This window comes from Bacillus sp. AFS073361 (genome assembly GCF_002567005.1).
GTDB lineage: Bacteria > Bacillota > Bacilli > Bacillales > Cytobacillaceae > Neobacillus.
On sequence record NZ_NUZU01000002.1, the window covers coordinates 1 to 103,427 of the forward strand.

The following is a 103,427-nucleotide window of genomic DNA, read 5'->3' on the forward strand; positions in this document are numbered from 1 at the left end:
CCGCAGACGCTGAAAGCGGCGAGGAGGCTCCCCGGCACGCCCGCGGAAAGCGAAGCCGCCTGGAACGGAAATCAACAGACTAGTTTAATGAAGCCAAACAAAAAAGACTGTCGATTTAAAACCCGAAATCCTTCGGATTTAATGACAGTCTGAAAAGCCACCTAGGTGGCTTTTTTTCTATTAATTCAATCCACAAATTTCAAAGGAGCAGTTTTGGCAGTCGACTTCTTCTTTTAAGAAGTTTAGTTTTTTTACGGTAAACTTCTGATTATCATAGGAGATAATCTTCTTTTCGCGCAGATCTTTTAATGAGCGTTGAATTACTTCACGTGTTCCAAATGTTAAATTAGCCAGTTCCTGATGTGTTAATGGAAGGTCAATTAGAATACCTTCTTCTGTTTTTATCCCATATGAATTGCATAAGCGAATAAGGATCGAATATAAACCGCCTTTTTTTCCATTCATAATGAGGTCCTGACATTTCATCTGTGCTTTTAAATAACCTGTACTTAACCATGTAACAAAAGAATTCATTGCCTCAGGGTCTGTTAAAATGAAATCTTCAAATTGCTCTTTTCTTATTAGTATCATTTCACAATCAGTTAGTGTTTTTGCGTAAAATTGATAATGAGGATTTTCCTTGAAAAGTTGGTATTCTACTATTAATTCTTGATCGTTTAAGATTTTTAAGATAAAATCTTTGCCGCGTAAATGAACTCTTCCAAGTGAGATGCTCCCTTTAAGTAATAAATAAACATACTGAGCAGCATCTTTTTCTTGAAAAAGGATTGAACCGGCTTTTATTTTTTGAATAGGTTCTTTTTTTTGAAAAAAAGCAACTAATAAATTATATATAGATGAACAGTTTAATTGCATAGAAAATCACTCCTTATGTACCACTTCCCTTTGATTTAAATAGATAATTTATTAAGTGTCAATATGGCTATTACAGGATTTGGAAGTGACAAAAGTTGGATATGACAAAAATCGTTGACAAATTGCCCTTTAGGTAAAAGGTGACAATTTTTCGAAAAATTACGAATGGATGGCTTCAATACATATTTTTGAATAATATCCTACTGAACGGGAATGGTAAATATGTTAAGAACCTAAGCATTTTATTTGATACAAATAACCAACTTTGGTATCTTAAGGAGGAAAGCTTTAGAAATATTCGAAATTCTAAAGCCGATAAAATCACTTATACATAGGAGGAATTAAAATGGCATTTGAATTACCACAATTACCTTATGCAGAAAACGCACTTGAACCACATATTGACAAAGAAACTATGAATATTCACCACACAAGACACCATAACACATATGTAACAAATTTAAATAACGCTTTAGCTGGTAATGAAGAATTACTTTCTAAATCAGTTGAAGAAGTTATTGCTAATTTGGATGCGGTTCCAGAGGCTGCTCGTACAGCAGTTCGTAACAATGGCGGCGGACACGCTAACCATTCTTTATTCTGGCAAATCCTTTCTCCAAATGGCGGCGGTGCACCAACAGGTGAATTAGCTGACGCAATCAGCAGTAAATTTGGCAGCTTCGAAAACTTTAAAGAAGAATTTGCTAAAGCAGCAACTACTCGTTTCGGATCTGGTTGGGCATGGTTATCTGTAAACAATGGTGAGTTAGAAGTTTCTAGTACACCAAACCAAGATTCTCCATTAATGGAAGGCAAAACTCCAATTCTTGGTCTTGATGTTTGGGAGCATGCTTACTACTTAAACTATCAAAACAAACGCCCAGACTATATTTCCGCTTTCTGGAATGTAGTAAATTGGGATGAAGTTTCAAACCGCTACAGCCAAGCTAAATAATAATGATAATGAAAAAAGGCAGCCCAAGGGTTGTCTTTTTTTTTGTGAATAAGAAAAACTAGCTTGTTAAAGACTACCCATAAGATAAAAGGGGAGTTTTTGATGGCAAAAAAATTTAAGATTCTGGGTGATGTTACACTTACAAAAGATTTATTACTATTGCTGGTTATTGGAGGGCTATACTCATTAAGTATTGCTTTGTCTAACACGTTTGTTAATATTTATCTTTGGAAACAGACGGGGAAATACTCGGATATCGCCTTCTTTAACCTTTCGACCGTGATTCTACAATTGCTGACATTTATCTTAGCGGGACGATGGGCGAAAAAAATTGACAGGGTAATTGTGCTTAGGATTGGGGTTATTTTTTTAGCTTTATTTTATGTATTGGTTTTAGTGTTTGGTACAAATGCTTCAACCTATTTACTTCTTTTAGGAAGTTTTTTAGGAGTAGGGTATGGTTTTTATTGGCTTGCCTACAATGTATTAACATTTGAAATAACTGAACCAGATACCCGAGATTTTTTTAATGGTTTTTTAGGGATATTATCATCTGCAGGGGGGATGATTGGCCCCATCGCTGCAGGTATCATTATTACAAAATTTGAAAAATATACTGGCTACACGATTGTTTTTGGACTATCACTTGCTTTATTTGCACTGGCGGTTTTTATGAGTTTTTCATTGAAACCACGACCATCATCAGGCAGTTATTGCTTCATGAAAATTGTAAATGAAAGAAAACAAAATGAAAATTGGCGTTTAATTACAAATGCTAACTTCTTTCAGGGCTTGAGGGAAGGTACCTTTGCCTTTGTTATCTCTGTTTTTGTTTACCTTTCAACGGGAAGTGAAATGTCTCTTGGGACATTCGGTCTTCTTAATTCAGGAGTATCATTCGTAGCGTATTATTTTGCTTCACGTTTAATAAAACAAAAAAATCGAAAAAAAGCCATTCTTATTGGAGGGATTATTTTATATGCATCTGTTCTGTTAATTGTTTGGGACGTTAGTTTTGTCAAATTGCTTATCTATGGCGGGATGATTGCAATCGCTTATCCGCTTTTACTCGTGCCATATATGTCAACTACATACGATGTTATTGGAACCGGATGGAAGGCTGCGGAAATGAGAATTGAATATATTGTTGTTCGTGAAATATACTTGAATCTGGGCAGGATCATTTCTATCGTATCTTTTTTAGTTGGTATCACTTGGTTCAAAGCTGAGAACAGTATTCCCATTCTCCTTCTCATTTTAGGTGCGGGGCACTCATGCATCTATTTTTTTCTTAAAAGGGTACACTTACCAGCCCCGGAATGCGTTGAGTAAATTATTTACTCAACGCCATTTTTTTCATTGGCATTATTACCTTATAAATTGGTAAGGGTTTTTCATAGAAAAAAGCAGACTTATCCTATAAAATAGAGAAAGTTAAGCTTAAGCCGTGAAAAAGGAAGTGTTTTTACCCCTTGAATAATAAAAAGAAAAAAAAGAAGGAACATGTGCCGTTTCGTTTAAACATGTTATTCTTTGTGGTATTCATACTATTTTCTGTCCTCATTCTTAGACTTGGAGAATTACAAATCGTTTTTGGGGATGATTTTAAACGTGAAATTGAACGGACAGAAGATGTAACAGTCAATAACCCTGTCCCAAGAGGGAAAATGTTTGACCGGAATGGGAAAATTATTGTTGATAATACACCATTGAACGCGATTACTTATACGAAATATCAACAAACAACCCAAGAGGAAATGTTGGAAAGTGCAGCGAAATTGGCAAAAATTATTGACAAAACTGATGATGCAAAAAAAGTCCCTATTCGGGAAAGAAAAGATTATTGGATTACAAAACATCCCGAAGAAGCAAAAGCAAAAATTACTGATAAAGAATGGGCTCTCTATAAACAAAAGAAGTTAGATGATAAGCAAATTTATCAACTTCAGGTGGATCGAGTAACTGATGAAGAAGTGAAAAGTATTGTCGGTGAAGAGCTTGAAACTCTTGCGATCTATAGAGTCTTTAACAGTGGTTATGCCTTAACACCACAAATTGTTAAAAACAAAGACGTTACACCTGAAGAATTTGCGGTGGTCAGTGAAAACCTAGAAAATTTACCTGGTGTTGATACAACAACGGATTGGACGCGAAAGTATGTTTTCGGGAAGACACTAAAGTCAATATTAGGAGATGTTACTACCTCTGAGGCAGGAATTCCCAAAGAGCAATTAGAAAAATATATGGCCCGTGACTATAGCCGTAATGATCGAGTTGGAAAAAGTTATCTTGAATTAAAATACGAAGATGTCCTACATGGTCAAAAGGCAAAAGTGAAAAATGTAACAGATAAAACGGGAAAAATCCTTTCAACAGAAGTTGTTTCAGAAGGTAAAAGAGGTAAAGATCTTGTTTTAACGATTGATATGGATCTTCAGAAGAAGGTAGAAAATATCATCGAAGAAGAAATGTGGAGTGCAAAGCAAAAACCAAATACAGCCCTTCTCGACCGTGCATTTGTCGTTTTAATGGATCCTCATACCGGTGAAGTCTTATCACTGGCTGGAAAACAAATTAGTAAAGATAAAAAAGGTAAAACAGTCATGAATGACTTTGCCGGAGGAAATATTACGACTTCTTACAATGTGGGGTCAGCAGTAAAAGGAGCTACGATTTTAACTGGTTATAAAACAGGGGCCATACAACCAGGCACCACACTACTTGATGAGCCTTTGAGAATTGCTAGTTCTCCTGTAATGTCTTCATGGAGAACATTTGGCCGGATCAATGATTTAAGGGCACTGCAGGTTTCATCCAACGTGTATATGTGGAAAACAGTTATTGCAATGGCGGGTGGACAGTATCGAGCAAATCAACCATTACCACTCGATTATTCAGCCTTTGATACGATGCGGCAGTCATTTAGTCAGTTTGGATTAGGAACGCGAACAGGAATTGACTTGCCTAATGAAATGAGCGGCTTTCCAGGTCCGGAAAGAACGCCTGGTTTACTCCTTTTCCTATCAATTGGTCAGTATGATACGTATACCCCAATCCAACTCGCGCAGTATGTCTCCACGATAGCGAATGGTGGTAATCGTATTCAGCCCCATTTAGTGAAGGAAATTCGAGAGCCAGTAATGGAAAATAACGAGTTGGGCCCGATTGTCGAGGAAATCCAACCTAAAGTATTAAATCGATTGGATATGAAGGAATCATGGATTAATCGAGTGCAAGAAGGTTTTCGAATGGTCATGCAAGTCGGTGATGGGACGGCAGTCAGCTACTTTAAGAGTGCAAAATATAGCCCTGCAGGAAAAACCGGAACAGCACAGGCGTTTTATGATGGTTCTGATAAATCAAAGCGTGGGACGCCAGTAATGAATCTAAGTCTCGTCAGCTTTGCACCTGCAAATGATCCAGAGGTAGCCATGGCAGTGGTCGTACCATGGGCATATCAAGGAAACAGCGGTCCAAGTATTAATAACCTAATAGGGCGAAGAGTCTTGGATGCTTATTTTGATTTAAAAAAAGAGCGTCAAGAAAAGGATAAAAAATCAACATCTGAACAAAAGGAAGAAACCACAAGTAATAACGAGTAAACTCAACATCCCTAACACCTGTCTCTCAAGTCGGAGACGGGTGTTATTTTTTTATTCATGATTTACAAAAACTCAATATTCATTTACATAACCTTTACACAAGATTAAAACTCAGTTAACATTTTAGCTTTATTCTTATACATGTAAGGCAGAACAAATCAAAAACAAACTTAAATTCACAGGGGGAATTAAACCAATGAAAAGTTATAAAAAAATTGGTCTAGCACTTACTCTAGCAGCATTAATGGTACTTGTTGCTGCATGTGGTGGAGGAGCTTCTACTGATAAAAATGAAGGAACTTCTAATAAAGATAGTAAAAATGCTGAACTTTCGGGCTCGTTAACTGTTTCAGGTTCCTCTGCGATGCAGCCATTAGTTGCAGCTGCTGCTGAAGAGTTTATGGCTGAAAATCCAAATGTCGATGTTCAGGTAAATGCGGGTGGATCTGGTACAGGCTTATCGCAAGTTGCTGAAGGGTCTGTTCAAATTGGTAACTCTGATGTATTTGCTGAAGAAAAAGAAGGAATCCCTGCTGACCAGCTTGTTGACCATAAAGTAGCTGTTGTGGGCATGACTGCTGCTGTTAACCCTAAAGTTGGTATTAAAGAAATTAAAAAGGCGGATTTAATTAAAGTTTTCACTGGTAAAATTACAAACTGGAAAGAACTTGGCGGTGCTGATCAAAAGATCGTTCTAGTAAACCGTCCAGACTCTTCAGGTACACGTGCAGTATTCAATAAATTCGCCCTTGATGGAGCAACACCTGCGGAAGGTATTACGGAAGATTCATCAAACACAGTTAAAAAGATTATTAATGAAACTGATGGTGCAGTTGGTTACCTTGCATTCTCATACTTCACTGACGATTCTGTCACACCACTTGCTATTGATGGAGTAGAACCAACAGAAGAAAATGTACAATCTGGACATTTCCCGATTTGGGCTTATCAACACTCTTATACAAAGGGCGAGGCAACAGATCTTGCTAAAGCGTTCCTTGACTATTTAATGTCTGATGATATCCAAAACACTTTATTAAAAGAACAAGGATATCTTCCTGTCACAAAAATGAAAGTAGAACGCGATGCTGAAGGGAATCAAAAAGACCTATAGCAACAGGTTGAAAATAAAAGGGTAAATGCAAGTAGGCGTTTACCCTATTATGACGTATTTTAGGGGTGTTTGGTGCATTATGGAAAAATTAGAACCTGCAAAAGATAGATTATTAAAGTCTAGGAAAAATTGGCTGGATGGGGAAATACGCGGGAGAATTCTCGTTATCCTATGTGCTGTCATAATGATATCTGCAACCATCTCAATCACCATTTTCCTAGGATCAAAAGGGTTACAATCCTTTATAAAAAATGGTGTAAGTCTTATTGAGTTCATAACCAGTACACACTGGAATCCTACAAATCTAGCAAAACCGGAATATGGGGCATTACCGTTTATTTTTGGATCCTTTGCGGTAACCCTTTTATCAGCTTTGGTTGCAGCACCATTAGGGATTGGCGGAGCGATTTTTATGACGGAAATTGCACCCTCATGGGGGAGGAAAATTTTACAGCCTGTCATCGAGCTTTTGGTTGGAATTCCATCGGTTGTTTATGGTTTCATCGGGCTTACAGTATTAGTTCCTTTTATTCGGGAGCATGTGGGCGGACTGGGTTTTAGCTTGCTGTCCGGAACGATTGTTTTATCTATCATGATTTTGCCAACAGTAACAACAATTGCAACAGATGCGATGAGTTCACTGCCTAAAAATCTTCGTGAAGGTTCGTATGCTCTTGGCGCTACTCGCTGGCAGACGATTCGAAAAGTATTAATACCTGCCGCATTACCTACCCTTTTAACTGCTATTGTTCTTGGTATGGCAAGAGCATTTGGAGAGGCTCTTGCGGTACAAATGGTTATTGGTAACGTAAGAGACCTGCCAACAAGTTTATTAGATGCTTCAGCAACTTTAACAACCATTATTACTCTAAACATGGGTCATACAACCTATGGCAGTGTAGAAAATAATACGCTTTGGTCAATGGGCTTAATATTATTAATCATGTCGTTTGCGTTTATTCTCCTCATTCGCTACCTATCATCAAGGAGGAAAATGTAATGAACAGTAAAACTGCAGATCGAATTGCTACAGGCGTATTTATTACCATTGCAATCATAATCATTTCTATTTTAGTTGGCTTATTTTATTATATTTTGGTTAATGGACTTAAACATATTTCTCTTGAATTTTTAACCACTCCATCAAGCAATGTACGTGCTGGTGGGGGCATTCGCGACCAATTATTCAATTCGTTTTATATATTATTTATTACGATGTTAATCGCCCTTCCGTTAGGTATAGGCGGGGGGATCTATATGGCGGAATACGCTAAGCCAGGAAAAATTACTGATATGGTTCGTTCCTGTATAGAAGTTTTAGCTTCGCTGCCATCAATTGTTATTGGGATGTTTGGTTTATTAATGTTCGTTAATTTAACAGGCTGGGGCTACACCATTTTAGGAGGAGCTTTAGCATTAACTGTTTTCAACTTACCGGTAATTGTTCGTGTAAGTGAGGATGCTATTCGTGCAGTCCCGAGAGAGTTGAAAGAAGGAAGTCTAGCATTAGGGATTACTAAGTGGCATACGATAAAAACTGTTTTATTACCAAGTGCATTTCCGTCTATTTTAACAGGAGCGATTCTTGCTGCAGGGCGTGTATTTGGGGAAGCTGCTGCGCTATTATTTACTGCTGGTCTTTCAACACCAAGACTTGATTACGCAAACTGGAATCCATTTTCCCCTCAATCACCATTAAATATCTTTCGTCCGGCTGAAACGCTTGCTGTTCATATTTGGTCCGTAAACACACAAGGGTTAATACCTGATGTTGAAGAAGTTTCCAATGGGTCAGCTGCTGTTTTAGTTTTATCGGTATTAGTATTTAACTTACTTGCTAGGTGGATTGGAAGTATGATTCATAAGAAAGCTACTGCATCTAAATAAAAGGCGGGGAGATAGAATGGTTACAACTTTTGAGGAAAAGGAAAGGGTAAACCAAGCTGTTCGGTCAAACAGTCAATTACAAAATGACTTAATCCTAGAGGTAAATAATTTAGAAATATTCTATGGAGAAAAACGAGCAGTAAATGGAATTTCAATCGATATAGAAAAAAATTCAGTTACTGCTCTAATCGGTCCGTCAGGTTGTGGTAAGTCGACTTTTTTAAGAAGTATTAATCGAATGAATGATCTCATTCCCGGTGCAAGGGCAGAGGGAGAAATCATTTATGAAAATCTTAATATCTTGTCGGAGCAAATAGATGTTGTTGCTCTCCGTAAGGAAATTGGGATGGTTTTTCAAAAACCCAACCCGTTTCCAAAATCAATTTATGAAAATATTACGCATGCCCTTAAGTTTGCTGGAATCAAGAAGAAAAGCGAACTGGATGAAATGGTAGAAGAGAGTTTGAAAAAGGCGGCATTATGGGAAGAGGTAAAGGACAGGCTTCATAAATCTGCACTATCCCTTTCAGGCGGGCAGCAGCAGCGTCTTTGCATTGCTAGGACGATTGCTATGAAACCTACAGTCATGCTTCTTGATGAGCCATCATCGGCGCTAGATCCGATATCCAATGCAAAAGTGGAGGATTTAATCGTTGATTTAAAAAAGGAATATTCAATAATCATCGTTACCCATAATATGCAGCAGGCATCTCGTATTTCCGATAAAACTGCCTTCTTTTTGAGTGGTGATATCATTGAATATGATTATACTGAAAAGATTTTTACCAATCCATCTGTAAAAAAGACAGAGGAATATATCTCTGGAAGGTTTGGATAAGGAGGAAAAGTTGTGGAAACTTCAACATTAACCAGACAGGTTTTTGATATAAAAGATCTGAATTTATGGTATGGTGAGCATCACGCATTAAAAAACATCAATTTTCCGATAAACAAGAAAGAGGTTACTGCAATCATCGGACCTTCGGGATGTGGTAAATCTACATTTATTAAAACACTAAATTTGATGATTCATATGGTCCCAAATGTAAAAATGACAGGCGAAATTAACATTAATGGCCAAAATATATTAGATAAGAAAGTGGATCTCGTCGATCTACGCAAACACGTAGGAATGGTTTTTCAGAAGGGAAATCCGTTTCCGCAATCTATTTATGATAATGTTGCTTATGGACCAAGAATACATGGGATCACAAAAAAGAAGCATCTAGATGAAATTGTCATTAAATCACTAATGGATGTGGCGTTATGGGAGGAAGTAAAGGATCGTTTACATGCTCCTGCATTAGGACTATCAGGGGGACAACAGCAAAGGTTATGTATTGCTAGAGCACTGGCAACCAAACCAGAAGTGATATTAATGGATGAGCCAACATCTGCTTTAGATCCAATTTCGACGCTAAAGATCGAAGAGATGATATTAGAATTAAAAGAAAAATACACGATTGTAATTGTAACCCACAACATGCAGCAGGCATCGAGGGTTTCAGATAAGACTGCATTCTTTTTAATGGGTGAATTAATCGAATTAGATTCAACATCGACAATTTTTTCAAATCCAAGAGACGAACGGACTGAAGGATACATTACAGGAAGATTCGGATGATGAGGTGTCTACTATGAGTACAAGGGCAATTTTTGATAACAATTTAAAAGAGTTGAAAGATTTGCTTTTAACAATGGCTGAAAAATCGGAGCATGCAATCAAGGAAGCGATGATTGCTCTTATTAATCAGGATATGGAAAAGGCTAAGCAAGTTATCGATGGTGATAATGAAATCGATGATTTAGAATACGAAATAAATGATAAGGCATTATTATTAATTGCAAGACAATCACCCGTTGCGACGGATCTAAGGAAAATAAATGTAGCTTTAAAAGTATCATCTGAGGTTGAGCGATTTGCAGATATTGCAGTAAATATTGCTAAATCAGCATTGCATATTGGTAATGAAAAACACTTTAAAGAAATCATTGATATCCCAAAAATGATGGAAATGGCCTTGGAGATGGTTTCGGATTCGATTAAGGCTTATTATTCAGAGGATATTACGGTTGCAAAAAAATGTGCAGAAAAAGATGATGAAGTAGATAAAATGTTTGGAAGTTTAATACAAGAATTGTTGAGTCATATTCCACAAAATCCACATGCAACAAACCAAATTATTCAATTGGCATTTGTTTGCAGATATATCGAAAGAATCGCAGACCATTCAACGAATATCGCAGAACATGTCATTTACCTCGTGACAGGAACCCGAGTTAATTTAAATGCCTAAAGGATCATAGAGTTGTAAAAGATAAGGAGTTTTTTGCCTTATCTTTTTTTAATAATAGGAAAAAGTTATGGGCCTCAAAGTTTCCAAAAAACGACAATTTGTGTTTATTGTGCGCGGTAGCAACTGGTGGTACGATTAAATTATCATTTATTATGAATAATTTGAAAATTACTTCATATGCAAATGAACCACTATAATGAATAAAAAGGTGTAATTAGATGAATATAATTGAACGGCAACAAAAAAAAATTAGCCCCCTTTTTCCACAGGAAACACTTCAGTTTATTCCTGGTTTATGGGTAAACGGAAAGTACGTTTGGCTCCAAGATTGTAAAGAAAAGGTTTTACATAACGAAGAAATAATAATCAAAGTGAAAGAAGAGCAGCTTCACTCCAAAATTCGATATTCAAGCGTTTATATTAGTAATCACAGCAAGGAAATGAAAGAGATTCATGTTTTGGCCATGCACTACTATCCAATTGTTATTCAAGACAATCTTGCCTTTGTATCACCGGTAGATAAAAGAATCTTCCATCATGCCAATAATAATATTTATCTGGTAAATGGAGAACATAATGGAGTTGGAATGAAGGAATACACAGCCATGCCACAATGGAAGGTTTTTACTGATCAAATATGGAATTCGCTTCATAAAGGGAGCCTAAATTACCTGCCAATGGCAAAAACTCCCGCTTCTAGTATTTTTTCAATAAAAATGTCGTTAGATCCGCAGGAGAATGGAAAAATGAACACGTGGACGATTACCGGGTCTAATAAAAATGAATTACTCTCTTTGGAGCAAGCACTTTTAAAGCAAGCGGAATGAAAGCAATAATTATCTAAAAAAAACATACTAGCATTTCCTTTTAAAAAATGATATTATGGATAAGTCGTATGAATGAAATGCTTAATTGTTTGGAGGGAAATAAACATGCGCGTGAATATTACATTAGCTTGCACTGAGTGTGGAGATCGTAACTATATTTCAACAAAAAATAAACGTAATAATCCAGATCGTCTTGAGCTTAAGAAATATTGCCCAAGAGAAAAACGTACAACAGCACACCGTGAAACAAAATAAGCAGTAGGGCTTCCTGCTGCTTTTTTTGTTGTCTAAAAATGGATGTGTTAAGCTTTTATTTATTTGGAACTCTGATGATTGCAGTGGAAGGCACGAAGACTCCCGCGGAAAGCGAAGTGCCTGGAGCGGAAATCCTCAGGCTACTTTAGCAGAGCCTAAAAATTAGGGGTGATACCTGTGATGAATAATAAAGTGTCTATTCGTAAGGATATGAAAGAGAAACTTTCCAGTCTTACAAAACCTTTATATGAACATTATTCAAATAATATAGCTTCCAGGCTTTATGAAGATCAAGATTGGAAACAAGCACAAGTGATAGGTCTAACCATATCAAAAAAGCCAGAAGTTGATACCTATCAAATTATTGAGAGAGCATGGGAATTAGGGAAACAAGTGGTTGTCCCAAAATGTGACCCCAAAGAAAAGAAAATGACTTTTAGAGCAATTACTGATTTTTCTCAACTTGAAACAGTATTTTATGGATTACTAGAGCCAATTGAGGCATTAACCAATCAAATGAACGCTGATAGGATTGACTTAATCATAGTCCCCGGTTTGGCCTACACACGAGAAGGCTACCGTTTGGGTTTTGGCGGAGGGTATTATGATCGTTATTTACAAAATTACTCTGGTAAAACCCTATCACTTGCCTTTGCTGAGCAGTTGGTTCCACAATTACACGTAGAGGATCATGATATTCCTGTTTCAAAAATTATTACAAACGATGAGGTTATCAAAATAAGATGACTGTAACCATTATTATAGTGATTTTTATCCTATTAGGATCTGCTTCAGGGTATCACTCTAAATCCTTGACTCGATCGGGTGCTTTGGCAGCTAGTATTGTTGGACTAGCTGTTTATTTAGGATTCGGGATAAATGGTCTTTACCTGCTTGGTGCTTTTTTTGCTTCATCAACTTTTTGGTCAAAATATAAGAGTAGTTCAAAGTACATAATAGAAGAAAAGTTGGCAAAAGGTGCTACAAGAGATTGGCGTCAAGTTGCTGCGAATGGTGGTGCTGCGGGGCTTTTCAGTATCATTCATTATTTTAATCATGATATGATTTGGTTAATTGGCTTTTTAGTTTGTCTTGCAAGTGCTAATTCTGATACATGGGCTTCGGAAATTGGCAGTTTAAGTAAACAAGACCCCTTATACATACGCACCTTTAAGCGAGTTGAAAAGGGGACATCTGGAGCGATTAGTTTTTTAGGAAGTGCGGCTTCACTTGCAGGATCTTTTCTCATTTCAATTATAGGATTTTGGCTTTTTGATTTAGATCTTTTTTTAACTTGTCTGGTGTTTTTATTTGGATATCTCGGGAATGTCATTGATACGTTGATTGGGGCCTTTTATCAGCAGCTATATGTATGTGGGCAATGTGGTATTGAAACTGAGAAGAAGAGTCATTGTCAGATGCCAACCGCTAGAATAAAAGGAATGGTCTTTGTAGATAATGATATGGTGAATTTTCTTTCAGGCTTTCTTGCTTCGCTATTTGCAATCATAATCACGTTCTTAAATAAGTAGCTCAGCTTATCAATTGCACTTGAAATAGTATTATTATACTTTCAAATGGAGGAATGGTCATGGTAAATCGACGAGTAAATAGGGTTGCCCTCATCGGAACCGGATTTGTTGGCTCAAGCTATGCTTTTGCACTATTAAATCAAGGAATTACGGAAGAACTAGTCTTAATTGATTTAAATAAGGAAAAAGCAGAAGGAGACGCGATGGACCTAAATCATGGATTACCGTTCTCTCCATCACGAACAAAGATATGGTTTGGGAGTTACCAGGATTGTGGTCAGGCTGATCTTGTTGTAATCACAGCAGGTGCTAACCAAAAGCCAGGGGAGACACGGCTTGACTTGGTTGAAAAGAATACAAGGATCTTTAAAGGAATTGTGGATGAAATTATGGCAAGTGGTTTCGACGGTATTTTCCTTGTGGCCACAAATCCAGTAGATATTTTAACATATGCGGTGTGGAAATTTTCAGGGTTGCCAAAGGAACGGGTAATTGGTTCAGGGACGATTTTAGATACAGCGCGATTTCGGTTTTTGTTGGGAGATTACTTTGATGTGGACACCCGAAACGTGCATGCTTATATCATTGGAGAACACGGCGATACAGAATTGCCTGTGTGGAGCAATGCTGAGATTGCTGGAACTTCCATTAGTGATTGGTCAAAAAACAAAACTGGTTTTAAGAAAACAGATCTTGATCAAATTTTTCTAAATGTTCGGGATGCAGCCTACCATATCATTGAGCGAAAGGGTGCAACCTATTATGGAATTGCTATGGGTCTTGTCAGATTGACCAAAGCGATTCTCCGTGATGAAAATTCAGTCCTCACTGTTTCCTCGTATTTAGATGGAGAGTATGGACAAACCGATATTTTTATTGGCGTACCAGCCGTAGTTAATCGTGAGGGAGTTAGACAAGTGGTTGAACTGAATTTAAATCAAGAAGAGCAAACCAAATTCGAGAATTCTGTTAATGTATTAAAGAAAACAATGGAGCCGGTCTTTAAGAACTATTAATAAGAATTCAATCATTTTAATTGGATAATTTAATCGTCATGATCACAAAATAGAAAAAGGAGGGATGATGATGTCTCGAATACTAACATCCATATTAATGATTGGTTCGATAGGGTATTTGGTTTATAAGTATAAATTCCGACTGATTAATGTCCTGCTGGGATCTGGTTGGATGCGCAGAATTGCTGTAGGGTCAATCATGAGTTTCCCAGGAGTAAAGCAAAAAATGATGCAATCGATGTTTGGAAGACCGTCTGAATGGTGAAAACCACAGATGGTTTTTTGTTTTGATTTGGAGAGTTAACTGCAAAAAATAATCAACTTGTTTAATTATTGTAACGAGAGATTTCGTTTATAATGAAAGTTATAAGGGATAGACGAATAAAATGAAAGCAGATTTGCTTAAAGCTTATTCTTACATAGGAAGTTGGGGGGATATGAGTAATAAAGAAGGATTCATTTTTTGGAATTTGGCCTATTCATTGATATCTGATCATGGTTATCGTATTATTCAGTTATTTGAAAATCAAAAAGAATTATGGCTCGAAAAGCTTGAAAATAAAAGAGCACCTATCATTCGCATGCTGCATCATAATTTGGATTGGAGTAATGCCATGCAGCGGGATATTGAGTTTACTGCTGCCAATGGAGAAAAAGTTCGAAAACAAATTGGTCGTCATGAGTTGAAGGTTGTTAACATCTACGTCAGTCAATTTCCACCTGTTGATGAATACGAATTTCGACTTACAAAGCCTTTTGTCCATTCAGATGCAAATAAGACTATGGTGACCTCGGTCCTATTTGCACAGGGACAATACGAGGAAGGCTTCAGACAATTATCCGAGAGGCTATCGCTTGATATTTCTTTTGCAATAAATGAAAACTATTTAGAAGAAGATGTTGAGTTAATGAAGAAAGCAGCCTTAGATTATGCAATAAAAAAAGTAAAGTCGGAGCGAGCGATTTTATTAAGTGGTAAACCATTCTTCACTTATGTATTTATCGCAATCCAGCTTGCTGTTTTTTTCTGGCTTCAAGTACATGGTGGCAGCACCAATACATCCACTTTGATTAAATATGGAGCAAAAGTTAATCAATTGATTGTTGATGGGGAATGGTGGAGATTTATTACGCCAGTTTTTCTTCATATTGGTTTTGTCCATCTAGCGATGAATACACTAGCTTTATACTTTCTTGGTATAGAAGTAGAAAGAATTTATGGCAGTATTCGGTTTTTAGTGATTTACTTATTTTCTGGAGTTATAGGCTTTGTTGCTAGTTTTATCTTTAGTGCGAACTTATCAGCAGGGGCAAGTGGTGCAATTTTTGGCTGTTTTGGTGCTTTACTTTATTTTGGGGTTATTTACCCGAAATTATTTTTCCGAACAATGGGAGTAAATTTGCTTGTTGTGCTAGGAATTAATTTGATGATCGGGTTCTCTGCATCTGGAATAGATAATGCAGGACATCTAGGCGGATTGGTTGGGGGATTCCTTGCCGCTGGTGTTGTCCACTTGCCGAAGAAAAAAAAGTTACTGTTGCAAATGTTATTTTTAATTGCATCTGCAGCATTGTTGTGGGGTTCTTTATTGTATGGTTATAGTGCATCTGGAAAAGCTTATGATGAAAACTCCAGTTTGTTAATGGCACAGGAATATATAAAACAAAACAATTATGATAAGGCATATACCGTATTAAAGGAATCTGAAAAAAATGCAGTGAATGTATCGGAGAGAACTTATTTTCTCTTATCCTACGTAGAAATTAAGAAGGATATGCTCTCTGAAGCCAAGGTACATTTGGAAAAGGCAATAAAACTAGATCCAAGTTTTGATGAGGCGTTTTATAATTTAGCTCTTATTAACCTAGAACAAAAAGAGTTGGAAGAAGCTAAAGAAAATATACAGCAGGAATCCGAAACAACAGGATTATGCTGATTTACAACAAGAGATTAATCGTCAACTCCAATCTTCCAATAATGGGGAGTAGAATTGAAGTTTCTCTAAAACTAAGATTATATTTTCTTGAGGATAGATGCCGGGGTGGGTTATACTTTTTCTTGGATAATATTTTTTCTCCATTACATAACTAGGAGATATAGGATGAAAACAATTTATGATATTCAACAATTTTTAAAGAGATTTGGAACGATAATTTATATTGGTGATCGGGTTGCTGACCTTGAATTAATGGAAATGGAATTAAAGGAACTGTATCAGTCACAACTAATAGAACCAAGAGAATTCCAAACTGCATTATTAATTTTGAGGCATGAAATACAATTTCAAAAAGAAAAAAGTCAAAAATAAGATGGGTGATTTTATTGTCGAAACAATGGATTGTCGGTGTTGACCTTGGTGGTACAACGACTAAACTAGCTTTTATAACAATGGATGGAGAGATTGTTCGTAAATGGGAAATACCAACAGATAATACGAATGAAGGAAAAAACATAACCCATAATATTGCAAGAGCAATTGATGAAAAATTAACAGAACTTGGTCAAACAAAAGATTGTTTAATAGGAATTGGGATGGGGGCACCCGGTCCAGTTAACTATGAAAAGGGCATACTTTTAAATGTTGTAAACTTAGGCTGGCCTAATAACTATCCTTTAAAGAACAGTCTTGAGACCGCAACATCACTCCCAGCTGCAATTGAAAATGATGCAAATTGTGCAGCGTTGGGTGAAATGTGGATGGGAGCGGGCAATGGAGCAAAGGATCTTGTTTGCGTAACCCTTGGAACAGGTGTCGGCGGGGGTGTTATTGCTGGTGGAAAAGTTGTTCAAGGTATTAATGGTGCAGCTGGTGAAATCGGTCATATTACTGCCATTCCTTCTGATGGTGCACAGTGTAACTGCGGGAAATCGGGATGTCTAGAAACAGTTGCTTCTGCAACAGGAATAGTACGCCTTGCCCGATTGGAACTTGCTAAGGGGACACAAAGTGAATTAACTGCAATAATGGCTGAGAATCACACGATTACAGCTAAAGACGTCTTTGACGCAGCACGAAATAACGATCAGTTGGCTCAGACCGTTTTGAATGAGGTTTCCTTTCACTTAGGTTTTGCATTGGCTAGTATTGCTAATACACTAAATCCAGAGAAAATCGTTCTTGGCGGCGGTGTTTCTAAAGCAGGCGATATTTTATTAAATTCAGTCATAAGTAATTTTGAGAAGTTTGCTTTTTCGGCAGTTCGTGACTCAACAAAACTAGCATTGGCTACACTCGGAAATGATGCAGGTGTACTTGGTGCTGCTTGGCTTATTAAAAATCAATTGAATCAATAAACAGACTATAAAGGAAAATCCGCAGATATGTGGCTTTTCCTTTATTACTTTCTGTAATACTTGTAATAGATGATTATGGCTTTTTTCCTGTTTTGAAAAATTTGTTATAATATTGAAACAATATAGTTTAAAAAACGTACTTATTTATGAGAGAGAATAAGAGAGGAGGAAGTATTGAATACTTTGAAAAGGAATAATAGTAAATATCCAATGTTTCTGATCTTCTATTTATTTATACCCGTCCTCATCTTAGGTGCATGCGCTCAAAACGAGCAAGTAAAACAAAAAGTTCCTGCTAAACATGGAAAAACTAATTCTCTTGTTACCAATGCTTCAGAAGATAAGTGGAAATTACCAATTTCGATCCCTGAAGGTGAATTTTCCAAACTCGCCGGCTGGCTTTCTGAGAAACAAATCCTCTATATTACGAATCTAGAACAAACTTCAAGTATATACCGCTACGAACTCTTTACAGGTAAAAGTGAATTAATTTATAAAAGTGAATATCCCATTATCAATGTACAAATTAGTCCATCCCGAAAAAGTATTCTTATCCATGCTTCGAAAACAAATGCTGAAGGATTAGTTACAATAATTGATACGAAAGGAAACGTAATCTTTAAAAAGGATTTTCCATCCTATGAATTAGCATTTGAATGGAATCCATATAATGAATCTCGGGTCTTAGTAACAAAATTCGCTGAGGATTGGAGTTTTCAAGTGCTATTACTGGATTTGGAACAATCAACCACAACCGAACTTGATGTGCCTCAGCCTTTTATGAAGTGGATAGCTTCGAATCAGATAGCTTGGATTAGTTGGAATGTGGATCAGCCATCGTTATTTGCACCGCTTAATAGTAGAAATTTAGATACTGGAATGGAGAAGAAGTTGTTTTCTTCAGTTATTCATTTTTCTGCATTTCCTGACTTAACCATGACAGTCACCATAAATGAACAAGACCAATCCATGTCCAGTTATTCATTTTATGATAAAGACCTGCGTAAACTATCTACTTTTTCAATGCCGCAATTAACAAAGTATTCAGATTGGTTAGTTCCTTTTTATGACTATAATAAAGAAAAAGGACAATTTACAACCTTAAGACCCCTATCAAGCGGAGAATCGGATGCTTATTCAGAGGGTTTCCAGCTTCTAAATTATAATATTAAAAATGGCCGCAGCGAGCTAATAATGGAAGGATTAGAAAATGAGCCATTGATACTGTCACCTACAGGTGGGGCACTTTTGTATGGGAATCGGTTTGAAAAAATTATTGATCTTAATCATAAGAAAATATATGAATTGATAAAAGAATGACACCAGGATACACAGTGTCATTTTTTTATTTTATCTTCTGTTATGATAAAATCACGTTGAATCAAAAATTAAAAGAGGCAGGTATTCAGTCATGGCTATTGTAGATGTAACTGTTATTCCAATTGGAACAGAAACTCCTAGTGTAAGTAAATATGTAGCAAGTGTTCAAAAGGTTTTGAGAAAATATCAAGACGAAGGGAAAATACGTTTTCAATTAACACCAATGAATACCATTATCGAAGGTGAGCTTCCCATCCTATTTGAAGTTATCCAAGAAATGCACGAGGTACCCTTCTCTGAAGGAATCCATCGGGTCGCTACGACGATTCGTATTGATGACAGAAGAGATGTCAAGCGAAGCATGGAATATAAAGTAGACCGGGTTACTAGCCTTTTAAATGAGGACTAAATTCAAGGAGATTACAAAAAAGTAATATTGTGCGTCGAGGACAATTTCACTCCAGGTAAAATTAAAAGACTGCCGGTTGGCAGTCTTTTAAAATTCTTAGTGAGTTCCTGTTGGAAATCCAGAATTAATGATGGTCATTACTGTAAACCAGCCGAAAACCACAAATGAAGCTACACCCCAAAATGCAGCTAAGAAATTTTTTTTCTTAAGTGCTGAAAGTCCACCGAAAGCAGCAAGAATGGTTACAAGAGCAAAAATTATTACTAAACCCATGGAAAACCCCCCTTTTATTATGATAAGCAGGCATACATCAAACAAATTTAAGAAAATTATGTACCTATATTATTTACATTCGTTTCTTATTTTATATTTTTTTCTTTCGTTTGTCGAGAGCAAAAAAGAACTCGGGTGAATTTGTATTCTTTCTCTCTGCTTAATACTTAGTGTAAAATAATGATATCGCAAATTCAATTGGAGGTACGAAAATATGAAATGGCAGCAAATTCCATTGGGGGCACTTCAAACTAACTGTTACATCGTAGAAAATTCTGACCGAGCATGTTTAATTTTTGATCCCGGCGGTGAAGGGAAGAAGCTCATTCAGTTGTTGAATAATAGAAAACTGAAACCTCTTGCTATTATTCTAACTCATGCACATTTTGATCATATCGGAGGTGTCGATGAAGTAAGGGACTTTTATAAAATTCCAGTATATCTTCATAAAAAGGAAGAAAACTGGCTTGGTGATCCTGCGCGAAATGGTTCACAATTTTTTATGATTCAGGATTCAATAAGAGTCAATCCCGCTGATCAGATTATTAATAATGAAGGTGTTATGAAAATTGGCGAATTTGAATTTAGCATTTTTCATACTCCTGGTCATTCACCAGGAAGTATCTCTTGTTATTTTGAAGAGCAAGGCTTTGTTATCTCTGGAGATGCCCTTTTTCAAGGCAGTATTGGCCGTACAGACCTAATGGAAGGGAACGCATCACAGTTATTAAAAAGTATCCACGATAAACTGCTTGTATTACCTGAGGATACGTATGTATTATCTGGTCATGGACCTGTGACAACCATTGGTGCAGAAATGGATAGTAATCCATTTTTGAATGGATTTTAGCAATTAGGGGAGACGATATAGAAAAACCCTCTCCGAAATGAGAAGGGTTTTTCTGGGGGATATTCTATTCTAATATGGGAGGGGATAAAGTTTAAGCTACTATCCTTACAATATTATAAAGTTTTCACTGTGTCAATAGTGTTTATTTGAAAAGGAGTATATATGGACACATTTTTTAGAACATTAATTTCAACTTCTCCCAATGAATTAATTTCCTATGAAAAATACATTGGCTCAGCATTGTATCATCCTGAATTTGGCTATTATATGAAGGATAAACAAAAAATTGGGCGGCAAGGTGATTTCATTACAACAAGTAATATTTCTGATATATATGGAAGAATGATGGCAACTTGGTTTTCTCACGTATGCACCAATTCACAACTTGACCCTGTATTTTGTGAAATAGGTGCTGGAAATGGACGATTTGCCAAAGCGTTTTTACAGGAATGGAAAGAAAGGATTCAAACGCCTTTAACATATATTATTGTTGAAAGCAGCCCTTTTCATCGAAAACTGCAACGGGAATTGTTAATGGATGATTTTCCCATTGTTCAAGTGGAGAACATCAACGAAGTTAACGCATTTGAAGGAATGATTTTTTCAAACGAACTCTTTGATGCATTACCAGTTCATGTCATTGAAAAAGAAAATCAGGAACTGCATGAAGTTATGATAGGGATTCGAAATAATGAACTGTATGAACAAAAGGTACCTTTAACCAATACTGATATCAAATTGTTTTTAAAGGAAAGCCAGATTGAATTAAAGGAAAAGCAGCGGTTGGAGGTCCCGTTAGCCATGGTGGAGATGATAAAGGGAATCTCCCGTGCATTGATAAAAGGGATTGTAGTAACAGCTGATTATGGTTATACAAATGAAGAGTGGATGGACCCTAGAAGGGTAAAGGGGAGTTTGAGAGGTTATTATCAGCATCAGATGATTGATGATATCTTGCAAAACCCTGGTGAAATGGACATTACCACTCATATCCATTTTGATTATCTAATTCAAAAAGGGGAACAGGAAAACTTAGAACTTGTTTCAAAGCTAAGGCAGGATGAGTTTTTATTACAGGCAGGTATTCTGAAAGAATTAGCAAACCATTACGATCCCAATCCCTTTTCAGAGGTAAGCAAACGGAATCGAGCGATTCGCAGTTTGATTATGCCTTCAGGAATTAGTTCCTATTTTCATGTGGTTATCCAGCAAAAAGAGCTAAAATTAAAATGGAGTGATTTCTTCAGCGAATAAAGAAAAAACGCCGGAATTTTCCGGCGTTTTTTTCTAATGGTTACTTAATGTCCTGCACCAGGCACCATCATGAACGTTGTCCAATAAGTGAACCCTGCGAAGAAAACTGTTAAATAAGCTCCGAATACCCACAAATACATGCGCTCGGATAGTTTTAGATAGCTAAGCAGAACGAAAAAACCTGTTTGGGCTAAGAATAACATTGCCGTCTTATCCATATCACCAAGATAAAACATTACTGTAAAAATGCCCGTCCAGAAACCACAAACTCTGAACATGCGATCCATATGTATCCCTCCTTTTACCCTTCGATCCCATCATTACAATATTATAAAGTAAAAGGAGGTACAATGTAAATAATGGTTTCGATTTAGTTTGTTACAAGCGCTTGATAAGAACAAGTTTCACAACCAGAAATAATATTATCTTTTTCAATTAACTCAACTGATTCAAAAAGTGCTCCAAACATTCCTTTTAAGAATTCATGGTGCATACTGCAAACTGTTTCAGAATGATCTTCTGCCACTTCTTTGAAAGGGCAATTGAAAATTTGGAAATAGATTTTTGTTTTATCGCCATTTGCTTCAAATTCAGGATAAAAACCAGCAAGCGTTGCCGCACTTTTTAATATTGTGAGCTTTTGGTCAAATTCTAATTCCTCTCCAAACGCCCTTTTTGCCTTTTCTTGTTCAATCAGCTCTGCGCCGAAACGCTTTCCAGTATGGAAAAGTGCTTTTTTACCAATCTCGCCAAGTGAAATCATGGTTTGGAATGCAACTTTAGATAAGAGCATGTAGTCACGAAATGGGAAATGCAATTGTATTACATCATCTGAGAGACGATACAATCTACTCGGTCTGCCGCCTTTACCAGTTTTCTTAGTTTCAGACACTAACATGTTCACATCTTCAAGTTTTGATAAATGTAATCGTGCAACATTTGGGTGAATATTAAAGTTTTCTGCCACTTCTTGTACTGTTACTTCTTGATGACGTTTGGTAATGTATTGATAAATATAGTACCGCGTTGGATCTGATAAAACGTTTGTTATCTTTAATGTTTGTTCCATCATAGTTCACCTCGGACCCCCATAATTTATTCCATTATAATACAGCCCTTCTAACATGGGAATGAGGTTAACAATGTTAACACAGTATGTTTAGAAAATGTTCACAATTTGCGACTTTATATTGTAACAATGTGTTAAAAGATAGCAATTTTAGGTTATAAAATCATTTGTCAACAGTAAAATTATCATTTTTTGAAAAAATAAGGCATTTAGAGAAGCTACATTCTTCGCCTTTTTTTAACTTCAAAATAGAGAATGTAAGGAAGTATACCGAACCAACGATACCAGAAAGAAGCTTTTGTTTCTTTTCGTTCGGTACGAAGACGCTTCCTTTCATCCTTTGGTTGATCTGCATATTTTACAATCGTTTGAGTCATGAATTTTACATAATCATTGGTTTTCATGGACATACACCTGCCTTTAAATTTCATGAACAAGTATGCCCATATTTAGTTATTTCAATTCAAGCCACTTGGATAATCGTTTGGTCCGCGTATCAAAATATCCCCTTCCGTTAACTGTTATACCATCAGTATTGAGGTGCAATGTAAAATTGACCTTTTGAATATACCCTATGGGTGTTTCAGCTTGGTAATCCATGTCTCCCTTTACATACGGCACCGTCCCTTTGGCAGGCAGTATGCCAGTCTTTTGATAAATCGATTCAATCTTTTTTACTGATGAGAGGAAATAATACTCCTCGAGCATGATGGTATTCGTTTCGTGAGCAATTTTTCTTTCAGATAAAAATACTTCAATTCGGCTCGAAAGAAATAATAAAAAAATGATTAGAAGGCACAAAGTTAGTGGGTATGTGAAGCCACTCTCATTATTTTTCATGGGACATTCAGCCAATTTCCCATTGAGAAAGCAATAACTGAATTTTTTCTTCCCCTTAGGTCCGTTACATCGATTTTGACGGCATTATTTAAGAGAGTGAACGAATGCTGTGAAACATTTTGGAGGAGTATTTCATGACCAGTTGAATTTACACGGCGCCTAAGGTTCGTTCCGTATTTTTCATACTGAATGGTTTCCGCATCTTTTGTTAGAATTAAGCGATTCGAGATCACCTCTGCACGACTGGAAAGCCGAATCTCCTTTTTAATTTGGCTCGAAAATACATCCCACTCCATAGCTTGTAAAGAAGCCTCCGTATCCTTATGATTAAGAATTATTTGGAATAAGGGTGTCATAAAAAAAATAATTGTTGTGAAAATAGAAAAAGAAATAAGCACTTCAATGAGTGTAAAGGCATCGTCATTCAAGCAGCCCGCAAACTTCAACTTCAGGAAGGAACGAATTTTTTTCAACTCTCACACACACCTCCTTTTGTCCTGCCATCTCACTGTCCTTCCATATGATTTGAAATTCAATTCCATTTTGAATAGAAGTGGAATTTGATGTTCCCTGGTTACTGACTAAATTCGCTTGTAATTCTTCGTACATCAACTGTCTAGACATATTTTCTAATTCCAATTTCCGGGATTGTTCTCTTAGTTCGGTCAATAATGGCAGTAAAAACAAACTAATTATGAACAATGCTGATAAGGAAAGTAGAAGCTCAAGCAGAAAATAGCCTTTAGAACTCCTTAACATAAAACCGTCCCTTTCCGATTAACAGGGTCATTTGATAGGTTTTATTTTTGGTTTGGATGAGAAAGGTACCAAACTGGTTCACATTTCCATCGTTTAGGAATTTGAAATATAAGGGTATGGAAGCTTCAGCAAGATAAATATTTCTTGAATAATTTCGTACGAGGATTGGCGGCTGGTCGGTCCTCAATAACATGTAATACTTATACTGCGTTGGAAGAATAACAACGGATACTTCATGTTGATGAGATATAGCATATTGTTGTGAATAATATAGGTCTGCTTTTAATTGGGTTAAAAAGGCCTCATCCTCCAGGACTGAGTGCTGCGGTTTTAAGGAGAAAACTGTAATTGAGGAGATAATCATGAAGATGGAGAGAACTAACAGGGACTCAATTAAAGTGAAGCCGTTTTGATCGTTTTTCATTGGGGATTAGTTACTTTCAGTTGAAGATACATTGCCATCAACGTCTATTGCAACCGTATTCCCATTCGGACAACCTTTTGCGTCTTCCTTTAAATATCCTTCTGATTTTAGTTCCGCAATTGTGGGGATTTTGTTTTTGTCCATTTCATATGCTTGAACTTGAGCCTGGACCATTTTCACGTAGGCCTCACAGCCTTTATTGTTGATATTTGAATTATGTTTTGCAACGTTAGGAATTGTAATAATTAACAGTACTGAGATTACAAGCATAACAATCATCATTTCTATTAATGTAAAACCTTTTTCATTTTTTATCATTCTAACTAACCTCCAATTTTTTTAAATACCATCAAGCAGGTGAAACATGGGTAAAAGTATAGCTAAATACATTGACACGACAAGAAATCCAATAATGATGTAAAGAATAGGTTGAATAGTTGCTAAGCGTTTTTGAATCATTTCTTCCATGTTTGTGATACAGTGCTTGCTGAAAAATAGCAGTTCCTGCTCCAACTTTCCATTCTCTTGTCCATGTTTTACAATCATCGGAAATTCTTTTTCGAAGTATGACATCGTTGCCAAAATTGACTCTAATCTTTCTCCGGTAATTAGCTTACTTTTAATTGCAGCAGCTAAGTGACTGTAAAAAGGATGTCTGAGATTCTGTTCAAAAAGTAGTAGTGCTTCAGAAACCGATAATCCACCGGAAAGTAAGAAGCTTAGTTGAATGGAAAAGTAGTGAGTGAATAGTAATTTGAGGATCCTGCCAACAATTGGGATGCGAACTAGATGTGCCCTTTGTTTTAGGACGGTGAGCTTTCGAAATATCAGCAAATAATACATTGCTCCCAATGATAGAGTAAAAAGCAAGATGCCGATCACGATTGGAAAATAACGATCGAAAGCGTAAACGACATTCATAAAAAAATTTGCTTCTAGACCAAGGGAAGAAAAAAGACTTGTGAACCTTGGGAGTAATGTATTTTCGACGAAAATAAATAGAATTCCTGTAATGACAATGAGCAAAGCCGGATACTGAAGCAGTTTTAGAAGCTTGTGTAAATCTTTATCTTTAAGTAATGCAAGTTCACTTCCCTCCAGCAGAGCATCAGCAAAGCAGCCATGTTGTTCGGCAAAATAGACATAACCGACTAAATCTTTTTGGAAGCCAAGATTATTTAGTGCAACATGAAATGGTAGACCTTTTTTCAATTCTTCTAAACAATCATTAAGTTCCTCCTTTCGTTTTGAGGGTAATTGTAATGCTATGGATTCAATTGCAAGTGCAATTGGATATCCCCTTGCCAAAAGTTCACCAGTTCTTCTCAAGAAATTTGCTTGTTCATTCACTGTCCATTTATGACGATTCATCATCATACACCAATCGCTCGTATTCAGATTCTTGAATATAACCAAGGGCAATACCTTTGTTTATTACATCTTTTAAGGTGCGGTAACGCGTATTTATTTTATCACCTTGGGCTGCCTTCATTACCCCGTGTAAATTTCTTCCTGATAATAGTTCAAACACACTTGCGCGTTTCCATCTGCTATAGGAATAGCAAATAGGTGTGCAATCCCCCTCGCAAAAAGGGCACGAGAGTTCCACCAATCTTTGTGCGGTAATGGCAATCAGTGTCTGTTCAACTTCTAACCAATTCACACCAAACTCTCGCAGGCGATAAACTGCCCCCTTTGCGTCGCGAGTATGCATTGTGGAGAGGACAAGATGGCCTGTTAAGGCAGCTCTTACTGCGATTTTTGCCGTCTCAGCATCGCGAATTTCACCGACCATAATAATGTCTGGGTCATGACGCAGAATTGCCTTTAGACCAGCCGCATATGTTACGCCTGCTTTTTCATTGACCTGGATTTGCAGGACGGAGTCATAGTTTTTTTCGATGGGATCCTCGAGCGTGATGACATTGCGGTGAAATAGGTGGGCAGTTTCATTTAAAAGGGAATAAAGTGTAGTTGTTTTGCCGCTGCCAGTTGGCCCGGTGAAAATGATAAGTCCATGAGCATGTTTGAGAAGGGCGAGTAGTTTTCGTGTCATTGACGGGAATAGTGAGAGTTGGTGAAAAGGGATTTGTTCTTGCTGTGGGAGCAGCCGGATGACAAGGCTCTCTCTGTTATTAGAAGGAAGCGTGGATAGTCTTAAACCCATTAATTGTCCGCCAACTTCACAAAAAAATGCTCCGCTTTGTGGCCGTCTTCTTTCACCGATATCCATATTGGCTGTGAATTTAAAATGTGAAATTAATCTGTCGCATTCGTCTTTAGGAAGGGATAGTCGGGGAATGAGTTTGTTGGTTAATCGTAGTTGAATGAGTGTGTCATTCTTCCTTGGAATAATGTGAATATCTGTTGCCTGGTTCCGTGCCGCATCGGCAATAATTCGATTTGCTAAGATTTCTATCGCGCTAACAATAGGTACCACCGCCTTTATTATTTTTCTTTGGCTCTGTTAAACATTCCTGTTGATTTCCGCTCCAGTCGCTTCGCTTTCCGCGGGCGTTGCGGAGAGCCTCCTCGGCGCTTTTAGCGCCTGCGGGGTCTCCCCNNCTCCCGCAGGAGTCTCGCGCCTTCCGCTCCAAGCAACAGGGTGCCAAAATAACCATTATTTCCTAACAGAGCCTTTTCTTTTGATAATATTCGACAGCGTTCCTGCTTATCCTTCTTTATTTTCAAAAAATATTTTTATTTTTTCAGCAAAATATTTTAAGGGTGGCAGTCACCATGTGGAATTTTCACATGGTGACTGCCACCCTCATTTTGTGTCTTTATATGGCTTTGTCGGTTAGATAGAAGAGGCCTCCGTTGATGAAGGATATGGATATTTTTGGTTCGTATTGCTCTTTTAGGGCTAGTTTTTCCGTTTCGAAGTTTTCATTTTCTTCTTCGACATCTTCATAAAAATGGTTTAAGAGTCGTAAATCCTGCTCCCACCGTTTTCTTGAGTCTTCAGCCCAGGAGTGGTCATCTTTCTCAATTTCGGAAGTTAGATACGCTTCTATCCTTGACATCCCACTCTGCGGCCTCACTAATGGTGATAAGGTAAAGGAATAATCCGGAATTTTCGGTGTTAACGGTATTTGCAGAAGCCTGTCATGGAAATCTTCGACCATTGTTCCGTTTATGAGTTGTAAACCGATGGACTTAAAAATATCACGCTTTCGATCACATTGATAAGAGATTTTAACATTCATACATAGCCATGGCAGCAAGGGGGTCTGCTTGTTCTGATGTCGATGATTTTCGTAAAGCCGCATATAGCTGGCTAGTTTCTTAGTTGAAGCAAAAATTTGATGTAGACGAGGAGAACCAAAATGAATGATTTCCCCTTTTATATTCTCAGGAGCTGCATCTTGATTCGTGATAAAGGTTAGCCTCATCGGATTTGGAATCCCGCCTGTTTTTTCTAAATAATGCCAGTAAAAAGGGCGGTTCATTAATTCCTTGTCAAGTTCCACTGTTAACTGAACCATTAAATATCCAGGGCCATTCTCCACAATTTCACAATCATTAGCCTGAAAATAGGTCAATAGAAAGTTATGAATTTCCTGCTGCTGCATGGGAATCTCCTTTCTTCATCGATTCTGCAAATTCAATCATTGATGATAAGTTTTCCATTTTTATGCGCATTTCCCCTTCAGTAGAGGATTGTCCGAATATATCTATTAAGTGGTCTTCAATATTGCCAAATTCCAACTTTGTTAAAATATCGTCCAGTTCGCCGATTACTTTTTCGAATAAATGGATTTTTTCATAAAGAAGCTTTAAGATATGCTCCTCGACCGTGTTTTTTATTGCAAAGTTATAAATCATGACATCTTTTTCCTGCCCAAGACGATGAATACGACCAATCCGCTGTTCTAGCCGCATTGGATTCCATGGCAAATCGAAATTAATAATATGGTTGCAAAATTGAAGATTAATTCCTTCGCCGCCCGCTTCTGTCGCAATTAGAACTTGTGCATGCTTTTGAAATAATTCTCTCATCCAGTCCTTTTTCCCGCGCTTAAACCCGCCGCGAAAAGGGACAGATGTTATTCCATGCTGTTTTAAATACCATTGTAAGTACATTTGAGTGGCTCGATATTCTGTGAAAATAATCACTTTATCATTTACCTTTTGAATTAACTCTAATGCTTTTTCCGCTTTGGAATTTTTCTGAACAGCTTCGACCTTTTTCATTAAATATTGAATTTGTTCTTCGAAAGCTGGAGTTGGATTTTCCTTTTTTTGCAGCATATTCTTTAATGTATAAAAAACGGCCTCTCTGCTGCTGCATGCCTCACGCTGCAACGTCATGACTGAGAATGAACTAGTTTGTACCCAATTCCCTTCGCCTTTTAAGTCTGTAATTGACTCGTAAAGATCTTTCTCCTCAGGGGTACATTCAATTGGAATCGTCTCAACATGCCGTTTTGTCCATTCGATTCCTGTATCTGCCCGCCTGTTCCGAATCATGACCTTGTTTACTAATTCTTTTAAATGTTCATCATCATTTAAGGATCGTGCATCACGCTTGTATTTTTCATAGAATGCCGTTTCGCTCCCTAAATGTCCTGGTTTTAATAACGAAACCAGATTAAAAATTTCCTCGATTCGGTTCTGAATCGGTGTTGCCGTCAACAATAAACAAAATTTCTTTTTCAGATTTTGAACAAATTCGTAGTTTTTTGTTTTGTTATTTTTTAGTTTATGTGCTTCATCAATAATGATGAGATCATAGTCTTGTTGGTAGATAATGTCGCGATGTGGATTACGTTTTGCTGTATCAATCGAGGATACGACGACATCGCACTGTTCCCACACATAGCTTTTTCTTTGTGATATAGCAGGAATGAAAAATTTGCTATTTAGCTCGGTCGACCACTGTGTAACTAAAGAAGCAGGGACAAGGATTAATACCTTTTTCACCAATCCGCGTATCATATATTCTTTTAGAATTAATCCAGCTTCAATTGTTTTTCCGAGCCCAACTTCATCAGCAAGGATAGCTTTGCCGTTCATATTTTCAATTACTTGTTTCGCTGTTTCGAGCTGGTGTGGAAGCGGGGTTAAATTAGATAAATGACTTGGTGCCAATAAACCGTTGAAATCAGGAACAACGAGATGTTTTTCTACTCCAATTGCTAGTTTAAAAAGCTCCCAATTCCCCCATGGACCATCGTTATCGATTCTATGTAAAAAATCATCCTTCCAGGAGGAATCAAATTCAATTTCGATCGACATGGTGTCAACTCCTTTTTTCAATTTCCAGCTTTATTCTTTCAAATAAAATTATTGCCCAATGTATTATTTTAATGGTAGGATGATTATAGTCTTGAATGTTTTAAATATTTTAATAAAGTAATTTATTTTATAAGTATAATTAGTATGACCAATTTGGATAATATTATAATGCGAATGATAACAAGGGGAGAGACTACCTTTGTAGCGCCGAAGGAGCAAGCAGAAATGTGAATCTCTCAGGCAAAAGAACTCTTGTTTGACGCAGCTCTGGAGAGTGCTGATTAGACATTTACAGCCACCAAAGGGGAAAGCCTTTAAAGGTAAACTTTCAGGTGCAAGGACAGAGACCTTCCTAATTTTACATGGGAGGTTTCTGTCCTTTTTTATGGTTATCCTAAGAATAGTATGTGCCAAAGATTGAAGGGGGATTAAGAATGTCTGAATTAAAACGAACTCCGCTTTTTGATGTGTATAAGGAATGGGGAGGAAAAACCATTGATTTCGGTGGTTGGGAGCTGCCAGTTCAATTTTCCAGCATTAAAGAAGAGCATGAAGCTGTTCGCACACGTGCAGGATTATTTGATGTTTCCCATATGGGTGAAGTGGAAGTAAAAGGCAAGAATAGCTTGGATTTTTTACAAAAAATGATGACAAATGACATTTCAAAAATTAAAAATGGCGGTGCCCAGTACACGGCCATGTGTTATGAAAATGGCGGTACTGTCGATGACCTGCTTGTATATAAAATTGAGGACAATCATTACCTGTTAGTTGTTAATGCATCAAATATTGAAAAAGATTATAAGTGGCTTGAAGACCATGTAACTGGAGATGTTACTTTAGAAAACTTATCAGAAAAAACAGCGCAGCTTGCCCTTCAAGGACCACTTGCAGAAAAAGTACTGCAAAAGCTCGCTAGGAATACGGATTTGAGTGGGATTGGTTTTTTCAAATTCCAGCAAGAAGTAATCCTTAATGGGAAAAAATCCTTAGTATCAAGAACAGGATATACCGGTGAAGATGGTTTTGAAGTATATTGTGATGCAGAGGATGCAGTTGATCTTTGGAAAGATATTTTAGCAGCAGGTAAGGAAGACGGAGTAATTCCTGTTGGATTAGGTGCCCGCGATACACTGCGTTTTGAAGCAGTATTAGCACTTTATGGCCAAGAACTTTCTGCAGAAATTTCACCACTAGAAGCAGGGATTGGCTTTGCCGTGAAATTATCCAAGGAAGTTGATTTTATTGGGAAAGAAGCATTAATCCAACAAAAGGAAAAGGGCTTACCAAGAAAATTGGTAGGAATTGAAATGATTGATCGTGGGATTCCACGTCATGGATACCCAGTATATAGTGGGGATCAGTTAATTGGTGAGGTTACAACAGGCACTCAATCACCAACTTTAAAGAAAAATATTGGTCTTGCTCTAATTAATTCGGAATTTACAGGCCTTGAATCCGTTGTTGAAGTGGAGATTCGCGGTAAACGCTTAAAGGCTACTGTCGTTCCAACACCTTTTTATAAAAGAGAAAAGAAATAACAGAAGGGAGTTAGGTTAATGAAACATCGCTATTTACCTATGACTGAACAAGATAAGAATGCTATGCTCGAGGCAATTGGTGTTTCCTCTATTGATGAACTGTTTAGCGATATCCCTGAAAAAGTAAGATTTAAGGGTGAATACAATATCAAAGCAGCTAAGTCTGAAACAGCCTTAATGAAAGAACTGTTTAATATGGCTAGCAGGAACGCTGACCTAAAAAGAAATGTTTCTTTTATTGGTGCAGGTGTATATGACCATTACATGCCTGTTATTGTCGACCATGTTATTTCTAGATCAGAATTTTATACAGCTTATACACCATATCAACCAGAAATATCTCAAGGTGAACTTCAAGCAATCTTTGAATTTCAAACGATGATTTGTGAATTAACTGGCATGGATGTGGCCAATTCCTCTATGTATGATGGCGGAACAGCACTTGCTGAAGCAGCAATGCTTAGTGCGGGCCATACAAAAAGAAAAACAATTATAGTCTCTAGTGCCGTACATCCTGAAGCACGCGATGTTCTTAAAACATATGCAAAGGGTCAGTACCTCAATGTGGTCGAAGTACCTGTGAAAGATGGAGTTACGGATCTAGAAGCATTAAAAGGGCTCGTAAATGAGGATGTTGCAGCTGTTATTGTCCAATATCCAAACTTCTTTGGCCGAATCGAGCCTTTAAAAGAGCTGGAAGAAATTATCCACGCAAACAAGTCCATGTTTGTAGTTTCAAGCAATCCATTATCCCTTGGGGTGTTAACACCTCCAGGTAAATTTGGTGCTGACATTGTTATTGGTGATGCCCAGCCATTTGGAATTCCAACCGCTTTTGGCGGACCTCATTGCGGCTATTTCGCAGTTACTACTAAGTTGATGAGAAAAGTTCCTGGACGTCTTGTTGGACAGACGACAGATGACCAAGGCCGTCGTGGGTTTGTTTTAACCTTGCAAGCTCGTGAACAGCATATCCGTCGTGATAAGGCGACATCAAATATTTGTTCCAACCAAGCATTAAATGCCCTTGCAGCATCTGTGGCAATGACAGCTTTAGGTAAAAAGGGTGTACGTGAGATGGCGGCTGCCAACTTACAAAAGGCTCATTATGCAAAAAATGCATTTAAGGAAGCTGGCTTTGAAGTGGTATATGATGGTCATTCATTCAACGAATTCGTTGTAAAATTAAATAAACCTGTCAAAGAAATTAATCAACAGCTTTTACAAAAAGGAATTATTGGCGGCTATGATTTGGGTCGTGATTATCCAGATCTTGTTAACCATATGCTGATTGCTGTAACAGAACAACGCTCGAAGGAAGAAATTGATACTCTAGTGAAAGAATTGGGGGATTTCCATGCATAATCAAGACCAGGCACTCATTTTTGAACTTAGCACACCAGGCCGCATCGGTTATAGTCTGCCAGAAATGGATGTACCAGAGCTAGATCTCAATGGACTTCTTCCTGATGGTTATATTCGTACGGAAGAGCCAGAACTTCCTGAGGTTTCAGAACTTGATATTATGCGCCACTACACGGCACTATCAAAAAGAAATCATGGTGTTGATTCAGGATTTTATCCACTCGGCTCTTGTACGATGAAATATAATCCAAAAATTAATGAAAATGTAGCACGCTTTAACGGCTTTGCACATGTCCATCCGCTGCAAGATGAAAGTTCTGTACAAGGTGCACTTGAACTTTTATATGATTTGCAGGAGCATTTAATTGAAATTACCGGGATGGATGAAGTGACTCTACAGCCAGCAGCTGGAGCACATGGGGAATGGACCGGTTTAATGATGATCCGTGCTTACCATGAAGCCAACGGTGATATGAAACGTACAAAAGTTATTGTTCCTGATTCCGCACACGGGACAAATCCAGCATCAGCAACAATTGCAGGTCTAGAAACCATTACCGTTAAATCCAATGAACATGGTCTAGTTGACCTTGAAGATTTAAGAAGAGTGGTTGGTGAGGATACTGCAGCACTAATGTTAACCAATCCGAATACGCTTGGTTTATTTGAAGAAAATATTCTTGAATTAGCTGAAATTGTTCATGAAGCAGGTGGAAAGCTTTATTATGATGGAGCTAACTTAAATGCGGTTCTTTCAAAAGCACGTCCGGGAGATATGGGGTTTGATGTGGTTCACTTAAACCTTCATAAAACGTTTACAGGCCCACACGGTGGCGGTGGTCCTGGTTCTGGCCCAGTCGGTGTCAAAGCAGATTTGATTCCGTTCCTGCCTAAACCAATTATCACAAAACAAGGCGATGAGTTTGTTCTTGATTATGATCGCCCACTGTCAATTGGTCGTGTGAAGCCATATTACGGAAACTTTGGCATTAATGTTCGTGCGTACACATATATTCGCTCGATGGGTCCGGATGGATTAAAAGCAGTAACAGAGTATGCTGTATTAAACGCGAACTACATGATGAGAAGGCTTGCTGAATTTTATGATTTGCCATTTGATCGTCATTGTAAGCATGAATTTGTCCTAAGTGGCAGACGCCAGAAGAAACTAGGTGTTCGTACATTGGATATCGCGAAACGACTGCTCGATTTTGGCTATCATCCGCCAACCATCTACTTCCCGTTGAATGTAGAAGAATGTATCATGATTGAACCGACAGAAACCGAATCAAAAGAGACATTAGATTCATTCATCGATATTATGATCCAAATTGCTAAAGAAGCTGAGGAAAATCCAGAAATCGTTCAAGAAGCCCCACATACAACTGTGGTCGGCCGTATGGATGAAACAAAAGCTGCTCGTAAGCCAGTCTTAAAATATCAAAAAGCTTAAATATTAGAAAGGTCAGATTCGAAAATGGAATCTGACCTTCTCTATTTTTCAAAATAAAAAAGGCCCCGAAATACGGAACCTTGTTTATCTCATTATTTCTTCGTTTTAACTTTACCAGACCATTTTTTAAACCCGCCTTGTAGTTGGGTTAGGTCCCGGTAACCTTTTCGGTGTAAGAATTGTGCTGCACGGGCGCTGCGCATCCCACTTTGGCAGTATAAATATACCGGCATATCAGGTCGAATTTCTTTCATGCGCATTTTCATTTGTGACATGGGGATATTACGTGATCCTAAAATATGGCCGCCTTCGAATTCGTTTGCTTCACGAACATCTATTAGTTGTGCCTTTCTGTATCCCGCACGGAATTCTTCTTCTGTTACCGTTTTAACAATTCTTTTCTGATAGAAATAGGTGAAAACGGAATAGATGATAACTGCTGCAATGATAATTAATAAGGGATAAAGTGAACTCAATTTCTTTTTGCTCCTTTCAAGCTTTCCTGCACTAGTTTATTATATAAGCCAATCTCATAAAGATAAAGATGAATGCTAAAAAATCTTTTCAAAACTTCCTAAATTAATTATAGCAGAAACATCTTATTTTGAATCTATATCAGATTTTGGTAGACTTAAACTCGTAATAATATAAAAAATGAGGTCATTATAATGAAAAAAGAAGTTTGGCGTTTTATTGATACTGGAAATAGTTCACCATCTTTTAATATGGCTTTAGATGAGGCGCTGCTCGATTGGCATAGTGAGGGAAAAATTCCTCCAGTGATTCGATTCTATGGCTGGAACCCAGCAACCTTGTCAGTAGGATATTTTCAAAAAGTGGAAAAGGAAATTGATATGGAGGCGGTTAAGGCTCATCAATTAGGTTTTGTCAGGAGACCTACAGGCGGCCGTGGAGTACTTCATGAACATGAGCTTACGTACAGTGTAATCGTTTCTGAAGACCATCCAGAAATGCCAAATTCAGTGACAGAAGCCTATCGTGTGATATCTGAAGGTATTTTAAAAGGATTTCACCATTTAGGACTTGAGGCATACTTTGCTGTCCCAAAAACAGCGGAGGAAAGAGATGCATTGAAAAACCCTCGATCTGCTGTTTGCTTTGATGCCCCAAGTTGGTATGAGCTTGTGGTCGAAGGCAGAAAGGTAGCTGGCAGTGCACAAACACGGCAAAAGGGAGTCATATTACAGCATGGATCCATATTGTTAGATTTAGATGAGGATAAATTATTTAGTTTATTTAAATATCCTAGTGAAAGGGTAAAGGAACGAATGAGGAAAGCCTTTAAGGATAAAGCGGTTGCTATCAACGCTATTAGTCCTAGGAGAATTTCTCTTGAGGAAGCAAAGGAAGCTTTTTATAAGGGCTTTGCGGAAGGTCTAAATGTTGAACTAGAGCCTTATCAATTAAATGAACAAGAGCTAGCCTACGTTAATAAGATTGCAAAAGATCGCTATGAGAATGATGAATGGAATTACAAGAGATAATTGGAAGCGGCGACACGTCGCTTCTTTGTTATTTAAGCAAAATAAGCAACCTGCGAATTTTGTTGAATTTTCCTGATTTATGACGAAAATCTTATTATTGCTATTGATTACTATTAATTATATTATTTTTTGAGTTTGACAAAAAGAATCTTGTTTGTTTGATTTACAATATATAGTGGTGTCGAAAATATTTTCGGTACTATATATTGATATTTAGTTGATTTATTCTAGGTGCCTATGATAACCTAAAAATACAAACCAACTAGATATAGCGCAATACTGCTAGATTTAGCACAATAGGTAGATATTAACATGAAGGAGTTGTTCTCATGTCTGTAGTTTTTAGACATACAATGAATATTGATTTTGAAAGGTTGAATGAGGATATCCGCTTATTCCCCCAGGTGCATCCAGTTACCCCAGATATGAAAATAACTCACAAAGGTGTTTCTCGTTTGGTAATGTTGGACCGCTATACCTTTAAAGACACTGCAAAAATTACCCTTTCTAACGACGACTTCGTTGTTTTAACTATAAAAGAAGATCCGAAATTTCCAGCACGCGGCCTTGGCTATATCCAGGAAATCGATTGGGAAAAGAAAAAAGCAAAAGTTTTAGTGGAAGAGGAGTTTAGAGGTGTACTCGATGATCCTGAAGAAGCTAGCACAGGTGTGATTATTAGGTCATTAGATGTGATTGAAAAGCCGTTAGAGCTTTTCTACGAGCAAATTGCGAAGCGTAATGCTACTGGTCTGGCTGCTGTCGAAGAAACGGAAGAGAAGCGAAGAGAATGGACAGAACGGTTTTATCAAGAACTTGTAAACATGAACTTCATTCCAGCAGGCCGCGTTCTTTACGGTGCTGGGGCAGATACCGATGTTACTTACTTCAATTGCTATGTTATGCCTTTTGTCCCAGACTCACGTGAAGGTATCTCTGACCATCGTAAGCAGGTGATGGAGATTATGAGCCGTGGCGGCGGAGTTGGTACAAATGGCTCAACATTGAGACCGCGTAATACACTGGCCAGAGGCGTAAATGGTAAATCATCTGGTTCGGTTTCATGGTTGGATGATATTGCGAAGTTGACACATTTGGTTGAGCAGGGTGGATCAAGACGTGGAGCTCAGATGATCATGTTAGCTGACTGGCATCCAGACATTATTGAATTTATTATCTCTAAGATGCAAAATCCTAGAATTCTACGATTCTTAATTGAAAATACAAATGATGATACGATAAAAAAACTTGCAAAAGATAAGTTAAAGTTTACCCCTCTAACTCTAAGTGAAACTGCAATGTACCAAGGAATTGTAAATTATAAAAACATTCAAGGTTTTGGTGGATTTGATGAAAAAATCATTGCTGATGCAGAAGAGAAATTATTAACCGGTGGTAACTACACAGTACACAATTCTGAGTTCCTTACTGGTGCAAATATTTCTGTTTGTTTAACAAAGGAATTTATGGAAGCTGTTGAAAACGATAGTGATTACGAACTGCGCTTCCCTTATGTTGAACACTATGATCAAGAAGAAATGAAGATTTATAATGAAGAATGGCATAAAGTGGGAGATGTCCGCGAGTGGGAAAAACTTGGACATAAAGTACGGGTGTACAAAAAGTTCAAAGCAAAAGAACTATGGAACCTTATCAATATTTGTGCTACCTACTCAGCAGAACCAGGAATATTTTTTATCGACAATGCCAACGACATGACCAATGCAAAAGCATATGGCCAACAGGTAGTTGCAACAAACCCATGTGGGGAACAACCACTTGCACCATTTTCCGTCTGTAACCTTGCAGCAGTCAACTTGGCGGAAATGGCTGATAAAGAAACAAAGACGGTCGATTTTGAAAAGCTTAAGCGAACAGTAGCCGTAGGAGTTCGGATGCAGGATAATGTCATCAATGCAACACCATACTTTCTTGAAGAAAATAAAAAGCAGGCACTTGGTGAGCGACGTGTAGGGCTTGGAGTAATGGGCTTGCATGACATGCTGATTTATTGTGAAACAAAGTATGGATCACCAGAAGGAAACGAACTAGTCGATCAAGTTTTTGAAGTAATTGCAACTACTGCATACAGAACTTCAATTGAATTGGCGAAAGAAAAAGGAAGTTTCCCATTCTTAACTGGGAAAACAACAGGTGAAACTAATCGATTACGTCAAGCTTTCATCGATACAGGGTATATGAAGAAAATGCCTGAAGATATCCGCCAATCTATTTTAGAAAGTGGAATTAGGAACTCTCATTTACTTACGGTTGCTCCCACGGGATCCACTGGAACAATGGTTGGAGTCTCCACGGGCTTAGAGCCTTATTTCTCATTCTCTTACTTCCGCAGCGGACGTCTTGGTAAATTTATCGAAGTCAAAGCGGACATCGTGAAAGAATACCTTGATAAGCACCCTGAAGCGGATGAAAACAATCTTCCACATTGGTTTGTTACTGCGATGGAACTTACAACAGAAGCACATGCAGATGTTCAATGTGTCATCCAGCGCTGGATCGACAGCTCCATTAGTAAAACGGTCAATGCACCAAAAGGGTATAGCGTAGAACAGGTTGAAAGAGTATACCAGCGTTTATATCGTGGCGGAGCAAAAGGTGGAACTGTTTATGTTGATGGCTCACGTGATTCACAGGTACTAACACTGAAAGCAGAAGAAAACACCAATGAACAATTATCCATTTTTAATGAACAACCAAAACAGCATGTGGTCCTTGTTGATACAATCAGTGAACTTCGTTCAACAAGTGTGACCATCGGATCAGAAGTAGGAAATACATGCCCGGTGTGCCGTACCGGTAAGGTAAAAGAAATGGGCGGCTGCAACACGTGTACCAACTGCGGAGCCCAATTGAAATGTGGTTTATAATTTGTGAGTAATTAATGGGGGAAGAGTTTCCCCCATTTTTTTGCGTGATAAATGTAGATAAATCTGATAATTAATATGAAATTTACGACAATTTAAATGAATATTTACTAGAATTTTTAGAATAAAGTCGAAATTTGTAATATAACTGTAATCAAGCTGTTACTTCGGTGTTAATCTTTTTTTGTATATTAATAGTATCGAAGCACACAGGGGGATTAAACAAGATGTTGAAAAAGATCATAACAGCCATGATGGCTATGACAATAATTCTAAGTTCATTGTTTACCACTATGGGTGATAAAGCAGAAGCGGCCTATTATCATACAAAAGCAATCTCAGTTGCAAAAGCAAATCTTGGCGTCCCATATAGATGGGGTGGGTTATCTCCAAGAGGATTTGACTGTTCAGGTTTGGTTAAATATTCTTATGGTAAGGCTGGCAAAGTATTGCCTAGAACGGCAGCTGATATGTACTACAAAAAAGGATACCGTGTGAAATCTTTAAAGGCCGGAGACTTAATGTTCTTCTCTCAAAATAAAGCAAGCAAACCTAGTCATGTAGCGATTTACATAGGTGGCGGAAAAATGATTCAATCATCATCTTCAAAGGGCGTTTCAATTGCATCTACAAGCAACAGTTATTGGAAGCCAAGATTTATTGGAGCAAAAAGATTTTAATGAATAGTTAAGCGGTTTCAACCTCATTAATAAACCAAGAACATCGTGCAAAGTCGATGTTCTTTTTTATTTACAAATTTTTTTTGCTTGTCTACCGTACTATTTATGATTGCAACTGCTTAAAGATGTAAAAATAACTTCATCTTTAGGAGTGACTGCCATGTTTATAGACGGCGTTTTTTCCGGAGGAGGAATAAAAGGGTTTGCCTTAATTGGAGCCTGTGCAGAAATAGAAGATAAAGGTTTGCGATTTGTAAGGTTGGCAGGAACAAGTGCAGGATCCATCGTTGCTGCATTAATAGCCGCCGGTTATACCAGTAAAGAAATTTTCCAACTAGTCGACGAATTAGATCTTTCAAAACTACTGGATACCCGAAAAACAATTATTCCATTCCCATTTGCTAAATGGCTGTTTGTCTATTGGAGGCTGGGTCTTTATAAGGGAAACGAGCTTGAAAAATGGCTTTATGAAAAACTTGAGGCTAAAGGGTTAAAAACATTTGCAGATTTACCCCCTCAGGCCCTTAGGGTCATCGCTTCAGACCTTTCAAATGGGCGAATGATTGTTTTACCAGACGACTTACAGAAGTATGGCATCTCACCCGGTTCCTTTTCCATTGCTAAAGCGATAAGAATTAGCTGCAGTATCCCATATTTTTTTGAGCCAGTAAAAATGCGTTCAATGGACGGTATGAATGTATTAGTTGACGGAGGAGTTTTGAGCAATTTTCCAATGTGGCTTTTTGACCAAGAGAATGTACAAAAAGTAAGACCAGTGCTCGGAATTAAATTAAACGCTAGTGAATATGAGCATGAAAAACATAAAATCAAAAATGCGGTACAATTATTTGCTGCCTTATTTGAAACGATGAAAGATGCCCACGATTCCAGGTATATTTCCAAAAAACATGTAAAGAATATAATCTTTATCCCAACTGAAGGTGTTTTATTTACGGAATTTTCATTAACAGAAGAAAAGAAACACGAATTATTTAATTTAGGAAAAGAAAAAGCGAAACAATTTTTGAAAACATGGGGGTATTAATTAGGAATATTTTTATGCTTCCTCATAAAAATATAAAAAATCGAGCGCCTATAGTGACGCTCGATTTTTCTTTTTCCCCTTTTTGCCGTCGATAACGGTCAAATGTGCAGGAGATTTCTTTTTTGTCTTGTTGCTTTTCTTTAATGAGGCTAACGTTCCGAGAGAAGAAGTCTTAACAGTTCCTTCCCCGCTCTTTTGTTGTAATCGTTTTTTTGATTTTTTTGCTGCTTTTAGAAATGCCCGCTGCTCTTTTTTCTGAGGGCTTGAGCCGGTAAACTTTCGAACTAGGAAATAAACGACTAAAACAACCAGTGCCATGACAGCTATACTTTGAATGAAACCGGCTGGATTAGCTGTAAATGTACCAATAACACCAAGTAATGCTAGAATGATAAGTCCCCCAATAACCACATTAACAAATGTCCGATTTTTCAAGAAAGCCACCTCCCTAAGAGCATCTTAAGCATTTTTATAATCTTTTAAACACGATAAAACAAAGATTTAGACAATTTCTTCACTTTCTATGGAGAACTCAGTTTCTTTCTCCATTTTCAATAATCGGTTAAAAGAAAGGATCGCCACTTCCACTTGGTCATCTTGAGGTTCCTTCGTTGTTATTAATTGAAGCCAAAGACCAGGTATCCCAAGATATTTCAAGACAGGAACATCTCTGAGTTTGTTTGTCACTTGAAGAATTTCAAAGGCGATTCCTAGAACAACCGGGATTAAAAGGAGTCGGTCGACAACCCGTAACCAAAGCGGAGTAGTAGGTACAAACATATAAACAAAAACACCTACAATTACAGTAAATAAAATGAAACTGCTCCCACAGCGGTAATGGAGTCGAGAATGAGCCTGCACATTTTCTACAGTTAACTCTACACCTGCTTCAAACGTATTAATTACTTTATGTTCAGCTCCGTGATATTGAAACACTCTTTTTATCAATGGAGTAAGGGAGACAAAATAAATATAAGCTATTAGTAAGATTAGTTTAAAAAAGCCTTCCACTAGCACTTGAGCAAAATCAGAAGGGAAAATTGGTTTTGTTAAAACGGCAAGAAAAATTGGAATTAATGTAAAAGCGAATTTACCAAATAAAAATGAGATGACACCAATTGCTGCTACACCAAGATACATGGTTAATTTAGATACTTCTTTATCTTTTATGATTTCATCTTCTTTTGGGTCAACATCAAATCTTTCCGTTGAAAAGTTTAAATGTTTTGATCCATTTGCACTCGACTCAATAATGGCAATAATCCCACGTAGAAAAGGGATTTTTTTTAACATTGTAAAATAAGGATTTGCTTTACGTGGCAAATGAAAATATTCTACAGATTGATCCTTTCTGCGAACCGCAGTAACATAATGATGCTTACCGCCAAACATAACACCTTCGACAACCGCTTGGCCGCCAAAAACAGGTTTTTGCGAACTAGACATATACATAACACCAACCTAATCAAAAGTTGCACAACAGCAGAAGTAGAAAAAATCTGTATGTACTTAATTCTATTCTACTAGAAAAACAAAAAAACCTCTAGGAATGACATAATATTTCCAATTAAAAAGTTTTTTTTTATGCAAGGGATTGAATACCTAAGGACATAATAAAAAATGGAGTTTATTATGGCTTTTTGTTGACCCTGCATTGTTTTAGGGACAGTATTACATGAATGATGGACGGCAAATAAGGCAGTAAATAAGCAGAATGTTAATGGAGGTTGTTATTATGTCAAATGAGCAAAAACTAAGTAATTATCCTAAACCCATGTCCTTTCCGGTAATGGTCTTTTGGACAGGGTTATTTGGAGGCTTGTTTTGGGGAACAATTGGCTGGATTGCTTCCTATTTTAGTTTTACAGAAATTCGTCCTACTGTCCTACTGGAGCCCTGGGCGCTAGGCGATTGGAAGCATGAATGGCTTGGTACAATCATTTCCATCATTTTAATTGGAATTTGTTCAGTAGTTGCAGCATTTATTTACTATGCAGCCTTGAAAAAGTTCAAAGGTTTTTGGTTTGGTCTGGGGTATGGTCTTGTATTGTTTGCAGTGGTATTTTTCTTACTTAATCCACTCTTTCCGGGAATTAAGCCCTTCTTTGATTTAAACAGGGATACAATCATTACTTCCGTTTGTTTATATATCGTATATGGAATTTTTATTGGATATTCCATAAATTATGAGTATCAAAATAATAAAGTTCAAGAGAAAGAGGAATCAGCCTAAGTTTCGATTAGTCGGATTTGGTAGGTTGTGATAAAATATTTTTGTCCTCATTGATTTGAAAAGGAGAGTGGAGAATATCATGGAAAAAATAGAAAAATTGAGATCTAATTTTTCAACACATGGAATAGATGGGATCTTGATCACAAATCCATTTAATCGAAGGTATATATCTAACTTTACTGGTACCGCAGGTGTTGTATTAATTAGTGCAGATAAAGCGCAGTTTCTTACAGATTTCCGCTATATTGAACAAGCAGCAAAACAATGTCAGGGATTTGAGATTATAAAGACTACAGGATCTATCCCTGAGGAGGTAGCGGTCCAAGCAAAGAAACTTGGCATTCAAAAGCTTGGATTTGAAGCGGATTTTCTAACGTTTTCTTCTTTTAAATTATATGATAAAGAATTGGAAGCTGAACTAGTACCAATTTCCGGAGTAATTGAAAAGTTACGCTTGATAAAGACGGATTCAGAGCTTAAGATATTAAAGGTGGCAGCTGATATCGCGGATGCTGCATTTAAACATATTTTAGACTTCATTCGTCCAGGAAAAACGGAATTAGAAGTATCCAATGAGTTAGAGTTTTTTATGAGAAGAGCTGGTGCTACATCTTCTTCATTTGATACGATTGTTGCTTCAGGTCATCGCTCTGCACTTCCTCATGGTGTGGCAAGTGACAAAGTTATTGAGGCTGGAGATATTGTAACAATGGATTATGGATGTTATTACAATGGTTATGTATCTGATATTACAAGAACCGTGGCAGTTGGTGAGCCGGATGCCAAGCTTAAAGAGATTTATGAAATTGTTCTTGAAGCCCAATTACGTGGGATGGCGGGAATCAAACCAGGATTGACCGGTAAAGAAGCAGATGCAATCACACGAGATTACATAACAGAAAAAGGTTATGGTGAATACTTTGGACATTCAACAGGACACGGAATAGGACTTGAGATTCACGAGGGTCCAGGATTGTCGATGAAATCAGATGTCGTTTTAGAACCTGGCATGGTGGTAACATGTGAACCGGGCATTTATATCCCAGGTCTCGGCGGTGTTCGAATTGAAGATGATACGTTGATTACAAAAGACCATAACGAAGCACTTACACATTCTACAAAAGAACTAATAATACTGTAGCGATTTTAGGAGGATTTTAACATGATATCTGTAAATGATTTTAAAACAGGATTAACAATTGAAGTTGATGGAGGCCTATGGCGTGTTCTGGATTTCCAACACGTAAAGCCAGGTAAGGGTGCAGCGTTTGTTCGTTCCAAACTTCGTAACCTGCGTAATGGTGCCATTCAAGAAAAAACGTTTCGTGCAGGTGAAAAAGTAGAGAAAGCTCAAATTGATAATCGTAAAATGCAATATTTATATGCAAGCGGCGATAATCATGTGTTTATGGATATGGAATCTTATGAGCAGGTAGAATTACCAGCAGCAAACATTGAGTATGAATTAAAGTTCTTAAAAGAAAACATGGAAGTACACATTATGATGTTTAACTATGAAACCCTAGGGATTGAATTACCAAACAACGTTACTTTAGAAGTGACTGAAACAGAGCCAGGGATTAAAGGTGATACATCTTCCGGCGGTACTAAAAATGCTACTCTTGAAACTGGACTTAATGTTCAAGTGCCTTTCTTTATCAATCAAGGTGATAAATTAATTATTAACACTTCTGATGGTTCATACGTTTCTCGTGCATAATCATGATCAAAGCCTTAGTCCGATAATTACGGACTAAGGCTTTTTTTAACAATTTCTCCATACTTTCTCCTAAGTTTCTGCACACTTTTTCACTACATTAAGGATGTAGAAAAATTAAAGGAGAAGATGAATATGAATATGACGCATTATATGGGATTATTAGCAGACAATCAACCTTGGAATTTATTGATTTTTATGGCGGTTCCAGTCATTTGTGCAGAAATCCTTGCGATTTCGGAAATAGCGATATTGTTTACAAGAAAATTAGATGGTGCACTAAAAAAATTGAATAAAGTAACAGGTATCTTTGCAGGCTTTTATTTTACCGGAATATTTATTTACCTTATGAAATCGGCTTATATACCATTAACTGTTAATGGGGAGTGGAAAGGTTGGATTGACGTTACAGCTGTTACTTTCTATTTACTTGGAATCATCCCATTTCTTGGAATGGCGCTGCTTGATTTAGGTCTTATTTTCAGACATAAAACTGAGGAAGAAAAACTGAAAATTCATGCTATATTTGTAAGTATTTTTCTAGTAGTTGCTCACATCGCAATGATATTTGGGATGATTGACCCATCACTTGGAACCGGTTCACCTTCTAGTCACGATATGATGAATATGTAATAAAGGATGAATAAGCAATGAGGAAAAAGTTAATAACTTAAACTACTTAAAAAACTTCACGAAATAGTAAGATTTAGTTACATTTTGACTAATCTCTTTTTGCTAAACTTAAAGAGTATTTAATACTATAGGGAAGGGGGGCAATAGATATTGAAACGAATTACATCTCTCTTGTTCCTTGGGATTTTGTTTGCCATTGTTGCAGCTGGCTGCAGTTCCAAACTAAGTGATGAAACTTGGAAACTTGATAAAAAACATTCGCCATTACCAGATTTTGTTCTGAATACATCTGAAAAGATTAATGAAACTTATGTTATGGCTGCAACTTATCCAGAAGTGGTAGCTTCGGTTCCTTGCTATTGTGGTTGCGTTGTCGAAGGGCATAAGAGCAATTTAGATTGCTTTGTAAAACAGGTTGGTGAAAATAATACAGTGACAGAGTGGGATTCACACGGAATATCTTGCGACACTTGTATCGATATAGCTAGAGATGCAGTTGAGATGCATCTTAGTGGAAAAAGTCCTAATAAAATTTATCAATTAATTACAGGTAAATATGAAGATATTGGGGAGCCAACCCCAACGCCCGAACCTAAGTAAGGGGTAACCCATGAAGAAAATATTAATCGGATTTTATATTTTGATTATTATTGGCATTATTGTCAGTATTAGTAATAGTGGCATTTTTAATAGCAAGAAGTCAGTGGAAATTGCTGCAGGTGAGAAAATTTACAAAAAAAATTGTATCTCCTGTCACGGTGAGACTGGAAAAGGAGAAGGCTCAAAAACTGGAACGGCGTTAAATAGCCAGAATTTTTTAAGCAATGTATCCGATAAAGATTTGTATAATTATATAAAGTATGGAAGAGATGGCACGGTTATGCCTGCCTACGGTCCTAGACTATCAGACAAGGACTTAAAGAATCTTGTTGCTTTTATTAGAGACTGGCAAACGAAGGAAATAACATTTGATACTCCAAAAACAATTGCTGGTGATCCTGAGCGTGGGATGGCGCAATTTAACTTGTATTGCCTTAACTGCCATGGTGAAGCTGGTATTGGTAAGGAGAAAATGGGAACAGCGCTTTCTAATCCACAATATTTGAAATACACTACTGATAAACAAATTTGGATTGATGCAGCGTATGGTCGTGAAGAAACAAGGATGGGACCTTCATTAAAAGGTTTAGAAGGTGCCCGTCAACTGAAGGAAAAGGATATTACCGATATTGTTACTTATATCCGTTCGTTGGAGAAATAAAAACTATACTATTGTTGTAAGACCTGAATCTATCAAGTGGATTCAGGTCTTTTTTTTGAATAGGGACCAAATGTGAACAATTTGTTGTGGATTTTTGACGAAAACGCAACGATTTGTATCCTTTAACAAAATGTTCAAGAGTGATTCAACAAATAAGATGGGATAAAGATTATATTTATTCCAAAGAGGACTATAGTAAAAAATAGTATTTTCTTCAAGTCAAGGAGGATTAAGATGCTAAAGAAAAAGTGGTTGGCATTATTCGTAATCGCATCATTTTTAACGAATTTCATTATCCCGCAGGCTAGTGCTGAAACAGCCTTTCATGCAGAAAAATTTCCTTTTAAGGAAATGCAGATTCAAGTAATGCCAGAGTTTGATTATCCCGAAGGTTGGTCACGTGATATTCCGTCATTATTAGTTGGTCAGTACGGAACCATTACCAATAAAAGTGGTCAAGATTATGATGGCAAGATAGAGATTGCCGTTCCAGCAATGGAAAAAGGATTTGAAGCCTTCTTAGTAGCAGAATTCCCTGAGAAAGATAAGCCTGAAGTACAGCGCCCGTATGATGTTGATAAAGAAAAGGGACTTATTACTTGGAAGCCGGCTAAGGCCATTAAGAATAATGAGACTTACGAATTTGTAATTGAGTACTATACAAAATCAATCAAAGTGAAGGATAACAAGACTTTTACATATGAGCTTAAAAATAAAGCTACTATCGATCTTTTAGATGTAATTTTTTATGCTCCGATGGATGCTAAGGATATAAAAATTGAGCCAAAGGCCGAGAACCATTCGAAAAATGAATATGGAGAAGAGCTTTATTACTACCAATATAAAAATGTAAAAGCTGATGCAGGCTTAAAATACTCCTTTTCATATAAAAAAGATGGTACGGAATCTACGATGGAAGCTATAAACAAACAGCAGCCGCCAAACGATGAAAACCATAGTGGTGTAACTGCAACTGATCAAGTTGTTAAAAATGGTGGAACTACCGGTACTTCCAAACGTCCAATTATCGGACTTGGTGGTGCAGCTATCATTGGTATAGCGATTGTTATAGCAGGGCTCTTTATATTCCTAGGCTTGAAAGGAAATTCTCAATCAGCGTCTAAGGTTACCAAACAACCTAAGACACAACCAAAGAAACAAACTCAAACGGCAAAAAAAGACAATAAGATCACAAATTCTGAGGAAAAGAAAGAATTACGAAAAAAGCTGTTAACAGGAAAGATTGATCAAGAAATGTACGAAGAGGAAATGAAAAAACTAATCTAATGAGGTGAGCAGGATGAAAAAAAATACGATTGTCATGCTTGGTGGATTTATTATTGCGGGAGCCATTGTTTTCCTTTTGATGGCAGCAACTCCTGGGTCAAGTGGAGTTGAACTAACAATGAAAGAACTATTGGCTACTCAAGAACAACATAAAGATGATTTTGTTACGGTTGAGGGTTTATTAATTGAAGACTCGATTAAATGGGATGCTAACAAAATTGAATTGAAATTTGATGTGAAGGATAACGACGGCAATGTTATGCACGTCATCCACAACGGAACTAAGCCGGATAATTTTTCAGAAGGTGTTATCACGATTCTCCAAGGAGCACCAACCAAAAAGAACACATTTGTTGCAGAAACAGTTAAAACCAGATGTCCGTCCAAATATGAAGGAAAAGATATCAAGGATTACGACCCAGAGACACATAAAGATAAGTTAAATAAAACACCGAATGAAAAATAACAGGCTAACTTAAGAAGGTGACGAAATGTATTTATTTGCCAATGCAACAATTTATATAGGCTTAGCCATTGCGATTTATTCTCTTCTTATTATCACGTTGGGGATTAGCAAGAAAAATCAAAAATACGTTAACAGTGGTAAAGGTGGATTAATAGCATTATTAGTTTGTTCCTCACTTGCCATGCTATCATTGTTCTACCTTTTAGCAACCTCTCAATTTCAATATGAATATGTTCATGATTACACAAGCAGTGAGCTCCCTATTATCTATAAACTGACGGCACTCTGGGCTGGTAATGCCGGATCGTTGTTATTGTGGACGTTTTTCTTAACTTTATATACCTGTATGATTGCTTTCTCACGGAAGTTAAAGGGGAACCCAATGGTCCCATACATATCTGCCATTTTACTAGCTAATGCTGTTTTCTTCTTCTTTATTCTAGGCTTTGTAGCGAAACCTTTCATTCTATTAGATGAGATTCCAATCGAAGGTAAAGGCTTAAATCCAATGCTTCAAAACCCTGGTATGATTATACATCCAGTCACACTTTACTTAGGATATGTTGGACTTGCCATACCATTTGCCTTTGCGATGGCCGCACTAATTTTGAAAAATGTTGATGATTTCTGGATTAAAATGACAAGACGCTGGACGATTATTGCTTGGTTATTTTTAAGTCTGGGTAATATCTTTGGCGGGCAATGGGCTTATGTTGAACTTGGGTGGGGCGGATACTGGGCATGGGATCCAGTTGAAAATGCTTCCTTTATGCCGTGGCTAACGGCTACTGCATTCTTGCACTCTGTTATGATTCAAGAACGAAAAAACATGTTAAAGGTATGGAATATTAGCTTAATCATTATATCCTATGCACTTACTTTATTTGGCACATTCCTTGTACGAAGCGGGGTACTGACTTCTGTCCATGCCTTCGCCAATTCAAATCTAGGATTATATTTCTTAATCTTTATGGGCGTGGCGGTGATTGGAGCGCTTTATGTATTGATGAGCCGATACAACCTGCTAAAAAGGAGTGCAGGTGAATTTAACTCCTTTGTGTCTAAAGAAAGCAGCTTCTTAATTAATAATTTATTACTTGTTGGGGCAGCCTTTGCTGTATTTTGGGGAACCATTTTCCCATTAGTATCAGAAGCAGTCCGGGGTACAAAAGTGACGGTGGGACTCCCATTCTTTAATAAGGTTGAAGCACCGATATTATTATCAATGATGTTTATCATGGCGGTTTGTCCATTGCTTGCTTGGCAGAAATCTACCGTAAAAAATCTTAGGAAAAACTTTATGATTCCGGCAATCCTAGCAATTCTAGCGATGATTTTAATGGTAGTATTCGGAATTCAAAAGGCCTGGGCAGTCATTGGTTACGGTGTTATCAGTCTATTATTTATAACTCATTTCTTAGAGTTTTATAGAGGTGTGAAAGCCAGAAGAAAAATGACCAAGGAATCTCCACTAGTTGCCCTCTATCGCTTAATGATCCGAAATCGACGCAGATATGGCGGATATATCGTTCACCTTGGAATTGCTTTTATTACGATGGGGATTATTGGTTCACAGAACTATGATTTACAAACAATGAAAACGGTCGATTTAGGAAAGTCAATTGAATTACAAGATTATCGAATCAACTATGAACGGCTAGATCAGAAAAAAGAAGGAATTAACGACATCGTTTATGCCGATGTAACTGTGTTTAGAAATGGTAAAAAGCTGGGCACATATCAGCCGGAAAAGGTTTTTTATGGAAACTGGGAACAGCCGTCTTCTGAAGTGGCCATTATATCCTCACTTAAGGAAGATTTATACATCGTATTAAGCGCATGGGAAGACGATGGAAAAGCTACCTTTGTTGTAAAAGTTAATCCCATGATGAATTGGTTGTGGATTGGATCATTCATGATTGTTATTGGCGCACTGTTCGCCGTCTGGAACGGAAAATATGGAAATGTAACTCCGAGATACACAGGAGTTCGTAAAGAGGTGTCTTAATATGAAAAGTAAAATATATATGGGGCTCCTCATTATCTTAGCCATCTTTCAAGGCTCATTCCTTCGTGCGGAAGCTGCAAAACAGATTGACTATAAATCTGCCGAATTCAAAGCTGTTGCTCAGCAATTCGCCTGCACATGTGGCTGCGGTCAGGATCATTATGAATGTGATCCGAATACATGTAATTTAACAACTGAGTTTAAAGCAGACTTAGTTGATATGATGAACAAGGGCTGGGATAAGGATAAAATTCGTGAATATTACGTCAATATTTATGGGGAAGAGATATTAACTTCACCAGAGAAAAGTGGTTTTAGCCTAACCGCTTGGGTCCTGCCGTTTGTTGTAATAGGAGCAGCAGGAATTGCAGTGTTTTTCATCATCCGTAAATGGGTGAAGAAAAAAGGAACAGAAGAAGATGTGGCGGAATACGAGAGTCCCGAGGATGAAGTAGAAGGAGAAATCCTTTCCTCTATCATTGATGAAGAACGCAAAAAGTATCTTTAGGATGTGAACAATATGCAAGATATCACCGTCATTTCAATGATTTTTACTACCATTTTAGCGCTTGCTTGTCTATTTCTAATCTTATCACCTTTATTTAAGTGGGATACGTATATACAGGTTTCTTCTAAAGGAAAAGATATCAATGCTACCAAAGAAGCACTTTTGACCACTCTTAATGAAATAGAATTTGAGTTCAAGATGGATAAAATCTCACACGCGGATTATAAGCATTTAAAGAAACAATATGAGACAGAAGTGGCTAGTATTATGAAGGAAGAAGAAGAATTAATGATAACGAATATCGACAGAGAATTAAAGGATGAAGTGGAAAAAGAAATTGAAGCACAGATGAAGACCTATAAGAACAAAAAGGGGGAAGGAAAGTGATCAATAAAATCACCGTTTTCTTCCTGGGGCTGATGCTGTTAATCCCTTTACATGGATTAGCGGCATCAGATTCAAAGGTTTCAATTGATATGCATTATATCGTGATTAGTCCTACAGAAGACGGCGGGACGAATATGATGAATATGGTTAACTATACAAATACCGCAGACCATGTATATAAAGGGGACGGAAAAAGCGAAGCTGTCTTAATTGTAACCCTTCCTGAAGGAGCAGAAGATCTTAACTTTTTAGATAATCAAATTGCCTTTAAAGAGAAGAATAAGGGGTTCATTACAACCACACCAATTCCAGCCAATCAAACGTTGGTATTGCCATACAGTTATAGAATGGCAAAAGGGAAAGTAATAAGTTTAAAATCTGACTATTCCGTACAAATGATGCAGATTCTCGTTCCAGAAGGAAGAGGAAGTATTGAAGTAAAAGGCGCTGAAGCGACAAGTCAAGGCAGCTTCAAATTTGATGATCAAAATTACTTTGGCTATAGTATTGAAGGACTTAAGGCTAATCAGGCGTTTACTCTGGTTTATAACAAAGACGTTCAGCCACCGGCAGATGAAACCAAAGAAGCGGAAACAACTAGTGAAAGTGGAAATAATAGTTCAGTCACACACACAGCGCCTGCTTTCCATAATCCTGGTCATCTAAGAATTTGGGCACAATCCCCATTACATCGCTTTAACCCGCATGTGTTCTTGATTATCTTAGTGGCGATTGTTATTGCAGGAATCTCTTATTATATCTATTTTAGGAGGAAAGCAAGAATACTTGAAGAACGCCTTGGGGCAGATAAGGAAGAGAAAGCATTTAAACTATTAATGACCAAGCAAAAAGCAATTATGGATAAGATCATAGAATTGGAAGAATCCTTCGGTGATGGGAAGCTTTCAGAGGATGAATACCACGCAAAGCTTGAGGCATATAAACAACATCTTGTCCAAGTAAAATTAAGTCTGCGTAACTTTGTAGAGTAGCAGCTGGGATGGGAGAGACTTCATATGATAGAAATAAAAAAGCTAACGAAGCAAGCCGATAATAAACTTATCTTGCGTGGTGTAGACCTCTTAATCAATAAAGGGGAAACAGTTGCCATACTTGGACCCAATGGAGCAGGGAAAAGTACACTTCTTAAAGTGCTGGCAACCTTAATAAAACCTACATCAGGACTGATCCAGGTTAATGGTATGGATTTGAAAAAAAACCATATAAAAATAAAAAAAATAATGGGTTATTTACCCCATTCCAGCTTGCTTTATGATCATTACACACCATTAGAAAATATTGTCTTCTTCGGAAATATATATGGTGTTAAGAATGTTGAACAACGAGCAACGGAGCTTGTTAAAGAGGTAGGCTTATCATTTTTTTTGAATGAACCTGTAAAGAACTTCTCACGCGGGATGATTCAAAGGATTGCTATTGCAAGGGCCATCGTTCATGAACCAGAAATCCTCTTATTGGACGAGCCGCACACCGGGTTGGACCAAGGGGCTATTGGGATATTGAATAATGTGATCCTTTCTATGAAAGCAAAAGGGACGACTACTTTGATGGTAACACATGATTTTAAACAAGCAGCTGAAATCTGCGACAGGATTATTATTGTTAAAAATGGAAAGATTGTCGATGATTTTAGGATTGAAAATCAAAACTTAGGATATGTTTCTGAGAAATATGAACAATTAGTGGAGGGAGTATCATGAACATTTTTCGAACAGCCCTCTTACTAGCTAAAAAGGATCTATATTCCGAGCTAAAAACAAAGCAAATAATGGTCACACAAATTATATTTGCTGGTCTAGTGATTGTGGTTTTGAGCTTTGCCTTTGACCCTGCTAATAATACAACCAAAGCAGTTATTCCGGGGGTGATTTGGGTCATTATCGTTTTTGCAGGAATTTTAGGTCTGAACAGGTCGTTTATTTCAGAGCAGCGGAATGATACGATGCAAGGATTATTGGTGGCACCAATGGAGGCAGCCAGTATTTATTTAGGAAAGTTCTTAGCCAATTTTACCATGATGCTGATTGTGGAACTTGTTTCGATCCCGTTTTTGTTCCTATTATTTGATTTCAAATTCTATGGAAGTCTTCCATATTTTATCTTAGTTGTATTCTTGGGAAGTTTTGGATTTATTGCGATTGGTACATTCCTTGCTGCATTAGCAGCCAATTCTAAAAGCAGTGAAATGCTGCTTCCGCTCTTGCTGTTTCCGATAACAACACCCATCTTAATCGGTGTTGTCCAAGCGACAAGAATCATCCTAACCAACATGGAGAAATTTTCAAGTGCCGTGGCGTGGATTCAGTTAGTTACAGCTTACGATGTTATCTTCTTTGTTGTGTGTTTCTTATTAATAGATTATGTGCTGGAGGTTTAAGTGATGAGTATGAATCTCGAACGGGAGAAAGCAGTGCTTCCTGGAACTCAATTAACTGTTAAAAATAGCCTGGATCTGTCAAAAATTTTATTTGGTGCGACAGTTATTTCGATGCTGGCTGCCTTGTATTTTATCTTTATCTTTGCTGCTGAGGAAGTAACGATGGGAGCAGCCCAGAAAATCTTTTATTTTCATGTAAGCTCTGCATGGCTTGCATTCATGGCATTCTTTGTAACATTTGTATTTAGTATATTGTTTTTAATCAAACGGAAAAGAATATTTGACACCTATGCCTATATTTCTGCGGAAATTGGAGTGGTGTTTACAATCATCGTTTTAACGACAGGTCCGATTTGGGCAAAATCTTCATGGAATACTTGGTGGGTATGGGAACCGCGGTTAATTACCACGTTGATTCTATTTTTCATCTATATTGCCTACATAATGATCCGACAAATGGATGGAGTTTGGGATAAAAAAGCCAGGCTGGCTGCTGTATTTGGAATTATCGGGTTTGCTGATGTTCCGATTGTATTCTTCGCGATTCGCTGGTGGCAAACAAAGTTTCACCCAATTGTATTTGGTGAGGGACCTTCTCAAAAAGGTGGAGGTATTGAAGGTACCATGTTAGTAGCCCTGTTTGTTTCACTTGCAGCATTTACCATTCTTTATTCTTACCTTCTTCATAAAGGTGTTTCCTTTGAGAAAATGAAACTTAAAGTTGAGCAGTATAAAGAAAAATTACGAGAAGACTTGGAAAAATAGGAGGAATTTATCATGGGATTTGAATTTATGTATGGTGCGTATTCAGTGGCGTGGGTTGTTATATTCTCATATATGCTAATACTTGGGAAGAGACATACAAAACTGAAGAAAGAAATTGAATTCTTAAAACAACTAGAAAAATAATTAGTATGTAATTTAGGGCCTGTGTAAAATTTACAGGCCTTTTGCATAGTACCTTAGAGGTGTCAGGAGGAAGTACGATGAACAAGCGGGTCATTAAATTACTCGTATTGATTCTTATTGTAGGTATGTTCGGTTTCTTTGGTTATAGTTTAGTAACAAAAGGCAAACATACAGATGTAGGGGATAAAGCGTATAATTTTTCATTGCCAAATTTAGATGGAAGTACAACCAAACTCAGTGATTTTAAGGGAGAGGTTGTCATTTTGAATTATTTTGCCTCATGGTGTGCTCCGTGTAAGGAAGAGTTACCGGAACTAGAATCGTTCCAAAAAGAATATGGGGATAAGTATAATTTTCTGATGATTAATCGAGGAGAGACCATGGATAAGATTAATAAAGTAACAGAGAAAAATAAAGCTGGAATGAATTATTTATTCGATTATAATGCTAAAGTTTCGAAAATGTATAATGTGACAGGGCAGCCTGAAACCTTTGTCATTGATAAACAAGGGGTAATAAGAGAGCATTTTAATGGTCCAGTTACAGAAATGCAATTATATAATTGGGCAAAGAAATATGATAATTAAACCACAAAAAAGGATTGAACCATAAAAATTGGTTCAATCCTTTTTTAATGTGAAGAAGTAAATTTAAATTCTGCAATTACTTCTGCTTTGACTTTTATTTGTCCCGGTTCTAATGGTGTGGAAGTCATTCCTTTCACGAAAGTGGCAGACTGATTAAAGACAGGCTGGACGGTACTTCCTTCTTCGATGATTTGAATTGGAGTTGGTTTTAACGAAACCTTTATGGTGCTTGCAATGGTTTTAGCTTTTTCAGAGGCATTATTTACAGCAAGAACTAAGGCCTGCTGATAAAATAATTCTTTGTTTTTTGCAGTAAATTGAACATTAGAGACGTAGTTTACCCCATTCTGAACAGCGGTGTCTACAACCTTTCCAATGATTGATAAATCATCAATTATTACTTTTAAAATATGAGTAATTTTATAGCCGCGAAATATTTGTTTCCCTTGATCATAATCATAATCAGATTCAATACGATAATCGAAGGTTTGAATATGATTTTTTGTAATACCTAGTTCAATAAGTGAATCGATTACTTTAGTTGCTTCAGCGGAGTTTTGTTGTTGCGCCGTGATTAATTGCTTACTGTCAGTAATAATCCCTAAGTTTACTGAAGCTGAGTCAGGTTGTACGTCTATTTCTCCCTCACCTGATACTTTAATTAAGTTGCTCCTGTGAGGGTGTCTATTGCGGTCAAGGGGAGGGGAATTGAAATTGTACACTTTTTAACGCCTCCTTGATGGATATTCTTTCCTATAAAAACACGGTTTACCTTATGATACGTTCTGAGATTTAATTCATTCCTGTTAACTTATCAAACTTTGTTCTAGCAATAATCTAGGATATTGAAAAAGAATTGACAGATTTGAAAGTCATAATGTGACCAAGCAGGCATACATTTTAAATAATGATAAATGCAAATAAGAGGAGGTTGCACACGTGGAAAAAATCTTAAACTTTTTACCTAAAAAAATAGCAGACCTAATCAGCAAAATCCCTCCTAACCTAAAAGAAGAATTAGAAGAAATTCGTATTCGCATCAATCGCCCTATTGAAATAACAATGAGAGGGAAACCTAGATTTTTATCCTATATTATCCAACCAGAAGATGCTATTCATCTAATGAATAAAATAAGTCATTTCTCCATCTATACACTTGAAGAGGAGCTTAAGCAGGGGTTTATCACTGTTTCTGGAGGACATCGGATTGGACTCGCAGGCAAGGTGATCCTAGAGGGTGGCAAGGTGAAGGCGATTAGAGATATTTCCTCTTTTAATATCCGGATTGCCAGAGAGAAGGTGGGAATAGCAGAACCTCTTATACCATACATCTATCAAGGCAGATGGATGCATACCATGGTGATTGGACCGCCCCAAACAGGTAAAACAACCTTACTGCGTGATATTGCAAGAATTGCCTCCTCGGGATTCGGAGTAAGCGGAATAGAGTCAAGTAAGGTCGGAATTGTAGATGAACGAAGTGAAATTGCGGGTTGTGTTCATGGAATCCCACAATTGACCTTTGGTGACCGCTTAGATGTATTAGATGCCTGTCCGAAAGCTGAAGGAATGATGATGATGATCCGCTCAATGAGTCCAGATATATTGGTAGTTGATGAAATCGGACGGAAAGAAGATAGTGAGGCGATCCAAGAGGCTGTTCATGCAGGAATTACTTTGATGATGACCACACATGGGACGAGCATTGAAGAAGTAAAGAACAGACCGTCTCTACGATATATTCTCGAACAAAGAATCTTTCAACGTTTTATTGTCCTTGATAGATCATTAGGACCAGGTACAATTACACGCATTCTAGATGTGAATGGAAATGAAATGAATCAAAAAGTGAGAGTGACATAAATGATTAAGCTAATAGGTGCTGTTTTCATAATTGTCGCGACAACCTGGATTGGGTTTGAGATTTCCAGACGCTTTAGTGAACGGCCAAGACAGCTCAGAGCATTAAGGTCTGCACTTCAATCACTTGAAGCAGAAATCATGTATGGTCATACACCGTTACACGAAGCTGCCCGAAGGTTAGCCGACCAATTATCAAAACCACTTTCGCCCTTTTTTGAAGCCTTTTCCAAGAAATTAACAGACACAGAGACAACGGTTAAAGAAGCCTGGGAAACGAGTTTAAGAGATATATGGAGTTCCACAGCATTAAAGCAGGGAGAATTTGAAATTATGAAGCAATTCGGGGAAACCCTAGGCCGGCATGATCGGATCTCCCAGCAAAAACACATTATGCTGACACTAACACATCTAGAAAGAGAAGAGGCAGAAGCGGTTCAAGCACAAGCAACATACGAAAAAATGGTAAAGAGCCTGGGATTTTTGTCAGGGTTATTACTGATTATTTTATTATTTTAGGGGGAAAAGCAATGGGGTTAGAAGTGGATATCATATTTAAAATTGCCGGTGTGGGAATCGTGGTTGCCTTTTTGCATACCGTTTTGGACCAAGTGGGAAAAAAAGAATACGCTCAGTGGGTCACGTTGTTTGGGTTTATTTATATTTTATTTCAGGTAGCTTCCATTGTGGATGATCTCTTTCAAAAAATTAAATCCGTATTTTTATTTCAATAAAGGAGGGGCCCTAAGATTGAAATCATAAAAATCGTCGGCATATCACTCGTAGCAACCTTTCTCGCATTAATTGTAAAGGAACAAAAACCTAATTTTGCTTTTCTCCTAGTCGTCTTTGTAGGTTGTGTCATTTTCCTATTTTTAGTCGATAAAATATATGAAATTATTCATATGCTTGAAAAACTTGCAGTGAATGCAAATGTGAATATGGTTTATATTGAAACGATCCTTAAAATTATTGGAATTGCGTATATAGCTGAATTTGCGGCCCAGATTACTAAGGATGCAGGTCAAGGAGCACTCTCTTCTAAAATTGAAATAGCCGGAAAAATTATTATTCTTGCAATGGCTATTCCGATTTTAACTGTTTTAATAGAAACAATCATAAAGCTTATTCCAAGTTAATGACATACCTGAAAAAGAGGTGTTAAGGAAATTGAAGCAGCGATGGCAGTTTATTCCTATTACCATTCTCATATTCTTTTTTTTATTGATTCCAAATGTACAAGCTGCTGAAGAGGGAAAAGACCAAACCAATCCGCTTTCCCCCCAGGAGTTGGTTGATGAACAGCTCAAATCGCTCGATATCACAGAACTTAAACAATTTTGGGAGGACATCAAGTATAAATATGGGGGATTCCTTCCAGAAAGTCAGAAAGGCAGTTTGTATGACTTCATTAGTGGTGAGAAAAAATTTTCTTTAAAACAATGGGGATTGGGAATCGTTAAATTTGCCTTTCAAGAATTTGTTGCAAACGGTAAATTACTAGGTTCATTGATTATGTTAACCATTTTTAGTATGTTCCTTCAGTCAATGCAAAATGCTTTCGAGAAAAGCGCCATTAGCAAAGTTGCCTACTCGATTGTTTATATGGTGTTAGTCATTATTGCCCTAAACAGCTTCCATATCGCAATCAGTTATACAAATGAGGCAATCGGGTCGATGATCTCGTTTGTGCTTGCTCTTGTCCCACTTTTACTTGCATTAATTGCAGCATCAGGAGGCCTGATTTCAGCAGCCTTCTTTCATCCGGTGATTTTATTTCTTATGAATATGAGCGGATTGTTTATGCAGTATATCATTCTGCCTCTCCTTTTTCTTGCTACACTTTTGAGTATTGTGAGTACGATGTCCGAGCAATATAAAGTGTCACAACTAGCAGCCTTGCTAAGAAATTGGAGTATTGGACTTATGGGACTCTTTTTAACTGTGTTCCTTGGTGTAATCTCAGTACAAGGGGCTTCGGCGGCTGTTTCTGATGGAATAACGATTAGAACAGCGAAGTTTGTGACAGGAAATTTTATTCCTGTAATCGGGAGGATGTTTACAGATGCTACAGATACGATCGTTAGTGCATCAGTCCTATTAAAAAATACGGTAGGTATTGCTGGGGTGGGAATCTTACTTATTATCGTGGCCTTTCCGGCTATTAAAATATTAATGATTGCCTTTATATATAAATTTGCCGCTGCAATTTTACAGCCGTTAGGCGGCGGCCCAATCATTACCTGTCTAGATATTATTAGTAAAAGTGTTATATATGTTTTCGCAGCACTGGGTATCGTGTCACTTATGTTCTTTTTATGTGTAACAGTTATTGTTGCAGCTGGAAATCTGACGATGATGATCAGATAGGGGGGATAAAAATGGATTTTTTAATAGAGTGGGTAACGAATATTATTCTTTTTATCTTATTAGCAACGGTAATTGATATGCTCCTCCCCAATTCAAGTATGCAAAAATATACGAAAATGGTTACGGGGCTCCTCTTAATTGCCATTATTCTAACCCCAATCTTTAAATTGATCTCCAAGGATTTTGAAACTGCACTTGGATCTATCCCTTCATATCAAGCCCCTGGAGAAAAAAATATGAAAAATTCAATAGATTTGAAGAAAAAAGAAATACAAGCCTTGCAACATGCATATATTTTAGAAGAAATGGCTGTCCAACTGGAAAAGGACGTGAAAGAGGAGTTGATGGAACAATACGGATTGGAGATCGCAAAAATTGATGTAGCTACAAATGAAGAAAGCGACCAAGCATTCCCTGAAAACCTCCAAAAGGTTATGGTTCTTCTGAAACAACCAGAAAATGAAGTGAAGACAGTCGAAGCAATTAAACAAATTGAAATTAACACAGAAACACCTCTTCCATCTAAAAGCTCAACAGAAGAAACTGAAAAAATAGCCGCTTTTCTTTCGCAAAAATGGAATGTGACCGAAAAAACAGTTGAAGTTTCGATTGAAGGGGGGAGTAATAACAAAAATGGATAATAAAAACCAGGGGCCATTTTCATGGCTTAAAAAGGTACTGAAAATCGAAGGAAGTTCTGAAAAGAAGCCAGGTAAATACCAATATATGATCGTTGTTTTATGCATTGGTGCAGCCTTTATGCTTGTTGGCAATATTGTTTTCAAAAAAAACCCGAGTTCAGCAGATATCCCGGTTACGGCCAATAATAAGGTCGAAGCCGAAGATGTACCTGCATTTGGTCTAAACCAAGGTTCCGGCAATAAGACAGTGTCTGCATATGAGGAAAAATACGAAAGTCAACTTAAGAAGGCCCTCCAGCAAATGCTAGGAGTTAACGATGTGACAGTAGTCGTCAACATCGACTCAACTGATAAGAAGGTCCTAGAAAAAAATAGAGTTTCCAAATCACAAACGACAGAAGAAACAGATCGAGAAGGCGGGGAACGTAAAGTTCAGGAGGCCTCAACAGATGAACAGCTTGTGATTATCCGTAATGGTGAAAAAGAGGTTCCTATTGTAGTAGAAACGAAAAAGCCTGAAATTCGAGGTGTCCTAGTAGTCGCGAAAGGCGCAGATAATATTCAAGTAAAAAAATGGATTGTAGAAGCCGTTACACGCGCCTTAGATGTACCAAGCCATCGGGTCGCAGTAATGCCTAAAAAATAGACTGTGTTAAAGCTTATTGTTGATATTGGCACCCTGTTGATTGGAGCGGAAGGCACGAAGACTCCTGCGGGAGGACGGGGCAGGGGAGACCCCGCAGGAGCACAGCGACGAGGAGGCTCGCCGGACCGCCCGCGGAAAGCGAAGTGCCTGGAGCGGAAATCAACAGGCACATTAACAGAGCCTATTTTTAGGGAGAAAGGGTTTTTTCGAGATGTCTGAAGAAATTATTGATTTAACAGAAAAACTATTAGCTTTTAACAGCTTATTCATGAAGTATTATCAAGAGGGGCGAACAACAGGGACTAAGTATGATTTTCATGAAGTCATAAAGCCATTTGCAAATGAAGTAAAGGAAATAAATGACCAATGGAAACTGGCGATGAAGAGGTGGCTTTCAGACTCAGACCATAAACATCTTCATTTAAAGCAAGTTGACACCACTTCTGAACATATTGATCAACTTTCAATCCAAGCCTTTTTCCCAGAGACCAGTAGAACAAGGTTTATTAATGCCAATCGCACGGTTGAATTTTTCCTTTTAGAAATATTAAAAGAGTTAAAAAAATAGAAAAGAGATGCATTTGCATCTCTTTGATGAGTATTAAGAATGTTCGATGAGGGAGTTTTCATTATCCGTTTCAGGTATGACTGCGCCTTGTTTTTCAAGCTCACAGACTAGAAGACGATATTCTTTAATATTTATATCGTTATGAATATACGCTTTCTTAGCAAAATCCATTAATGCATTTACATCATCAGTTGTATAATCCCTGCTTTGAATAAATTTGCTTTTTAATTCGCGAATGTCCATCTATTAGCTCCTCCTTCATCCTTTTTTCTATCGTAACACGAAAGTGATGATTTTCTAGTTTTTAAAATATTTAAACTTTAGACAAAATTCTTGTCATTATGACATTGGGAATCTTTTCAGGAGGAATCACCATTCCTTCCTTTTCTTCATAAAGTGTAGTAGATAAAATGCGGAGGAGATGTTTGCCCATGTTTGGAAAGAAAAGACCAACCAATTACTACTTCAATAATGGATATCCGGGGCAAATGATGCACCAAGGTCCAGTTGGTCAACAAAGAAATCAGCAGCATTTTACTAGTAATCCACCATACTTATATCAAGCACCACCTCAAAACTTTGATTGGACATTATACCAACAACAAAATCCACAAAACCCACCAAACCCACCAAACCCATATTATCAGCAAGCCTATCCGCCTTATATGCAAAACTATCAACCTGGCCATGTTCCACAAAGTTCTTTTAATAACCAGTCTTTTTCACAAGGGGATTCGCAATTCCTATTCCAAAATCCATTGCAACCTCAGGAAAAAATGGTTCAAAAACCACAGTATATGCCAATGAATGGTTATCCAGCGATGAATCCATATCCTAAACAAAGTGCAATCCCGAAACAGGCGGGAGGAGTCCAGTCCTTTATGAACTCTTTTAAGTCCCAGGATGGATCGGTAGATATTAATAAAATGGTTAACACTGCTGGGCAAATGATGAATGCTGTTAGTCAAGTAAGTTCACTTGTCAAAGGATTTGGTGGAATATTTAAAGCATAAGGAAAGACGGCTCATCAGGAAGCCGTCTTTTTATTTGGAGATATATAGATGTTTACTCCTCAATTTCAATCATTTTCCCTTTTTCCTGTGGAATTCGGACTTTTAATAAACCATCACGATAGGAAGCTTTGACATTTTTTTCGTTAATTGTGTGTGGAAAGGAAATGGTTCTGGATGATTTTTGTTGTAAGTATTTTCGCCGATAAATCTGGTTATGCTCATCTTCGGCTGTTTCAAGTTCTTTATTTTCTACAGAAATAGTCAAATAATTACCTGAGATATTTAATTGAATCTGCTCCCGTTTAACCCCAGGCAGTTCAGCTGAGATGATATATTCGTTACCTGTTTCAAGTGTGTCAACATGGAAGTTTGCCCCTGGTGGAAATGGACTTTTGAAAAAATCATCAATTGACTGTAAAAAGCCCTTAATCGGTTTTTCATGGAAAAATTCGTTCATCGTTTTCATTAAATCACCAAAAGAATCAGTTCTAGGCTTTTTTGAATTTTTATCATTCGGCACCAAAGATGACATATGGATTCCCTCGCTTTCCAGTTTTTCACTTGCCAGTATATGCGAATATAACTGGGTATGTGCCGTCATATTTTATCCTTGGGAATCAGGAAATTCAAATTGGTCCAAAAACGCCTGAATTTATAAATAAAAACCGCAGCCGATATGCTGCGGTATTAATGCCTATATTATATGAATTTCTTCCATTAAAATTTTAATATCTACTATCATGTTGCCTTCATCATCTACTTCAATTAATTCATCTTTTTTCATTTTTGTCAGTGTTCTGCTAATGGTTTCCCTAGTAGTCCCAATCATATTAGCAAGATCCTTGTTCGTAAATTCCGATTTTAAGAGGATTGTCCCATCTTCTTGTTCTTTTCCATGATTTTGGGCAAGGCGTATCAGAAGTTTTACTATTTGCTCATATGTATTATTGAGAATTTGCTCTTCTAAACGGTTTTGTAAATCAACGATTTTTTCACCCAACACTTTAAACACTTTAATACATAACTCGGGGTTATCAATTAAAACCGTTTCAAATTTTGAAATTGGAATGGCAATAAGTGTTGATGACTCAAGTACTTCCGCATAGGCAGGATAATCACCTTTTCTGAAAAAGCCCACATGCGGAAACATCTCCCCTTTTTTGGCAATTGCAACAATTTGTTCTTTGCCATTAATGTCACTTTTGTAGATTTTGATTTTTCCGTCATAAATGAAATAGACATTTTCAAGCGGGTCACCTTGGAGAAATACATGGCTTTGCTTTTTCCATTCTCTGGAGATGGCGATATCAGTGATTTTCGTTAATTCAAAATCATTCAATTCTCGAAAAAGAGTAAAATCAGCAAGCACCCTTTTTATTTCTTCTATTTTCATAAGATTCACCTTCACAGTCATAGTCAGTTATTATCTATTGTAACAAAAATTTTAGAAATAGTTTATGGTATTAATAAATGTTAAAAAATAGCTGGAACATTTTATAGTAGAGGAAAAAGATACCAAAGGAATAAAAGCAGAAATTAATTATTTTTACTTTTGTTACGAACGTTCATTCGATAGAATAGAAGTAATGAGGTGATAAGCATGAAGTTAAGAAAAACCCTACAAGAAATTTTAACTGATTTACAAATAAATGATCAATTCAAGGACAATATCGTCACTTGGCACACAATAGATGAAAAGCAGGCCCAAACAGTACCTCTTCCCAATGACCTGCATCCAGTATTAAAATCTACGCTATTTGAAAGGGGAATAGAGCAGCTGTATACACATCAAATAGCTGCTTATGAAAAAATTATGGAGCGAAAGAGTATTGTTGCAGTTACTCCTACAGCTTCGGGGAAAACCCTATGCTATAATCTTCCGGTCCTACAAACAATCCTAGAAAATCCAAGTGCACGCGCACTTTATATGTTTCCTACTAAAGCACTGGCACAGGATCAAAAGAGTGAAATTAATGAAATTATTCAAGCAGCAGAAGTAGACATCAATAGTTACACGTACGACGGAGATACGCCAGCAAATATTCGTCAAAGAGTCAGACAAGCAGGACATGTGGTGATTACTAACCCAGATATGCTCCATTCAGCGATTCTGCCGCATCATACAAAATGGGTTTCCTTGTTTGAAAACCTTAAATTTGTTGTCATAGATGAACTTCATACGTATCGCGGCGTATTTGGAAGCCATGTTGCCAATGTAATTAGAAGGCTAAAACGCATTTGTAAATATTATGGGAGCAACCCTGTATTCATTTGTACATCGGCAACGATAGCCAACCCACTAGAGTTAGCCGAAACTCTTACAGAGGAAAAAATGCACCTGATTGATAACAATGGAGCCCCAAGTGGTACAAAGCACTTTCTCTTCTATAACCCGCCTATCGTAAACAAGCCGTTAAACATTAGAAGAAGCGCCACGCTAGAGGTGCGAAAAATTGCAGGCGAACTATTAAAAAATAAAATTCAAACAATAGTCTTTGCGAGAAGCAGAGTAAGAGTCGAAATTATTTTAACCTATTTGCAAGAATTAGTGAAAAACCAATTGGGTGCAAAGTCTATACGAGGCTACCGAGGTGGATACCTTCCTACTGAACGAAGGAAGATTGAAAAAGGTCTTCGTTCAGGTGAGATTTATGGCGTAGTCAGCACCAATGCTCTAGAACTAGGAGTAGATATTGGACAATTGCAAGTATGTATTATGACTGGCTATCCAGGTACTATTTCAAGTGCTTGGCAGCAAGCGGGAAGAGCAGGAAGAAGACATAGTGAAGCTCTGGTAATAATGGTAGCGAGTTCTAGTCCGCTTGACCAATATATTATCCAGAATCCTGAATACTTTTTTAATAAAAGCCCTGAAACAGCTAGGATCAATCCTGATAACCTAATAATTTTAATAGATCATATGAAATGTGCTGCATATGAACTCCCTTTTAAAGCAGGTGAACAATTTGGCACTGTCGAAACAGAGGAATTGTTAGAATACTTAACCGAGGAACGTGTTCTTTATCATAATAGCGGCAAGTGGTATTGGATGAATGATTCCTTCCCTGCACATAACATTAGTTTACGATCGGCATCACAGGAAAATGTCATCATTGTTGACCAATCAGATGTGGCCAATGTCAAAGTTATAGGTGAAATGGACCGCTTTTCCGCGATGACACTTCTCCACGATGAAGCCATTTATTTGCATCAAGGTACACAATTCCAGGTGGAAAAACTTGATTGGGAAGAGAAGAAAGCTTTCGTAAGGGAAGTAGATGTAGACTATTTTACTGATGCAAATCTAGCGGTTCAATTAAAAGTACTGGAAGTGGACAAACTTCAAACATTGGATGAAGCTGAATTTGGCTATGGGGATGTAAGTGTACGAGCCATGGCAACCATTTTTAAAAAAATAAAATTTGAAACACACGAAAACATTGGGTCGGGACCAATCCATTTGCCGGAAGAGGAACTGCATACCAGTGCAGCTTGGATCTCCTTAAACCAGCCATTGTCAGAGCTGGGCCATGAGCGACTCGAACAGGGGCTTGTAGGGACGGCCCATGCACTAAACCATATTGCCCCCTTATTCGTAATGGCCGACCCACAGGATATTCATGTCATACCGCAGGTAAAGGCAGACCATAACGAAAAGCCAACCATTTTCTTTTATGACCGCTACCCAGGAGGGGTCGGATTAAGCGAGAAAATACACACGGGAATGTCAGAAGTATTTGCTGAAACAAAGAAAATGATTACGGGATGTCACTGTGAATGTGGCTGCCCGTCTTGTATTGGGACGGACACGGTTAGTGAGGCAGCTAAAAAGGATGTCTTAAAAATAATTGAAGCATTTTTAAAATCCTCAAAATAGGGGGAAGGAAGATTAGCGATGTCGTTAAAAAATAAATTAAATCGTCTAAAGCCACATCTTTCTGCTGGCGGAACTTCAGAAAAAAATTTCATTCCTCCACAATCCGCTAGCATTGAGGTTCCCTTCAAGGAGAAATGGGAGCAAGCAAACGTGTTTCCTTATTATTTCGACGAGAATTACTGTTTAATAAGAGAAGTAACATATCCACTTTCGCATCAGCATGGGCATTACTGTTTTCGTGATTTCCTCGCTGCAGTCGACATTTGGAACAACCAGCCCGTTAATCATCCATTATCGGCAGAGGGACACCAAGCTGACGAATTATTCTTTTTTGATACCGAAACAACGGGTCTCGGAGGAGGTGTAGGAAACACCATTTTCCTTCTTGGATATGCGAGTATTTCGGGAGATTCCCTTGTTTTGAGACAACATATTTTACCAAACCCAGGAGCAGAAGTCCCTTTATATCAAAGCTTTCTAGAGAAAATCAATTATAAAACATTAGTGACCTACAATGGGAAGTCATTTGATTGGCCGCAGGTAAAAACAAGGCATACCTTAGTTCGAGAACATGTACCCAAACTGCCGCAGTTTGGTCATTTTGATTTATTTCATGCCGCGCGGAGACTTTGGAAGCATAAATTAGAACGCTTGAAATTAGCTGTGGTTGAGAAAGAGGTTCTTGGTGTGGAAAGAGTTGATGACATTCCGGGCTTTTTAGCTCCAATGATTTATTTTGATTTTATTGAGAGTAAACAACCTGATGGGATGATGGGTATTCTAAAGCATAATGAAATTGATATTTTATCGCTTGTTACCTTATATACTCATATCACCTTTCAGCTTTGCGGGGTGGATATAGATCAAACAAGGTCGGAGTCTTTTGAGGTCGGGCGCTGGTTCGCAGCTTTAGGGGAAAGAAATCAAGCCGAGAAAGTATTAAGCAAACTTGTAAATGGCAGTGATATGACATCCTATCAAGCTAAATTTTCTTTGGCTTTACAACGCAAAAAGGAAAAAGATTGGGTAAAAGCAATGGAGCTGTATTCAGATGTCACCGATTCTGGTGATACTCGGCTGATGTTGGAAGCCTGCTTAGAACTCGCAAAAATTCATGAACATAGAATAAAAGATTATGAACTTGCCATAGATTACTGTCAGAAAGCGATCATGCTCGTGTCTCGATCGGAACAAACTGCCGTAATTTCAGGTCAATGCAGTCTAGAACAACTTCAGTTCAGGCTTCAGCGGTTAGAAAGGAAAATGGAAAAATAACTGAAAAACGATTGATTATTATAACGTTCACATTTTTGTCAAAAAAACTTTGTAATTTGTTTGTAAAACCAGCATTTCCATATTGTTAAACAACGTTAAAAGTTGTAAAATTTGAAATTGGATTGAAAAAAATGAAATACAAAACATTTGGAGCTGGTAATATATGTACAAGGCGATTTTATTTTTATTTTTTGTTGTCGTATGTTTGACTGCAGTTATTTTTACAAGTTTAAAAGATAGCTTTTATTCTTTTCTATAAAAAAAGCATATGCCTAGTGTGTATAGTTCAGAAGCTAGGCAGTTTTACATATATAAATAGAAATCAAGAAAATGAACTGTTCTCAAGGAAAAATAGGTATTTTCATTAGTACAAGAGTAATCCCTTCAACATAGGCTGTAATGTAAACAAAATACTGAAGGGAGATTATCATATGTATCTTGGAACTAATTTTATGCCGCCTGTTATTCATCCGACTCAACAAATTGTGAACCATACGTTTTCAACAACAGTGGTTCCCCATATTCACCCTGTCCACACAACTACGGTGAATCATCATCTGTTTCAACACAAACATTTTTGCCCGCAAACTGCATCATGCGCTGAAGAGGTATGCAACCAGCAAATTAATTGCTGTAACCCATGTGCTGCTCCAATGCCAGCGACTTTGCCTGCTGCAAATGCTTTGCCAAATGCTTTGCCAGGAGGTCCAGGATTTGGCCCAGGAATGGGAGGTCCAGGATTTGGCCCAGGAATGGGAGGTCCAGGATTTGGTCCAGGAATAGGAGGTCCAGGATTTGGTCCAGGAATGGGAGGTCCAGGAGGCCCAGGATTTGCACCAGGACCATTTATGGGACCAAGACGCTAATATCAAAACGGCGATTACAGGGGCTTTTCAGCCCTTGTTTTTTATTTATTTTTACTACATGATATGCTATTCTTGTCCAAATGTTTGTCCATTTAAAAAATTTTTTCATTGAGGAGAACATTTTAGATGAAAGTTTTAGCCATATCCGGTTATAAACCGTTTGAATTGGGGATTTTTAAGAATGATCATCCATCGGTTTTATTTATTAAGGCTGCGATAAAGAAATCGTTACTACCAATGGTGGAAGAAGGATTAGAATGGGTACTGATCAGTGGTCAGTTAGGCGTGGAACTATGGGCTGCTGAGGTTGTTTTTGAATTACAGATGGAATTTCCTGATTTAAAACTTGCGGTAATTACTCCATTTCTAGACCAGCAAGCATCATGGAAAGAGAATAACCGGGAATGGTATGAATCGATCCTGGCACAAGCGGATTTCATTGATTCTGTTACGAAAAAGGGCTATGAAAAACCATGGCAATTTCGCTTAAAAAATCAATTTTTTATTGAAAAAAGTGAAGGGCTCCTCCTTCTTTATGATCAGGAAAAGGAAGGAAGTCCAAAATATCTTTATGAAATGGCTTTGGAATACCGAAAAAAATATTCATACTCGATTGAACTAATAACATTTTATGATTTACAGATGATCGTGGAAGAAGAACAGATGAAACTGTCTGATTTTTAAGTTTTAGTCATTTTTACAGTTTTTATTCCATATATTGAATTGTTTTAAAAATCATAATACTTTCAATACAAATGAAAATTGACAAAACTACATATTTTTGAAAAAATAATAGGTAGTGATTGGCGAATACTGAGGTGAATGGAATGCTGTCAGATAAAGTAAAATTAACAGCCAAGGATATTTTAGAAAAAGAGTTTAAGTCTGGAGTACGCGGTTATAAACAAGAAGATGTTGATAAGTTTTTAGATTTAATCATTAAAGATTATGGAACTTTTCATCAGGAGATTGAAGATCTTCAACAGGAAAATCTTCGACTCCGGAAACAGCTTGAGGAAACTTCCAAAAGACAGCCAGCAGCACAACCTGCAGGAACAACGAATTTTGATATCTTGAAGCGCTTATCCAATCTTGAAAAACATGTTTTTGGTAACAAGCTTTACGATTAACAAAAAATAGGAAGATTTCCTGTTAATAACCATTGAATTACCAGCGTGAAATACATATAATAAATTGTATTCATTAATAACGTTCGGGTAATCGCTGTAAGATGCATTTGCATTCTTGCAGAGGAAAGTCCATGCTCGCACGAGCTGAGATGCTCGTAGTGTTCGTGCCTAGTGAATTCATAAGCTAGGGCAGTTGGGGCTAGCATCCAACTGACGGCCGGGAAAATACCTAAGTCCTTTTGGGATATGGTATGAATACCTATAAAAGTGCCACAGTGACGTAGTCTTTCCAGAAATGGAAAGGGTGGAACGGGTAAACCCCACGAGCGAGAAACCCAAATAATGGTAGGGGCACTTTCTCTGAGGAATTGAACAAGGAGAAGGACAGGCTCAAATTTGAGTCTGTAGATAGATGATTACCACCTAAGTACGAGACACACCCGTGTCGTTTGTAGTACACTGGTACAGAACATGGCTTACAGAACGTTATTAATGGGAATGAATGCTGGATATAAACGGCTCTCCTAATAAGGAGAGCTTTTTATTGTTATTAATCAGCAAACTGCATTCAAAAACCACTTTTTGTCAATAATGAAATCCATATACATACAAATGAAATGAATTAAGGGTGAAGAAATGGGAAAATATCAAATAATAGCTACTGCAGCCATGGGACTGGAGGCCTTAGTTGCCAAAGAAGTCCGGGCATTAGGATATGACTGTGAAGTTGAAAATGGAAAGGTCACCTACATAGGGGATGAATCTGCTATTGCTCGCAGTAATTTATGGCTTCGAACGGCAGATCGAATTAAGATTAAAATCGGAGAATTTAAGGCATACACCTTTGATGAATTATTTGAAAAAACAAAGGCCCTGCCATGGGAGAAATTTTTACCCGAAGATGCTGAATTTCCCGTTGTGGGAAAATCAGTGAAGTCAAAGCTCTTTAGTGTATCTGATAGTCAGGCCATCGTGAAGAAAGCTGTTGTGGAACGGATGAAACAACACTACAAGCGAAGTACTTGGTTTGAAGAAAACGGTGCCTATTATCGGATCGAAGTAGCCTTACTAAAAGACGTTGCTACCATTACCATTGACACGAGTGGTCAAGGGCTGCATAAACGCGGTTATCGAGTGGATCAAGGTGAGGCGCCTCTAAAGGAAACCCTTGCAGCTGCGCTAGTTCTACTCACTAATTGGAAAGCAGACCGTCCCTTTATGGACCCTTTCTGTGGTTCTGGAACGATTCCTATTGAAGCGGCAATGATCGGGCAAAATATTGCTCCAGGCTTTAACAGGGAATTTGTGTCGGAACGTTGGAATTGGATCCCGGCGAAAGTTTGGGATGATGCTAGAAATGAAGCTGAGGACTTAGCAAATTACGACCAGCCCTTAGATATTTTAGGGACAGATATCGACCATAGAATGGTGAAAATTGCCCAAGACAATGCGTTTGAGGCTGGATTTGGGGATTTGATCCATTTTAAGCAAATGCAGGTTAGAGACATTTCTACCAATAAGCAATACGGTGTCATTGTTGGGAATCCCCCTTATGGTGAAAGACTTGGGGAGAAAAAAGCAGTCGAACAAATGTATAAAGAAATGGGCGAGGCATTCAACGCACTTGATACATGGTCTAAATATATCTTAACTTCCAACGAGCAGTTCGAACAATTTTATGGTAAGCCCGCGACAAAAAAGAGAAAACTATTTAACGGCTTTATTCGTACGGATCTTTATCAATATTGGGGAAAAAGACCGCCGCGTCAAGATGATTTAAATCAAGACAAGTAATTCAAATGAAACATTATTTTTGTTGGAACATATGAAAGTTTTTTGGGGAGGGTACCATGCAAAAACGCTTGCCATTTGAAATTGCAAAAACGGAGTCTTTTTATGAAAAATTGGGTGAATGGATCGGAGACTTATTCTATGACATATTGCCCGAAGCAGGCTTCGAATTAAGAGATGAACAGATATATATGGCTTTTCAACTTGAAAATGCCTTCAAAGATAAAAAAGTAATGTTTGCTGAAGCAGGAGTTGGTACGGGGAAAACAATCGTTTACTTGCTTTATGCGATCATGTATGCTCGCTATACGAATCGCCCGGCTGTCATTGCCTGTGCAGATGAGACTTTAATTGAGCAGTTGGTGAAAAAAGAGGGAGATATCGCAAAGTTAGAGAAGGTCCTTGGACTCGATATCGATGTCCGCTTGGCTAAATCTCGAGATCAGTACCTATGTTTAAAAAAGCTGGATCAAACGAAGAACAATGACTTTTCCGATGAGATTGCAAGTATATATGAAAACCTGCCTGATTTCGTTCATTCTGTTGGCTCCATGCAAACTTTTGAAAAATATGGCGACAGAAGGGATTATCCAACATTATCTGATGAGAAGTGGAGTGAAGTTAGCTGGGATGCTGTCCAGGATTGTTTTTCATGTGAGAAGCGGCACCGCTGTGGGTTGACCCTACACAGAGAGTATTACCGCCACTCTGAGGATTTAATTATCTGTTCCCATGATTTTTATATGGAACATATTTGGACAAAAGAATCGAGGAAGCGTGAAGGACAGCTGCCGTTATTACCCGAACATTCTTCCGTTGTTTTTGACGAAGGGCATCTTCTTGAATATGCGGCACAGAAAGCATTAAGCTACCGTTTTACTGATTATACCTTAGAAACACTGCTTACAAGACTAATGGAAAATGAAGTCCGAGAAAAGACCTTATATAAGATAGAAGAGGCTTTATTAGATAATGAAGCATTTTTCGATGGAATTTCACAATTCTCCTCCCTTTCACAGGGGTCTGAAAAACAAATGATTACTAAGCACCCATTAGTATTGAAGACATGCAGAAAGCTTTTGTCCACTCTCCAATTCTTAGAAGAGGAATTAGTATTTGAAAGTGAGTTATATGTTATAAATGAATACGATTTGAAAATTGTAGAGGAATACCTGGAACAAATTACTTATTCTTTATCACTTTTTCTTCAGGAGTTAAATGGAATTACTTGGTTCGAAGAAAAAGGGGGAGAACGGACACTAGTGATTATGCCAAAAATGGTTGAAGAAGTAATGCGGGAAGAAGTGTTCACACAGAAAAAACCGTTTATTTTCTCTTCTGCAACGCTTGCAAATCAAAAATCGTTCGATTATATTTCAGCGAGTCTTGGTGTTGATGACTATCTTTCGTTCTCAGTGTCATCTCCTTTTGATTATGATGATAAGATGGACATTTACCTGCCTGCCTTTAAACAAGCAGACATGGACGGAAAAATTGACTATATTTTAAAGGGAATTCGCGAATCAGAGGGGCGTGCATTAATTCTTCTCAATAATAAAGAGGAGTTAGCATATCTTAAGAAAAATCTTTCTGGAGAAGTCCCATATCCTATTTATTTTGAAGGCGATGAAGAAATTAGCACACTTGTTTCTAAATTTCAGAATGAAGAACATGCGATTCTTTGTTCCATCCATCTATGGGAAGGCCTCGATATTCCAGGAAGATCGCTTGAAAATGTGATGATCTTTTCACTTCCATTTCCACCGAATGATCCTGTCTTTACCGCAAAAAAAGCGGGTGTGGAAAATCCGTTTACGGAGGTTGAACTACCGTATATGCTCCTTCGCTTACGTCAAGGTGTGGGACGCTTGATACGGAGTGAACAGGATCAAGGGGCAGTTCATATTATGGTAAATGAACATATTGACCCAGATGTATTAGAGAGGGTTAAAGAAGTTTTGCCTACTGAACCTAAAGCATGATAAAAAACGGAAGCACCGTAAAGTGTGCTTCCGTTTTTATATATTATCTTCCTAATAATTTAAGTCCTTCAGAGGTCATTTTATCCGGAGACCATGCTGGTTCCCAAACCAGATTTACATCTACTTTTTTTGTTTCTTCAATCCCCTCAACACTGTATCGCACCCCGCTTGTTATGCTGTCATGGAGCGGGCAGCCTGGCGTCGTTAAGGTCATCGTAATCGTAACATCATTCGACTCTGTAATCTCAATATTATAAATTAATCCGAGGTCGACTACATTTATATTTAATTCTGGATCGTAAACACTTTTTAATGCACTTAAAATTTTTTCTTTGATATTCATCATAAACACCTCACTATTTTTTTAAAACGTGCAGGATACTGAATGCAATAATAATAAATATAATCGACAGGATGGTCTGACCGATATTAAACAAAACAGTTATATGAAAGGTTAAGGCACAAAAGACTGACAAAATCGCTGCAATAAATATTGAAAACAAGGGGGTAACAATTTTTTCATTCATCATTTCTTTTAATGAAGGGACCTTGTTTTTTCCAATTTCTTTACTATATTTAAATGTCCACCAAAGAAATGGAACGATTTTATATAAATAACTAACGATACTTAAGACGATCCAGAGTAATAAATAGGCGTAAACAAGCGCTCCTATAAGGTTCGTGAATCGAAAATTCCATAGCATGATAAACGCTGCCAAATGAATCAAATTCCCCAATCCAATCGCAACTAGTGCGAACGTAAATGGTTTATCTAATGTCTTTTTCAATCGTTTTTTGATAATAAGGCTAATATGCAAGCTAAAAATAGTAAAACCAACTAAAAGTAAAAAGAATCCAATTTTCAATAGCAGACTGTTATTTGTAAAGAATGAAATTAATGATAGGACAAGACCAGAAATATAATACGTAAATACATATTTTGCTTGGACCATCGGAAAACCATGGGATAAGGAAAACATCGGCACCATCTTGTAAGAGAATCCGAAAATTAACAGTGTAAACCAGCCTGTAATCCCCAGTAATAAATGGGCTTTAAAGATGGATTGATAATATTCCCCAGCAAAACCTGTTTTTAAACAATATATTAGGGTAATCCCTAAGGAAATTGTAATAAATAAACAAACAAGCGCGGAACCTACAAAAGCAGTAAGAATAGTTGGTTTTGCTTGTGTTTTAAGGGTCATAAACATTTGGAATAAAAACATTAAGATCCCAAGCAGCATAAGGATGCCGGGCAGCATCGCATTTTGCGGCGACAAATACAACATCCCTGAAAATGAAACAATTCCAACGGCTGTTACGAAGAATTGAATAAATCCGAATGTTTCATTCCATATTTTAGTTAGGAAAGCAACTGGTACCAATTGATACATCGATCCCATGGCAGCCATTAATGACCAGCCTAAAACTAATAAATGGGCTGAAGACCAGATCACAGGAATTCTAAAAGTCCCTGAAGCTATTAATTGACCATTGACTAATAGGAGAATTTGCGAAAGTACTAATGCAATTAAACTAAACAAAATAAATGAAAATGGAAGTTTAATATTTGTTTCACTTCCCATATTTTGAGGAAGCATGATCATTCACCCCGCTTACCGGAAGATTTCAATTTTAAAACTTCCGTCACTTTGTTGTTCTGTTCGTTGTTGATAGCCCAATTCCTCAAGCTGCTCATAGAGAAACATGGGCCTTCTATCATTAATTATTGTTAATGTTTCATTTTCTCCGAGGGTTTCCAAGGCAGCTAAGGTTCGCATCATTGGTTGTGGCGGTTCTAAACCGCGATTATCTAAAATCATACAATTTCCCCTTCTTCCTTAAGCTTTTTTTGTGAAAGTTACTTTCCAATGCTTATGATCAATTTCTTCTTCCTCGTGTGTAAAGCCTTTCGCCTTTAATACCGTGAAGAGTGGTGAGGGTTTAAAAGGGGCATGTAGGATAAAGATATCATTTCCTTTTAGCTCCTTAATTGCCTCCATAATTTTTTGGAAGGGTTCTATTTTATTCTTTAAATCTTCTCTTACATCTAGTTCAATAATTTTCTGTTCCATTGTATTTACATCTCCCTATATTTAATTGAAATCTATTTATTAATAGAACAATTCCTGTTGAAGTGCATCCCGGTCGATAAGGTAATACCCCTCCTCGTCGAGTGTAATAAAGTTTTTCTTTTTCACTTGATTAATCGTCCTGCTTACCGTTTCTCTTGAGGTACCAATCATATTAGCTAATTCACGATTGGTAAACTGTGTGGTGAGTCTATAACGGCCATCAATCATTTCTCCATTAGATTTACAAAGCCTAACCAGCAGTAAAATAATTTGTTCAAAAGTATTATGAAGTACCTGTGCTTCTAATCTTCCTTGTAAATCTACTATTTTTTCTCCCAATACTTTAAAGAGTTTAATACAAAGTTCTGGATAGGTAATGAGAATTTCTTCAAACTTATCAATCGGAATGATAATGAGATTAGCATCCTCCATTACTTCAGCATGGGCTGGAAAATTGCCCTTTCTGAAAAATCCTGCATGTGGAAACATTTCACCAGGCTCAAGGACGGAAATTAGTTGTTCTTTACCTGATAGGTCTGTTTTGCAAATCTTAATCTTTCCACTATGAATAAAAAACACGCGGTCAAGTGGATCGTCCTGCATAAAAACATACATCTTATGTTTATAAAACCGAGTTTGTGCAATCTTCACGATTGGCTTCAGTTCTTCTACTGACAATTCCTTAAAGATAGGGACAACAGATAATCTATTCACAATGTCTTCTTGCCTCATTAACATCACCTTCGTATTAGTAATTATGATTTAGTTAGATTGTAGCAATGTTTTACAAGTAATAATGTGACCTCCGTCATAGTTAACTAGTTTTTATGAAAATTATTCTCAGTCTAACAGGTGTGTGGCAAATATCACAGGAAAAGGATGAAATGCTTCACTTTGTGTCAGACTTGTGAAAGTTACAATACGAAAGGTAATGAAACACGAAAGGATGAAGGGTTATGGAAATACAACGAGGAACACCACCAAAAAAAGTGGTGAAGGCGAATAAAAATGCATTGCTTAAATCAGTATTAGTGATCACAATATTGCTCAGCTTCACTGTTTTACTAGTTGGGGGATATTGGATTTTTAAAGAACAGGCACCAAGACCTGTCGAAGTAACTAATGAAAAAGGTGAAGTTCTATTTACAAAAGAATCCATCATGGGTGGACAGGCCGTTTTTCAAAAGTACGGATTAATGGATTATGGTACTGTTTTAGGTCACGGTTCATATATGGGTCCTGACTATACGGCGGAAGCTTTAAAGCTATATACTGAGGGAATGCAAGACTTTAGGGCAAATGAACAATATAGTAAAGACTATGCTTCTTTAAATGATGATGAAAAATCAACAATTAAAAATAAAGTAATCAAAGAAATGCGGAAAAACCGTTATGACTCAAGCAGCGATACCATGAAGTTAACAAATGCACAGGCGTTTGGACTTGAAAGAGTTAGAGAGTACTATAAAGAGGTATTCACTAAAGGTGACGGCTGGGGATTAAAGCCAAATCTAATTAAAGAAGGCGACATGCCTAAAACAGATCGTGCGTATGTTGCAAAAGGCGACCAAATTACACAAATATCAGATTTCTTCTTCTGGACTGCCTGGCTTTCAAGTACGGTTCGTGAAGGTGATAAAATTACTTATACGAATAATTGGCCATATTATGAAGACGCGGGCAACCAATTATCCTTTTCAGCCGTTTGGTGGAGCGGGGCAAGCATTACATTATTTGTATTAATGGTAGGAATTATCCTATTCGTGTTCTACCGTTATAATTTTGGAATGCAGGAAGCGTATAAAGAAGGTAATTTCCCGCAGATTGATCTACGAAAAATGCCAGTGACAAGTTCACAAGTGAAAACAGGGAAATACTTCGTGATTGTTGCTGCTTTATTCTTTGTACAATGTATGTTTGGGGCTTTACTAGCTCACTATTATATCGAACCAGATAGTTTCTTTGGAATGAAGTGGATTCATGATATTCTTCCATTTAATATTTCAAAAGGTTACCACCTGCAGCTGGCTATTTTCTGGATAGCTACAGCCTGGCTTGGAATGGGAATTTATGTTGCACCGCTTGTTGGCGGGTATGAACCTAAGAAACAAGGTCTATTAGTAGATATTTTATTCTGGGCACTGGTTGTTCTTGTTGCCGGAAGTATGGTTGGAGAATGGCTTGGTGCAAATGGTTATTTAGGAAACAAGTGGTTCTTATTTGGACATACAGGTTGGGAATATATTGAACTAGGACGTGTTTGGCAGCTCATTCTCATTGTGGGGATGCTTATCTGGCTGTTTATTGTTTATCGTGGAGTCAGGGCAGGTCTTAAGCGAGAAACAGATAAAGGCGGACTCATTCACCTATTATTCTACTCAGCGATTGCTGTACCAGCTTTCTATATTTTTGCCTTATTTATCAACCCAGGTACCAGCTTTACATTTGCCGATTACTGGCGCTGGTGGATTATCCACTTATGGGTAGAAGGTATTTTTGAAGTGTTTGCAGTTGTAGTTATTGGTTTCTTATTGGTTCAACTAGGCCTCGTAACGAAGAAATCTACCGTAAGACAACTTTATTTCCAATTGATCCTTCTCTTGGGCAGCGGGGTAATCGGAATCGGGCACCATTATTACTACAATGGTTCTGCAGAAATTTGGCTGTCTCTCGGCGCTGTATTCTCTGCATTAGAAGTTATTCCGTTAACATTGTTAATCCTTGAAGCATATGAGCAATACAAAATGATGCGTGAGGGTGGAGTAAATTTCCCTTACAAAGGAACATTCTGGTTCTTAATCTCAGTTGCCATTTGGAACTTAGTCGGTGCAGGTGTGCTTGGCTTCTTGATTAACCTGCCTGCTGTCAGCTATTTTGAACATGGACAATTCTTAACCCCAGCACACGGCCATGGTTCGATGATGGGGGTATACGGTATGTTCGCATGTGCAGTACTTCTTTACTCCTTAAGAAATATTGTAAAGCCAGAAGCATGGAATGATAAATGGATTAAAATCAGCTGTATCTTGTTAAACATTGGACTCGCAGGAATGGTGTTCCTATCCTTACTTCCAGTCGGATTCATCCAAATTAAAGAAGCATTTAATCATGGATATGCAGCATCTCGTTCAGCATCTTTCTTACAAAAGGATATTGTTGAAACATTATTAACTTGGCGCGCGGTGCCTGACACCATATTCTTAATTGGCGTAGTGATATTGTTAGTATTCTGTATTAAGGCAATCTTTAATTTGAGAAAGCCAACACATAAAGAAGGAGAAAAGCTTCCAGTTAAAGATTTATCAATAGATGAAGAGTAATCATTAAAAATCCGCAAAGGTCAGCTTTGCGGATTTTCTTTGCTCTTTTTCTCAAAACACTCAAAACAATAGATTTCTTTCTCCTCTGTATGGATCCCGTTAAAAAAACCATCCAAACAATAGATTTCTTTACTACAGCATGTACACTTTCCAATGAGTTCCTTCATTGTCATCCCCCCGTTTAAGCAAAATCATGTTTTTGGTGTGATGCCACTCACTAAGTTTTCATACAGGTTTTAATATAATAAAAGAGAAGTTAACAAATTAATAGGAGTGATAATAATGCAAACATACGCAAAAGTTATCAATGTACCAGATTTCCCACCACGTGAGAAACATCCTACCATTTTTAATGGCTTTGACGAACTAGCATCTGGTGAAACGATGATGATTGTCAATGACCACGATCCAAGACCATTGTTATATCAATTCATGATGGAAAGACCAGAGCAATTTTCTTGGGAGTACCTTGAAGAAGGTCCAGAAACTTGGAGAGTAGCTATTGCTAAAAAGTAGTTCCCTTAAAAATTAATTTCAATTAAACTTGATTAACTTAACCATTGCTAAATTTTCCAATCTATTTATTTTCCAGGATTCATCCTCTTTTCCCTATATTTCTATTTTACAACAGAATTTCTTTCTGTTGTTTTTTTATTCCGATGGTTATAGCCATTTACCTATTTTTCTGAATAATGTGTTAAAATTTAAATGGGAATCTAAAGGGGGATATGGAATGAATAAGCAGCTACTAGAAAAAGAGTTTTTGGATTACGTGAAAAAGATGTCAGCCTATAATGAAGCATTAGGATTAATATATTGGGATTTAAGAACAGGGGCTCCCAAACAAGGTGTGGAGCGACGGTCTGAAGTGATTGGAATGCTTTCCTCGGAAGTATTTAAAATGTCTACCTCTGAGGAAATGGCTGCATATATAGCAAGTTTAGGAAAACAGCCCCTGTCCGAAAGAACTAGAAAAATTCTCGATGAGTGCAAAAAAGAATATGAACGAAATAAAAGAATCCCCGCTGAGGAGTATAAAGAGTTTGTCATTCTCCAATCTAAGGCTGAAAGTGTTTGGGAGGAAGCGAAAGAACATTCAGATTTTGCTTTGTTCAGTCCTTACTTAGAAAAACTGGTTGCTATGACTAAGAAATTCGTAGGTTATTGGGGGCATGAACAAAACAAATACGATTTGTTATTAGATATGTATGAGCCTGGTATGACGATGAATGTATTAGATCAAGTATTTGCGGAACTAAGGGAGAAAATTGTGCCTTTAGTCAAACAAATTTCAGAGTCGTCAAACAAACCTAAAACTGATTTTCTATTTAAAGAATTTCCTAAGGAAAACCAACGTGAATTGAGTTTAAAAATTCTTGAAAAAATGGGTTATAATTTCAAAGCTGGCCGTCTGGATGAAACGGTTCATCCTTTTGCAACAGGATTAAACCCTGGTGATGTCCGTGTGACCACAAATTATAATGAAAACGACTTTCGTACTGCCGTTTTTGGGACGATACATGAAGGTGGTCATGCTTTATATGAACAGAATATTTCCAAATACTTAATTGGTACACCGCTTTGCACGGGTACCTCTATGGGGATTCATGAGTCGCAGTCCCTTTTTTATGAGAATATCCTGGGAAGAAGCTTTTCATTTTGGAAAAATAATTACCAACTGCTGAAAGACTATGCAACTGGACAATTTGACCAAGTGGAAATTGAAGATTTTTATCGTGCTATTAATGAATCGAAACCATCATTCATTAGAATTGAAGCGGACGAACTAACATATCCGCTCCATGTGATCATTCGTTATGAAATTGAAAAAGGGTTATTTAATGATGAAATTGCTGTGAAGGACTTACCAAAGATATGGAATGATAAGTACGAAGAGTATTTAGGCATTCGTCCTGAAAATGATGCATTGGGTGTGCTGCAGGACGTCCATTGGGCGGGAGGCAGCTTTGGTTATTTCCCTTCCTATGCCTTAGGGTATATGTATGCAGCACAATTTAAGCAGAAAATGGTCGAAGATCTACCGAATTTTAATCAATTAGTCGAAGAGGGGAACCTTATTCCAATCAAAGAATGGCTGACAGCTAATATCCATCGATACGGCAAAATGAAAAAGCCGCTTGAAATCTTACAGGATGTTACCGGAGAGGGCCTAAATCCCAAATATTTAATTGATTATCTATATGAGAAGTTTGGAAAGGTATATAGATTAAATTAATGAAACAAGACTTCAATCGAAAAGATTGAAGTCTTGTTAAATTATTAATATTTTGCTTTGAGAATTGTCCTGCTCCAGGGCGTTTGCGCTTTTCTTATTACCATTTACTCCAGGTCTGGAATCCTTTTGAGCCTGGAGGGGAGTTTTGAATAATATCGATAAATGGAATCGTGTAAGCGAAAAGAATTAAGGCTGCGGCAATTCCTAGCCATAATTTCCAGTTTTCAAATACCATTGGTGCTTTTTCCTCAAGATTCTCAGCTACCGCTACAGGGAATTCTTCATCCCCTTTAGGAGCAAAGAAGGCAAGATTGATGAATATGATAATCATCAGAATAATTCCTAGGAATAAAATTGTTCCACCCACTGCTTGTGCAATTTGATATGGAACCCATTCAGCTGCTTGTTTGGCTCCACCATAAGTAGAGAATGCAGAACGTCTTGGTCCGCCTAAAAGGCCTTGGAAGTGCATGGCACCCGACATGAAGGCCATTCCAATGAACCATACCCAAGCTTGAATGATACCTAATTTATTCATAGCTTTTGTTAATTTGCGGCCGGTTAAATGTGGAACAAGCCAATAAGAAATTCCAAAGAACGTTAATACAACGGATGTTGCCGCAGTTAAATGGAAGTGACCAGTTACCCAAATGGTGTTATGCACCACTTGGTCCATTTGGTTGGAAGCGTTAATGATCCCACCAGCACCAGCAGGAATAAATGAAGCCATCCCAATAAATGGAACAGTAAACCTAGCGTCATTCCAAGGCAGAACTTTAAACCAGCCAAAAAGGCCTGTTGCTCCTTTTGAGCGACCATATCTTTCAAACGTAGCGAATAACGAGAAAGCAGTCATTAATGATGGAATAATAACCATGAATGTTAAGATAACCTGTAAGAATTTCCAAGCAGGGTCAATCCCTGGCTCTGTTAATTGGTGGTGAAAACCAACCGGAATCGAGAAGAGCAGAAACAAAATAAATGACAAGCGTGCCAATGAATCAGAGAAAATTTTTCCACCGATAATTTTCGGGATAATCGCATACCAGCACATGTACGCAGGTAAAAGCCAGAAATAAACGAGTGGGTGACCAAAATACCAAAATAAAGTCCGACTTACTAATACATCAACAGTATCCACTAATCCAAGCGACCAAGGAAGTAATTGGAACAATACCGTTGCTGCAACGCCCAATGTAGCAATAATCCACATGACAGTATTTATTACAGCCATAAAACTTAATAATGGACTTGGCTGACATGGATTGTTTTTTCGCCATTTTGCATAGGTCATGATTTGAGCCGAACCATCAATCCAGCTTCCAATTACTACAAACGTTAAACCTAAGTAAAAAATCCAATGTGCTTTAAGTGGTGCATAAAAAGTGTAAAGTACAGAAGCTTCTTTTAGCAAAACCATGGTTGCTGCCATTAAAGTTCCTACTAACATTATCCAAAAACCGATCCAGCCGCTTCGGCGGGCAGCAATTGAATGACCTCCAGTGGTTCTGCTTACCGCAGCATATTGAAATCCCATAATAAAAAACGTCGTTAAAACCAATCCCATTAAAACACCATGGACAGTTAGGATTTGGTAATAATCAATGCCCCATGGAAGCTCCCATTTTCCGGAACGGACAAGGGTTTGTAATAGCCCCATTAAACCTCCAAGTGCAAGAGCAGAGAAGGCAACAAAAAAATGCGCCATTGAAAGCTTTGCATCTCGCGGGTCCACTTTTACTTTCGTTGTTATGGAGTTAGTCATTATTTTTTCACCTCAATCATCGAACTCATTAAATGATGTCCAGCACCACAATATTCATTACAAACAATTAAATATTCTCCTGCTTTATCAAATGTTGTCGTATATTCACTGACATAACCAGGCTCCAGCATCATGTTGATATTTGTTCCCGCAACCTCAAAGCCATGGACGACGTCTTTAGTTGTAGCAATAACTTTCACCTTTGCTCCAAGTGGTACTTCCACTTTTACTGGATTATAGGAGAAAGCCGAAGCAACATAGACTAACTCATAGTCCCAATCTTTCCCTTCAACCTTATGTAATCCCGGTTTATCAAAGGGTTTCGTTTCATCGACCTTATCTACATTAATCGTCGTTAAACAGCTCGGCGGCTTGTTGCCAAGATAGAACGCGCTTACACCTACAGTTGTTAAGAAAACAACCAGAGCGCCAATTCCAAAGGCTAGCCAAATTTTTTCGAATTTATGCATATGCATAATCTTTTCCCCCTTCAATCATTAAAAACGATCAACAAATAAGTAATAGACACTTACCCAAGTAACAACAATAAAAGCTCCTAATAAGAAAACGGACGCTAATGTCCCTTTAAGAGAAGAGCTGTCTTCAATTTCTGTTTTATTGTTTTTTTTAAGTTCCGCCTTCGCCATCCCCCGCACTCCCTTCAGAGTAATAAAATAATTGATTAGTTCTCTTTCATAATACAAAACAATTGTGAGGAAAAAATAACAAATATCATAGTTCACGAATTGTTCATTCCTTAGGTATCTACTATGTTAATATTATAAAATTGATATAACAGTGATTTATATCACAATCACCCCGGGGTATTTGTGAATAAAATGTGAACTATCACACTTCCTCTGTGATAAAAGTAATTGAATAATCCTTCATAAACGATAAAAAGATATCTTTTGGAATCAATGTCACACTCTCGAAGTTCGAAAATATGATAATAATAAATCTTATTTTCCTCTAGAAAAGAGTGGATTTTTGTGGAAAAATATTATTGCGAACGATGTCGTCTCTTGTATGACAATGTGGAAATTTGTAAAATTTGTGGAACTGTAGTAAAAAATAAAATTAAGATTGAAGTTCAAAAGCAGCCTGATAAAAATTAGATCAAGAAAAGCATATTTCTTGCTTTTCTTTAAGAAGTTGAAATTGGAAAACATTAGCTAATGAACGAAATTAGCATCCATTATATAATTTAAGAGCACAGCAACAACCTTCAAAACGTTTGCTCCCTTATAGAGAAACTTCGGTTTCTCCCTTAAAGGGGGCTTTTTTTTATGTGCTGACCTTTCTGCATAAATATCTCCAAGCTGGAAAAAATACCCTTACATAGCTTGAAGGAGATAAGATATGCCGACGATAATTTCAGTTGCAGAGGTAACGCCGCCATTTGAAGTAAACCAAAATCAAGCATCGGAGTTTGCCCGCGAGCTGTTCTCCGATTCTTTTAAGGACATTGAAAGACTTTTACGCGCCTTTCAAAATGGCCAAATTGAAAAAAGGCATTTTGTAAAAAACATTGATTGGTTTAAAGAAGATAAAACGTTGGAAGAAAAAAATACGGCTTATATTGAGTCAGCGGTTGAACTTGGAAGAGAAGCAATCGAGAAGTGTTTATATAATTCTGATTTCTTAACAAGGGAAATCCCTTATCAGGAGATTGACGCCATTTTTTTTATTTCAACCACCGGAATGGCTACTCCAAGCATCGAAGCGAGAATTATGAACTTACTTCCCTTCCTGCCTCATACTAAGAGGGTTCCAATATGGGGACTTGGTTGTGCAGGTGGTGCTGCAGGGTTATCAAGAGCCCGTGAATACTGCCTTGCTTTTCCGAAAGCAAAGGTCCTTGTACTTTCTGTGGAACTTTGCAGCTTGACCTTTCAACGTAATGATCTATCGAAAAGTAATTTCATAGGTACATCCTTATTTGCTGATGGTGTTGCCTGTGCGTTAGTTTGCGGTGATGATTCAAATTATTGTGAATACAGAAAGAAGAAGACTTCACCCTTCATTATTGCAACTCAGTCAACACTTATGCCGGATTCCTTAGATGTGATGGGATGGGATATAAAGAGTAACGGGTTATATGTCGTTTTTTCTCGCGATATTCCTCATATAATTGAAAATTGGTTGAAGCCGAATGTAACGGAGTTTCTAGTAGAAAATCATGTAGAACTTGAAACAATTAACTATTTTATTGCCCATCCAGGTGGAAAAAAGGTAATCGATGCTTATGTAAAATCATTAGAAATTCCTCCCTCAATGACTAAGGTTTCACTTGATGTGCTAAAACAGTTTGGAAATATGTCTTCAGCGACAATCCTTTTTGTGCTGAAGCGATTCATGGAGAAAGAAATTCCAAAAGGTGCCTATGGTCTTGGTACTGCTCTTGGGCCAGGGTTTAGTTCAGAACTGCATTTAATGAGGTGGAGGTAAATGGAAGGATTTCTTGTATTCGAAATCATCATTGGCTTCATTATTTTTCAACGTGTGGTTGAACTTTGTATCGCAAAACGGAATGAAAAATGGATGAAGAACCAAGGTGCTATCGAATTTGGTAAAAAACATTATCGATTGATGGTTTTGATGCATGTACTGTTCTTTATTTGCCTAGTTGCTGAAAAAGTTTATGAGAATAGGGAACTCTCTTATTTTTGGCCGATCCTCTTATCAATTTTCTTATTGATGCAAATCATGAGAATTTGGGTGATTATTTCACTTGGAAGGTATTGGAACACGAAGATAATTGTTTTACGAGATGCAAAGGTGATAAAAAAAGGTCCTTATCTTTATATCAGACATCCCAATTATTTTGTCGTTGCGATAGAAATAGCTGTGGTACCTTTATTATTCAACTGCTATATAACGGCGTGTCTCTTTACTATCCTAAATAGCATTATCCTTATAGTTCGGATTACTGAAGAAGAAAAAGCGCTTATGGAATTGACGGAATATGAAGGGATATTTCAGGATCGAAATCGTTTTCTCCCTAAAGTTGTTAAAAAAGTGTGACAATTTGATAAGGACTATTGAAAATGATTATCACCTATGTTAAAATTTGATTAACAATGAAAATCATTCTCAACAACCTTGATAAGGAAGGTGTTACATATGGCTTTTGCTTTAGTTGGCGGAACGGTTATTATTTATGCATTTGTCATGAAGCACGTGTTAAAAAATGTTACCCATTAAAAATAAATATCTACCTTTTTCTAGCCAAGGCCGGTAACCTTGGCTTTTTGTCGTTTTTGGGAAAAATTTGTTTTAAGAAAAAATGTATCAGGATAGGAAAAGTTTGAATTATCGTATAAAATAAAAAATATTACAAAGTTGTTAAGGGGAATAAGTAATGATAAAAATAGCGAACCAAGAAGAAGCCATCCAGACATTGAAAACGAAAATCATATCAATATATGAATATTTAATGAATCAAGAGGATTTTGAACATGCAAAAAAGATTAAACAATTAGCCAAAAAGTTAGAGAACAGAGAGTTTCTAATAGCTTTTTGCGGTCATTTTTCTGCAGGGAAATCGACAATGATTAACCAACTAGTGGGTGAAAAATTACTGCCATCGAGTCCAATTCCTACCAGTGCAAACTTGGTGAAAGTAAAAGCAGGGGAAGAATACGCCAAAGTCTTCTTCAAAAATGAAACACCTCGTATATATTTAGCACCTTATGATTATGAATTAGTAAAGAATTATTGTAAAGACGGCGACCAAATTGAAGAAATCGAAATAAGTCACAGTGATACGGGTCTGCCCGAACATACTGTCATTATGGATACACCTGGCATTGATTCAGCTGACGATGCCCACCGAATTGCAACGGAGTCGGCCATCCATCTTGCTGATTTGATTCTTTACGTAATGGATTATAACCATGTCCAAGCAGAGTTGAATTTTTTATTTACAAAAGAATTGACTGAAGCAGGGAAAGAAGTTTACTTAGTCATAAACCAAATTGACAAACACAATGATGAAGAACTAAGTTTTCTGGAGTTTCAAAACAGTGTGGAAGATTCGTTTGCATCATGGGGGGTTAAACCAGCAAGAATATTTTATACTTCATTGAAGCATGAAACCCATCCCTTCAATGAATTTCACGATCTTCAAGGTTTTATTAGAGAAAAATTGTCCTCTAAAGATCAATTATTAGTTCCATCCATATTTCAATCTTTGAAGAAAATTACACAGGATCATATCCAGCAAAGGCATATATTAGATCAAGAGAATTTGGCACCTATTCTGGCGATTCTCGATGAAATATCTGATGAAGAAAGAAGTACATTGTACAATGCTGCCGAAGAAGCGGTAGGTAACCTCAAGACATTAAAAGATGGGGTGGCTGGAATTGAAAAGGAATTTGATCATCAAATTGCCCAAATCCTTAAAAACGCCTATCTGATGCCCTTTCCAACCAGAGAATTGGCTGAAAGTTATTTGGAATCATGTCAGCCAGAATTTAAGATTGGATTTTTGTTTTCTAAGCAAAAGACAGCAGAAGAGAAAAAGGTAAGGCTGGATCGTTTCCAGCATGATATTCTTGATAAAACGAAAGCTCAGTTAGAATGGCATGTCCGCGAATTTTTACTAAGCACATTAAAAGAAACTGGACTTGATGAGGGGGAACTGCTGGGATTGGCACAATCTTATTCCATCAATGTTCCAACAAGTCTCTTAACAGAAGCAGTAAAGCCCGGTGCACGAGTATCTGGTGGATATGTATTACATTATACAGAAGATGTGGCCAATGAAATTAAAAAACTGGCACGAATCCAACTCACGACTTTTAAAGAGGAGTTTCTTAAAGCATTAAAGGAACGAACCACCAAACTAATAGGGAAGTATGAACAAGAACTAAAAAGCACAGATCGATATGTTAAGGCATTAATAGAATTAAAAAAATCGCAGCAGAAAATTACCTTGATGGAAACAAAAATCGAAGAGTTATTAACATCGGATGTTGTGCTGCAAGAAGATAGTTATCATCTTTTTGAACAGGATGAAGAAGTATTTGAGGTGGTCAGAGCTCAGCCAACCACTAGCACTGATTCAACTGTCACCAAAACTTCTAAGCCTGAACCCTTTGAAATACCGATATCTAAGGAAACGGAAGTAAATTCATCGAAAGACCATTTAATTAAAACTGTAGAACGTCTCAGCCTTACTTCAACATTAATTAAAGACATTCCTGGGTTTCAAAAGCTCTCAACGGAATTAGCGGAAAAAGCAGAAAGACTTGCAAACAAAGGGTTTACCGTCGCATTATTTGGTGCTTTCAGTGCAGGCAAATCATCCTTTGCCAATGCACTTATGGGTGAAAAGGTATTACCTGTTTCACCAAATCCTACCACGGCTGCGATTAATAAAATTAAACCAGTTACGGAAAATCATTCTCATGGCACAGTGCTTGTTAAATTTAAAGATGCATCAGCCATGCTGGAGGATGTTAATCGTTCTTTAAAAGTATTTGAACACCAGGTTGCAGATTTAGAAGGTGCCTCCAAGCAAATAGATCAGATTATGCTTCAAACAGGGCAAGAAGGTGGAGTTTTAGAAAAGACCCATTATGCCTTCTTGCAGGCATTTATGAAAGGCCATGCATCATATGGGAATTTGTTGGGAACTGTTCTCGAAACGGATGTTACTGAATTTAGCGAGTTCGTCGCAAAAGAAGAAAAATCTTGCTATGTCGAATGGATCGAGCTCTATTATGATTGCGAGCTAACCCGAAAAGGCATCACACTTGTTGATACACCTGGAGCAGATTCAATCAATGCTCGTCATACCGGTGTAGCCTTTGATTATATTAAAAATTCAGATGCGTGTTTTTTTGTTACGTATTACAACCATGCATTTTCTAAAGCTGACCGTGAATTCTTAATCCAACTTGGACGTGTGAAGGAATCATTCCAAATGGATAAAATGTTTTTTATTATCAATGCAATCGATCTTGCTGAGAGTGAGGAAGAGAAGGAATCGGTGATTGATTATGTTGAGGATCAACTTAGCAAATATGGGATAAGAAATCCGCATCTTTATCCTGTGTCTAGTTTATTAGCCTTAAAGGAAAAAACGGATGCTAATCAACAATTGGATTCAGGACTGAATAAATTTGAACAGGCGTTTTATCGCTTCATTACCAATGAATTAACAGAAATGGCTATCTCCTCAGCGGAAAAGGAAGTAACTCGTGTCCATGATTTAATCACTAATCTGATTCAAAGTTCGCGCGAAGATCAATCGGTAAAAGAGAAAAAACGGGAGGATATTAGATACCAGCAAGCGCTAATTCAAGAGTTATTTACAAACCAAACAGTTGGAACATTACAAAACCGTTTGCATCAAGAGGCAGATGAGCTGGTTTATTACATTAAGAAACGGGTATTTTTACGCTTCGGGGATTTCTTTAGGGAGTCATTTAATCCAAGCTCTCTCAGGGATGATGGACGTAATTTAAAAAAAGTTTTACAAGGTGCGTTGGATGAATTTCTCGAAAGTCTAGGGTTTGATTTTGCTCAAGAAATGAGAGCAACTACTGTACGTATTGAGCGCTTTACTGAAAAGCAGATGTCTGATTTCCAATCAAGTCTTATCAGGAACTTACAGGAAATTAATTCAAACCTTTCTTTTTCACCATTTGAAATGGAGCATAAAGAAACAATTGAATTTCCAAATGCCTTTAAAAATGTAAATAAACAAATATTTACGAAAGCAATGTCTTATTTTAAAAATCCAAAATCCTTCTTTGAAAAAAATGAAAAGAAACAAATGAGTGATGAGCTTTATCAAGTGTTAGATAAACCAGCAGAGGAATATTTAGCAGAAGAAGCGAAACGATTAAATAGTCATTATAGCGATGAAATCACAAAGGAATTCGATCGTCTATTAGAAGAAATGAACGCGCAAGTAAATGATTTTTATTTAAGTCATCTTTCGGCCTTAGACGGTGGAATCCCCATTGAATTTTTAAAGGATATCCAAACAAAGCTGGCATAATAGTTCTAAGTTTATATATCAAAATCGAGGAGGACGCTCTAGTGAAATATATTAAAGATCAGGAATGGGTCTTGAAAAGCTTAAATGAGAATCATGTCAGGATCATCGATTGCCGGTTTTCATTAGCCGAACCAGAAAAAGGCAAGCAAGAATACTTACAAGACCATATTCCAGGAGCAGTGTTCTTTGATTTAGAAAAAGATCTGTCCAGTCCAAAACAAACCTATGGCGGCAGGCATCCAATGCCAGTGCTAGAAGAATTTATCTCTAAACTTGAGAATGCAGGGATTGATGAAAACAAACTTGTAGTGGCCTATGATAATGGTGAAGGAGCGTATGCTGCCCGTTTTAGCTGGATGCTTCAATACCTCGGTCATGAAAATGTCTATGTGCTTGATGGTGGATATAAAGTTTGGGTAGAAGCATCTTATCCTGTAACCAAGGAAATTCCTGTCTTTGGAAAAACTGAATTCCATTTCCGGGTTCAACCTGAATTGCTGGCAACAACGGAAGAGGTAAGAGAAGTAGTTGAAAAACAGTTAACCAATAAAATCTTAATCGATTCGCGGGAAGAAAAACGCTTTTTAGGTATAGAAGAACCAATTGATAAAAAAGCTGGGCATATTCCTGGAGCAATCAATATGCCATGGATGAAAGGATTAAGTCACAGTCATTATAAGCCTGTTGAGAATCAGAAACAAAGGTTCGAAAATCTCGACCCTTCTAAGGAAATAATTGTATATTGTGGATCAGGGGTAACAGCTGCCCCTAATTACTTGGCCTTAAGAGAAGCTGGTTTTGAGAGAGTAAAGCTCTATGTTGGAAGTTTTAGTGATTGGATCTCATATGAGGATAATAAGATAGAATAATATTTTGGGGCAACTTATGTTATAATGGAAATCGTGTTGTTTTTAAACAGCCAAATAAGGAGGTCCAAAATGACGAATCAAAAACCTTCACTGATGCTTGTTGATGGAATGGCCTTGCTATTCCGTGCTTTTTACGCTACCGCAGTTACTGGACAATTTATGATAAATTCAAAAGGAACACCCACGAATGGAATTCATGGCTTTGTGAAGCATTTATTCACGGCTGTAAATTCTTTCAAGCCCACACATCTTGCCGTTTGTTGGGATATGGGAAGTAAGACCTTCCGTACTGAATTGTTTTCTGATTATAAAGGGAATCGTGGAGAAGCTCCGGTTGAGCTTATTCCGCAGTTTGATTTAGTAAAAGAGGTGGTGGCCTCTTTTGATATCCCAAATATCGGACTAGCTGGATACGAAGCCGATGATTGCATTGGAACCATTGCCAATCAATCGAAAGATTATGCTCATGTCTCGATTTTAACGGGTGATCAGGATATGCTTCAGCTGCTTGATGACAGTATTTCCGTAATTTTATTGAAAAAGGGCTATGGGAATTATCTTGTTCATACGCCAGAAACTTTTTTGGAAGAGAAGGGGATTACTCCTCGGCAAATGATCGATTTAAAAGCTCTAATGGGTGATACTAGTGATAATTATCCTGGTGTAAGAGGGATAGGAGAAAAGACAGCTCTAAAGCTCTTAAAGGAGTTCGAACATGTTGAAGGTATTATCTCCAATTTAGATCGCTTGTCCAAATCAAATAAGACTAAAATTGAACAGGATTTAGAAATGCTCCATTTATCGAGAATACTTGCTGAAATAAAATGTGATGTTCCCGTAAGTTGTGCCTTAGATGAGGCGGGCTTAAGAATTGAAAAAGAAAAAGCATTGAATAAGTTAATGGAATTAGAACTTCGTGGATTACAGCGCCTACTGCCAATAGACGAAGTGTTTGTTTCCTGAAAAAATGAGGTTGTCCATTTGAGACGACCTCATTTTTTTAGATTAATGAATAAGGTATGCCGGAATTTCCGCTTTTTATTTTGTATTTTTCTTTTTAGCGGCATTTTCCAATTTGCTTTTCGGTTCTTCGGCAAACTCGGCATCTTGACCATATCCTTGAGGATTAACCCCTGGTGCTTTCACGCCGCGATTTGCTTGACCATTTTTACCCATAATCGTTCACCTCCCACTTTTTTAGTATTTCCTGTTGGAATAATAAAACTCAGGAATTCGAACAATAGTAGCAGGGGTGATTTGATGAACAAAGGTGTTTATTTAGCGCTTTTTAGCATCGGACTAGCACAAGGAATGAAAATTCCGCTTCACTATATAAAAGAGAAAGAATGGCGCCCTGAACTATTCTTTGGAACTGGCGGGATGCCTAGTTCCCATTCAGCCGGGGTTTCTACTTTAACAACCTATATTGCCATGCAGCGTGGCCTGCCAACCTTTGATTTTGCCCTTTCCCTTATCTACGGATTAATTGTCATGTATGATGCACAAGGGGTTAGAAGGCAAACAGGTGAGTTAACCTTAAAAGTTAATTCCATGAATGAATTAATTGAAAAAATTCATAAAGAGGAAAGCGTTGAATTTAAACAGGACTCTCCAAAAAAGTTAAAAGAGATGTTAGGTCATGAACCGGAAGAGGTTGTTGGTGGAGCCATCCTAGGTGTTTTGGTGGGAGTCATTGGTCACTTATGTACAAAAAAGAATAGAAAATTACCAAAATTTAAGTTAAGATTTTAAAGGGATGTTCAGAGTTTGTTGGGAGAGGGATGGCAAAGTCAGTGGGAACAGTCGAAGATTATTTGCATCACCTGAAAGGAAAGGGTTTTCAATTCCAAGAGGATGCAATTGGGTTTATTTTCTTTGGGAAGCACTACACAAACGCTTCAGATGAAATGATCAATACGGCCATTGAGATGACTCTTAAAGCACAAAGAAGTTTTGATGGAAGTTTTTATGTATCATTATTGGAAACCTTAATTTCAAACAAAATCAGCACTAGAAAAGAAGCGATTCAATTTGTTAAAGAAAAGGAACTATTAGCGATATAAACATGAGAAAACTCCCTTTTAAAAGGGAGTTTTTTCATGAAACTTTATCTTCAATACTCTTACTTCTTTTAAGAAAAGCAATTTTTTGGGAGGGGAGTTCAGCAAATATCATGCCTGCAAAAATTAGGGAACAGCCTATTAAAGCACTATAGGATAATCGTTCTTGTGCCCAATAAAACCCTGTAATCGCAGCAAACACTGGCTCCATTGCAAAAATCAAGGCTACCCTTGTTGCTGAGGTATACTTTTGGAAATTGGTCTGAATTAAAAAGGCAAGCGCCGTCGCGAACAAGCTCGTGATGATTAGGGCAATAAGCACCTCTTGTCTAAATAGTATTTCAGGATTAAAAGACTTCCTCCAATCTTCAAAAAGGAAGGAGGATACGATTGAAAGAAAAGCTACAGTTGTAATTTGGATAATCGTTAACAGCAGTGTTGGATATTTATTGCTAAATTTACCAGTATAAATAATTTGAAGCGCGAAACTGATCGCACAAATGAAGACGAAGCCATCTCCCTTATTCAATGCAATTACATCAGTCATTGTCAGCAGAAATAAGCCAATCGTTGCTGTCAGCACACCGAAAACAGCATTTCTGGTGGGATACTGCTTTAATAACATCATCGAAAATAATGGGACGAGGACAACGCTTAGCCCTGTTATAAATCCTGCTTTAGAAGAAGTAGTATATAATAGCCCGATGGTTTGGGTAGCATACCCAAGAAATAACCAAAATCCGATGAAAACACCGGATAAAAGTAACTTTCTATCCAATTTTTTTAACTGCCCTTTGTCAAATAGGAAAAGGCAGAGAATTAATATTATGGCTGCAGCAAGAAAGCGAATGCCATTAAAGGAAAATGGTTCAAGGAAATCAATAGCATTTTGAACTAATACAAACGTTGTACCCCAAATAATGGTGACAAGGAGCAAACTTAAATCAGCAAATAAAGGTTTTTTCATGAGTTTCATTGCTCCCCGGGAAGATTTTTTCGAATCGCCTGCCGTGCTAATTCATCTGCAACTTTATTTTCAGCACTCGGAATCCATTTCATAAAAAATAAAGGAATTTGTTTGGATAAATGTAATGCGTGTTCAAGTAATGGGGTGTAAAGCTTATTTTTAACAAACTCTTTTTCAACGGCCTGATTTACTAATTGAGAATCCGTTCGAAAAGACAAAACGGAATCCTGAACCCCTTTTTCTAAACATATTTCTAATGCTTTAATAAATGCATGATATTCTGCTTCATGATTTGACATGTTTCCAAGGGGAATGGAATATTTTTCAGAAATGCCATTTCCTTTAATAAAAATCCCGGCTCCGCTTGGTCCAGGATTTCCAGCACTTGCCCCGTCAATATAAACTTCAATCAATTCTGTTTCCTCCATATGTGTACTAATGAAAGTTTATCATATTTCTTTTAAGGCAGAAAATATTTATTCTTATAACAACTATGAAGAAGTGGGTATGATAAGAATATATCAGAATAGGTTAGGATGAAGTGGTAAAATTGCCGAATAGGAATCGATTATTTTAAATGCCATTGAATTCTTTAAAGAAAGGTTGAAGACATTGAAATATCGGTTAGAGTGGATGTATAAAACAAAAACTAATGAAAAGGTACAGTTTTCCTCTGAATTGGTATCAGGTGAAACAGCGATACAAATCGGCGAGGAGCTTGAAAGTACTGGCAAAATATCGGATTTGTTTTTTTATGATGAGAAAGGCACCTCTTGGATCTTAAAGGAAATGAAAAAGTTGATGACTGAAATTGAAGAAGATCCACATGAAATAACCGTTTACTTTGACGGGGGCTTTCAAAAGGAAACAAATCAAGCAGGTCTTGGTGCAGTTATATTTTTTAAACAGGGAAGGAAGAAATATCGTATTCGAGCGAATGAGCGAATAGATGAATTAGAGACAAACAATGAAGCAGAATATGCTGCTTTTTATTATGCCTTGAATATTTTAGAAGATTTAGGGGTACATCATTTATCTTGTGAATTTAAAGGGGACTCCCAGGTTGTGCTAAAACAATTAGAAGGGGAGTGGCCATGCTATGAAGATACACTTAACAGCTGGCTTGACCGAATTGAGGGGAAAATTAAAGAGTTAGGTTTAATCCCAAAATATACGACGATTAATAGAAAAGATAATAAAGAGGCAGATAAACTGGCAACACAAGCATTAGCAGGAAAAGAAATATTTGCAAAAACATTAATTCTTTAGGAAAGGGGTGGGAAACTGTTGTGAAGGAAATCAACAGAAGAGAATTATTGAGTCATGTCGAATCTTTAATGGCTCATTACTGTGAAGGCTGCTTTTTACATCAACATATGAAAAAAGAAGGCGGGCGAAGATCAGCACACCGGTTTTGCATTTCCCAGTGTACAGTAGGGGAACAACTCCAGGAATTTGGGAAAAAATTAAGTTAATGCAATCACATAGTTCCTGCAAAAATATAAAGGCTGACGATATTCGTCAGCCCAAATTGGTTAATTTAGATTATAGTTTTACAACGTTAGCTGCTTGTGGTCCACGGTTTCCTTCAACGATTTCAAAAGAAACTTCTTGGCCTTCTTCTAAAGATTTGAAGCCTTCGCCAGTGATCGCGCTGAAGTGTACGAATACATCGTCGCCGCCTTCTACTTCAATAAAACCAAAACCTTTTTCATTGTTAAACCATTTAACTTTACCGTTTTGCATTTACTTCTTCCTCCTAAGCCTTTTCAAGCCACCCTTATGGTGCCAAAGATAAATATTATCATGTAGACAATCTGCACTAGTAAAATAATGCATATAGTAGATACATGATGCTTTAAATATACAATATTGAAAATTTACAGTCAAGGAAGGACTTAGGTTTTTTAGTGTATTTTTCATAGATTCTATGAAATTATTTAGATAATCGTTAGCAGGCACTAACATAAAACTACTTTTGCATCATATGTTTAAATAACCAATATACATGCAGGAGGCAGATACCATGTACCGATTTTCTATTGAAGGTGCGGAATGGATATTAAGATTTTCACCGCAAGTTTATATTGATTCAGTTGAAAAACAGGCGATATTAATGGCTCTGCTTCATATCGGTGCTGATTTAAGTAAATATTCTCATGGAAGCGCCTTTATCATTTTTACGAAAAAAGTTGGTGCGATAGTTTTCGAAGTTGAGAGAATTCCATCTTTAATATTAACAGTTTCAAATATTATCCCTGATGACAATTGGTATGATCATCCAAAGATTAGCACGTTAAAACAAATAATGTAATGTTCCTCAAGGGTGGCCATAAAAATGGCCATCCTTTTATTTATTCTCCAGCCGGCGCATTTGTCATCATTTTGTCAAGGAAAGTAATGGATGCCCAGTATTTTATCTCTTTACTAACGATGGATTTAATGGGTAAAATGGATTTCGGGATGCTTGTAAAAAAGGGAGCAATCACATGAAATTAATTATTGCCGAAAAGCCGGATCAAGGTTCGACCTTAGCATCAATCTTTAAACATAAAAAACAAAATGGTTTTATTGAAATTTTTTCAAATGATGTTTTTCCAGAGGGAGCCTATGTCACTTGGGCCATTGGACATATATGCCAATTAGTTTCGCCTGAAAAATATCAACAAGGCTGGAAAAAATGGTCTTTAGATCATTTGCCAATGATCCCCGAACAGTTTGAATACGAGGTAACAAAGGATAAGGCAAAACAATTTGCCATCATTAAGAAATTGGTCTCAGACCCAAGGGTTACTGAAATTATTCATGCAGGTGATGCGGGGCGCGAGGGTGAGCTAATTATCCGCAATATCCTCAGGCTGACTAAATGTCACAAACCCATGAAAAGGCTGTGGATTTCTTCGTTAACTGCCAATAGTATTCGAGAAGGTTTTCAGAAGCTCTTGGATGAACAACAGACAAGGAGTTTATATTTTGAAGCCTATACCAGGGCTTGTGCTGACTGGGTGGTAGGTATGAATGCTTCACGGCTCTATAGCCTCTTATTGCAAAAACAAGGCTTTTCCGATGTGTTTTCAGTTGGGCGAGTGCAAACCCCAACCTTAGCATTAATTGTTAAAAGAGAACTAGAAATAGAGAACTTTAAGTCTGAACCTTTTTGGGAGGTTCTAGCACATTTTAATATGGACGGAAAAAAGTACACAGGAAAATGGCAGAATGATGGCGAAACCCGAGTAAACAAAAAAGAGTTAGCAGAAAAAGTTGCGGCTTTTTGCAAGAATAAACCCGCTGAGGTTAGTGAGGTTCAATCAGAAAGAAAAGAATTTCTCCCTCCACTCTTATACAATCTTTCGGCTCTCCAAGCTGAAGCGAATAAACGGTATAAGTTTTCTCCAAAGAAAACTCTCGATGTTATGCAAAAGCTCTATCAAAAAGGAAATGTTTCATACCCTCGTTCCGATTCACGGTATGTAACGAAAGAGGAAGCTAATACTTTCCCAGATATTTTAAACAAATTAAGTCATTTGAAAGATTACGAAAGCTTCTTTCCTTTGCCAATAGAATCGATTTCAGAAAACAAACGCTATGTAAATGAAAAAAAGGTCACGGACCACTATGCAATTATTCCAACGGAACAAATCCCAATTGTGGAACGGCTTACTCCGGATGAAAAGAAAATTTATGATTTAGTCGTAACAAGTTTAATAGCTGCACATTACAATAAGGCGATTGCGGAGTATACTACTGTAACAACATTGGTAGATAGCAGGGCGGCATTTATCTCAAAAGGAAAGGTACAAATTGAAGAAGGCTGGCGAAAGGTACTGAAACCAAAAGATAATGATGATGAGCCTGCACTGCCAAAGTTAACAGAAGGTGAGCAAGGTAAAACAGATAAAGTGGAAGTGAAAGAAAGTAAAACTCAGCCTCCAAAACGTTATACCGAAGGTCAATTGATTACGTTAATGAAAACAGCAGGTAAGCATATTGATGATAAGGAACTTGAAAAAATTCTCACTAAAACTGAGGGTCTTGGCACGGAAGCGACGAGAGCAGGCATCATTACGATGCTAAAGGATCGCTTATATATTGAGGTCAACAAAAATTTAGTCTATGCCACAGCAAAGGCCAAAATCTTGATTGAAGCCATCGGCAAGGAGATTTTAGCTTCACCAGAGATGACCGCCAAGTGGGAACAGAAATTGAAGGAAATTTCCGAAGGATCTGCTGCGCCAAAACATTTCATGGAGCAAACGAAAAAGATGGTTTTTCATTTAATTTCGTCTAGTATAGACCAAGCGGCAAATTGGTCGTTTTCAGATGAAATGCGTGAAAATTTTGCACCAGGGAAGCAAAAGGGAAGAAAACAGTCATATACCAAACTAGGGCCTTGTAAAAAATGTGAGGGGTTTATGGTGGACAAGGGCAGTTTTTACGGCTGTTCCAATTACCAAAAAAATCATTGTGATTTTACTATATCTAAGAAGATTTTAGGTAAAAACATTACGCAAAAGAATATTAAGCTTCTTTTATCAGAAGGGAAAACAGAGCCGATTGAAGGGTTTGTTAATAAAGATAAAACTTTTAATGCCCGGCTTTATATAGACGAATCTGAAAAAAAGGTCAAATTTTTATTTGAACAAACGCCTCAAAATAAGGAAGTAATTATAGATAATTGATAAAGAGCCTTGTCACTATTTTTTTCTTATAGTACACTTTTAGTTGAGTAATTTTTTTGGAGGGTATGGGATGCCAACACCAAGTATGGAAGATTATATTGAACAAATATATATATTGATTGAAGAAAAAGGATACGCTCGGGTTTCAGATATTGCCGAAGCGCTGTCTGTACATCCCTCCTCAGTAACGAAAATGGTGCAAAAGCTTGATAAAGATGAGTACTTAGTTTATGAAAAATATAGAGGTCTTGTGTTAACAACAAAGGGTAAAAAGATTGGTAAACGCCTTGTCTTTAGACATGATTTGCTAGAACAATTCCTAAAAATCATTGGTGTAAAAGATGAAAATATTTATAACGATGTCGAAGGGATTGAGCACCATTTAAGTTGGGATTCCATCGATCGGATCGGTGACTTGGTTCAATTTTTTGAAGAGGATCAAAAGCGAATTGATGCATTAAATGAAATTCAAAAACAGAATGAAAATGAATAATAAAGCACCTAGCGGAATTACGCTAGGTGCTTTTAATATAAATCAGGGAATTGGTCAAAAGATTGGCTGCTCTCTGGTATTAAAGACATTTTCCCGTGTTCCTCAATCGCCTGGATCCCTTGGATTAGACCCTCTTCGGCCTCTTGTAACGCTTTTCGATACGAGATGATTCTACCCTCAGAAGTAACGAAGTTAATAATATCACCATTGTAATTGCGATGAAGTGCCACGATTGATTCCATTAAAACTCTCCCTTTTAGCTATTTTTTGGTGCTCTTACTTTTTCTATATTCTTTCTATTTTTACAAAAAATAAACTAAAAAAAGCATCGGAGGTTTAATTTCCGATGCTTTCTATTAACCCCAAAAAAAAGGAGTTTCTTGGTAGACATAATAATTGAGCCAGTTTGAAAAGAATAAGTGGCCATGGGACCGCCAGCGATTTATAGGAGGTTGCGTTGGATCATTATTTGGGAAGTAGTTTTCGGGAATATGGATTTCAAGCCCCTTCTTCACATCCCTTTCGTACTCCTGGGCAAGAGAATCTGATTCATATTCTAAATGTCCAGTAATCATCACATGCTTTCTGTCTTGGGATGCAATTAATAAGGCTCCTGCATCCTCGGAAGCAGCTAATAATTTTAATTGTGAATTTTTTTTAATTGCTTCAATCGAAACATCTGTATAACGAGAATGTGGCGCGTAAAACTGATCATCAAAGCCACGCAGCAAAATATCATTTTGTTCAAAAATCCGGTGGGCATAAATGCCGGAGCATTTTCTTTGTAATTCAAATTTCCCAATTCCGTAATGATAATGTAGTGCAGCTTGGGCTCCCCAACAAATATGTAGCGTCGAAGTGACATTTTCATTGGCCCAATCCATTATTTCTGTTAACTCTGACCAATATTTCACTTGATCAAATTCTAACAGCTCCACCGGGGCACCAGTAATAATCATCCCGTCAAATTTCAGGTTCTTCACTTGTGAAAAGGTCGTGTAAAATTGTTCGAGATGCTGTTTACTCGTATGGGTGGATTCATAAGAATTCGTTTTTAAAAAATTTACATTTACTTGTAAGGGTGAGTTTCCTAATAGTCGTAAAAGCTGTGTTTCTGCTCTTTCTTTTTCAGGCATTAAATTCAGAATAAGTATATTTAACGGTCGGATATCCTGAGCAATTGCACGTTCATTGTCCATGATGAAGATATTTTCTGTTTCAAGAATTTCCCTTGCTGGGAGAAGTTTTGGAATGTTAATTGGCAAGTGACCATCCCCTTTTTCTGGTTTAATTTCAGGTGTTTTACTTCATACTACATCCATTAATATAACTACTATATACGACAAAATGTCAATGAATATTTAAAATATTTAATAATAATATTATAAACATTATTGTAATTTCAGAAAAGATAATAATTTGTTCATAATTGGCAATCGGATTGAAAGCGCTTTTTTGATACAATGAAACCGTAGGTCAATTCTAATGCTGAATGCGGGGGATAAAGGTGGTATTGAAAACAATAGTGAAATCAGACATTGAAATTGCACAAGACTCAAAGATGAGACCGATTGTTGAAATTGCCGAAAAAATTGGTCTAGAAGCGGATGATTTAGAGCTCTTTGGTAAATACAAGGCCAAAATTTCTAATGAAGCTCTTGCTAAACTGAGTACAAAGGAAAGTGGGAAAATCATCCTTGTCACATCCATTAATCCAACACCGGCTGGCGAAGGAAAGTCGACCGTGACGGTTGGGCTAGCCGATGCTTTTAATAAGATTGGTAAAAAAACAATGATTGCCATAAGAGAGCCTTCCCTAGGTCCTACAATGGGTATTAAAGGCGGTGCGACTGGTGGTGGGTACTCACAAGTACTGCCAATGGAAGATATCAATTTACACTTTACTGGAGATCTTCATGCGATAACGACTGCAAACAATGCCCTCGCAGCATTAATCGACAATCATCTCCAACAAGGTAACGAACTTAACATTGATCAACGTAGAATTGTCTGGAAACGGGCGGTCGATTTAAATGACAGAGCCTTAAGAAAAGTAATCATTGGACTTGGCGGTCCTCTTCAAGGAGTGCCGCGGGAAGATGGTTTTGATATTACGGTCGCATCAGAAATTATGGCGGTTCTATGTTTAGCTGCAGACTTAAAAGATTTAAAGTTACGGTTATCACGGATGGTGGTTGCTTATAATTTTGATAAGAATCCGGTGACTGTTGGAGACCTAGGGGTGGAAGGTGCATTAACATTATTGTTAAAAGATGCGGTTAAACCCAACCTTGTACAAACAATTGAACACACGCCAGCACTAATTCATGGCGGTCCATTTGCTAATATCGCCCATGGATGTAACAGTGTAATTGCTACAACCACAGCAGCTAAATTAGCGGATTATGTTATTACAGAAGCAGGGTTTGGTGCTGATTTAGGCGCAGAGAAATTTTTACATATAAAATCGAGAAGTGCGGGTATTAAACCGGAAGCTGTTGTTATTGTTGCAACGATTCGTGCCTTGAAAATGCATGGTGGTGTAGCGAAGAGCGAGTTAGCAAATGAAAATATTCCATCATTAACGCTGGGCTTTGCGAACCTAAAGAAACACATTGAGACCATTCAGAGCTTCGGATTACCAGTTGTTGTGGCCGTTAACCAATTCATCACGGATACCAAGCAGGAGGTAGAAACATTACTTGAGTGGTGTAAAAGGGAAAATGTGCCTGTTGCCTTAACTGAAGTGTGGGAAAAAGGTGGAGCAGGCGGGATTGATTTAGCTAATACGCTTTTAGCTGTCATGGACAAGGAAAAAAATAATTTTAAACCGCTATATGACTTATCTGATCCGATCGAGAAAAAAGTTCGAACGATTGTTCAAAAAGTTTATGGCGGAAGCGATGTTGAATTTTCATCAAAAGCAAAAAAACAGTTAATTGATTTTGAAAAGTTTGGCTGGTCCCATTTGGCCGTTTGTATGGCGAAATCTCAGTATTCTTTATCTGATGATCCATCAAAGTTAGGCAGGCCAACGGATTTTAGTGTGACAGTCAGGGAATTAAAACCTTCAATTGGGGCCGGATTTATTGTTGCCTTAACAGGAGATGTCATGACGATGCCAGGTTTGCCAAAAAAACCAGCAGCTTTAAATATGGATGTCAATGGAAACGGGAATGCAATCGGGTTATTTTAAGAGGAGAGTCAAAAGTTTATGTTTGATCCAACCGCATTTGATAATATGAAAGTAGTGATTGAAGGGGCTCTTTATGATCTGGATATTAGTGGAGAAATCGTTATTACCGATCGAAACGATTCCGTTAATATGGCTAAAATGTCGCGAAAATTTGACATGACATTTCGATTACCCGAAAAAAAGGTAAAGGCAACAATTGAACTAAAATCAGGTCTGGTTAATTTAGCAGCCGAGCTTTTACCATCTATACAATCAGAGGAGCAGGCAGGATGTATGTTAAGTCTGAAATTTATTGCAGCCAAAGAGGAATCGGACTTAGACTATTCCGCACTCAAAGCCCTTCTATTGGATATTTGGGGACCGACCAGAATAATAAATCAAAATGTTCTCTATGACCCGTTAAGTATTGACCCAGCTCATTCTCTTATAATAACGATTGAATTTGACAGACTGATTCATGAAGACCAAATTGAGGACTTAGTCGAAATGACGGAGTTTATTATCACAACGTTAAAGAGACTAAACGAGGAAATTAGTTGAAAATCCAAAACCAGCTTTTTATATTGGAAGCTGGTTTTGTTATTGTTCCTATAATATTTACAATATTCTAATTTTTATGTACGATTAATTTACATACTTATTTAAAATGATTAAAAAGGGGAGATGACGTTGGTCAAAACGGCATGGGTTACAGATAGCACTGCCTATTTAGACGATGAATTAAGAAATCATCCGGATTTATATACAATACCCTTAACAATTTTACTTGATGGAGAGGAATATTCAGATGGGATTGACTTAACACCTGCCCAATTATTTGATCGCTTAAAGCAGCTTAAAAATCCTCCAAAAACATCACAGCCTTCTATTGGGGCATTTCAGGCACTATACGAAAAATTGTCAGCGGATTATGATCAAGTGGTTGCCGTACTTTTATCTGGAAAGTTAAGTGGTACGGTATCTTCAAGTGAGCAGGCAGCAAAATTGGTAGATATTCCGGTTACCACGTTAGATTCTAACATTCTTACTTATCCGATGACAGCCTTGCTTAAAAAGGGAATAGCCTTACTAGAAGCTGGTGCTAGTCTTGAATCGGTAGTCAATCAACTTGAAACAATTAAGAAAACGAACGAGACATATGTGCTTGTAGGAAGTTTAGAACAACTCCACCGAAGTGGCAGAATGTCAGGCTTGAAATTCTTTCTTGGCAGTATGCTTAATGTTAAACCAATTATATCCATCGTAGACGGAGCATTGAATGTAAAAGAAAAAGCAAGAAGCGAGAAAAAGGCGAAAGAGAAAATATTGGATTATTTACGATCATCCTATCAGCAGCATCACTTTAAAGAAGTATATATTTTATATGGATTACATGAGGAACAGGCTTCCAATTGGGAAAATGAAATCAAAAAGGAATTTCCTGAATTAGAGATAGTACATTGCCCCTTAGGAGCGGTAATCGGTGTACATGCAGGTGAAAATACGCTGGGGATTAGCTGGCACAATGGGTTGAAATAACTTTTTCTTGAACGGAGCATACTAATTTTGCATTTAATTTTAAATGAGAGGAAGATGCACAATTAGTAAGCAGGGTAGACAAAATGCGAATCAAACAAGAGAGCAAATTGAAAAACAAGACAAACGAAATGATATCGAACTCGGCAGTGAATTTCAGATTGGTAATACCAAATCGCAAAGTCAGAAAAAAAGTGGACGTCAAGCAAATAAAAAATAATCCCGTTTCTTCGAGGGCACTGAAAAACCTTC

116 protein-coding genes, 1 other RNA gene and 1 riboswitch are annotated in these 103,427 nt (G+C 37.4%); of the genes, 81 read left to right on the forward strand and 36 right to left on the reverse strand.

Annotation, left to right across the window (positions count from 1 at the left end):
* Positions 1–180: 180 nt before the first annotated feature.
* Positions 181–876 carry a Crp/Fnr family transcriptional regulator gene (locus COJ96_RS00795; protein ID WP_098571109.1) on the reverse strand — a complete coding sequence of 232 codons (696 nt, stop codon included), beginning with the start codon at positions 874–876 and terminating at the stop codon, positions 181–183.
* Positions 877–1,222: 346 nt separating this feature from the next.
* Here COJ96_RS00795 and COJ96_RS00800 point away from each other — a divergent pair, with 346 nt between their 5' ends.
* The 20 genes from COJ96_RS00800 to COJ96_RS00895 all read left to right on the forward strand — a co-directional run bounded on the left by COJ96_RS00800 (position 1,223) and on the right by COJ96_RS00895 (position 19,385).
* Positions 1,223–1,831, forward strand: a complete 609-nt coding sequence (locus COJ96_RS00800) for a superoxide dismutase (RefSeq protein ID WP_098571110.1) — start codon at positions 1,223–1,225, stop codon at positions 1,829–1,831.
* Positions 1,832–1,933: 102 nt separating this feature from the next.
* Positions 1,934–3,163, forward strand: a complete 1,230-nt coding sequence (locus tag COJ96_RS00805; RefSeq protein ID WP_098571111.1) for an MFS transporter — start codon at positions 1,934–1,936, stop codon at positions 3,161–3,163.
* A gap of 191 nt (positions 3,164–3,354) precedes the next feature.
* The gene (locus tag COJ96_RS00810) at positions 3,355–5,433 is read left to right on the forward strand and encodes a peptidoglycan D,D-transpeptidase FtsI family protein (RefSeq protein ID WP_098571211.1); all 2,079 of its coding nucleotides are present in this window, start codon (positions 3,355–3,357) and stop codon (positions 5,431–5,433) included.
* 196 nt (positions 5,434–5,629) lie between these two features.
* A complete protein-coding gene (locus tag COJ96_RS00815) occupies positions 5,630–6,547 on the forward strand; it encodes a phosphate ABC transporter substrate-binding protein (protein WP_098571112.1) in 918 nt (305 codons plus the stop codon).
* Positions 6,548–6,626: 79 nt separating this feature from the next.
* Positions 6,627–7,547: a phosphate ABC transporter permease subunit PstC gene (gene pstC / locus COJ96_RS00820; RefSeq protein WP_098571113.1), complete on the forward strand. Its 921-nt coding sequence runs from the start codon at positions 6,627–6,629 to the stop codon at positions 7,545–7,547.
* Entirely contained in the window at positions 7,547–8,434 is an 888-nt protein-coding gene (pstA, locus tag COJ96_RS00825; protein ID WP_098571114.1) for a phosphate ABC transporter permease PstA, read from the forward strand. The genes pstC and pstA overlap by 1 nt, the downstream gene beginning before the upstream one ends.
* A 16-nt stretch (positions 8,435–8,450) precedes the next feature.
* Positions 8,451–9,272 (forward strand): phosphate ABC transporter ATP-binding protein PstB, encoded by an 822-nt coding sequence (gene pstB / locus COJ96_RS00830; protein ID WP_098571115.1) that lies wholly within the window; start codon positions 8,451–8,453, stop codon positions 9,270–9,272.
* 12 nt (positions 9,273–9,284) lie between these two features.
* Positions 9,285–10,058: a phosphate ABC transporter ATP-binding protein PstB gene (pstB, locus tag COJ96_RS00835; protein ID WP_098571116.1), complete on the forward strand. Its 774-nt coding sequence runs from the start codon at positions 9,285–9,287 to the stop codon at positions 10,056–10,058.
* A 13-nt stretch (positions 10,059–10,071) separates the two neighbouring features.
* The gene (gene phoU, locus COJ96_RS00840) at positions 10,072–10,731 is read left to right on the forward strand and encodes a phosphate signaling complex protein PhoU (RefSeq protein ID WP_098571117.1); all 660 of its coding nucleotides are present in this window, start codon (positions 10,072–10,074) and stop codon (positions 10,729–10,731) included.
* 218 nt (positions 10,732–10,949) lie between these two features.
* Positions 10,950–11,558, forward strand: a complete 609-nt coding sequence (locus COJ96_RS00845) for a hypothetical protein (protein ID WP_098571118.1) — start codon at positions 10,950–10,952, stop codon at positions 11,556–11,558.
* A 105-nt stretch (positions 11,559–11,663) separates the two neighbouring features.
* Positions 11,664–11,813 carry a 50S ribosomal protein L33 gene (rpmG, locus tag COJ96_RS00850; RefSeq protein WP_015594975.1) on the forward strand — a complete coding sequence of 50 codons (150 nt, stop codon included), beginning with the start codon at positions 11,664–11,666 and terminating at the stop codon, positions 11,811–11,813.
* A gap of 180 nt (positions 11,814–11,993) precedes the next feature.
* Positions 11,994–12,560, forward strand: a complete 567-nt coding sequence (locus tag COJ96_RS00855; protein WP_098571119.1) for a 5-formyltetrahydrofolate cyclo-ligase — start codon at positions 11,994–11,996, stop codon at positions 12,558–12,560.
* A complete protein-coding gene (locus COJ96_RS00860) occupies positions 12,557–13,345 on the forward strand; it encodes a DUF92 domain-containing protein (protein WP_098571120.1) in 789 nt (262 codons plus the stop codon). Before COJ96_RS00855 ends, COJ96_RS00860 begins: the two co-directional genes overlap by 4 nt.
* A gap of 59 nt (positions 13,346–13,404) precedes the next feature.
* Complete coding sequence (locus COJ96_RS00865) at positions 13,405–14,361, forward strand: L-lactate dehydrogenase (RefSeq protein WP_098571121.1); 957 nt, start codon at positions 13,405–13,407, stop codon at positions 14,359–14,361.
* 70 nt (positions 14,362–14,431) lie between these two features.
* A complete protein-coding gene (locus COJ96_RS00870; protein ID WP_098571122.1) occupies positions 14,432–14,626 on the forward strand; it encodes a hypothetical protein in 195 nt (64 codons plus the stop codon).
* A 172-nt stretch (positions 14,627–14,798) separates the two neighbouring features.
* On the forward strand, positions 14,799–16,298 hold the full coding sequence (locus COJ96_RS00875; protein ID WP_098571212.1) for a rhomboid family protein: 1,500 nt from the start codon (positions 14,799–14,801) through the stop codon (positions 16,296–16,298).
* A gap of 165 nt (positions 16,299–16,463) precedes the next feature.
* Entirely contained in the window at positions 16,464–16,670 is a 207-nt protein-coding gene (locus COJ96_RS00880) for a YqgQ family protein (protein ID WP_098571123.1), read from the forward strand.
* Positions 16,671–16,684: 14 nt separating this feature from the next.
* Positions 16,685–17,656 (forward strand): ROK family glucokinase, encoded by a 972-nt coding sequence (locus tag COJ96_RS00885; RefSeq protein ID WP_098571124.1) that lies wholly within the window; start codon positions 16,685–16,687, stop codon positions 17,654–17,656.
* A gap of 174 nt (positions 17,657–17,830) precedes the next feature.
* The gene (locus COJ96_RS00890) at positions 17,831–18,976 is read left to right on the forward strand and encodes a YqgU-like beta propeller domain-containing protein (protein WP_098571125.1); all 1,146 of its coding nucleotides are present in this window, start codon (positions 17,831–17,833) and stop codon (positions 18,974–18,976) included.
* A gap of 91 nt (positions 18,977–19,067) precedes the next feature.
* Positions 19,068–19,385 (forward strand): MTH1187 family thiamine-binding protein, encoded by a 318-nt coding sequence (locus COJ96_RS00895; RefSeq protein ID WP_098571126.1) that lies wholly within the window; start codon positions 19,068–19,070, stop codon positions 19,383–19,385.
* A 96-nt stretch (positions 19,386–19,481) separates the two neighbouring features.
* Here the strand turns inward: COJ96_RS00895 and COJ96_RS00900 are convergent, their stop codons facing one another.
* A complete protein-coding gene (locus tag COJ96_RS00900; protein WP_098571127.1) occupies positions 19,482–19,658 on the reverse strand; it encodes a DUF2759 domain-containing protein in 177 nt (58 codons plus the stop codon).
* A 214-nt stretch (positions 19,659–19,872) separates the two neighbouring features.
* Here COJ96_RS00900 and COJ96_RS00905 point away from each other — a divergent pair, with 214 nt between their 5' ends.
* Both COJ96_RS00905 and COJ96_RS00910 read left to right on the forward strand, forming a co-directional pair.
* Positions 19,873–20,508, forward strand: coding sequence for an MBL fold metallo-hydrolase (locus COJ96_RS00905; protein ID WP_098571128.1), 636 nt, complete (start codon positions 19,873–19,875; stop codon positions 20,506–20,508).
* A 162-nt stretch (positions 20,509–20,670) separates the two neighbouring features.
* Complete coding sequence (locus COJ96_RS00910) at positions 20,671–21,762, forward strand: class I SAM-dependent methyltransferase (RefSeq protein WP_098571129.1); 1,092 nt, start codon at positions 20,671–20,673, stop codon at positions 21,760–21,762.
* Between the two features lie 44 nt (positions 21,763–21,806).
* On the opposite strand, the gene COJ96_RS00915 is transcribed toward COJ96_RS00910, so the two are convergent.
* From COJ96_RS00915 to COJ96_RS00970, 12 genes are all read right to left on the reverse strand, one after another.
* Positions 21,807–22,049, reverse strand: coding sequence for a DUF2626 domain-containing protein (locus COJ96_RS00915; RefSeq protein ID WP_088088969.1), 243 nt, complete (start codon positions 22,047–22,049; stop codon positions 21,807–21,809).
* A gap of 83 nt (positions 22,050–22,132) precedes the next feature.
* Positions 22,133–22,831: a helix-turn-helix transcriptional regulator gene (locus COJ96_RS00920; protein ID WP_098571130.1), complete on the reverse strand. Its 699-nt coding sequence runs from the start codon at positions 22,829–22,831 to the stop codon at positions 22,133–22,135.
* 218 nt (positions 22,832–23,049) lie between these two features.
* A complete protein-coding gene (locus tag COJ96_RS00925; protein WP_026563593.1) occupies positions 23,050–23,235 on the reverse strand; it encodes a YqzE family protein in 186 nt (61 codons plus the stop codon).
* Positions 23,236–23,284: 49 nt separating this feature from the next.
* A complete protein-coding gene (gene comGG, locus COJ96_RS00930; protein ID WP_098571131.1) occupies positions 23,285–23,671 on the reverse strand; it encodes a competence type IV pilus minor pilin ComGG in 387 nt (128 codons plus the stop codon).
* A complete protein-coding gene (gene comGF, locus COJ96_RS00935) occupies positions 23,668–24,144 on the reverse strand; it encodes a competence type IV pilus minor pilin ComGF (protein ID WP_257148368.1) in 477 nt (158 codons plus the stop codon). Before comGF ends, comGG begins: the two co-directional genes overlap by 4 nt.
* The gene (locus COJ96_RS00940; protein ID WP_098571133.1) at positions 24,092–24,430 is read right to left on the reverse strand and encodes a hypothetical protein; all 339 of its coding nucleotides are present in this window, start codon (positions 24,428–24,430) and stop codon (positions 24,092–24,094) included. The genes comGF and COJ96_RS00940 overlap by 53 nt, the downstream gene beginning before the upstream one ends.
* On the reverse strand, positions 24,414–24,854 hold the full coding sequence (gene comGD, locus COJ96_RS00945) for a competence type IV pilus minor pilin ComGD (protein WP_098571134.1): 441 nt from the start codon (positions 24,852–24,854) through the stop codon (positions 24,414–24,416). The genes COJ96_RS00940 and comGD overlap by 17 nt, the downstream gene beginning before the upstream one ends.
* Positions 24,855–24,860: 6 nt before the next feature.
* Positions 24,861–25,172, reverse strand: a complete 312-nt coding sequence (gene comGC, locus COJ96_RS00950; protein ID WP_098571135.1) for a competence type IV pilus major pilin ComGC — start codon at positions 25,170–25,172, stop codon at positions 24,861–24,863.
* Between the two features lie 21 nt (positions 25,173–25,193).
* Positions 25,194–26,225 (reverse strand): competence type IV pilus assembly protein ComGB, encoded by a 1,032-nt coding sequence (comGB, locus tag COJ96_RS00955; RefSeq protein ID WP_098571136.1) that lies wholly within the window; start codon positions 26,223–26,225, stop codon positions 25,194–25,196.
* Complete coding sequence (gene comGA / locus COJ96_RS00960; RefSeq protein ID WP_098571137.1) at positions 26,212–27,294, reverse strand: competence type IV pilus ATPase ComGA; 1,083 nt, start codon at positions 27,292–27,294, stop codon at positions 26,212–26,214. Before comGA ends, comGB begins: the two co-directional genes overlap by 14 nt.
* Before the next feature lie 343 nt (positions 27,295–27,637).
* Positions 27,638–28,429: a YqhG family protein gene (locus COJ96_RS00965; RefSeq protein ID WP_098571138.1), complete on the reverse strand. Its 792-nt coding sequence runs from the start codon at positions 28,427–28,429 to the stop codon at positions 27,638–27,640.
* Entirely contained in the window at positions 28,407–30,095 is a 1,689-nt protein-coding gene (locus COJ96_RS00970) for a DEAD/DEAH box helicase (RefSeq protein ID WP_098571139.1), read from the reverse strand. The genes COJ96_RS00965 and COJ96_RS00970 overlap by 23 nt, the downstream gene beginning before the upstream one ends.
* Before the next feature lie 174 nt (positions 30,096–30,269).
* Positions 30,270–30,357, forward strand: a riboswitch (glycine riboswitch).
* A gap of 172 nt (positions 30,358–30,529) precedes the next feature.
* On the opposite strand from COJ96_RS00970, the gene gcvT reads away from it, so the two are divergent.
* The 3 genes from gcvT to gcvPB are packed head-to-tail and all read left to right on the forward strand — an operon-like array spanning position 30,530 to position 34,454.
* Entirely contained in the window at positions 30,530–31,636 is a 1,107-nt protein-coding gene (gcvT, locus tag COJ96_RS00975; RefSeq protein ID WP_098571140.1) for a glycine cleavage system aminomethyltransferase GcvT, read from the forward strand.
* 18 nt (positions 31,637–31,654) lie between these two features.
* Complete coding sequence (gene gcvPA / locus COJ96_RS00980; RefSeq protein WP_098571141.1) at positions 31,655–33,001, forward strand: aminomethyl-transferring glycine dehydrogenase subunit GcvPA; 1,347 nt, start codon at positions 31,655–31,657, stop codon at positions 32,999–33,001.
* The gene (gcvPB, locus tag COJ96_RS00985; protein WP_098571142.1) at positions 32,994–34,454 is read left to right on the forward strand and encodes an aminomethyl-transferring glycine dehydrogenase subunit GcvPB; all 1,461 of its coding nucleotides are present in this window, start codon (positions 32,994–32,996) and stop codon (positions 34,452–34,454) included. The genes gcvPA and gcvPB overlap by 8 nt, the downstream gene beginning before the upstream one ends.
* A 92-nt stretch (positions 34,455–34,546) precedes the next feature.
* On the opposite strand, the gene COJ96_RS00990 is transcribed toward gcvPB, so the two are convergent.
* Entirely contained in the window at positions 34,547–34,930 is a 384-nt protein-coding gene (locus COJ96_RS00990) for a rhodanese-like domain-containing protein (protein WP_098571143.1), read from the reverse strand.
* A 192-nt stretch (positions 34,931–35,122) separates the two neighbouring features.
* On the opposite strand from COJ96_RS00990, the gene COJ96_RS00995 reads away from it, so the two are divergent.
* From COJ96_RS00995 to COJ96_RS01010, 4 genes are all read left to right on the forward strand, one after another.
* Positions 35,123–35,959, forward strand: coding sequence for a lipoate--protein ligase family protein (locus COJ96_RS00995; protein ID WP_098571144.1), 837 nt, complete (start codon positions 35,123–35,125; stop codon positions 35,957–35,959).
* Positions 35,960–36,288: 329 nt separating this feature from the next.
* Positions 36,289–38,847, forward strand: a complete 2,559-nt coding sequence (locus tag COJ96_RS01000) for a vitamin B12-dependent ribonucleotide reductase (RefSeq protein ID WP_098571145.1) — start codon at positions 36,289–36,291, stop codon at positions 38,845–38,847.
* A 224-nt stretch (positions 38,848–39,071) separates the two neighbouring features.
* Positions 39,072–39,524, forward strand: coding sequence for a C40 family peptidase (locus COJ96_RS01005; RefSeq protein WP_098571146.1), 453 nt, complete (start codon positions 39,072–39,074; stop codon positions 39,522–39,524).
* 160 nt (positions 39,525–39,684) lie between these two features.
* On the forward strand, positions 39,685–40,569 hold the full coding sequence (locus tag COJ96_RS01010) for a patatin-like phospholipase family protein (RefSeq protein WP_098571147.1): 885 nt from the start codon (positions 39,685–39,687) through the stop codon (positions 40,567–40,569).
* A gap of 48 nt (positions 40,570–40,617) precedes the next feature.
* Here COJ96_RS01010 and COJ96_RS01015 read toward each other — a convergent pair whose 3' ends face one another.
* Positions 40,618–41,013 carry an SA1362 family protein gene (locus COJ96_RS01015; protein WP_306460572.1) on the reverse strand — a complete coding sequence of 132 codons (396 nt, stop codon included), beginning with the start codon at positions 41,011–41,013 and terminating at the stop codon, positions 40,618–40,620.
* 57 nt (positions 41,014–41,070) lie between these two features.
* Positions 41,071–42,015: a DUF1385 domain-containing protein gene (locus tag COJ96_RS01020; protein ID WP_098571149.1), complete on the reverse strand. Its 945-nt coding sequence runs from the start codon at positions 42,013–42,015 to the stop codon at positions 41,071–41,073.
* A gap of 289 nt (positions 42,016–42,304) precedes the next feature.
* Between COJ96_RS01020 and COJ96_RS01025 the strand changes: the two genes are divergently transcribed.
* From COJ96_RS01025 to COJ96_RS01105, 17 genes are all read left to right on the forward strand, one after another.
* Positions 42,305–42,802, forward strand: coding sequence for a YqhR family membrane protein (locus tag COJ96_RS01025; RefSeq protein WP_098571150.1), 498 nt, complete (start codon positions 42,305–42,307; stop codon positions 42,800–42,802).
* A 79-nt stretch (positions 42,803–42,881) separates the two neighbouring features.
* Positions 42,882–43,943 (forward strand): M24 family metallopeptidase, encoded by a 1,062-nt coding sequence (locus COJ96_RS01030; protein ID WP_098571151.1) that lies wholly within the window; start codon positions 42,882–42,884, stop codon positions 43,941–43,943.
* Positions 43,944–43,964: 21 nt separating this feature from the next.
* Positions 43,965–44,522: an elongation factor P gene (efp, locus tag COJ96_RS01035; protein ID WP_098571152.1), complete on the forward strand. Its 558-nt coding sequence runs from the start codon at positions 43,965–43,967 to the stop codon at positions 44,520–44,522.
* Between the two features lie 132 nt (positions 44,523–44,654).
* Positions 44,655–45,152 (forward strand): DUF6803 family protein, encoded by a 498-nt coding sequence (locus COJ96_RS01040; protein ID WP_098571153.1) that lies wholly within the window; start codon positions 44,655–44,657, stop codon positions 45,150–45,152.
* Between the two features lie 150 nt (positions 45,153–45,302).
* Positions 45,303–45,752 carry a PCYCGC motif-containing (lipo)protein gene (locus tag COJ96_RS01045; RefSeq protein WP_180229938.1) on the forward strand — a complete coding sequence of 150 codons (450 nt, stop codon included), beginning with the start codon at positions 45,303–45,305 and terminating at the stop codon, positions 45,750–45,752.
* A 10-nt stretch (positions 45,753–45,762) separates the two neighbouring features.
* Positions 45,763–46,413 (forward strand): c-type cytochrome, encoded by a 651-nt coding sequence (locus COJ96_RS01050; RefSeq protein WP_098571155.1) that lies wholly within the window; start codon positions 45,763–45,765, stop codon positions 46,411–46,413.
* A gap of 234 nt (positions 46,414–46,647) precedes the next feature.
* A complete protein-coding gene (locus tag COJ96_RS01055; protein WP_098571156.1) occupies positions 46,648–47,700 on the forward strand; it encodes a hypothetical protein in 1,053 nt (350 codons plus the stop codon).
* 13 nt (positions 47,701–47,713) lie between these two features.
* Positions 47,714–48,166, forward strand: coding sequence for a cytochrome c maturation protein CcmE (locus COJ96_RS01060; RefSeq protein ID WP_098571157.1), 453 nt, complete (start codon positions 47,714–47,716; stop codon positions 48,164–48,166).
* Between the two features lie 25 nt (positions 48,167–48,191).
* A complete protein-coding gene (locus COJ96_RS01065; RefSeq protein ID WP_098571158.1) occupies positions 48,192–50,174 on the forward strand; it encodes a heme lyase CcmF/NrfE family subunit in 1,983 nt (660 codons plus the stop codon).
* Between the two features lies 1 nt (position 50,175).
* Positions 50,176–50,682, forward strand: a complete 507-nt coding sequence (locus tag COJ96_RS01070; protein ID WP_098571159.1) for a cytochrome c-type biogenesis protein — start codon at positions 50,176–50,178, stop codon at positions 50,680–50,682.
* 12 nt (positions 50,683–50,694) lie between these two features.
* Positions 50,695–51,069: a hypothetical protein gene (locus COJ96_RS01075; RefSeq protein ID WP_098571160.1), complete on the forward strand. Its 375-nt coding sequence runs from the start codon at positions 50,695–50,697 to the stop codon at positions 51,067–51,069.
* Complete coding sequence (locus COJ96_RS01080) at positions 51,066–52,061, forward strand: hypothetical protein (RefSeq protein ID WP_098571161.1); 996 nt, start codon at positions 51,066–51,068, stop codon at positions 52,059–52,061. The genes COJ96_RS01075 and COJ96_RS01080 overlap by 4 nt, the downstream gene beginning before the upstream one ends.
* A 24-nt stretch (positions 52,062–52,085) precedes the next feature.
* Positions 52,086–52,790, forward strand: a complete 705-nt coding sequence (locus COJ96_RS01085) for an ABC transporter ATP-binding protein (RefSeq protein ID WP_098571162.1) — start codon at positions 52,086–52,088, stop codon at positions 52,788–52,790.
* Positions 52,787–53,467, forward strand: coding sequence for a heme exporter protein CcmB (locus COJ96_RS01090; protein WP_098571163.1), 681 nt, complete (start codon positions 52,787–52,789; stop codon positions 53,465–53,467). Before COJ96_RS01085 ends, COJ96_RS01090 begins: the two co-directional genes overlap by 4 nt.
* Positions 53,468–53,470: 3 nt before the next feature.
* Positions 53,471–54,232 carry a cytochrome c biogenesis protein gene (locus COJ96_RS01095; protein WP_098571164.1) on the forward strand — a complete coding sequence of 254 codons (762 nt, stop codon included), beginning with the start codon at positions 53,471–53,473 and terminating at the stop codon, positions 54,230–54,232.
* Between the two features lie 12 nt (positions 54,233–54,244).
* Positions 54,245–54,376, forward strand: coding sequence for a CcmD family protein (locus COJ96_RS01100; RefSeq protein WP_081825327.1), 132 nt, complete (start codon positions 54,245–54,247; stop codon positions 54,374–54,376).
* 77 nt (positions 54,377–54,453) lie between these two features.
* Positions 54,454–54,963 carry a TlpA family protein disulfide reductase gene (locus COJ96_RS01105; protein WP_098571165.1) on the forward strand — a complete coding sequence of 170 codons (510 nt, stop codon included), beginning with the start codon at positions 54,454–54,456 and terminating at the stop codon, positions 54,961–54,963.
* 44 nt (positions 54,964–55,007) lie between these two features.
* Here COJ96_RS01105 and COJ96_RS01110 read toward each other — a convergent pair whose 3' ends face one another.
* Complete coding sequence (locus tag COJ96_RS01110) at positions 55,008–55,685, reverse strand: SIMPL domain-containing protein (RefSeq protein WP_098571166.1); 678 nt, start codon at positions 55,683–55,685, stop codon at positions 55,008–55,010.
* Between the two features lie 217 nt (positions 55,686–55,902).
* Here COJ96_RS01110 and spoIIIAA point away from each other — a divergent pair, with 217 nt between their 5' ends.
* From spoIIIAA to COJ96_RS01155, 8 genes are all read left to right on the forward strand, one after another.
* Positions 55,903–56,826 carry a stage III sporulation protein AA gene (gene spoIIIAA / locus COJ96_RS01115; RefSeq protein ID WP_098571167.1) on the forward strand — a complete coding sequence of 308 codons (924 nt, stop codon included), beginning with the start codon at positions 55,903–55,905 and terminating at the stop codon, positions 56,824–56,826.
* Positions 56,827–57,342 (forward strand): stage III sporulation protein SpoIIIAB, encoded by a 516-nt coding sequence (gene spoIIIAB, locus COJ96_RS01120; RefSeq protein ID WP_098571168.1) that lies wholly within the window; start codon positions 56,827–56,829, stop codon positions 57,340–57,342.
* 11 nt (positions 57,343–57,353) lie between these two features.
* The gene (gene spoIIIAC / locus COJ96_RS01125; RefSeq protein WP_007084610.1) at positions 57,354–57,557 is read left to right on the forward strand and encodes a stage III sporulation protein AC; all 204 of its coding nucleotides are present in this window, start codon (positions 57,354–57,356) and stop codon (positions 57,555–57,557) included.
* A 15-nt stretch (positions 57,558–57,572) separates the two neighbouring features.
* A complete protein-coding gene (gene spoIIIAD / locus COJ96_RS01130; RefSeq protein ID WP_373561647.1) occupies positions 57,573–57,962 on the forward strand; it encodes a stage III sporulation protein AD in 390 nt (129 codons plus the stop codon).
* A 31-nt stretch (positions 57,963–57,993) separates the two neighbouring features.
* Positions 57,994–59,193, forward strand: a complete 1,200-nt coding sequence (gene spoIIIAE / locus COJ96_RS01135) for a stage III sporulation protein AE (RefSeq protein WP_098571170.1) — start codon at positions 57,994–57,996, stop codon at positions 59,191–59,193.
* A gap of 11 nt (positions 59,194–59,204) precedes the next feature.
* Complete coding sequence (gene spoIIIAF, locus COJ96_RS01140; RefSeq protein WP_098571171.1) at positions 59,205–59,834, forward strand: stage III sporulation protein AF; 630 nt, start codon at positions 59,205–59,207, stop codon at positions 59,832–59,834.
* Positions 59,827–60,480: a stage III sporulation protein AG gene (gene spoIIIAG / locus COJ96_RS01145; RefSeq protein ID WP_098571172.1), complete on the forward strand. Its 654-nt coding sequence runs from the start codon at positions 59,827–59,829 to the stop codon at positions 60,478–60,480. Before spoIIIAF ends, spoIIIAG begins: the two co-directional genes overlap by 8 nt.
* 211 nt (positions 60,481–60,691) lie before the next feature.
* Positions 60,692–61,048 carry a DUF1798 family protein gene (locus COJ96_RS01155; protein WP_098571174.1) on the forward strand — a complete coding sequence of 119 codons (357 nt, stop codon included), beginning with the start codon at positions 60,692–60,694 and terminating at the stop codon, positions 61,046–61,048.
* 33 nt (positions 61,049–61,081) lie between these two features.
* On the opposite strand, the gene yppF is transcribed toward COJ96_RS01155, so the two are convergent.
* Positions 61,082–61,291 carry a YppF family protein gene (gene yppF, locus COJ96_RS01160; RefSeq protein WP_098571175.1) on the reverse strand — a complete coding sequence of 70 codons (210 nt, stop codon included), beginning with the start codon at positions 61,289–61,291 and terminating at the stop codon, positions 61,082–61,084.
* Between the two features lie 188 nt (positions 61,292–61,479).
* Here yppF and COJ96_RS01165 point away from each other — a divergent pair, with 188 nt between their 5' ends.
* Positions 61,480–62,061 carry a YppG family protein gene (locus COJ96_RS01165; protein ID WP_257148370.1) on the forward strand — a complete coding sequence of 194 codons (582 nt, stop codon included), beginning with the start codon at positions 61,480–61,482 and terminating at the stop codon, positions 62,059–62,061.
* Between the two features lie 52 nt (positions 62,062–62,113).
* Here the strand turns inward: COJ96_RS01165 and COJ96_RS01170 are convergent, their stop codons facing one another.
* Together COJ96_RS01170 and COJ96_RS01175 are read right to left on the reverse strand one after the other, a co-directional pair.
* Positions 62,114–62,593 carry an Hsp20/alpha crystallin family protein gene (locus tag COJ96_RS01170; protein ID WP_098571214.1) on the reverse strand — a complete coding sequence of 160 codons (480 nt, stop codon included), beginning with the start codon at positions 62,591–62,593 and terminating at the stop codon, positions 62,114–62,116.
* Between the two features lie 162 nt (positions 62,594–62,755).
* On the reverse strand, positions 62,756–63,454 hold the full coding sequence (locus tag COJ96_RS01175) for a Crp/Fnr family transcriptional regulator (protein ID WP_098571176.1): 699 nt from the start codon (positions 63,452–63,454) through the stop codon (positions 62,756–62,758).
* Positions 63,455–63,661: 207 nt separating this feature from the next.
* On the opposite strand from COJ96_RS01175, the gene COJ96_RS01180 reads away from it, so the two are divergent.
* The 8 genes from COJ96_RS01180 (at position 63,662) to COJ96_RS01215 (ending at position 72,982) form a co-directional block, all read left to right on the forward strand.
* The gene (locus tag COJ96_RS01180; protein WP_098571177.1) at positions 63,662–65,938 is read left to right on the forward strand and encodes a DEAD/DEAH box helicase; all 2,277 of its coding nucleotides are present in this window, start codon (positions 63,662–63,664) and stop codon (positions 65,936–65,938) included.
* Between the two features lie 18 nt (positions 65,939–65,956).
* On the forward strand, positions 65,957–67,213 hold the full coding sequence (locus tag COJ96_RS01185) for a ribonuclease H-like domain-containing protein (RefSeq protein ID WP_098571178.1): 1,257 nt from the start codon (positions 65,957–65,959) through the stop codon (positions 67,211–67,213).
* 431 nt (positions 67,214–67,644) lie between these two features.
* On the forward strand, positions 67,645–68,079 hold the full coding sequence (locus COJ96_RS01190) for a CotD family spore coat protein (protein ID WP_098571179.1): 435 nt from the start codon (positions 67,645–67,647) through the stop codon (positions 68,077–68,079).
* A gap of 126 nt (positions 68,080–68,205) precedes the next feature.
* Positions 68,206–68,763, forward strand: coding sequence for an SLOG family protein (locus tag COJ96_RS01195; protein ID WP_098571180.1), 558 nt, complete (start codon positions 68,206–68,208; stop codon positions 68,761–68,763).
* A gap of 143 nt (positions 68,764–68,906) precedes the next feature.
* Positions 68,907–69,209 carry a cell division regulator GpsB gene (gene gpsB, locus COJ96_RS01200; protein WP_026563881.1) on the forward strand — a complete coding sequence of 101 codons (303 nt, stop codon included), beginning with the start codon at positions 68,907–68,909 and terminating at the stop codon, positions 69,207–69,209.
* Positions 69,210–69,288: 79 nt separating this feature from the next.
* Positions 69,289–69,693: RNase P RNA component class B (rnpB, locus tag COJ96_RS01205), an RNA gene on the forward strand.
* Positions 69,694–69,845: 152 nt separating this feature from the next.
* A complete protein-coding gene (locus tag COJ96_RS01210) occupies positions 69,846–71,003 on the forward strand; it encodes a THUMP domain-containing class I SAM-dependent RNA methyltransferase (RefSeq protein ID WP_098571181.1) in 1,158 nt (385 codons plus the stop codon).
* 56 nt (positions 71,004–71,059) lie between these two features.
* The gene (locus COJ96_RS01215) at positions 71,060–72,982 is read left to right on the forward strand and encodes an ATP-dependent DNA helicase (RefSeq protein WP_098571182.1); all 1,923 of its coding nucleotides are present in this window, start codon (positions 71,060–71,062) and stop codon (positions 72,980–72,982) included.
* Between the two features lie 43 nt (positions 72,983–73,025).
* On the opposite strand, the gene COJ96_RS01220 is transcribed toward COJ96_RS01215, so the two are convergent.
* The 5 genes from COJ96_RS01220 to COJ96_RS01240 are packed head-to-tail and all read right to left on the reverse strand — an operon-like array spanning position 73,026 to position 75,789.
* Positions 73,026–73,325 (reverse strand): metal-sulfur cluster assembly factor, encoded by a 300-nt coding sequence (locus COJ96_RS01220; protein WP_098571183.1) that lies wholly within the window; start codon positions 73,323–73,325, stop codon positions 73,026–73,028.
* Between the two features lie 13 nt (positions 73,326–73,338).
* Positions 73,339–74,583, reverse strand: coding sequence for a hypothetical protein (locus tag COJ96_RS01225; RefSeq protein WP_098571184.1), 1,245 nt, complete (start codon positions 74,581–74,583; stop codon positions 73,339–73,341).
* Between the two features lie 15 nt (positions 74,584–74,598).
* Entirely contained in the window at positions 74,599–74,805 is a 207-nt protein-coding gene (locus COJ96_RS01230; RefSeq protein WP_098571185.1) for a DUF2249 domain-containing protein, read from the reverse strand.
* 18 nt (positions 74,806–74,823) lie between these two features.
* A complete protein-coding gene (locus COJ96_RS01235) occupies positions 74,824–75,057 on the reverse strand; it encodes a DUF2249 domain-containing protein (protein ID WP_098571186.1) in 234 nt (77 codons plus the stop codon).
* Between the two features lie 39 nt (positions 75,058–75,096).
* Positions 75,097–75,789 (reverse strand): Crp/Fnr family transcriptional regulator, encoded by a 693-nt coding sequence (locus COJ96_RS01240; protein WP_098571187.1) that lies wholly within the window; start codon positions 75,787–75,789, stop codon positions 75,097–75,099.
* 224 nt (positions 75,790–76,013) lie between these two features.
* On the opposite strand from COJ96_RS01240, the gene COJ96_RS01245 reads away from it, so the two are divergent.
* The 3 genes from COJ96_RS01245 to COJ96_RS01255 all read left to right on the forward strand — a co-directional run bounded on the left by COJ96_RS01245 (position 76,014) and on the right by COJ96_RS01255 (position 80,613).
* Positions 76,014–78,377 (forward strand): nitric-oxide reductase large subunit, encoded by a 2,364-nt coding sequence (locus tag COJ96_RS01245; protein WP_098571188.1) that lies wholly within the window; start codon positions 76,014–76,016, stop codon positions 78,375–78,377.
* Positions 78,378–78,659: 282 nt separating this feature from the next.
* On the forward strand, positions 78,660–78,893 hold the full coding sequence (locus COJ96_RS01250; protein WP_098571189.1) for a DUF2249 domain-containing protein: 234 nt from the start codon (positions 78,660–78,662) through the stop codon (positions 78,891–78,893).
* Between the two features lie 217 nt (positions 78,894–79,110).
* Positions 79,111–80,613 (forward strand): carboxypeptidase M32, encoded by a 1,503-nt coding sequence (locus COJ96_RS01255; RefSeq protein WP_098571190.1) that lies wholly within the window; start codon positions 79,111–79,113, stop codon positions 80,611–80,613.
* 97 nt (positions 80,614–80,710) lie between these two features.
* On the opposite strand, the gene COJ96_RS01260 is transcribed toward COJ96_RS01255, so the two are convergent.
* From COJ96_RS01260 to COJ96_RS01270, 3 genes are read right to left on the reverse strand one after another with little or no spacing between them, the layout of a single operon-like run.
* A complete protein-coding gene (locus COJ96_RS01260) occupies positions 80,711–82,378 on the reverse strand; it encodes a b(o/a)3-type cytochrome-c oxidase subunit 1 (protein WP_098571191.1) in 1,668 nt (555 codons plus the stop codon).
* Positions 82,378–82,854, reverse strand: a complete 477-nt coding sequence (locus COJ96_RS01265; protein ID WP_098571192.1) for a cytochrome c oxidase subunit II — start codon at positions 82,852–82,854, stop codon at positions 82,378–82,380. The genes COJ96_RS01260 and COJ96_RS01265 overlap by 1 nt, the downstream gene beginning before the upstream one ends.
* A 21-nt stretch (positions 82,855–82,875) precedes the next feature.
* Entirely contained in the window at positions 82,876–83,025 is a 150-nt protein-coding gene (locus COJ96_RS01270; RefSeq protein WP_098571193.1) for a cytochrome c oxidase subunit 2A, read from the reverse strand.
* Between the two features lie 715 nt (positions 83,026–83,740).
* On the opposite strand from COJ96_RS01270, the gene COJ96_RS01275 reads away from it, so the two are divergent.
* From COJ96_RS01275 to COJ96_RS01295, 5 genes are all read left to right on the forward strand, one after another.
* Positions 83,741–84,829: a type III polyketide synthase gene (locus COJ96_RS01275; protein WP_098571194.1), complete on the forward strand. Its 1,089-nt coding sequence runs from the start codon at positions 83,741–83,743 to the stop codon at positions 84,827–84,829.
* Positions 84,830–85,405, forward strand: coding sequence for an isoprenylcysteine carboxyl methyltransferase family protein (locus COJ96_RS01280; RefSeq protein ID WP_098571195.1), 576 nt, complete (start codon positions 84,830–84,832; stop codon positions 85,403–85,405). It begins immediately after the preceding gene.
* Between the two features lie 337 nt (positions 85,406–85,742).
* Positions 85,743–89,396, forward strand: coding sequence for a dynamin family protein (locus tag COJ96_RS01285; RefSeq protein WP_098571196.1), 3,654 nt, complete (start codon positions 85,743–85,745; stop codon positions 89,394–89,396).
* Positions 89,397–89,437: 41 nt separating this feature from the next.
* Positions 89,438–90,265 carry a sulfurtransferase gene (locus COJ96_RS01290; protein WP_098571197.1) on the forward strand — a complete coding sequence of 276 codons (828 nt, stop codon included), beginning with the start codon at positions 89,438–89,440 and terminating at the stop codon, positions 90,263–90,265.
* Positions 90,266–90,334: 69 nt separating this feature from the next.
* On the forward strand, positions 90,335–91,228 hold the full coding sequence (locus COJ96_RS01295; protein WP_098571198.1) for a 5'-3' exonuclease: 894 nt from the start codon (positions 90,335–90,337) through the stop codon (positions 91,226–91,228).
* 75 nt (positions 91,229–91,303) lie between these two features.
* On the opposite strand, the gene sspL is transcribed toward COJ96_RS01295, so the two are convergent.
* Positions 91,304–91,441, reverse strand: a complete 138-nt coding sequence (sspL, locus tag COJ96_RS01300; protein WP_026563862.1) for a small, acid-soluble spore protein L — start codon at positions 91,439–91,441, stop codon at positions 91,304–91,306.
* An 84-nt stretch (positions 91,442–91,525) separates the two neighbouring features.
* Between sspL and COJ96_RS01305 the strand changes: the two genes are divergently transcribed.
* On the forward strand, positions 91,526–92,017 hold the full coding sequence (locus tag COJ96_RS01305; RefSeq protein WP_098571199.1) for a divergent PAP2 family protein: 492 nt from the start codon (positions 91,526–91,528) through the stop codon (positions 92,015–92,017).
* A gap of 29 nt (positions 92,018–92,046) precedes the next feature.
* Complete coding sequence (locus COJ96_RS01310; RefSeq protein WP_257148371.1) at positions 92,047–92,328, forward strand: DUF6123 family protein; 282 nt, start codon at positions 92,047–92,049, stop codon at positions 92,326–92,328.
* A 34-nt stretch (positions 92,329–92,362) separates the two neighbouring features.
* On the opposite strand, the gene COJ96_RS01315 is transcribed toward COJ96_RS01310, so the two are convergent.
* The gene (locus COJ96_RS01315; protein ID WP_098571200.1) at positions 92,363–93,292 is read right to left on the reverse strand and encodes a DMT family transporter; all 930 of its coding nucleotides are present in this window, start codon (positions 93,290–93,292) and stop codon (positions 92,363–92,365) included.
* Positions 93,293–93,297: 5 nt separating this feature from the next.
* Positions 93,298–93,705 (reverse strand): reverse transcriptase-like protein, encoded by a 408-nt coding sequence (locus COJ96_RS01320; protein ID WP_098571201.1) that lies wholly within the window; start codon positions 93,703–93,705, stop codon positions 93,298–93,300.
* A 199-nt stretch (positions 93,706–93,904) separates the two neighbouring features.
* On the opposite strand from COJ96_RS01320, the gene COJ96_RS01325 reads away from it, so the two are divergent.
* Both COJ96_RS01325 and COJ96_RS01330 read left to right on the forward strand, forming a co-directional pair.
* On the forward strand, positions 93,905–94,561 hold the full coding sequence (locus tag COJ96_RS01325) for a reverse transcriptase-like protein (protein WP_098571202.1): 657 nt from the start codon (positions 93,905–93,907) through the stop codon (positions 94,559–94,561).
* A gap of 20 nt (positions 94,562–94,581) precedes the next feature.
* Positions 94,582–94,767, forward strand: coding sequence for a zinc-finger domain-containing protein (locus tag COJ96_RS01330; protein WP_306460573.1), 186 nt, complete (start codon positions 94,582–94,584; stop codon positions 94,765–94,767).
* Positions 94,768–94,837: 70 nt separating this feature from the next.
* On the opposite strand, the gene cspD is transcribed toward COJ96_RS01330, so the two are convergent.
* The gene (cspD, locus tag COJ96_RS01335) at positions 94,838–95,038 is read right to left on the reverse strand and encodes a cold-shock protein CspD (protein ID WP_026563856.1); all 201 of its coding nucleotides are present in this window, start codon (positions 95,036–95,038) and stop codon (positions 94,838–94,840) included.
* A 280-nt stretch (positions 95,039–95,318) separates the two neighbouring features.
* Between cspD and COJ96_RS01340 the strand changes: the two genes are divergently transcribed.
* The 3 genes from COJ96_RS01340 (at position 95,319) to mntR (ending at position 98,464) form a co-directional block, all read left to right on the forward strand.
* Positions 95,319–95,606, forward strand: coding sequence for a hypothetical protein (locus tag COJ96_RS01340; protein WP_098571203.1), 288 nt, complete (start codon positions 95,319–95,321; stop codon positions 95,604–95,606).
* A gap of 175 nt (positions 95,607–95,781) precedes the next feature.
* Positions 95,782–97,971: a DNA topoisomerase III gene (locus tag COJ96_RS01350; protein WP_098571205.1), complete on the forward strand. Its 2,190-nt coding sequence runs from the start codon at positions 95,782–95,784 to the stop codon at positions 97,969–97,971.
* Between the two features lie 70 nt (positions 97,972–98,041).
* Complete coding sequence (mntR, locus tag COJ96_RS01355; protein ID WP_026563854.1) at positions 98,042–98,464, forward strand: transcriptional regulator MntR; 423 nt, start codon at positions 98,042–98,044, stop codon at positions 98,462–98,464.
* 32 nt (positions 98,465–98,496) lie between these two features.
* Here the strand turns inward: mntR and COJ96_RS01360 are convergent, their stop codons facing one another.
* On the reverse strand, positions 98,497–98,706 hold the full coding sequence (locus COJ96_RS01360) for a DUF3892 domain-containing protein (protein WP_098571206.1): 210 nt from the start codon (positions 98,704–98,706) through the stop codon (positions 98,497–98,499).
* A 114-nt stretch (positions 98,707–98,820) separates the two neighbouring features.
* The gene (gene metA, locus COJ96_RS01365; RefSeq protein ID WP_098571207.1) at positions 98,821–99,729 is read right to left on the reverse strand and encodes a homoserine O-acetyltransferase MetA; all 909 of its coding nucleotides are present in this window, start codon (positions 99,727–99,729) and stop codon (positions 98,821–98,823) included.
* Positions 99,730–99,956: 227 nt separating this feature from the next.
* Here metA and COJ96_RS01370 point away from each other — a divergent pair, with 227 nt between their 5' ends.
* The 3 genes from COJ96_RS01370 to COJ96_RS01380 all read left to right on the forward strand — a co-directional run bounded on the left by COJ96_RS01370 (position 99,957) and on the right by COJ96_RS01380 (position 103,178).
* Positions 99,957–101,660, forward strand: a complete 1,704-nt coding sequence (locus tag COJ96_RS01370; RefSeq protein ID WP_373561646.1) for a formate--tetrahydrofolate ligase — start codon at positions 99,957–99,959, stop codon at positions 101,658–101,660.
* A gap of 18 nt (positions 101,661–101,678) precedes the next feature.
* Positions 101,679–102,200, forward strand: coding sequence for a hypothetical protein (locus tag COJ96_RS01375; protein WP_098571209.1), 522 nt, complete (start codon positions 101,679–101,681; stop codon positions 102,198–102,200).
* Between the two features lie 129 nt (positions 102,201–102,329).
* Positions 102,330–103,178 (forward strand): DegV family protein, encoded by an 849-nt coding sequence (locus COJ96_RS01380; RefSeq protein ID WP_098571210.1) that lies wholly within the window; start codon positions 102,330–102,332, stop codon positions 103,176–103,178.
* A gap of 62 nt (positions 103,179–103,240) precedes the next feature.
* Here COJ96_RS01380 and COJ96_RS28985 read toward each other — a convergent pair.
* Positions 103,241–103,427 (reverse strand): hypothetical protein (locus tag COJ96_RS28985; protein WP_218936490.1); only part of this gene is annotated, 187 nt, incomplete at its 5' end.

What these genes read in the sequence shown, in the direction of transcription:
- yppF (WP_098571175.1), bottom strand. Translation starts at nt 61,291, where the DNA reads ATGGACATTCGCGAATTAAAAAGCAAATTTATTCAAAGCAGGGATTAT.
- COJ96_RS01370 (WP_373561646.1), top strand. Translation starts at nt 99,957, where the DNA reads ATGCGGGGGATAAAGGTGGTATTGAAAACAATAGTGAAATCAGACATT.
- COJ96_RS01230 (WP_098571185.1), bottom strand. Translation starts at nt 74,805, where the DNA reads ATGATTTTAGATAATCGCGGTTTAGAACCGCCACAACCAATGATGCGA.
- COJ96_RS01265 (WP_098571192.1), bottom strand. Translation starts at nt 82,854, where the DNA reads ATGCATATGCATAAATTCGAAAAAATTTGGCTAGCCTTTGGAATTGGC.
- COJ96_RS01155 (WP_098571174.1), top strand. Translation starts at nt 60,692, where the DNA reads ATGTCTGAAGAAATTATTGATTTAACAGAAAAACTATTAGCTTTTAAC.
- COJ96_RS01020 (WP_098571149.1), bottom strand. Translation starts at nt 42,015, where the DNA reads ATGTCTAGTTCGCAAAAACCTGTTTTTGGCGGCCAAGCGGTTGTCGAA.
- COJ96_RS01000 (WP_098571145.1), top strand. Translation starts at nt 36,289, where the DNA reads ATGTCTGTAGTTTTTAGACATACAATGAATATTGATTTTGAAAGGTTG.
- COJ96_RS00880 (WP_098571123.1), top strand. Translation starts at nt 16,464, where the DNA reads ATGAAAACAATTTATGATATTCAACAATTTTTAAAGAGATTTGGAACG.
- COJ96_RS01070 (WP_098571159.1), top strand. Translation starts at nt 50,176, where the DNA reads ATGAAAAGTAAAATATATATGGGGCTCCTCATTATCTTAGCCATCTTT.
- COJ96_RS00800 (WP_098571110.1), top strand. Translation starts at nt 1,223, where the DNA reads ATGGCATTTGAATTACCACAATTACCTTATGCAGAAAACGCACTTGAA.
- gcvPA (WP_098571141.1), top strand. Translation starts at nt 31,655, where the DNA reads ATGAAACATCGCTATTTACCTATGACTGAACAAGATAAGAATGCTATG.
- COJ96_RS00900 (WP_098571127.1), bottom strand. Translation starts at nt 19,658, where the DNA reads ATGGGTTTAGTAATAATTTTTGCTCTTGTAACCATTCTTGCTGCTTTC.
- COJ96_RS00965 (WP_098571138.1), bottom strand. Translation starts at nt 28,429, where the DNA reads ATGCAGCAGCAGGAAATTCATAACTTTCTATTGACCTATTTTCAGGCT.
- COJ96_RS00970 (WP_098571139.1), bottom strand. Translation starts at nt 30,095, where the DNA reads ATGTCGATCGAAATTGAATTTGATTCCTCCTGGAAGGATGATTTTTTA.
- COJ96_RS00810 (WP_098571211.1), top strand. Translation starts at nt 3,355, where the DNA reads ATGTTATTCTTTGTGGTATTCATACTATTTTCTGTCCTCATTCTTAGA.
- COJ96_RS01255 (WP_098571190.1), top strand. Translation starts at nt 79,111, where the DNA reads ATGAATAAGCAGCTACTAGAAAAAGAGTTTTTGGATTACGTGAAAAAG.
- COJ96_RS01275 (WP_098571194.1), top strand. Translation starts at nt 83,741, where the DNA reads ATGCCGACGATAATTTCAGTTGCAGAGGTAACGCCGCCATTTGAAGTA.
- COJ96_RS01085 (WP_098571162.1), top strand. Translation starts at nt 52,086, where the DNA reads ATGATAGAAATAAAAAAGCTAACGAAGCAAGCCGATAATAAACTTATC.
- COJ96_RS01010 (WP_098571147.1), top strand. Translation starts at nt 39,685, where the DNA reads ATGTTTATAGACGGCGTTTTTTCCGGAGGAGGAATAAAAGGGTTTGCC.
- COJ96_RS01305 (WP_098571199.1), top strand. Translation starts at nt 91,526, where the DNA reads ATGAACAAAGGTGTTTATTTAGCGCTTTTTAGCATCGGACTAGCACAA.
- COJ96_RS00870 (WP_098571122.1), top strand. Translation starts at nt 14,432, where the DNA reads ATGTCTCGAATACTAACATCCATATTAATGATTGGTTCGATAGGGTAT.
- efp (WP_098571152.1), top strand. Translation starts at nt 43,965, where the DNA reads ATGATATCTGTAAATGATTTTAAAACAGGATTAACAATTGAAGTTGAT.
- COJ96_RS00925 (WP_026563593.1), bottom strand. Translation starts at nt 23,235, where the DNA reads ATGAAAACCAATGATTATGTAAAATTCATGACTCAAACGATTGTAAAA.
- phoU (WP_098571117.1), top strand. Translation starts at nt 10,072, where the DNA reads ATGAGTACAAGGGCAATTTTTGATAACAATTTAAAAGAGTTGAAAGAT.
- COJ96_RS01245 (WP_098571188.1), top strand. Translation starts at nt 76,014, where the DNA reads ATGGAAATACAACGAGGAACACCACCAAAAAAAGTGGTGAAGGCGAAT.
- COJ96_RS01055 (WP_098571156.1), top strand. Translation starts at nt 46,648, where the DNA reads ATGCTAAAGAAAAAGTGGTTGGCATTATTCGTAATCGCATCATTTTTA.
- pstA (WP_098571114.1), top strand. Translation starts at nt 7,547, where the DNA reads ATGAACAGTAAAACTGCAGATCGAATTGCTACAGGCGTATTTATTACC.
- COJ96_RS01340 (WP_098571203.1), top strand. Translation starts at nt 95,319, where the DNA reads ATGTACCGATTTTCTATTGAAGGTGCGGAATGGATATTAAGATTTTCA.
- COJ96_RS01100 (WP_081825327.1), top strand. Translation starts at nt 54,245, where the DNA reads ATGGGATTTGAATTTATGTATGGTGCGTATTCAGTGGCGTGGGTTGTT.
- COJ96_RS01075 (WP_098571160.1), top strand. Translation starts at nt 50,695, where the DNA reads ATGCAAGATATCACCGTCATTTCAATGATTTTTACTACCATTTTAGCG.
- sspL (WP_026563862.1), bottom strand. Translation starts at nt 91,441, where the DNA reads ATGGGTAAAAATGGTCAAGCAAATCGCGGCGTGAAAGCACCAGGGGTT.
- COJ96_RS00865 (WP_098571121.1), top strand. Translation starts at nt 13,405, where the DNA reads ATGGTAAATCGACGAGTAAATAGGGTTGCCCTCATCGGAACCGGATTT.
- COJ96_RS01350 (WP_098571205.1), top strand. Translation starts at nt 95,782, where the DNA reads ATGAAATTAATTATTGCCGAAAAGCCGGATCAAGGTTCGACCTTAGCA.
- gpsB (WP_026563881.1), top strand. Translation starts at nt 68,907, where the DNA reads ATGCTGTCAGATAAAGTAAAATTAACAGCCAAGGATATTTTAGAAAAA.
- COJ96_RS00995 (WP_098571144.1), top strand. Translation starts at nt 35,123, where the DNA reads ATGAAAAAAGAAGTTTGGCGTTTTATTGATACTGGAAATAGTTCACCA.
- COJ96_RS01105 (WP_098571165.1), top strand. Translation starts at nt 54,454, where the DNA reads ATGAACAAGCGGGTCATTAAATTACTCGTATTGATTCTTATTGTAGGT.
- COJ96_RS00815 (WP_098571112.1), top strand. Translation starts at nt 5,630, where the DNA reads ATGAAAAGTTATAAAAAAATTGGTCTAGCACTTACTCTAGCAGCATTA.
- spoIIIAC (WP_007084610.1), top strand. Translation starts at nt 57,354, where the DNA reads ATGGGGTTAGAAGTGGATATCATATTTAAAATTGCCGGTGTGGGAATC.
- COJ96_RS01285 (WP_098571196.1), top strand. Translation starts at nt 85,743, where the DNA reads ATGATAAAAATAGCGAACCAAGAAGAAGCCATCCAGACATTGAAAACG.
- COJ96_RS01295 (WP_098571198.1), top strand. Translation starts at nt 90,335, where the DNA reads ATGACGAATCAAAAACCTTCACTGATGCTTGTTGATGGAATGGCCTTG.
- mntR (WP_026563854.1), top strand. Translation starts at nt 98,042, where the DNA reads ATGCCAACACCAAGTATGGAAGATTATATTGAACAAATATATATATTG.
- gcvT (WP_098571140.1), top strand. Translation starts at nt 30,530, where the DNA reads ATGTCTGAATTAAAACGAACTCCGCTTTTTGATGTGTATAAGGAATGG.
- COJ96_RS01280 (WP_098571195.1), top strand. Translation starts at nt 84,830, where the DNA reads ATGGAAGGATTTCTTGTATTCGAAATCATCATTGGCTTCATTATTTTT.
- COJ96_RS00845 (WP_098571118.1), top strand. Translation starts at nt 10,950, where the DNA reads ATGAATATAATTGAACGGCAACAAAAAAAAATTAGCCCCCTTTTTCCA.
- pstC (WP_098571113.1), top strand. Translation starts at nt 6,627, where the DNA reads ATGGAAAAATTAGAACCTGCAAAAGATAGATTATTAAAGTCTAGGAAA.
- COJ96_RS01090 (WP_098571163.1), top strand. Translation starts at nt 52,787, where the DNA reads ATGAACATTTTTCGAACAGCCCTCTTACTAGCTAAAAAGGATCTATAT.
- comGB (WP_098571136.1), bottom strand. Translation starts at nt 26,225, where the DNA reads ATGAATCGTCATAAATGGACAGTGAATGAACAAGCAAATTTCTTGAGA.
- COJ96_RS01170 (WP_098571214.1), bottom strand. Translation starts at nt 62,593, where the DNA reads ATGTCATCTTTGGTGCCGAATGATAAAAATTCAAAAAAGCCTAGAACT.
- comGC (WP_098571135.1), bottom strand. Translation starts at nt 25,172, where the DNA reads ATGATAAAAAATGAAAAAGGTTTTACATTAATAGAAATGATGATTGTT.
- COJ96_RS01180 (WP_098571177.1), top strand. Translation starts at nt 63,662, where the DNA reads ATGAAGTTAAGAAAAACCCTACAAGAAATTTTAACTGATTTACAAATA.
- COJ96_RS00795 (WP_098571109.1), bottom strand. Translation starts at nt 876, where the DNA reads ATGCAATTAAACTGTTCATCTATATATAATTTATTAGTTGCTTTTTTT.
- COJ96_RS00915 (WP_088088969.1), bottom strand. Translation starts at nt 22,049, where the DNA reads ATGGATCGCATGTTCAGAGTTTGTGGTTTCTGGACGGGCATTTTTACA.
- COJ96_RS01190 (WP_098571179.1), top strand. Translation starts at nt 67,645, where the DNA reads ATGTATCTTGGAACTAATTTTATGCCGCCTGTTATTCATCCGACTCAA.
- COJ96_RS01210 (WP_098571181.1), top strand. Translation starts at nt 69,846, where the DNA reads ATGGGAAAATATCAAATAATAGCTACTGCAGCCATGGGACTGGAGGCC.
- COJ96_RS01060 (WP_098571157.1), top strand. Translation starts at nt 47,714, where the DNA reads ATGAAAAAAAATACGATTGTCATGCTTGGTGGATTTATTATTGCGGGA.
- COJ96_RS01185 (WP_098571178.1), top strand. Translation starts at nt 65,957, where the DNA reads ATGTCGTTAAAAAATAAATTAAATCGTCTAAAGCCACATCTTTCTGCT.
- COJ96_RS01025 (WP_098571150.1), top strand. Translation starts at nt 42,305, where the DNA reads ATGTCAAATGAGCAAAAACTAAGTAATTATCCTAAACCCATGTCCTTT.
- spoIIIAB (WP_098571168.1), top strand. Translation starts at nt 56,827, where the DNA reads ATGATTAAGCTAATAGGTGCTGTTTTCATAATTGTCGCGACAACCTGG.
- COJ96_RS01175 (WP_098571176.1), bottom strand. Translation starts at nt 63,454, where the DNA reads ATGAAAATAGAAGAAATAAAAAGGGTGCTTGCTGATTTTACTCTTTTT.
- COJ96_RS01215 (WP_098571182.1), top strand. Translation starts at nt 71,060, where the DNA reads ATGCAAAAACGCTTGCCATTTGAAATTGCAAAAACGGAGTCTTTTTAT.
- COJ96_RS00940 (WP_098571133.1), bottom strand. Translation starts at nt 24,430, where the DNA reads ATGTTAAGGAGTTCTAAAGGCTATTTTCTGCTTGAGCTTCTACTTTCC.
- COJ96_RS00920 (WP_098571130.1), bottom strand. Translation starts at nt 22,831, where the DNA reads ATGGAACAAACATTAAAGATAACAAACGTTTTATCAGATCCAACGCGG.
- COJ96_RS00860 (WP_098571120.1), top strand. Translation starts at nt 12,557, where the DNA reads ATGACTGTAACCATTATTATAGTGATTTTTATCCTATTAGGATCTGCT.
- comGG (WP_098571131.1), bottom strand. Translation starts at nt 23,671, where the DNA reads ATGAAAAATAATGAGAGTGGCTTCACATACCCACTAACTTTGTGCCTT.
- COJ96_RS01225 (WP_098571184.1), bottom strand. Translation starts at nt 74,583, where the DNA reads ATGCTTCCTCAAAATATGGGAAGTGAAACAAATATTAAACTTCCATTT.
- COJ96_RS01030 (WP_098571151.1), top strand. Translation starts at nt 42,882, where the DNA reads ATGGAAAAAATAGAAAAATTGAGATCTAATTTTTCAACACATGGAATA.
- COJ96_RS01310 (WP_257148371.1), top strand. Translation starts at nt 92,047, where the DNA reads ATGGCAAAGTCAGTGGGAACAGTCGAAGATTATTTGCATCACCTGAAA.
- comGD (WP_098571134.1), bottom strand. Translation starts at nt 24,854, where the DNA reads ATGAAAAACGATCAAAACGGCTTCACTTTAATTGAGTCCCTGTTAGTT.
- spoIIIAF (WP_098571171.1), top strand. Translation starts at nt 59,205, where the DNA reads ATGGATTTTTTAATAGAGTGGGTAACGAATATTATTCTTTTTATCTTA.
- COJ96_RS01315 (WP_098571200.1), bottom strand. Translation starts at nt 93,292, where the DNA reads ATGAAAAAACCTTTATTTGCTGATTTAAGTTTGCTCCTTGTCACCATT.
- COJ96_RS01040 (WP_098571153.1), top strand. Translation starts at nt 44,655, where the DNA reads ATGAATATGACGCATTATATGGGATTATTAGCAGACAATCAACCTTGG.
- COJ96_RS01165 (WP_257148370.1), top strand. Translation starts at nt 61,480, where the DNA reads ATGTTTGGAAAGAAAAGACCAACCAATTACTACTTCAATAATGGATAT.
- COJ96_RS00875 (WP_098571212.1), top strand. Translation starts at nt 14,799, where the DNA reads ATGAGTAATAAAGAAGGATTCATTTTTTGGAATTTGGCCTATTCATTG.
- COJ96_RS01220 (WP_098571183.1), bottom strand. Translation starts at nt 73,325, where the DNA reads ATGAATATCAAAGAAAAAATTTTAAGTGCATTAAAAAGTGTTTACGAT.
- COJ96_RS01375 (WP_098571209.1), top strand. Translation starts at nt 101,679, where the DNA reads ATGTTTGATCCAACCGCATTTGATAATATGAAAGTAGTGATTGAAGGG.
- cspD (WP_026563856.1), bottom strand. Translation starts at nt 95,038, where the DNA reads ATGCAAAACGGTAAAGTTAAATGGTTTAACAATGAAAAAGGTTTTGGT.
- COJ96_RS00905 (WP_098571128.1), top strand. Translation starts at nt 19,873, where the DNA reads ATGAAATGGCAGCAAATTCCATTGGGGGCACTTCAAACTAACTGTTAC.
- COJ96_RS01270 (WP_098571193.1), bottom strand. Translation starts at nt 83,025, where the DNA reads ATGGCGAAGGCGGAACTTAAAAAAAACAATAAAACAGAAATTGAAGAC.
- rpmG (WP_015594975.1), top strand. Translation starts at nt 11,664, where the DNA reads ATGCGCGTGAATATTACATTAGCTTGCACTGAGTGTGGAGATCGTAAC.
- COJ96_RS01250 (WP_098571189.1), top strand. Translation starts at nt 78,660, where the DNA reads ATGCAAACATACGCAAAAGTTATCAATGTACCAGATTTCCCACCACGT.
- gcvPB (WP_098571142.1), top strand. Translation starts at nt 32,994, where the DNA reads ATGCATAATCAAGACCAGGCACTCATTTTTGAACTTAGCACACCAGGC.
- COJ96_RS01235 (WP_098571186.1), bottom strand. Translation starts at nt 75,057, where the DNA reads ATGGAACAGAAAATTATTGAACTAGATGTAAGAGAAGATTTAAAGAAT.
- COJ96_RS01195 (WP_098571180.1), top strand. Translation starts at nt 68,206, where the DNA reads ATGAAAGTTTTAGCCATATCCGGTTATAAACCGTTTGAATTGGGGATT.
- COJ96_RS01240 (WP_098571187.1), bottom strand. Translation starts at nt 75,789, where the DNA reads ATGAGGCAAGAAGACATTGTGAATAGATTATCTGTTGTCCCTATCTTT.
- COJ96_RS01360 (WP_098571206.1), bottom strand. Translation starts at nt 98,706, where the DNA reads ATGGAATCAATCGTGGCACTTCATCGCAATTACAATGGTGATATTATT.
- COJ96_RS01095 (WP_098571164.1), top strand. Translation starts at nt 53,471, where the DNA reads ATGAGTATGAATCTCGAACGGGAGAAAGCAGTGCTTCCTGGAACTCAA.
- COJ96_RS00805 (WP_098571111.1), top strand. Translation starts at nt 1,934, where the DNA reads ATGGCAAAAAAATTTAAGATTCTGGGTGATGTTACACTTACAAAAGAT.
- COJ96_RS01260 (WP_098571191.1), bottom strand. Translation starts at nt 82,378, where the DNA reads ATGACTAACTCCATAACAACGAAAGTAAAAGTGGACCCGCGAGATGCA.
- COJ96_RS00910 (WP_098571129.1), top strand. Translation starts at nt 20,671, where the DNA reads ATGGACACATTTTTTAGAACATTAATTTCAACTTCTCCCAATGAATTA.
- COJ96_RS01050 (WP_098571155.1), top strand. Translation starts at nt 45,763, where the DNA reads ATGAAGAAAATATTAATCGGATTTTATATTTTGATTATTATTGGCATT.
- spoIIIAG (WP_098571172.1), top strand. Translation starts at nt 59,827, where the DNA reads ATGGATAATAAAAACCAGGGGCCATTTTCATGGCTTAAAAAGGTACTG.
- COJ96_RS00895 (WP_098571126.1), top strand. Translation starts at nt 19,068, where the DNA reads ATGGCTATTGTAGATGTAACTGTTATTCCAATTGGAACAGAAACTCCT.
- COJ96_RS00855 (WP_098571119.1), top strand. Translation starts at nt 11,994, where the DNA reads ATGAATAATAAAGTGTCTATTCGTAAGGATATGAAAGAGAAACTTTCC.
- COJ96_RS01065 (WP_098571158.1), top strand. Translation starts at nt 48,192, where the DNA reads ATGTATTTATTTGCCAATGCAACAATTTATATAGGCTTAGCCATTGCG.
- COJ96_RS01005 (WP_098571146.1), top strand. Translation starts at nt 39,072, where the DNA reads ATGTTGAAAAAGATCATAACAGCCATGATGGCTATGACAATAATTCTA.
- pstB (WP_098571115.1), top strand. Translation starts at nt 8,451, where the DNA reads ATGGTTACAACTTTTGAGGAAAAGGAAAGGGTAAACCAAGCTGTTCGG.